103 protein-coding genes and 4 tRNA genes (1 of these 107 cut by a window edge) are annotated in these 114,043 nt (G+C 71.6%); 69 read left to right on the forward strand and 38 right to left on the reverse strand.

Translation table 11 applies throughout. The features are described from left to right. Positions 1-107: 107 nt before the first annotated feature. Genes OO57_RS03825 through OO57_RS03850 form a run of 6 tightly spaced genes read right to left on the reverse strand, consistent with a single transcriptional unit; the run spans position 108 to position 6,763 of the window. Positions 108-2,795, reverse strand: a complete 2,688-nt coding sequence (locus OO57_RS03825) for a fumarate reductase/succinate dehydrogenase flavoprotein subunit (RefSeq protein WP_033250838.1) — start codon at positions 2,793-2,795, stop codon at positions 108-110. A gap of 32 nt (positions 2,796-2,827) precedes the next feature. Continuing rightward, on the reverse strand, positions 2,828-3,544 hold the full coding sequence (locus OO57_RS03830) for an ABC transporter ATP-binding protein (protein WP_051776515.1): 717 nt from the start codon (positions 3,542-3,544) through the stop codon (positions 2,828-2,830). After that, entirely contained in the window at positions 3,541-4,326 is a 786-nt protein-coding gene (locus OO57_RS03835) for an ABC transporter permease (protein ID WP_051776517.1), read from the reverse strand. The genes OO57_RS03830 and OO57_RS03835 overlap by 4 nt, the downstream gene beginning before the upstream one ends. Further along, a complete protein-coding gene (locus OO57_RS03840) occupies positions 4,323-5,714 on the reverse strand; it encodes an ABC transporter substrate-binding protein (RefSeq protein WP_033250839.1) in 1,392 nt (463 codons plus the stop codon). Before OO57_RS03840 ends, OO57_RS03835 begins: the two co-directional genes overlap by 4 nt. A gap of 11 nt (positions 5,715-5,725) precedes the next feature. Continuing rightward, complete coding sequence (locus tag OO57_RS03845) at positions 5,726-5,953, reverse strand: 4Fe-4S dicluster domain-containing protein (RefSeq protein ID WP_033250840.1); 228 nt, start codon at positions 5,951-5,953, stop codon at positions 5,726-5,728. 45 nt (positions 5,954-5,998) lie between these two features. Next, a complete protein-coding gene (locus tag OO57_RS03850; RefSeq protein WP_033250841.1) occupies positions 5,999-6,763 on the reverse strand; it encodes a GntR family transcriptional regulator in 765 nt (254 codons plus the stop codon). A gap of 224 nt (positions 6,764-6,987) precedes the next feature. Here OO57_RS03850 and OO57_RS03855 point away from each other — a divergent pair, with 224 nt between their 5' ends. Beyond that, positions 6,988-7,365 (forward strand): VOC family protein, encoded by a 378-nt coding sequence (locus OO57_RS03855; protein WP_033250842.1) that lies wholly within the window; start codon positions 6,988-6,990, stop codon positions 7,363-7,365. Here the strand turns inward: OO57_RS03855 and OO57_RS03860 are convergent, their stop codons facing one another. Then, the gene (locus OO57_RS03860; RefSeq protein WP_033250843.1) at positions 7,366-8,076 is read right to left on the reverse strand and encodes an MOSC domain-containing protein; all 711 of its coding nucleotides are present in this window, start codon (positions 8,074-8,076) and stop codon (positions 7,366-7,368) included. A gap of 118 nt (positions 8,077-8,194) precedes the next feature. Then, positions 8,195-8,935, reverse strand: a complete 741-nt coding sequence (locus tag OO57_RS03865) for a cyclase family protein (protein WP_033250844.1) — start codon at positions 8,933-8,935, stop codon at positions 8,195-8,197. 140 nt (positions 8,936-9,075) lie between these two features. Here OO57_RS03865 and OO57_RS03870 point away from each other — a divergent pair, with 140 nt between their 5' ends. From OO57_RS03870 to OO57_RS03895, 6 genes are all read left to right on the forward strand, one after another. After that, on the forward strand, positions 9,076-9,753 hold the full coding sequence (locus tag OO57_RS03870; protein WP_033250845.1) for a UbiX family flavin prenyltransferase: 678 nt from the start codon (positions 9,076-9,078) through the stop codon (positions 9,751-9,753). Positions 9,754-9,871: 118 nt separating this feature from the next. Further along, complete coding sequence (locus tag OO57_RS03875) at positions 9,872-10,333, forward strand: Lrp/AsnC family transcriptional regulator (protein ID WP_033250846.1); 462 nt, start codon at positions 9,872-9,874, stop codon at positions 10,331-10,333. 29 nt (positions 10,334-10,362) lie between these two features. After that, entirely contained in the window at positions 10,363-11,325 is a 963-nt protein-coding gene (locus OO57_RS03880) for a threonine ammonia-lyase (protein ID WP_033250847.1), read from the forward strand. A gap of 53 nt (positions 11,326-11,378) precedes the next feature. Then, positions 11,379-12,542 carry an aminofutalosine synthase MqnE gene (mqnE, locus tag OO57_RS03885; protein WP_033250848.1) on the forward strand — a complete coding sequence of 388 codons (1,164 nt, stop codon included), beginning with the start codon at positions 11,379-11,381 and terminating at the stop codon, positions 12,540-12,542. A 202-nt stretch (positions 12,543-12,744) separates the two neighbouring features. Then, entirely contained in the window at positions 12,745-13,662 is a 918-nt protein-coding gene (locus OO57_RS03890; RefSeq protein WP_033250849.1) for a L,D-transpeptidase family protein, read from the forward strand. Positions 13,663-13,759: 97 nt separating this feature from the next. Then, positions 13,760-14,704, forward strand: coding sequence for a beta-ketoacyl-ACP synthase III (locus OO57_RS03895; protein WP_033250850.1), 945 nt, complete (start codon positions 13,760-13,762; stop codon positions 14,702-14,704). 197 nt (positions 14,705-14,901) lie between these two features. Here the strand turns inward: OO57_RS03895 and OO57_RS03900 are convergent, their stop codons facing one another. Continuing rightward, complete coding sequence (locus OO57_RS03900) at positions 14,902-15,543, reverse strand: TetR family transcriptional regulator (RefSeq protein WP_033250851.1); 642 nt, start codon at positions 15,541-15,543, stop codon at positions 14,902-14,904. 316 nt (positions 15,544-15,859) lie between these two features. On the opposite strand from OO57_RS03900, the gene OO57_RS03905 reads away from it, so the two are divergent. After that, the gene (locus OO57_RS03905; protein WP_033250852.1) at positions 15,860-18,193 is read left to right on the forward strand and encodes a serine/threonine-protein kinase; all 2,334 of its coding nucleotides are present in this window, start codon (positions 15,860-15,862) and stop codon (positions 18,191-18,193) included. Positions 18,194-18,259: 66 nt separating this feature from the next. Here OO57_RS03905 and galE read toward each other — a convergent pair whose 3' ends face one another. Next, positions 18,260-19,234 (reverse strand): UDP-glucose 4-epimerase GalE, encoded by a 975-nt coding sequence (galE, locus tag OO57_RS03910; RefSeq protein WP_033250853.1) that lies wholly within the window; start codon positions 19,232-19,234, stop codon positions 18,260-18,262. A 182-nt stretch (positions 19,235-19,416) separates the two neighbouring features. Here galE and OO57_RS03915 point away from each other — a divergent pair, with 182 nt between their 5' ends. After that, positions 19,417-20,463 (forward strand): S1C family serine protease, encoded by a 1,047-nt coding sequence (locus OO57_RS03915; protein ID WP_033250940.1) that lies wholly within the window; start codon positions 19,417-19,419, stop codon positions 20,461-20,463. Positions 20,464-20,559: 96 nt separating this feature from the next. Here OO57_RS03915 and OO57_RS03920 read toward each other — a convergent pair whose 3' ends face one another. Then, positions 20,560-21,714: a sensor histidine kinase gene (locus tag OO57_RS03920; RefSeq protein ID WP_033250854.1), complete on the reverse strand. Its 1,155-nt coding sequence runs from the start codon at positions 21,712-21,714 to the stop codon at positions 20,560-20,562. A 288-nt stretch (positions 21,715-22,002) separates the two neighbouring features. Between OO57_RS03920 and OO57_RS03925 the strand changes: the two genes are divergently transcribed. From OO57_RS03925 to OO57_RS03995, 15 genes are all read left to right on the forward strand, one after another. Then, entirely contained in the window at positions 22,003-22,410 is a 408-nt protein-coding gene (locus OO57_RS03925; protein ID WP_033250855.1) for an NADH-quinone oxidoreductase subunit A, read from the forward strand. Further along, complete coding sequence (locus OO57_RS03930) at positions 22,401-23,039, forward strand: NADH-quinone oxidoreductase subunit B (protein ID WP_033250856.1); 639 nt, start codon at positions 22,401-22,403, stop codon at positions 23,037-23,039. The genes OO57_RS03925 and OO57_RS03930 overlap by 10 nt, the downstream gene beginning before the upstream one ends. After that, the gene (locus tag OO57_RS03935; RefSeq protein ID WP_081973440.1) at positions 23,036-24,064 is read left to right on the forward strand and encodes an NADH-quinone oxidoreductase subunit C; all 1,029 of its coding nucleotides are present in this window, start codon (positions 23,036-23,038) and stop codon (positions 24,062-24,064) included. Before OO57_RS03930 ends, OO57_RS03935 begins: the two co-directional genes overlap by 4 nt. Then, positions 24,061-25,020 (forward strand): complex I subunit 1/NuoH family protein, encoded by a 960-nt coding sequence (locus tag OO57_RS03940; RefSeq protein WP_033250857.1) that lies wholly within the window; start codon positions 24,061-24,063, stop codon positions 25,018-25,020. The genes OO57_RS03935 and OO57_RS03940 overlap by 4 nt, the downstream gene beginning before the upstream one ends. Beyond that, positions 25,020-25,601 (forward strand): NuoI/complex I 23 kDa subunit family protein, encoded by a 582-nt coding sequence (locus OO57_RS03945; RefSeq protein WP_033250858.1) that lies wholly within the window; start codon positions 25,020-25,022, stop codon positions 25,599-25,601. The genes OO57_RS03940 and OO57_RS03945 overlap by 1 nt, the downstream gene beginning before the upstream one ends. Beyond that, on the forward strand, positions 25,598-26,236 hold the full coding sequence (locus OO57_RS03950) for an NADH-quinone oxidoreductase subunit J (protein WP_051776519.1): 639 nt from the start codon (positions 25,598-25,600) through the stop codon (positions 26,234-26,236). Before OO57_RS03945 ends, OO57_RS03950 begins: the two co-directional genes overlap by 4 nt. A 1-nt stretch (position 26,237) precedes the next feature. After that, positions 26,238-26,588: an NADH-quinone oxidoreductase subunit NuoK gene (gene nuoK / locus OO57_RS03955; RefSeq protein ID WP_033250859.1), complete on the forward strand. Its 351-nt coding sequence runs from the start codon at positions 26,238-26,240 to the stop codon at positions 26,586-26,588. After that, positions 26,585-28,537 carry an NADH-quinone oxidoreductase subunit L gene (locus OO57_RS03960; protein ID WP_033250860.1) on the forward strand — a complete coding sequence of 651 codons (1,953 nt, stop codon included), beginning with the start codon at positions 26,585-26,587 and terminating at the stop codon, positions 28,535-28,537. The genes nuoK and OO57_RS03960 overlap by 4 nt, the downstream gene beginning before the upstream one ends. Before the next feature lie 43 nt (positions 28,538-28,580). Further along, positions 28,581-30,107: a complex I subunit 4 family protein gene (locus OO57_RS03965; RefSeq protein ID WP_033250861.1), complete on the forward strand. Its 1,527-nt coding sequence runs from the start codon at positions 28,581-28,583 to the stop codon at positions 30,105-30,107. A 34-nt stretch (positions 30,108-30,141) separates the two neighbouring features. Beyond that, positions 30,142-31,695 carry an NADH-quinone oxidoreductase subunit N gene (locus tag OO57_RS03970; RefSeq protein ID WP_051776557.1) on the forward strand — a complete coding sequence of 518 codons (1,554 nt, stop codon included), beginning with the start codon at positions 30,142-30,144 and terminating at the stop codon, positions 31,693-31,695. A 106-nt stretch (positions 31,696-31,801) separates the two neighbouring features. Then, positions 31,802-32,659, forward strand: coding sequence for a zinc metalloprotease HtpX (gene htpX, locus OO57_RS03975; protein WP_033250862.1), 858 nt, complete (start codon positions 31,802-31,804; stop codon positions 32,657-32,659). 139 nt (positions 32,660-32,798) lie between these two features. Continuing rightward, a complete protein-coding gene (gene ctaD / locus OO57_RS03980; protein WP_051776559.1) occupies positions 32,799-34,523 on the forward strand; it encodes a cytochrome c oxidase subunit I in 1,725 nt (574 codons plus the stop codon). 151 nt (positions 34,524-34,674) lie between these two features. Further along, positions 34,675-35,091, forward strand: coding sequence for an SHOCT domain-containing protein (locus tag OO57_RS03985; protein ID WP_033250863.1), 417 nt, complete (start codon positions 34,675-34,677; stop codon positions 35,089-35,091). Between the two features lie 197 nt (positions 35,092-35,288). Beyond that, positions 35,289-35,690: a YccF domain-containing protein gene (locus tag OO57_RS03990; protein ID WP_033250864.1), complete on the forward strand. Its 402-nt coding sequence runs from the start codon at positions 35,289-35,291 to the stop codon at positions 35,688-35,690. A gap of 99 nt (positions 35,691-35,789) precedes the next feature. After that, positions 35,790-36,560, forward strand: coding sequence for an aminoglycoside phosphotransferase family protein (locus tag OO57_RS03995; RefSeq protein WP_199811191.1), 771 nt, complete (start codon positions 35,790-35,792; stop codon positions 36,558-36,560). On the opposite strand, the gene OO57_RS04000 is transcribed toward OO57_RS03995, so the two are convergent. After that, positions 36,542-37,918, reverse strand: a complete 1,377-nt coding sequence (locus OO57_RS04000; protein WP_033250865.1) for a GH1 family beta-glucosidase — start codon at positions 37,916-37,918, stop codon at positions 36,542-36,544. The genes OO57_RS03995 and OO57_RS04000 overlap by 19 nt on opposite strands. A 79-nt stretch (positions 37,919-37,997) precedes the next feature. After that, entirely contained in the window at positions 37,998-38,585 is a 588-nt protein-coding gene (mug, locus tag OO57_RS04005; protein WP_033250946.1) for a G/U mismatch-specific DNA glycosylase, read from the reverse strand. A 190-nt stretch (positions 38,586-38,775) separates the two neighbouring features. Here mug and OO57_RS39090 point away from each other — a divergent pair, with 190 nt between their 5' ends. From OO57_RS39090 to OO57_RS43530, 3 genes are all read left to right on the forward strand, one after another. Continuing rightward, positions 38,776-39,231, forward strand: a complete 456-nt coding sequence (locus tag OO57_RS39090; RefSeq protein WP_051776521.1) for a hypothetical protein — start codon at positions 38,776-38,778, stop codon at positions 39,229-39,231. A gap of 463 nt (positions 39,232-39,694) precedes the next feature. After that, the gene (locus OO57_RS39100) at positions 39,695-44,980 is read left to right on the forward strand and encodes an ATP-binding protein (protein ID WP_158715013.1); all 5,286 of its coding nucleotides are present in this window, start codon (positions 39,695-39,697) and stop codon (positions 44,978-44,980) included. Continuing rightward, entirely contained in the window at positions 44,977-46,146 is a 1,170-nt protein-coding gene (locus OO57_RS43530; RefSeq protein WP_158715014.1) for a hypothetical protein, read from the forward strand. Before OO57_RS39100 ends, OO57_RS43530 begins: the two co-directional genes overlap by 4 nt. Positions 46,147-46,224: 78 nt before the next feature. On the opposite strand, the gene OO57_RS43535 is transcribed toward OO57_RS43530, so the two are convergent. The 10 genes from OO57_RS43535 to OO57_RS04090 form a co-directional block, all read right to left on the reverse strand. Beyond that, positions 46,225-46,377, reverse strand: a complete 153-nt coding sequence (locus OO57_RS43535; protein ID WP_158715015.1) for a hypothetical protein — start codon at positions 46,375-46,377, stop codon at positions 46,225-46,227. Between the two features lie 115 nt (positions 46,378-46,492). After that, positions 46,493-46,969 (reverse strand): NUDIX domain-containing protein, encoded by a 477-nt coding sequence (locus OO57_RS04050; protein ID WP_033250873.1) that lies wholly within the window; start codon positions 46,967-46,969, stop codon positions 46,493-46,495. Next, positions 46,966-47,721: a phosphotransferase gene (locus OO57_RS04055; RefSeq protein WP_051776527.1), complete on the reverse strand. Its 756-nt coding sequence runs from the start codon at positions 47,719-47,721 to the stop codon at positions 46,966-46,968. The genes OO57_RS04050 and OO57_RS04055 overlap by 4 nt, the downstream gene beginning before the upstream one ends. Before the next feature lie 20 nt (positions 47,722-47,741). Beyond that, the gene (locus OO57_RS04060) at positions 47,742-48,542 is read right to left on the reverse strand and encodes a class I SAM-dependent methyltransferase (protein WP_033250874.1); all 801 of its coding nucleotides are present in this window, start codon (positions 48,540-48,542) and stop codon (positions 47,742-47,744) included. A 37-nt stretch (positions 48,543-48,579) separates the two neighbouring features. After that, positions 48,580-49,089 carry a topology modulation protein gene (locus OO57_RS04065; protein ID WP_033250875.1) on the reverse strand — a complete coding sequence of 170 codons (510 nt, stop codon included), beginning with the start codon at positions 49,087-49,089 and terminating at the stop codon, positions 48,580-48,582. A gap of 78 nt (positions 49,090-49,167) precedes the next feature. Continuing rightward, a complete protein-coding gene (locus OO57_RS04070) occupies positions 49,168-50,223 on the reverse strand; it encodes a glycosyltransferase family protein (RefSeq protein WP_033250876.1) in 1,056 nt (351 codons plus the stop codon). Next, positions 50,220-51,938 carry a carbamoyltransferase gene (locus OO57_RS04075; protein ID WP_324606764.1) on the reverse strand — a complete coding sequence of 573 codons (1,719 nt, stop codon included), beginning with the start codon at positions 51,936-51,938 and terminating at the stop codon, positions 50,220-50,222. The genes OO57_RS04070 and OO57_RS04075 overlap by 4 nt, the downstream gene beginning before the upstream one ends. Before the next feature lie 5 nt (positions 51,939-51,943). Continuing rightward, the gene (locus OO57_RS04080) at positions 51,944-52,912 is read right to left on the reverse strand and encodes a thymidylate synthase (protein ID WP_063737487.1); all 969 of its coding nucleotides are present in this window, start codon (positions 52,910-52,912) and stop codon (positions 51,944-51,946) included. Between the two features lie 34 nt (positions 52,913-52,946). Beyond that, complete coding sequence (locus OO57_RS04085; protein WP_051776529.1) at positions 52,947-53,939, reverse strand: NAD-dependent epimerase/dehydratase family protein; 993 nt, start codon at positions 53,937-53,939, stop codon at positions 52,947-52,949. 54 nt (positions 53,940-53,993) lie between these two features. Beyond that, on the reverse strand, positions 53,994-54,206 hold the full coding sequence (locus tag OO57_RS04090) for a hypothetical protein (RefSeq protein ID WP_033250878.1): 213 nt from the start codon (positions 54,204-54,206) through the stop codon (positions 53,994-53,996). A 306-nt stretch (positions 54,207-54,512) separates the two neighbouring features. Here OO57_RS04090 and OO57_RS04095 point away from each other — a divergent pair, with 306 nt between their 5' ends. Both OO57_RS04095 and OO57_RS04100 read left to right on the forward strand, forming a co-directional pair. After that, complete coding sequence (locus tag OO57_RS04095; protein WP_051776531.1) at positions 54,513-55,844, forward strand: hypothetical protein; 1,332 nt, start codon at positions 54,513-54,515, stop codon at positions 55,842-55,844. A gap of 31 nt (positions 55,845-55,875) precedes the next feature. Beyond that, positions 55,876-56,961 carry a UDP-N-acetylmuramate dehydrogenase gene (locus OO57_RS04100; protein WP_033250879.1) on the forward strand — a complete coding sequence of 362 codons (1,086 nt, stop codon included), beginning with the start codon at positions 55,876-55,878 and terminating at the stop codon, positions 56,959-56,961. 69 nt (positions 56,962-57,030) lie between these two features. Here the strand turns inward: OO57_RS04100 and OO57_RS39105 are convergent, their stop codons facing one another. From OO57_RS39105 to OO57_RS04130, 6 genes are all read right to left on the reverse strand, one after another. After that, complete coding sequence (locus OO57_RS39105; protein WP_234337215.1) at positions 57,031-57,954, reverse strand: hypothetical protein; 924 nt, start codon at positions 57,952-57,954, stop codon at positions 57,031-57,033. Positions 57,955-58,303: 349 nt separating this feature from the next. Then, positions 58,304-58,600 carry a hypothetical protein gene (locus OO57_RS04110; RefSeq protein WP_081973442.1) on the reverse strand — a complete coding sequence of 99 codons (297 nt, stop codon included), beginning with the start codon at positions 58,598-58,600 and terminating at the stop codon, positions 58,304-58,306. 162 nt (positions 58,601-58,762) lie between these two features. Beyond that, positions 58,763-59,524, reverse strand: a complete 762-nt coding sequence (locus OO57_RS47305; protein ID WP_081973443.1) for a plasmid mobilization protein — start codon at positions 59,522-59,524, stop codon at positions 58,763-58,765. Between the two features lie 70 nt (positions 59,525-59,594). After that, complete coding sequence (locus tag OO57_RS04120; protein WP_051776537.1) at positions 59,595-60,626, reverse strand: DUF2637 domain-containing protein; 1,032 nt, start codon at positions 60,624-60,626, stop codon at positions 59,595-59,597. A 270-nt stretch (positions 60,627-60,896) separates the two neighbouring features. Next, complete coding sequence (locus OO57_RS04125; RefSeq protein ID WP_234337216.1) at positions 60,897-62,111, reverse strand: DUF3631 domain-containing protein; 1,215 nt, start codon at positions 62,109-62,111, stop codon at positions 60,897-60,899. 292 nt (positions 62,112-62,403) lie between these two features. Further along, positions 62,404-62,616: a helix-turn-helix transcriptional regulator gene (locus tag OO57_RS04130; RefSeq protein WP_014136342.1), complete on the reverse strand. Its 213-nt coding sequence runs from the start codon at positions 62,614-62,616 to the stop codon at positions 62,404-62,406. Between the two features lie 599 nt (positions 62,617-63,215). On the opposite strand from OO57_RS04130, the gene OO57_RS04135 reads away from it, so the two are divergent. Beyond that, positions 63,216-64,535 carry a tyrosine-type recombinase/integrase gene (locus OO57_RS04135; protein WP_033250881.1) on the forward strand — a complete coding sequence of 440 codons (1,320 nt, stop codon included), beginning with the start codon at positions 63,216-63,218 and terminating at the stop codon, positions 64,533-64,535. A gap of 7 nt (positions 64,536-64,542) precedes the next feature. Here the strand turns inward: OO57_RS04135 and OO57_RS39110 are convergent, their stop codons facing one another. Together OO57_RS39110 and OO57_RS04145 are read right to left on the reverse strand one after the other, a co-directional pair. After that, a complete protein-coding gene (locus OO57_RS39110) occupies positions 64,543-66,696 on the reverse strand; it encodes a CHAT domain-containing protein (RefSeq protein WP_158715016.1) in 2,154 nt (717 codons plus the stop codon). Positions 66,697-66,946: 250 nt separating this feature from the next. Next, complete coding sequence (locus tag OO57_RS04145; protein ID WP_033250882.1) at positions 66,947-67,435, reverse strand: YajQ family cyclic di-GMP-binding protein; 489 nt, start codon at positions 67,433-67,435, stop codon at positions 66,947-66,949. A gap of 214 nt (positions 67,436-67,649) precedes the next feature. Between OO57_RS04145 and OO57_RS04150 the strand changes: the two genes are divergently transcribed. Next, positions 67,650-67,730: transfer RNA gene (locus tag OO57_RS04150), tRNA-Tyr, on the forward strand. A gap of 185 nt (positions 67,731-67,915) precedes the next feature. On the opposite strand, the gene OO57_RS04155 is transcribed toward OO57_RS04150, so the two are convergent. After that, positions 67,916-69,172 (reverse strand): hydrolase, encoded by a 1,257-nt coding sequence (locus OO57_RS04155; protein WP_033250883.1) that lies wholly within the window; start codon positions 69,170-69,172, stop codon positions 67,916-67,918. 312 nt (positions 69,173-69,484) lie between these two features. On the opposite strand from OO57_RS04155, the gene OO57_RS04160 reads away from it, so the two are divergent. The 9 genes from OO57_RS04160 to OO57_RS04195 all read left to right on the forward strand — a co-directional run bounded on the left by OO57_RS04160 (position 69,485) and on the right by OO57_RS04195 (position 74,696). Next, positions 69,485-69,557, forward strand: a tRNA-Thr gene (locus tag OO57_RS04160). A gap of 41 nt (positions 69,558-69,598) precedes the next feature. Then, a tRNA-Met gene (locus OO57_RS04165) sits at positions 69,599-69,671 on the forward strand. An 83-nt stretch (positions 69,672-69,754) separates the two neighbouring features. Continuing rightward, the gene (gene rpmG / locus OO57_RS40635) at positions 69,755-69,919 is read left to right on the forward strand and encodes a 50S ribosomal protein L33 (protein WP_006604855.1); all 165 of its coding nucleotides are present in this window, start codon (positions 69,755-69,757) and stop codon (positions 69,917-69,919) included. Positions 69,920-70,013: 94 nt separating this feature from the next. Then, positions 70,014-70,475, forward strand: a complete 462-nt coding sequence (locus OO57_RS04170; RefSeq protein WP_033250884.1) for a MaoC family dehydratase N-terminal domain-containing protein — start codon at positions 70,014-70,016, stop codon at positions 70,473-70,475. Then, entirely contained in the window at positions 70,472-70,900 is a 429-nt protein-coding gene (locus OO57_RS04175; RefSeq protein ID WP_033250885.1) for a MaoC family dehydratase, read from the forward strand. Before OO57_RS04170 ends, OO57_RS04175 begins: the two co-directional genes overlap by 4 nt. 101 nt (positions 70,901-71,001) lie before the next feature. Then, on the forward strand, positions 71,002-71,565 hold the full coding sequence (locus OO57_RS04180; protein WP_234337220.1) for a TetR/AcrR family transcriptional regulator: 564 nt from the start codon (positions 71,002-71,004) through the stop codon (positions 71,563-71,565). Positions 71,566-71,646: 81 nt separating this feature from the next. After that, positions 71,647-73,056 carry a DHA2 family efflux MFS transporter permease subunit gene (locus tag OO57_RS04185; protein WP_033250887.1) on the forward strand — a complete coding sequence of 470 codons (1,410 nt, stop codon included), beginning with the start codon at positions 71,647-71,649 and terminating at the stop codon, positions 73,054-73,056. Positions 73,057-73,101: 45 nt separating this feature from the next. Further along, complete coding sequence (locus OO57_RS38315) at positions 73,102-73,497, forward strand: antibiotic biosynthesis monooxygenase (RefSeq protein WP_063737488.1); 396 nt, start codon at positions 73,102-73,104, stop codon at positions 73,495-73,497. 161 nt (positions 73,498-73,658) lie between these two features. Then, positions 73,659-74,696 carry a UDP-N-acetylmuramate dehydrogenase gene (locus OO57_RS04195; RefSeq protein ID WP_033250957.1) on the forward strand — a complete coding sequence of 346 codons (1,038 nt, stop codon included), beginning with the start codon at positions 73,659-73,661 and terminating at the stop codon, positions 74,694-74,696. A 31-nt stretch (positions 74,697-74,727) separates the two neighbouring features. Here OO57_RS04195 and OO57_RS04200 read toward each other — a convergent pair whose 3' ends face one another. Both OO57_RS04200 and OO57_RS04205 read right to left on the reverse strand, forming a co-directional pair. Further along, positions 74,728-75,756, reverse strand: coding sequence for an adenosine deaminase (locus OO57_RS04200; RefSeq protein WP_033250888.1), 1,029 nt, complete (start codon positions 75,754-75,756; stop codon positions 74,728-74,730). A gap of 105 nt (positions 75,757-75,861) precedes the next feature. Continuing rightward, positions 75,862-77,100 (reverse strand): pyridoxal phosphate-dependent aminotransferase, encoded by a 1,239-nt coding sequence (locus OO57_RS04205; RefSeq protein ID WP_033250889.1) that lies wholly within the window; start codon positions 77,098-77,100, stop codon positions 75,862-75,864. A gap of 310 nt (positions 77,101-77,410) precedes the next feature. Between OO57_RS04205 and OO57_RS04210 the strand changes: the two genes are divergently transcribed. The 11 genes from OO57_RS04210 (at position 77,411) to OO57_RS04260 (ending at position 91,715) form a co-directional block, all read left to right on the forward strand. Continuing rightward, positions 77,411-77,483 (forward strand) — tRNA-Trp (locus OO57_RS04210). 141 nt (positions 77,484-77,624) lie between these two features. Beyond that, positions 77,625-77,996 (forward strand): preprotein translocase subunit SecE, encoded by a 372-nt coding sequence (gene secE, locus OO57_RS04215; protein ID WP_033250890.1) that lies wholly within the window; start codon positions 77,625-77,627, stop codon positions 77,994-77,996. Between the two features lie 179 nt (positions 77,997-78,175). Further along, a complete protein-coding gene (gene nusG / locus OO57_RS04220) occupies positions 78,176-79,069 on the forward strand; it encodes a transcription termination/antitermination protein NusG (RefSeq protein WP_033250891.1) in 894 nt (297 codons plus the stop codon). Positions 79,070-79,235: 166 nt separating this feature from the next. After that, on the forward strand, positions 79,236-79,670 hold the full coding sequence (rplK, locus tag OO57_RS04225) for a 50S ribosomal protein L11 (protein ID WP_030457453.1): 435 nt from the start codon (positions 79,236-79,238) through the stop codon (positions 79,668-79,670). A gap of 74 nt (positions 79,671-79,744) precedes the next feature. Continuing rightward, positions 79,745-80,467, forward strand: coding sequence for a 50S ribosomal protein L1 (gene rplA, locus OO57_RS04230; RefSeq protein WP_033250892.1), 723 nt, complete (start codon positions 79,745-79,747; stop codon positions 80,465-80,467). Between the two features lie 184 nt (positions 80,468-80,651). Next, positions 80,652-81,470: a hypothetical protein gene (locus OO57_RS04235; RefSeq protein WP_158715017.1), complete on the forward strand. Its 819-nt coding sequence runs from the start codon at positions 80,652-80,654 to the stop codon at positions 81,468-81,470. Between the two features lie 101 nt (positions 81,471-81,571). Next, positions 81,572-82,372 (forward strand): hypothetical protein, encoded by an 801-nt coding sequence (locus OO57_RS04240; protein WP_033250894.1) that lies wholly within the window; start codon positions 81,572-81,574, stop codon positions 82,370-82,372. Positions 82,373-82,667: 295 nt separating this feature from the next. Next, positions 82,668-83,222: a 50S ribosomal protein L10 gene (gene rplJ / locus OO57_RS04245; protein ID WP_014136320.1), complete on the forward strand. Its 555-nt coding sequence runs from the start codon at positions 82,668-82,670 to the stop codon at positions 83,220-83,222. An 81-nt stretch (positions 83,223-83,303) separates the two neighbouring features. Continuing rightward, a complete protein-coding gene (rplL, locus tag OO57_RS04250) occupies positions 83,304-83,690 on the forward strand; it encodes a 50S ribosomal protein L7/L12 (protein WP_199811194.1) in 387 nt (128 codons plus the stop codon). A gap of 558 nt (positions 83,691-84,248) precedes the next feature. Continuing rightward, on the forward strand, positions 84,249-87,722 hold the full coding sequence (gene rpoB / locus OO57_RS04255) for a DNA-directed RNA polymerase subunit beta (protein WP_033250896.1): 3,474 nt from the start codon (positions 84,249-84,251) through the stop codon (positions 87,720-87,722). A gap of 99 nt (positions 87,723-87,821) precedes the next feature. Continuing rightward, positions 87,822-91,715, forward strand: a complete 3,894-nt coding sequence (locus tag OO57_RS04260; protein WP_033250897.1) for a DNA-directed RNA polymerase subunit beta' — start codon at positions 87,822-87,824, stop codon at positions 91,713-91,715. On the opposite strand, the gene OO57_RS04265 is transcribed toward OO57_RS04260, so the two are convergent. Both OO57_RS04265 and OO57_RS04270 read right to left on the reverse strand, forming a co-directional pair. Beyond that, positions 91,694-93,883 (reverse strand): hypothetical protein, encoded by a 2,190-nt coding sequence (locus OO57_RS04265; RefSeq protein WP_033250898.1) that lies wholly within the window; start codon positions 93,881-93,883, stop codon positions 91,694-91,696. The two genes, OO57_RS04260 and OO57_RS04265, sit on opposite strands and share 22 nt — an antisense overlap. Then, entirely contained in the window at positions 93,880-94,719 is an 840-nt protein-coding gene (locus OO57_RS04270; protein WP_033250899.1) for a hypothetical protein, read from the reverse strand. Before OO57_RS04270 ends, OO57_RS04265 begins: the two co-directional genes overlap by 4 nt. Before the next feature lie 181 nt (positions 94,720-94,900). Between OO57_RS04270 and OO57_RS04275 the strand changes: the two genes are divergently transcribed. The 8 genes from OO57_RS04275 to OO57_RS04310 all read left to right on the forward strand — a co-directional run bounded on the left by OO57_RS04275 (position 94,901) and on the right by OO57_RS04310 (position 102,692). Next, entirely contained in the window at positions 94,901-95,545 is a 645-nt protein-coding gene (locus tag OO57_RS04275; protein ID WP_051776540.1) for a Crp/Fnr family transcriptional regulator, read from the forward strand. 131 nt (positions 95,546-95,676) lie between these two features. Continuing rightward, on the forward strand, positions 95,677-96,345 hold the full coding sequence (locus OO57_RS04280; protein WP_051776542.1) for a hypothetical protein: 669 nt from the start codon (positions 95,677-95,679) through the stop codon (positions 96,343-96,345). Between the two features lie 102 nt (positions 96,346-96,447). Then, positions 96,448-97,902 carry a WGR domain-containing protein gene (locus OO57_RS04285; RefSeq protein ID WP_033250901.1) on the forward strand — a complete coding sequence of 485 codons (1,455 nt, stop codon included), beginning with the start codon at positions 96,448-96,450 and terminating at the stop codon, positions 97,900-97,902. Positions 97,903-98,013: 111 nt separating this feature from the next. Further along, the gene (locus tag OO57_RS04290) at positions 98,014-99,264 is read left to right on the forward strand and encodes a sensor histidine kinase (RefSeq protein ID WP_106973896.1); all 1,251 of its coding nucleotides are present in this window, start codon (positions 98,014-98,016) and stop codon (positions 99,262-99,264) included. 25 nt (positions 99,265-99,289) lie between these two features. After that, complete coding sequence (locus OO57_RS04295; protein ID WP_033250902.1) at positions 99,290-99,964, forward strand: response regulator; 675 nt, start codon at positions 99,290-99,292, stop codon at positions 99,962-99,964. A gap of 118 nt (positions 99,965-100,082) precedes the next feature. Then, a complete protein-coding gene (locus OO57_RS04300; protein ID WP_063737489.1) occupies positions 100,083-100,664 on the forward strand; it encodes a hypothetical protein in 582 nt (193 codons plus the stop codon). Beyond that, entirely contained in the window at positions 100,661-101,410 is a 750-nt protein-coding gene (locus tag OO57_RS04305) for an SIR2 family NAD-dependent protein deacylase (protein ID WP_033250903.1), read from the forward strand. The genes OO57_RS04300 and OO57_RS04305 overlap by 4 nt, the downstream gene beginning before the upstream one ends. A gap of 70 nt (positions 101,411-101,480) precedes the next feature. Beyond that, entirely contained in the window at positions 101,481-102,692 is a 1,212-nt protein-coding gene (locus OO57_RS04310) for a cytochrome P450 (protein WP_033250904.1), read from the forward strand. 136 nt (positions 102,693-102,828) lie between these two features. On the opposite strand, the gene OO57_RS04315 is transcribed toward OO57_RS04310, so the two are convergent. Then, entirely contained in the window at positions 102,829-103,860 is a 1,032-nt protein-coding gene (locus OO57_RS04315; protein WP_033250905.1) for an ADP-ribosylglycohydrolase family protein, read from the reverse strand. Between the two features lie 34 nt (positions 103,861-103,894). Beyond that, on the reverse strand, positions 103,895-105,187 hold the full coding sequence (locus OO57_RS04320) for a DUF2786 domain-containing protein (RefSeq protein ID WP_199811192.1): 1,293 nt from the start codon (positions 105,185-105,187) through the stop codon (positions 103,895-103,897). Positions 105,188-105,448: 261 nt separating this feature from the next. Here OO57_RS04320 and OO57_RS04325 point away from each other — a divergent pair, with 261 nt between their 5' ends. From OO57_RS04325 to rplB, 10 genes are all read left to right on the forward strand, one after another. Then, on the forward strand, positions 105,449-106,042 hold the full coding sequence (locus tag OO57_RS04325; protein WP_234337217.1) for a DUF1707 and DUF4190 domain-containing protein: 594 nt from the start codon (positions 105,449-105,451) through the stop codon (positions 106,040-106,042). Positions 106,043-106,372: 330 nt separating this feature from the next. Next, complete coding sequence (rpsL, locus tag OO57_RS04330) at positions 106,373-106,744, forward strand: 30S ribosomal protein S12 (protein WP_014144289.1); 372 nt, start codon at positions 106,373-106,375, stop codon at positions 106,742-106,744. Positions 106,745-106,746: 2 nt separating this feature from the next. Continuing rightward, positions 106,747-107,217: a 30S ribosomal protein S7 gene (gene rpsG / locus OO57_RS04335; RefSeq protein ID WP_030457432.1), complete on the forward strand. Its 471-nt coding sequence runs from the start codon at positions 106,747-106,749 to the stop codon at positions 107,215-107,217. Positions 107,218-107,256: 39 nt separating this feature from the next. Continuing rightward, entirely contained in the window at positions 107,257-109,362 is a 2,106-nt protein-coding gene (gene fusA, locus OO57_RS04340; RefSeq protein ID WP_033250907.1) for an elongation factor G, read from the forward strand. 206 nt (positions 109,363-109,568) lie between these two features. Next, positions 109,569-110,762: an elongation factor Tu gene (gene tuf, locus OO57_RS04345; protein ID WP_030457430.1), complete on the forward strand. Its 1,194-nt coding sequence runs from the start codon at positions 109,569-109,571 to the stop codon at positions 110,760-110,762. A gap of 526 nt (positions 110,763-111,288) precedes the next feature. Further along, on the forward strand, positions 111,289-111,597 hold the full coding sequence (rpsJ, locus tag OO57_RS04350) for a 30S ribosomal protein S10 (RefSeq protein ID WP_012785157.1): 309 nt from the start codon (positions 111,289-111,291) through the stop codon (positions 111,595-111,597). A 14-nt stretch (positions 111,598-111,611) separates the two neighbouring features. Further along, positions 111,612-112,259 carry a 50S ribosomal protein L3 gene (rplC, locus tag OO57_RS04355; protein ID WP_014136287.1) on the forward strand — a complete coding sequence of 216 codons (648 nt, stop codon included), beginning with the start codon at positions 111,612-111,614 and terminating at the stop codon, positions 112,257-112,259. Positions 112,260-112,264: 5 nt separating this feature from the next. Then, complete coding sequence (rplD, locus tag OO57_RS04360; protein WP_033250908.1) at positions 112,265-112,942, forward strand: 50S ribosomal protein L4; 678 nt, start codon at positions 112,265-112,267, stop codon at positions 112,940-112,942. Beyond that, complete coding sequence (gene rplW, locus OO57_RS04365; protein ID WP_033214018.1) at positions 112,942-113,259, forward strand: 50S ribosomal protein L23; 318 nt, start codon at positions 112,942-112,944, stop codon at positions 113,257-113,259. Before rplD ends, rplW begins: the two co-directional genes overlap by 1 nt. 45 nt (positions 113,260-113,304) lie before the next feature. Next, positions 113,305-114,043, forward strand: the 5' portion of a protein-coding gene (gene rplB / locus OO57_RS04370) for a 50S ribosomal protein L2 (RefSeq protein ID WP_033214016.1). 98 nt of this gene lie beyond the right edge of the window; 739 of the gene's 837 nt are visible here — the first part of the coding sequence; the start codon lies at positions 113,305-113,307; its stop codon lies beyond the right edge, outside the window.

The following is a 114,043-nucleotide window of genomic DNA, read 5'->3' on the forward strand; positions in this document are numbered from 1 at the left end:
AGTTCCCGGGCCCCTGACGTGCATGCCCGTGTGCCCGACAGTTCCCGGGCCCCTGACGTGCATGCCCGTGTGCCCGACAGTTCCCGGGCCCCTGATGTGCGCACCCCTTACGCGCCCTGCAGCGCCAGCCGCGCGTACGCCCGCACGTCCGCGTCCCCGTCCGCCAGCCGCTCCCGCAGCGCCGCGGTGACGCCCGCCTCCGCGATCCCCGCCGCCATCGCCCGGACCGCGGCCTTGCGGACGTCCGCGTTCCCGTCCGCCGCCAGCGGGACGAGCGCGTCCCAGCGTCCGGCCGCGCCCAGCACGCCCGCGGCGGCCTTCCGGACCTGCCAGGCCGCGTCCGGGCGCTCCGCGAGTTCCGCGAGCGCTCCGCCCAGCCCCGCCGCCGCGGTGAACGCCCCCGCCCGCACCAGCGGGTCCGGGTCCCCGGCCAGGGCCGCCAGCACCTGCGCCGAGGCGGCGTCGCCGATCACCCCCAGCCCTTCGCCGACGGCGACCCGCACCTCCCGGGCGGTGTCCGCCGCCCCGGCGGCCAGCGCGTCCGCCGCGTCCAGCGAGACCAGCCCGCGGACGGCCTGCAGCCGCACCGGGACCTCCCGGTCCCGCAGGGCGGCCGCGAACAGCGGTACCGACCCGCCGCGCAGCACCCGGGCGAGTTCCAGGGCGCCCGCCCGCACCACCGGGTCGGCGGAGTCGGCCGCGCCGGCCAGGGCGGGCCCCAGCGCGGGGTCGAGCACCTCCACGAGTTCGCGCAGGCCCGCGACGGCCGCGCCGCGGACCCGCCCGTCCGGGTCGCCGAGCGCGGCGACCAGCGCGCGGCCGGTGCCGTCGGGGGTGTGTTCGGTGAGCGCGGCGACGGCGGCCAGGCGGACGTCCGGGTCGCGGTCGGTCAGGTAGTCGATGACCTCCGCTCCCTCCGCCCGCAGCACCTCCAGTACCCGTCCCTGCTCGCCTTCCTGCTCGCTCTCCTGCTCGCCTTCCTGCGGCTTCGCGACGCCCGCCGTCCCCGTCCCGCCCGCTGCGCCCGGGGCCGTCCCGGTGCGTCCGACGGCCATCGCCTCGACGGTGCCGAGCAGTTCGACCTCCCCGGCGGGGGGCTCCAGGCCGTCGACCGGGACGAGGTAGGGCGCGACCGGCCGGGTCAGGAACTCCATCGCGCCGTCGGCCCGCTTGCGCAGGTTGAGGTGCCGGAACCAGCGGGTGTCGTCCTGCGCGGGCCGGTCCAGGCGCTGGTGGTAGAGGCCCCAGCGGGACTCCTCCCGGGCGAGCGAGGCGCGCGCCGCCATCTCGGCGCAGTCCCGGATGAAGTCGACCTCGACCGCGCGCATGAGCTCGTGCGGGGTGCGGGCGCCGATCGCGGCGACCTCGCCGCGCATCCGCTCGAAGTGGTCGAGCGCGACGGAGAGCCGGGCGCCGGTCTTCGGCGGGGCGACGTAGTCGTTGACGAAGCGCCGCAGCTTGTACTCGACCTGCTGCTGCGGCGGCCCGTCGGGGCGCTCCAGCGCCCGGTAGACCAGCCGGTGCGCCTCGGCGACCTGCTCCTTCGGCAACTGCGCCCGCTCGGACGGGAGTTGCGAGGCCGCGTGGGTCCCGGCCAGCTCGCCGAAGACGAACGCCCCGATCATGTAGTTGTGCGGGACGCAGGCCAGGTCACCGGCCGCGTACAGCCCGGGCACCGTGGTCGCGGCGTTCTCGTCCACCCAGACGCCGCTGGCGCTGTGGCCGCCGCACAGGCCGATCTCGGAGATGTGCATCTCGACGTCGTGGGTGCGGTAGTCGTGGCCGCGCCCGGCGTGGAAGGTGCCCCGGCTGGGGCGTTCGGTGGTGTGCAGGATCGACTCCAGGGCCTGCACGGTCTCCTCCGGCAGGTGGGTGGTCCGCAGGTACACCGGGCCGCGCTCGGAGGCGAGTTCGACCGCGAACTCGGCCATCATCTGCCCCGACCAGTAGTCGGAGTCGACGAAGCGCTCGCCGTGCCGGTTGACCTGGTAGCCGCCGAACGGGTTGGCGACGTACGCGCAGGCGGGGCCGTTGTAGTCCTTGATCAGCGGGTTGACCTGGAAGCACTCGATGCCGGAGAGCTCCGCGCCCGCGTGGTACGCCATCGCGTAGCCGTCCCCGGCGTTGGTCGGGTTCTCGTAGGTGCCGTACAGGTAGCCGCTGGCGGGCAGCCCGAGCCGTCCGCACGGCCCGGTGGCCAGCACCACGGCCCCGGCCGAGACCAGCACGAACTCGCCGCTGCGGGTGTCGAACCCGGCCGCGCCGACCGCCCGCCCGCCCTCGGTGAGCACCCGCACCGGCATCACCCGGTTCTCGATGGTGACCCTCTCGCGCATCCGGCGCTCGCGCAGGACGCGGTACAGCACCTTCTTGACGTCCTTGCCCTCGGGCATCGGCAGCACGTACGAGCCGGAGCGGTGCACCTGCCGGACCGCGTACTCGCCGTGCTCGTCCTTCTCGAACTTGACGCCGTAGCGCTCCAGCCGCTGCACCATGGCGAAGCCGCGCCGGGCGGTCTGCCGGACGGTGGCCTGGTTGACGATGCCGTCGTTGGCGCGGGTGATCTCGGCGACGTACGCGTCCGGGTCGGCCCGGCCGGGGACGATCGCGTTGTTGACGCCGTCCATGCCCATCGCGAGCGCCCCGGAGTGCCGCACGTGCGCCTTCTCCAGCAGCAGGACGCGCGCTCCGGCCTCGGCGGCGGCGATCGCGGCCATCGACCCGGCGGTGCCGCCGCCGACCACCAGGACGTCGCACTCCAGTCGGCGCGCCTCGCTGATCTCGGGTGTGCGCATCTGCGGTGCCTCTCAAGTGTGTTCAGGTGCGTTCAGGTGTACTGGGCGAGCAGCAGCGCGCGCAGCGCGCTCCGGTCGGCCGAGGGGTCGCGCGGCGCGGGCACCTCGTGCAGGGCGGCCAGCGTGCCGCCGGACAGCACGGCGACCCGGTCGCCGAGCAGCAGCGCCTCGTCCACGTCGTGGGTGACGAAGACGACCGTGCAGCGCTCCTTCTGCCAGACGGCGAGCAGGAGTTGCTGCATCGCGGCGCGGGTCTGCGGGTCGAGCGCGCCGAACGGCTCGTCCATCAGCACGGCCCGCGGCGCACCGGCCAACGCCCTCGCCAGCTGGACGCGTTGGCGCTGCCCGCCGGACAACTCCCTCGGCAGCCGCTCGCCGTGGTCGTCCAGGCCGACCCGGCCCAGCCAGTCGGCGACCGGGGCGCGCCGCTCGGCGCGCTTCAACCCGGCGATGGCCAGCGGAAGTTCGACGTTGCGGCGGACGGTGCGCCAGGGCAGCAGCCCGTCCTCCTGGAAGACCAGCGCCCGGTCGGCGCCGGGTCCGGTCAACGGCCGTCCGTCGGCCAGCAGTTCGCCGCCGGTGGGCCGCAGCAGCCCGGCCAGCGCCCGCAGCAGGGTCGACTTGCCGCAGCCGGACGGGCCGAGCACCGTCAGCACCTCGCCCGGCGCGACGTCCAACTCGACGCCCCGCAGGACCGGTTGCCCCGGGTGGCCGACGCTCAGGCCGCGCGCGGTCAGTCGCAGGCTCATGCCCGCACCCCCGCAGGAGCCGGCGCGGGCAGCCAGCGGGTGAGCCGCCGCCCGAGCAGTTCGACCGCGCCGGAGGTGGCCCAGCCGAGCAGCCCGATGGTGGCCATCCCGACGAACACCCCCGGGTAGTCGAGCACGGTGTACGCGGACCAGGTGCGGTAGCCGACGCCGTACTGGCCGGAGACCATCTCGGCGGAGATCACGCAGATCCAGGAGACGCCCAGGCCGACCGACAGCCCGCCGACCACCCCGGGCAGCGCGCCCGGCAGCACCACGCCGAACAGCACCCGGCCCGTTCCGCCGCCCATCGTGCGCACCGCCTCCTCCCAGCGCGGCGGCACCGCCCGCACCGCGTGCCGGGTGGCCACCGTGACCGGGAAGAACGCGGCGGCGCAGGTGATGAACACGATGCCCTGCTCGTTCTCCGGGAACAGCATGATCGCGACCGGGACGAGCGCGATCGCCGGGATCGGCCGGACCAGCTCCAGCACCGGGCCGATCAGGTCGGCGGCGGTGCGCGAGCGGGCGGTCAGCACCCCGGCGGTGACGCCGAGCAGCGCGGCCAGCGCGAAGCCGGTGGAGATCCGCCGCAGGCTGTCGGCCAGGTCCTGCCAGTACACGGCGGTGCCGAGCTGCACCTTCAGCGCGTCGGCGACCTCCAGCACGGTCGGCAGGTGGTCGAAGCGCACCCAGGCCTGCACCTTCCAGGCGGTGAGCGCCTGCCACAGCCCCAGGAAGCCGAGCAGCGCCGCCGCCCGCAGCAGCCTGCGCCGCGCGGTCACGAGGCGTCCAGCGCTTGCTGGTAGGTCAGCCGGACGGCGGACGGGTGGGCGGCCAGGTAGGCCCCGGCGCCGTCCTCGGTGGTGAAGGGCTTGAACGCGTCGCCGTCCCGGACCCACCAGTCCTGGTCGGCGAACCAGCGGGTGCCGGTGGCCGCGTCGGGCACGTAGGCGGCCCGCAGCTTGCCGGTGCCCGAAGCCGCACCGGCCTTCACGGCCCTGAGCAGGCAGGTCGGGTCGGCGGCCGGACGGGTGGACTGCTCGCCCTCGTACCAGAGCTCCCCGGCCAGCGCGGGGTCGGTGACGGGCCGGTCGCAGACCGCGTCGGTGCCGGTGATCCGGGCGGGTTCGCCGTCGGTGACGCCGGAGTCCCTCAGGTAGGACGGGTCGGTGAAGCGGTCCAGGTCGAGCGCCTTGAGCACGCCGACCGAGGCCAGGAACGGGACGTCCGCGCGCATCGCGTCCAGCAGCCGCGGGTCGAGGGCGGTGGCGAAGGTGGCGACGCCGTTGGGCCCGTTGTACAGGTACACCACCTCGGGCGGCAGGCCGGTGGCCTCGGCGACGGCCTGCGCGGCGGCCAGCGGGTGCTGGTTGAGGTCGCGGGTGGCGGCGTCCTGGGCGCGCAGGAAGGCCCGGACGACGTCGGGGTGCGCGGTGCCGAACTTCTGCCGCACCACCACGCCGTGCAGGGTAGGCCGGCCGAGCGCCGCGCCGTCGTACAGCAGCCGCCCGTCCCCGGCGAACACCACCGCGGCCGGCCAGGCCACGAACTGGGCCAGCGCGTCCACGCCGTGCGCCTTCAGGGCGGAGGCGCCGACGGCCGGCTGCTGGTTCTGCTTCTGGATGTCGGACTCGGCGACCCCGGCCTTCGCCAGGGCCTGCACCAGGGTGCCGTCGGAGGCCGAACCGACCGAGCTGGAGACCTTCTTGCCCTTCAGGTCGGCCAGCGTGTGCGCGGGCGAGTCCTTCGGCACCACCACGGAGTTGAGCGCGCCGAGCAGGTTGTAGCCGGTCACCGAGACCAGCCGGGTGCCGGGCCCGCCGGCCGCCTGGGCCCGGGAGCCGTTGATCAGCAGCGGGTAGTCGCCCATCGAACCGATGTCGATCTTGTCGGCGAGCATCTGCGCGGTGATCGGCGCGCCCGCGTCGTAGTCCTGCCAGACCACCTCGTAGTGCCGGCCGTCCTGCCTCCCCAGCTCGGCGAGCTGCTGCTCGAAGTAGCCGCGGGCCCGCAGCAGCGTCCCGGCGGTGACGGTGTTGATGGTCTTCGACTGGTAGCCGACCACCACCTCGACGGTCTTCGGGTCGCCCCCCGAGGAGTACCCGGCGGCCCCCGCGAGCAGCGCCGAGACCGCCGCCAGCACACCCAACTTCCTTACTGCACGAGACATGTGACGCATCCTCAACGAATCAGGTAGGGCATGTTGACGGTGACCGCCCCGGTGGGGCAGCGGGCGGCACAGGGGCCGCAGTACCAGCACTCGTCCACGTGCATGTACGCGGTGCCGTCCTGCTCGTCGATCGCCAGCGAGTCCAGCGGGCACATGTCGACGCACAGGGTGCAGCCGGCGATGCACAGCGAGGCGTCGATGGTCACGGGCACGTCGGTGCGGTGGTCGGCGAGCGCCATCGGTCCAACTCCAGGGTGAGGAAGGCGATTTCGGGGTGAGAAAGGTCAGGACAGGTCGCGCAGCAGGCGGCCGCGCATGGCCAGCCGGTCGCCGCGGAAGCGCACGTACTCCAGGTCCACCGGCCGTCCGTCGGCCAGCGTGGTGAGCCGCTCCAGCATCAACAGGGCCGCACCGCGCGGAACTTCGAGCACGGCGGCGGAGTGCGCGTCGGCGTTGACGGCCTCCAGGGTGATGTCCGCGGAGCCCAGCGGCTGCCCGGCGGCCTCCTCGATCAGCCGGAACACGTCCCGGTGGGCGAGGTCGGCGGGCGCCAGCAGCGCGCCGATGTCCGGCGCCAGGTAGGTCAGGTCCAGCGACAGCGGCAGCCCGTTCAGACGGCGCAGCCGCTCCACGTACACCACGTCCGCCCCGTCCGGCAGGCCGAACCGGCGGGCCACCGCCCCCGGCGCCCGGACCGGGCCGAACGAGCGGACCTCGTTGACCACCTCGCCGTGCTCGTGCAGGGTCTCGGCCAGGCCCTCCAGCCGGTTCAGCCCGTGCGGCACCTTCTCGGCCGCCACCAGCGTCCCCGACCCCGGCACCCGGCGCACCAGGCCCTCCCCGCGCAGCAGGTCCAGCGCCTGCCGCACGGTGTTCCGGGAGGCCCCGAACTCCTGCGCCAGTGCGTCCTCGTGCGGCAGCGGCCCCGTCCCGAACGCCTCGCTCAGCACCTGCTGCCGCAGCACGTCCGCGACCTGCCGGGCCCGGTCGGCCCGCGGCCGCCTGGCCGCGCCACTGCTCCGGCTGCGAACGGTGTTCTCGCTGGTCATCGGGTCTGCTCCGGCCCTCGGCTGCGCTGTCGGCGGCAACCCTAGGGCCGGGGCGCCCCGGTTTTCGTTGCCGCACCATTACGCCACCTGACGGCCCGTCGGAACCGCCCCCCACCTGCGCGGACGCCCTCCCCGCCGGATGAACCGCCACCCGCCGCGCCGATGCGCGATCCTGGAGGGGAGGAGCCACGAGAAGAGCCACCACGAGCGGAACGGGGAACACGATGATCGGCACACTGCAGTGCGTGGTGCTGGACTGCCACTACCCGGCGGGCCTGGCCCAGTTCTACGCGGCCCTGCTCGGCGGCGAGGTGGACCGCCCCGACCCGCGCTGGACGCTGGACGAGGACTGGTCCACCGTCCACCTGCCCGACGGCCGGGTGCTCGGCTTCCAGCGGGCCGAGGACTACCGCCCGCCGATCTGGCCCGACCCGGCCCACCCGCAGCAGTTCCACCTGGACGTCGAGGTCGAGGACTACGCCGCCGCCGAGGCCGCGGTGGTCGCCCTCGGCGCCGAGCCCAGGGCCCGCCACGACAGGTGGGGGGTCTTCACCGACCCGGCCGGCCACCCGTTCTGCCTGGTCCCGCGGCACTCCGCCTGATCACGCCAGCGACAGCGCGTCCCCGACCCGCAGCAGGCCCGGCCGGGCCACCGTGGCCAGCGCGGCCAGCTCGGTGCTCCGCTCGTGCGCGATCGTCTTCAGGATCTCCGGCGCGTGCGGCAGCCCGGGCTGCGCCGCCCCCACCATCGCGCACCGCACGCTGGCCCGGACGAACGCCAGCCGCACCCCGCCCTTCACCCGGCCCTCCCGGCCGGACCAGCCGTCCTCGGCGAACGGCGGCGTCCCCGGCGGGGTGCGCAGCAGCACGTTCGGCCGGAACCGGCGCTCGTCCACCACCGTCGTGGGCACCGCCCGCGCCATCCAGTCCAGGGTGGCGGTGGTCAGCACGCTGACCGGCAGCTCGTCGAAGTGCGAGACGGCGTCCTCGCGGGCCAGGCCGACGTCCTCCTGCTCCAGGTAGGCGCGCAGGAAGGCGTCCGGGTCCGGCACCGGCATGCCCAGCGGGTCGAACAGCTCGGGGCCGTCGATCCGGGTGCCCAGCCGGGCGCTCAGCCGCAGCAGGCCGTCCATCCGGCGGAAGCGCCGGGTGTTCTTCCCCGACCCCAGCTTCCCGGCCCCGTCGCGCACCGCGTACAGGCGGTCGCCGACCAGGCCGCGCTCCTCGACCGCGACGGAGTCGAGCAACTCGCCGCCCGTGGACTTCACGGGGTAGCGCCACAAGCGCTCGACCACACCGACGATCTCAGGCATGGCGGGAGCCTAGCGGTGCGCTCCCGGGATGGTCTAGACCAAGTCGTGGAGCCGACCCGCCCGTTGGCGCCCCGCCGGCCCTCGCCGCGCTCGGCCGCCCGCGCTCGGCGTCCCGCGCTCAGCCGATCCGCGCCACCGCCCGCACCGGCGCCCCGTCCGCCGCCGTCAGCCGCAGCGGGAACAGCGACACCTCCACCGGCACCCCCGCCGCCTGCGCCGCCAGCAGCGCCGACAGGTCCGTCAGGTTCTCCGCGATCACCCCGCCGCCCTCCGGCCCCAGCAGCACCCGGTGCGCGGCCAGCGTCGCCTGCTCCGGCTCGGGGTCGTGCTCGTCCGCCAACTCGGCCAGCAGACTGGCCACTTCGGGATCGGACGGCCCCGGGTCCGGGGTCGGGTCCACCGAGAGCGCGTCGATGCCCACCGTCCGGACCCCGGCCGCGACGACGGCCGCCGCCGCCTCCGCGGTCAGGTAGGGGTGCGCGAAGTAGCGGTCCGTCCCCCAGTACCGCGGCCACCCCGTCGCCAGCAGCAGCACCGTCCCGGGCCCGGAGAGCGCCAGCGCGTCCGCCAGGTGCGCCGCCGTGATCTCCCCGCGGGCCGGCAGCCCCCGCAGGTCCACCACCACCGCGGGCCCGGTGAACAGCTCCAGCGGCAGCCCGTCCAGGGTCGGCCACCGCACGTCCAGGTGGTAGGGGGCGTCCACGTGCGTCCCGGTCTGCGACCCCAGGTGCACCGCCAGCACGTTCACCCCCTCGCCCTCCACCGTCAGCGCCGCCCGCAACTCCACGCCCGGGTCCCCCGGGTACACCGGCATCCCGGACACCACCGGATGCGTCAGGTCCACCAACTCCGCTGCCATGCCCCCATTCTGTCCCCGAGGGGAAGAGGAGGGCGCGTATTCAGGGGCCCGGGGAACTGTCGGCAGACGAGCATGCACCACCAGGGGCCCGCCGTTCCCCGAGCCCCTGGACGCGCCCCCTCCTCCCCGACAATGGACCCATGAGCCCCACCCGCACCCCCTGGGTCGTCGGCGTCTCCGGCGCCAGCGGCACCCCCTACGCCGCCTCCGTGATCCGCGCGCTGCTGGACGCCGGGGAGGCCGTCGACCTGATCGTCAGCCGGGCGGCGCGGCTGACCGTCCTGGACGAGACCGGCATCTCCTTCCGCGACGCGCACTGGCGCACCGACCTGGCCGCCTGGCTCGGCACCGGCGAGGACGCGCTGCACGACGTCCGGTACTGGCCCGCGGGCGACTTCGCCGCGGGCCCGTCCTCCGGCTCGTACCCGGCCAAGGGCATGCTGGTCGTCCCGGCGACCACCGGCGCCGCGGCCGGCATCGCGCTCGGCCTGTCCAAGGACCTGCTGCAGCGCACCGCCTCGGTCACCCTCAAGGAGCGCCGCCCGCTGGTCCTGTGCCTGCGCGAGACCCCGCTGACCGGCACCACGCTGCGCCACCTGGTGGCCCTCGACGAGCAGGGCGCGGTCGTCCTCCCGGCGTCCCCGGGCTTCTACGCGGGCGGCTCGACCGCCCGCGAACTGGTCGACTTCGTGGCGGGCCGGGTGCTGGACGCCGTCGCCGTCCCGCACGCGCTGTACCGCCGCTGGTCGGGCACCCTCGGCGAGGCCGCGAGCACCCCGGAACGAAGTCCGGAAACCGCCCCGCGCCGGGGTGAGTGAGCGGGCACGCTACGGGAGAGTATGTTCTCTGGGATACCCGGGTTGATCGGCGCGCAGCGCCTTGGATTCCGGATAACGATCTGTGGTTCTGGTGAGGTTCGGAAGGACGCGGCAGGCAATGGACTCTGTGGACAGACAGCTCATCCAGGCACTCCGGGAGAACGGCCGCGCCTCGTACGCCGAGCTGGGCCGCCTGGTGGGCCTGTCCGGGCCGAGCGTGACGGACCGGATCAACCGCCTGGAGCAGGCGGGCGTGATCACCGGCTACCGGGCGACGGTCAACCCGGCGACGCTCGGCTACGGCGTGACGGCGCTGATCGGCCTCCAGCTCACCGACGCGGCCGACCACGACGACGTCTCGCACCGGCTGAAGGACCTCCCGGAGGTGGAGGACTGCTGGTTCATCGCGGGCGACGACTCGTACATGCTGAAGGTCCGGGTGCCGGACGTGGAGGGCCTGGAGTCGGTGGTCAAGCGGCTCTCCGGTACCAAGGGGGTGGCCCGCACCCGCACCACGGTGGTGCTGTCCACCAAGTGGGAGAACCGGGTCAGCGAACTCCCGCTCCACCCCGCCGAGTAGGCCCCGCCACCCCACGGAGGAACCCCGTCATGTCCCTGGTCGACCTGGAGGACCTGCGCGCCGCCCAGCGCCGGATCGCCGGCACCGCGGTGCGCACCCCGCTGCTGCCCTGCCCGTGGGCGGCGGACGGCGGGCGGCGGCTCTGGCTGAAGCCGGAGAGCCTCCAGCCGACCGGGGCGTTCAAGATCCGCGGGGCGATGAACCGGCTGGCCGCGCTCACCGACGAGGAGCGGGCCAGGGGAGTGGTGGCCCAGTCCAGCGGCAACCACGCCCAGGCGGTGGCGTACGCGGCGCAGCGGCTCGGCATCAAGGCGGTGATCGTGATGCCCGACACCTCGCCCGCCGTGAAGGTCGAGAACACCCGCGCGTTCGGCGCCGAGGTGGTGATCGTGACCGCCGAGGAGCGCGACACCGTCCCGGCCGAGCTGGCCGCCGCGCACGGCTACGTCTGGGTGCCGCCGTACGACGACCCGTACGTCGTGGCGGGCCAGGGCACCGTCGGCCTGGAGATCGCCGAGGACGCCCCGGACGAGCTGGACACCGTGCTGGTACCGGTCTCCGGCGGCGGCCTGATCTCCGGGACGGCCGCGGCGCTCAAGCTGGCCTGCCCGGGCGTCCGGGTGGTCGGCGTGGAGCCGGAACTCGCGGCGGACGCCCAGCAGAGCCTGCGCTCGGGCGTGCGCACCGCCTGGCCGGTCGCCGACACCTACCGGACGATCGCGGACGGCCTGCGCACCCCGTCGGTGGGCGTGCTGCCGTTCGAGCACATCACCGCCTACGTGGACGACATCGTCACCGTCTCCGAGGACGAGATCCGGGCCACCGTCGCCCTGCTGGCCCGCCGCGGCCGCCTGGTCGCCGAGCCCTCCGGCGCGGTCGCCCCGGCCGCGTACTTCCACCGGGCCGGGGAGCTGGGCGGAAGGGTGTTCGCGGCGGTCGTCAGCGGCGGCAACCTCGACCCCGCCCTGCTGGCCGGTCTGCTGGCTACCTAGGCGTAGTCTCGGTCCCGGCAACGAATCGAAGTCGCAAGGAGGCGGAGCGCCGCATGGACGCAGGGCTCAAGCGCGAGCTGGAGGCGAAGGTCTACGCCGGTGAGCGGCTGACCCGCGAGGACGGGATCGCGCTCTACGCGAGCGACGACCTGGCCTGGCTGGGCGGGCTGGCGCACCACGTGCGGACGCAGAAGAACGGCGACGTCGTCCACTTCAACGTCAACCGCCACCTGAACATGACCAACGTCTGCAGCGCCTCCTGCGCGTACTGCTCGTTCCAGCGCAAGCCGGGCGAGAAGGACGCGTACACGATGCGGATCGAGGAGGCCGTCCGGCTCGCCAAGGCGATGGAGTCGGAGTCGCTGACCGAGCTGCACATCGTCAACGGCCTGCACCCGACCCTGCCGTGGCGCTACTACCCGCGCTCCCTCAGGGAGCTGAAGGCCGCGCTGCCGAACGTCTCGCTGAAGGCGTTCACCGCCACCGAGATCCACTGGTTCGAGCGGATCAGCGGCCTGAGCGCGAGCGAGATCCTGGACGAGCTGATCGACGCCGGCCTGGAGTCGCTGACCGGCGGCGGCGCGGAGATCTTCGACTGGGAGGTCCGCCAGCACATCGTCGACCACGACACCCACTGGGAGGACTGGTCGCGGATCCACCGCCTGGCGCACGAGAAGGGCCTCAGGACCCCGGCCACCATGCTGTACGGCCACATCGAGGAGCCCCGCCACCGGGTCGACCACGTGCTGCGGCTGCGCGAGCTGCAGGACGAGACCGGCGGCTTCCAGGTCTTCATCCCGCTGCGCTACCAGCACGACTTCCACGACTCCAAGGACGGCAAGGTCCGCAACCGCCTGATGGCGCGCACCGAGATGGCCACCGGCGCCGAGGCGCTGAAGACCTTCGCGGTGTCCCGCCTGCTGTTCGACAACGTCCCGCACGTCAAGGTGTTCTGGGTGATGCACGGCGTCACCACCGCCCAGCTGGCCCTCAGCCACGGCGCGGACGACATGGACGGCTCGGTGGTCGAGTACAAGATCACCCACGACGCGGACAACTTCGGCACCCCCAACAAGCTGGGCCGCGACGACCTGCTCGGCCTGATCCGGGACGCGGGCTTCCGCCCGGTCGAGCGCAACACCCGCTACGAGGTCATCCGCGAGTACGACGGCCCGGACCTCGCGCGCCGGGAGACCCCGCAGGCGATGCGCCTCTGACGTCCCGCCACGTCGCGCAGCGCGCCCGGTGACCGGTTTCCGGCCACCGGGCGCGCTGCGTTTCCCCGGGGGCGCACGGGGTGAAGACGCACTACCGGGGCAGTCGACAGCGGGAAGAAACGTTTCCTGAGCGCGTATGCTCACAGGCTCATCACACGGCCCGGGTTCCGTCGCGTCCCCGAGGTCTGGGAGGATCGTTCGCATGTCCGGTTCCCATCGCGCCGCCTCGCCCCGCCGCCCGGCCTCCGCGCCGACCGACCGGAGCGAGGCCGAGCAGTCCCAGGGCCGAGCCGCCACCCGCCGCAGCCGCCGCAAGGCGAGGCCGCGCCGCGTCCGCAAGCTCACCGTCGGCACCGCCACCCTGCTGGCCCTCGCGGCCGGCTGGTTCGCCGTCGGGCCGGGCCGGGACTTCCAGGCGAGCACCGCCAGCGCGGCCCCCGACCACGAGCCCGAGGTCGTGCCGATGCAGGCCGCCGACGCCGGACAGCACACCGAGGCCCCCGCCGCGGACCGCTCCGACCGGGAGCGGATCACCAGCATCCCGGGCATCGGCGCCTCCTGGATGGCCCGGGTGCCCGCCGACACCCGCCAGCTGCTGGTCGCCAGCGGCCAGGGCAAGGACTCCTCGGACAACACCGTCACGCTGTGGACCCGCGACGCCGACGGCAGCTGGCAGGCCGGCCAGGCCTGGCCCGCCCACAACGCCTACAAGGGCTGGACCGCCGACCACCGCTCCGGCGACCTGCGCAGCCCGATCGGCCTGTTCTCGCTCACCGACGCGGGCGGCCGCAAGGCCGACCCCGGCTCCAAGCTGCCGTACGACGAGAGCAAGAGCTTCGTGATGTCCGGGCGCGGCTTCAACAACGAACCGCTGGCCGGCTCCTTCGACTACGTGATCGCGATCAACTACAACCGGGTCGAGGGCAGGTCCCCGCTCGACACCGCCTACCCGCAGGGCGCGGCCAAGGGCGGCGGCATCTGGCTGCACCTGGACCACGGCGGCCCCACCCACGGCTGCATCTCGCTGACCGAGGACCACATGGTCGAACTGGTCAAGACCCTGGACCCGGCGCTGCACCCGATGATCATGATGGGTGACGCCCAGTCGCTGGCCGCCTGACCAGGCCCCGGTTGTGAGGGACCTACAGCATCCGGCACCCGATCCTGTGTCGGGCCGTCACCTCCTGACTCGTCGGTAACCCGGTTGAGTGGGTGGTATGACCGCCTCCCGCATCGTGGCGCTGGGCCACCACCAGCCGCCGAAGATCCTGAGCAACGACGATCTCTCGGCGATGGTCGACACCGACGACGAGTGGATCCGCTCCCGGGTCGGCATCCGCACCCGCCACATCGCGGAGGACGAGACCCTGGTCGACCTCGCGGTGGGCGCCGCCCAGAAGGCCCTCGCCCACGCGGGCACCACGCCCGACCAGATCGACCTGGTCGCCGTCGCGACCTGCACCGCCGTCGAGCGCAGCCCCAACACCGCCGCCGCCGTCGCCGCCCGCCTGGGCATCCCGACCCCCGCCGCGTACGAGCTGAACACCGCCTGCTCGGGCTTCTCGTACGCGCTGGCCACCGCCGACCACGCGATCCGGGCCGGGGCCGCGACCCGGGCGCTGGTGGTCGGCGTGGAGCGGATGTCCGACATCATCGACTGGACCGACCGCACCACCTGCGTGATCTTCGGCGACGGCGCGGGCGCCGCCGTCCTGGAGGCGGTCCCCGACGAGCAGGCCGGGATCGGCCCGGTGGTGTGGGGCTCCGAGCCGGAGAAGGGCGAGGCGGTCGCGATCAGCGGCTGGAAGCCGGTCATCAGCCAGCAGGGCCAGACCGTCTTCCGCTGGGCCACCACCCAGGTCGCCCCGCTGGCCCGCAAGGCCTGCGAGAAGGCCGGGATCGACCCGTCCGAGCTGCGCGGCTTCGTCGCCCACCAGGCCAACCTGCGGATCATCGACGCCATCGCGGGCAAGCTCGGCCTGGCCGAGGACGCGGTGGTCGCCCGCGACGTGGTCGACTCCGGCAACACCTCCGCCGCCTCCATCCCGCTCGCCCTGTCCAAGCTGGTCGAGCGCGGCGAGCTGCACAGCGGCGACCCGGTGCTGCTGTTCGGCTTCGGCGGCGGCCTGGCCTACGCCGGGCAGGTCGTGCGCTGCCCCTGAGCGGGGCCCCGGGCGGTGCTCCGGGCTGTGTTCCGGCAGCACGAAGGGGCGGCCGGGAGGAGAAGGACCCTCCCGGCCGCCCCTTGCGTCCGTTGAAGGACGGCGCTCCGCGGTACGTCGGCGAACCTCCCCCGAGGCACGGCCGCATCCGACTCACCCGGACAGGAACCGGGGCCGAGCGCCAGTGGGCTGCTGTCTTACTTCGGCGGCTTCTTTCCGGTGACTCCCAGGTACACCTGGAGCGCCAGGTTGGGCTTGAGGTCCTTGACCTTCACGCCCCACGAGGTGAACGCCTTGCCGTGCTCGGCCGCCGCGGCGAGCAACGAGACCAGGGCGCCGGCGACCGCCGACGCTTCGACCGTCTTGTCGGTCTTGCCCTGGTTGTTGCGGACCGCTTCGGCGAGCGGGGCCGCCACCGAGTTGAGGACCTTCATGCGGATCTTGAAGAACCGCTTGTCCCCTTCGGCGGCACCGAGCGTGACCACTCGGAGAATGGCGTCATTCTTGCGCCAGAAGGCGAGGAATCCGTCCACCAGTTCTTCGGAAGTGGTGAAGCCGGTCTTTCCCGCCCAGGACTTTCCATCGACGAGCTCTTTGAGCCCGCCGCTGTCCTCGGCCATTTCCTCGGCGATCTCAAGGACTGCGCCCTCGACATCCGGGAAGTACTGGTAGAAGGTCGCGGGGGAGGTTCCCGCCATACGGGCGACGTCGATGACCTTGACGTCCCGGTACGGCGACGTGCTGAGCATCTCGCGGAGGCAGTCGAGCAGCTTCTGCCGCGTCTCCTGTCCGCGCCGCCCGGCGACGCGACCGTCGACGGTGCGAACTTGTCCTGTCATGCCGTCAGCTTACAGCGGCAAGATCTTGGCGCTAATCGGTAGTGCGACTATTAGTCCGGGTGAGGGGGGAAACCGTGCCATTTCCGCTTGAGTTGTTGCCCCCCCGTGTGCTGATGACCCCACAGCGTGACGACAAGTCAGCTGAGGGGGGTCGGGACCCCACCGCGGACCGGTCCGGACGGGGCGCCGGAGGGGGCGGCTCCGGTACCCGGGGGCGTGTCCCGGGCGGGGGAGATTGGCTCCCGGGCGGCGGGCATTGGAGAATCGGGGGGCGCCGCCGCCAGGGGGCGCTGGTGGAAGGGGAGGTGGCTGCGGAGTGGACCAGCTGACGGCGCACGATCCGAGGCGGATCGGGCCCTTCGAAGTGCTGGCCCGGCTCGGCGCGGGCGGCATGGGCCTGGTGTACCTGGCCCGGTCGGCCTCGGGGCGCCGGGTGGCCATCAAGACCGTCCGCAGCGAGCTGGCCGAGGACAACCTGTTCCGGGTCCGCTTCGCCCGCGAGATCGCCGCGGCCAAGACGGTCGGCGGCTTCTACACCGCCGCCGTGGTCGACGCCGACGCCGACGCGGCCGTCCCGTGGCTGGCCACCGCCTACGTCCCCGCGCCCTCGCTGGAGGACCTGGTCAACGACTGCGGCCCGCTGCCCGCCGACGCGGTGCGCTGGCTCACCGCGGGGATCGCCGAGGCGCTGCAGTCCATCCACGCCGCCGGGCTGGTGCACCGCGACCTCAAGCCGTCCAACGTGCTGGTGGTCGAGGACGGCCCGCGGGTGATCGACTTCGGCATCGCGGCCGGCGTCTCCAGCACCCGGCTCACCATGACCAACGTCGCGGTCGGCACGCCCGCCTACATGTCGCCCGAGCAGGCCCGCGACAGCCGCAGCGTCACCGGCGCCAGCGACGTGTTCTCGCTCGGCTCGCTGGTGGTGTTCTGCGCCACCGGCCACCCGCCGTACCGCGGCTCCAACCCGGTCGAGACGGTGTTCCAGCTGCTGCGCGACCAGCCCGACCTGTCCGGGCTGCCGGTCGAGCTGTTCGACCTGGTCCGGGCCTGCATGCGGCCCACCCCCGAGCACCGGCCCACGCCCGCCCAGATCCAGGCCGAGCTGGCCCCGCACCTGTTCTCCCGGGCCGACGCCTCCGGCGAGGCCGGGGACTGGCTGCCGCCCGCCGCGCTCGACCTGATCGAGGCCAAGCGCAGCAGCAGACGTCCCCCCAGCGCCCAGCAGCAGCCCCCGGCCCGGCCGCAGCAGCAGGTGGCGCTGCCCGCCCAGCCGGCCGGCCCGCCGCCGCTGCCGCCCGCCCCGGCCCCGGTCGGGGCGCTCGGGCCGGTGGGGCAGGCCGGGCCGGTCTCCGAGGCCGAGGTGGTCACCGAGCGGGTGCGCCCGGCGCTGCGTCCGGTGGTCGGCGGCCCGGGCGAGGCCGAGGTCCGGCTGCCCGGCGCGCACGTGCCGATAGGGCCCGGGCCGCGGGCCGAACCGGCCGCGCCCACGCCCGCCCCGGTCGGTACCGACTGGGTGCGCCGCAGCTCCGCGCCGTCCGCCGCCCCGCCGCTGCCCGCGGCGCGCTGGCGGCCCTGGCGGTTCCGGATGTCGAACGACGTGTGGGGCACCCCGGTGGTCGCCGACGGCACGCTGTTCGCCTCCAGCTTCGAGGTGCACGCCCTGGACATCGGCTCCGGCGAGCGCCGCTGGAAGACCCGGGACGTCGCCTGGGCGCTGGCCGTGGACGGCGGCCGGGTGCACGCCGCCGACGGCCCGCACCTGTACACGGTGGACGCCGCCGACGGCACCGAGCGCTGGCGGCACTCGCTGGACGGCTGGGTGTACTCGCTGGACGCCGCCGACGGCGTGCTGTGCTGCGGCGTCCGCGGCGGCGGCGTGCAGCTGCGCGCCGCGGCCACCGGCGCCGAGCTGTGGCGGGCCGACGACGCCCAGCAGGAGTACGAGAACCCGCAGGCCGGCCCGGCGCTGATCGCCGGTGCGGCCTACTACCAGGGCGGCGGCCGCCTGCACTGCGTGGACCCGCTGGGCTCCGGGGTGCGCTGGTCGGTCCCGGTGGGCGGCGAGGTGCCGTCCCGCCCGGTCGAGCGCGGCGGGGTGCTGTACGTGACCTCCGGCCAGCGGGTGCACGCGCTGGACGCCGCCACCGGCGCCGAGCGCTGGCGCTTCGACGCGCCCGTGGTGCTGTTCACCCCGCCCGCGGTGGACGGCCGGGCGGTGTACGTCGCCGACTACCTCGGCACCCTGTACGCGCTGGACGCCGCCACCGGCCACGGCCTGTGGCGGGCCGCCAGCGCCTCCCGGCAGAGCGCCGAACCGGCCGTGGTCGCCGACGGGACGGTGCTGCTGGGCTCCGGCGACACCCTGTTCGCCTTCGAGGCGGCCGACGGCCGGGAGCGCTGGCGCTACACCACCCGGGGCGACCTGGTGGGCTCCCCGGCGGTCTCCGAGGGCCTGGTCCACCTCGGCAGCCGCGACCACTCGCTGCACACCCTGGAACTGGCCAGCGGCCGGCTGCGCTGGGAGCTGGGCACCAAGGGCGAGCTGACCGGCTCCCCGGTGGCGGTCGGCGGCCGGGTCTTCGTCGGCTCCAAGGACCGCTGCGTGTACGCGCTGGACTCCTTCTACGGCACCGCCGTCCCGCAGTAGGCCCGCAGGAACGGTACGGCCCCGGACACCGCCTCCCGGCGGGCCCGGGGCCGCACCGCGGGCGCCCTACGGGTGGCGGTGCCGCCAGCCCGCCCAGGCCGAGACGACCATCGAGCGGACGTCGTGCTCCGCGCTCCAGCCGAGCTCGCGGCGGATCAGCTCGGCGGAGGCCACCACCCGGGCCGGGTCGCCGGGGCGGCGGGCGGTCACCTCCGGGGCGATCCGGAGGCCGGTGACCTCGGCGACCTCGGCGATCATCTCGCGCACCGAGACGCCGCGGCCGGTGCCGATGTTCAGGGTCAGCCCGACCCGCTCGCCGGGCCCGGCCGCCTCCAGCCGGCGGACGGCGGCGACGTGCGCGGCCGCGACGTCCGAGACGTGGATGTAGTCGCGGACGCAGGTGCCGTCCGGGGTCGGGTAGTCGTCGCCGAACACCAGCGGCGGCAGCCCGGCGGTCAGCCGCTGGAGCACCAGCGGCACCAGGTTGGCCGCGCCCGGGTCGGACAGCTCGGGGGTGGCGGCGCCCGCCACGTTGAAGTACCGCAGCGAGACCGCGGAGAGGCCGTGCGCGGCGGCGCAGGCGTTCAGCAGCCACTCGCCGGCCAGCTTGGTCTCGCCGTACGGGTTCATCGGCCGGCAGGGGGTGGACTCGTCGACCAGGTCGACGTCCGGCATGCCGTAGACGGCGGCGGAGGAGGAGAGCACCACCCGGCGCACGCCCGCGTCGACCGCGGCGGCCAGCACGGCGCGCAGGCCCTCCACGTTCTCGTGGTAGTAGAACAGCGGCCGCTCGACGGACTCGCCGACCTGCTTGCGGGCGGCCAGGTGCAGCACGCCGGTGACGCCGTGCTCGGCGAGGGCGCGGTCCAGCAGCGGGCGGTCCAGCGTGGAGCCGGTCACCAGCGGGACGCCGGGCGGCAGGTTGGCGGCCGTCCCGCTGCTCAGGTCGTCCAGGACGACGGTGGGGACGCCGGCCGCGGCCAGCTCCCGGACGACGTGGCCGCCGATGTAGCCGGCCCCTCCCGTGATCAACCAGGTCATGGCCCGATCCTAGAGGGCGCCTTTCGGCGGGCTCCCCGGGTGTGTTGCCCGAACATTCGGACAAATCGGTGAAATGCTGACAAAGCTCTGTCCAGCGACCGGAGGTGGCCGCCGTGCGCCCGAAGAAGGAACCGACCCGTCCGCTCCCGGCCGGCCCCCGGCCCACCGGGCCCAAGCTCTGGGTGGGGCCCGCGGCGCTGATCGCGGCGGCGGCGCTGCTGGCCAGCGGTTGTTCCAGCTCCGACACCGGGTCCAGCTCCACGGCGGCGGCCAGCAGCTCCTCGTCCGCGCCCGCCCCGGCCAGCAGCAACCAGTTGGAGCAGGACTACCAGCACGTGATCTCCCAGGTGCTGCCCTCGGTGGTGCAGATCACCGCGGGGGACGGCCTCGGCTCCGGGATCGTCTTCGACGACAAGGGCGACATCGTCACCAACGCGCACGTGGTCGGCAGCGCCTCCACCTTCACCGTGACGCTGGCCAACAGCACCAAGCCGCTGGACGCCACCCTGGTCGGCAGCTACCCGGAGTCCGACCTCGCGGTGATCAAGCTCAGCAGCACGCCCAGCGGCCTCAAGCCCGCCACCTTCGCGGACAGCTCCAAGGTCGCGGTCGGGCAGATCACGCTGGCGATGGGCAGCCCGCTCGGCCTCTCCAGCAGCGTCACCCAGGGCATCGTCTCGGCGGTCGGGCGGACCGTCAGCGAACCGCAGTCGGCCGGGTCGCCCGGCGCCACCATCGGCAACATGGTGCAGACCTCGGCCGCGATCAACCCCGGCAACAGCGGCGGCGCGCTGGTCAACCTCTCCAGCCAGGTGATCGGGATCAACACGCTGACCGCCGTCGACCCCGAGCTGAACGGCTCGGCCGCGCCCGGCATCGGCTTCGCCATCCCCGCGGTCACCGTGACCAGCATCGCCAACCAGCTGATCAAGGACGGCAAGGTCACCAACTCCGGCCGGGCCGGGCTCGGGGTGACCGTCCGCCCGTACTTCGACGCGAACTTCCAGCCGGCCGGCGCCGCGGTGGTCTCGGTGGTCGACGGCGGCCCGGCCGCCGCCGCCGGGCTGCAGGCCGGAGACGTGATCACCAAGGTCAACGACACCGCGATCACCAGCCCCGCCGCGCTGACCACCGCCCTGGCCGCCCTCAGCCCCGGCGACAAGGTCACCGTCGGCTACCAGCGGGACGGGCAGGGCAAGAGCGCGGAGGTCACCCTCGGGACGCTGTAGCGCCCCGCAGACCCGGGCCCGGAGTGCCGTACCGCGCAAGGGAGGCGGCACTCCGGGCCCGTCCACGTCCGTGGCCGGGCCCGGGGGAGGGGGCGGTCAGCTCTTGTGGCCGGCCCGGGTGTGCCAGGGCAGCTCGACCGTCACCGAGGTCGGGCCCTGCTCCGGACTGTCGACCACGAAGACGCCGTCCACCGACTCGGCCCGCTCGGCCAGGCCGGCCAGCCCGCCGCCCGGGTGCACCAGGGCGCCGCCGCGGCCGTCGTCCCGCACCGTCAGCATCAGCCGGTTCTCCTGGCGCCAGACCTCCACCGTGGCGGTGCGGGCGCCGGAGTGCTTGGAGGCGTTGGTCAGCAGTTCGCTGACGGTGAAGTAGGCGATGCCCTCGACCGCGGAGTCCGGCCGCTCGCCGCCCAGCTCGACGTGCACCCGGACGCCGCCGGGCAGCGTGCAGCGGGCCGCGACCGAGGAGAGCGCCGCGTCCAGCCCGCGGTCGGTGAGCACCGCGGGGTGGATGCCGCGGGCCAGGTCGCGCAGCTCCTGCAGGGCGAGCTTGACCTCGCCGTGCGCCGCGTCGACCATCTTCTGCGCGGCCACCGGGTCCTCCGTCAGCTTCTCCTTGGCCAGGCCCAGGTCCATCGCCAGGGCGACCAGCCGGGCCTGCGCGCCGTCGTGCAGGTCGCGCTCGATGCGGCGCAGGTCGGCCGCGGCGGTGTCGACCACCACGCCCCGGTCGTCCTCCAGCTCGCGGACCCGCTCGGCCAGCGCGCCCGGCCACAGCAGCGACTCCACCAGCAGCCGGGAGACCCAGCTGATCGACGCCATCGCCCAGGGCAGCACCGGCCAGCCGACCACCAGCAGCACCAGCGTCAGCACGAAGCTCAGGACGCCCCAGACCAGCAGCGCCACGCAGTACAGCGCGGAGCGCCAGTTCAGCCCGTCGCCCAGCGCGGCCACCACCCGGCCGGCCAGCCCGGCCCGGACCGGACGCAGCGGCTCCGGCTCGGTGACCCTGCTGCCCAGCTCGGCCCGCGCCCGGGCCCGGGCCACCCGGCCGAACCAGCGGCAGCAGCCCAGCCCGAAGGCCAGCAGCGGCAGCCCGACCAGCGTCACCGCCAGGCCGAGCCCCGTCGTCAGCAGCACGGCCGCCACGACGAACCCGGCCACCCCGATCGGGAAGTTCAGCAGGGCGTTGCGCACCTGCCGCCACAGCTGCGGCCCGTACAACGACGGGCGCTTCGCCTCGTTCTCCATGGTCGGCGCCCTCTCCTGGTGGTCTCGCCGGTGCTTTGTCGATCACCAGCATCCCGGTCGGCGACCGCCCCCCGCCATGGTGCTGCACTCCCTCTTCTTCCGGGGGTTATCCCCACCCCCGGCGGTGTGCTCCGGGCCCGGACCGTCCGCAAGCGGAATTCCCGCGGTGTCCGGCGGAAGTCCGTCGGCCGTCTTGCAGGACGGGCAGGTGGAGGAGTAAACGAGCGGTGCACATAGACTCCCGCGATAGCGATGGTTATGGACGGGCAAAGAAGAAGGGCGTGACCCATGGAGTGGCAGCCGCTCGCTGCCGACCCCGCCGCCGGCAGCGGTTACTTCGACGCCTACGCGGCGGTCGGACTGCTGGCGGTCATCGGTGTCCTCTTCGTCGTGGTGTCGTTCACCGCGAACCGCCTGCTGCGACCGGTGGTCGACACCCCCGAGAAGCTGCTCGCCTACGAGTGCGGGGTCGACCCGGTCGGCGAGGGCTGGGCGCACACCCAGATCCGGTACTACGTCTACGCCTTCCTGTACGTGATCTTCGCGGTCGACGCGATCTACCTGTTCCCGTGGGCCACGGTGTTCGCCGCCGCCGGCTTCGGGGCGGCCACGCTGGTGGAGATGTTCGTCTTCATCGGCTTCCTCGCGGTCGGACTGCTCTACGCCTGGAAGAAGGGCGTCCTGGAATGGACGTGACGCACTCGCACGGGACGCCCGGCAACGGCCCCGTCCCGCTCGGCATCCCCGACCCGGCCCGCCCCGGCGCCGCCGTCGAGCAGCGCCGCCTCGGCCCGCTGGCCCGGCTCGCGCCGGACCCGGTCAAGGTGGTGCTCAACTGGGGCCGCCGCTACAGCCTCTGGTGCTTCAACTTCGGACTCGCCTGCTGCGCGATCGAGTTCATCGCCGCGTCGATGGCCAAGCACGACTTCATCCGGATGGGTGTCATCCCGTTCGCGCCCGGCCCCCGCCAGGCCGACCTGATGATCGTCTCGGGCACCGTCACCGACAAGATGGCCCCCGCGGTCAAGCGCCTGTACGAGCAGATGCCCGAACCGAAGTACGTCATCTCCTTCGGGGCCTGCGCCAACTCCGGCGGCCCGTACTGGGACTCGTACTCCGTCACCAAGGGCGTCGACCAGATCATCCCGGTCGACGTCTACGTGCCCGGCTGCCCGCCCCGGCCCGAGGCGCTGCTCCAGGGCATCCTGAAGCTGCAGGAGAAGATCGCCGCCGAGGACGTCCCGCAGCGCTACGCCGCGCCCGCCGACGCGCTGCGCCGCCCGCTGCGGCCCGCGCCGGACGCCACCGGGGAGGGGACGAAGTGAGCGACGCCGCCGAGCCCGCCGAGTCGGCCGGAACCCCGGAGACCCCGGGGCCCGCGCCCGAGCCGACGCCCGCCGAGCGGACCGCCGCCGCGGTCGGCCCCTGGGCGACCGCCGTCGAGGCGTACGACCTGCTCACCGTCGACGTGCCCGCCGAGCACTGGACCGAGGCGCTCACCGCCGCCCGCGACACCCTCGGCCTGGCCTTCCTGGACTGGCTGAGCGCCGTCGACGACCTCGACCGGGGCTTCGCCGTCTGCGCGCACCTGGCCGCCGTCGGCGGGCCCGGCGGCGTGCGCAGGCTGCTGCTGCGCACCCGGGTGCCGCGCGAGAAGGCCGTGCTGCCGAGCGCCGTCGGGGTGTACGCCGGTGCCGCCTGGCACGAGCGGGAGACCCTGGAGATGTTCGGCATCGAGTTCCCGGGCCACCCGTACCCCGCCACGCTGCTGCTGCCGGACGGCTTCGAGGGCCACCCGCTGCGCAAGGACTTCGTGCTGGCCGCCCGGGTCGCCAAGGACTGGCCCGGCGCCAAGGAACCCGGCGAGGCCGCCGACCACGGCGGCCCGGCCCGGCGCAAGATGCAGCCCGCCGGCGTCCCCGACCCGAACGAGTGGGGGCCGCTCAAGGGCACCCTGCCGCCGGTCGCCGAACGCCCCGCCCGCGGCGCCGCCCGGGCCGGTGCGGCCGCCGGGGCCGAGCGCCCGCGCCGCACCCGCAGCGCGGAGGCGGGCCCCGCCGGCCAGGCCGACGCCCCGCCCGTCCGCGCCGACCGGCCGCGCCGCACCCGCAGCGTCGGCGAGGGGTCGGTCAGCCAGGCCGCGGAACCCGCCGAACCGGCGGAGGCACCGCGCCGCGCGGCCCGCACCCGGTCCGCCGACGCCCCGTGGCACGCGCCCGTCCCGGCGCACGACGAGCAACCGGCGCCCGGACGACCCGGACCGGAACAGCCCGGGCGACCCGAGCCGGAACAGCCCACCGAACAGCCCGCCGAACAGCCCGCCGAGCAGCAGGACGGAGACAGCGCGTGAACCTCCTCGACACGCTGCTGCGCTGCGTCGGCACGCTGGTGGCGTTCCTGGTGCTGCCGCTGGTGGTCGGCCAGACCGAGCACAAGGTGATGGCGCACATGCAGGGCCGGCTCGGCCCGATGTACGCGGGCGGCTTCCACGGCTGGGCGCAACTGGTCGCCGACGGCGTGAAGTTCGTCCAGAAGGAGAACGTCGTCCCGGCCGGTGCGGACCGCAGGGTCTTCCAACTGGCCCCGGCCGTCGCACTGCTGCCGTACCTGCTGGTGCTGCTAGTGATCCCGGTCGGGCCGGACGGGATGGTCGGCCAGGTGGTCGACGCGGGCATCTTCTTCGTGCTGGCCGTGATGGGCATCGGCGTGCTGGGCTCGCTGATGGCGGGCTGGGCGTCGGCCAACAAGTTCTCGCTGCTGGGCGCGCTGCGCACGGCCGCGCAGCTGATGTCGTACGAGCTGCCGATGCTGCTGGCCGCGGCCTCGGTGGCGATGGCGGCGGGCACCGTCTCGCTGCCGGGCATCGTGGACGCCTTCCACTGGTGGTGGGTGCCGTGGCAGCTGATCGGCGCGTTCGTGTTCTTCACGGCCGGCCTGGCCGAGCTGCAGCGCCCGCCGTTCGACATGCCGGTGGCCGACTCGGAGATCATCTTCGGTGCGTTCACCGAGTACACCGGCCTGCGCTTCGCCCTGTTCCTGCTCTCCGAGTACGCGGGCATCGTGGTGCTCTGCGGGCTGACCACCGTGCTGTTCCTGGGCGGCTGGCACGGCCCGTTCGAAGACGACCTCGGCTGGCTCTGGACGCTGGTGAAGACCTTCGCGCTGGCCTTCGTGGTGCTCTGGCTGCGCGTCACCTACCCGCGCCTGCGCGAGGACCAGCTGATGCGCTTCGCGTGGACGGTGCTGATCCCGCTGGCGCTGGCCCAGCTCGCCCTGACCGGCATCATCAAGGTGGCGATCTCGTAATGGGAATTCCCGGCTCCGGCCTGGCCAAGGGCCTGGCCGTCACCATGCGCACGATGATGCGGAAGACCGTCACCGCGCAGTACCCCGACGTGCAGCCCGACCTGCCGCCGCGCACCCGCGGGGTGATCGCGCTGCTGGAGGAGAACTGCACGGTCTGCATGCTGTGCGCCCGCGAGTGCCCGGACTGGTGCATCTACATCGACTCCCACAAGGAGACGCTGCCCGCCGCCGACCCGAACGCCCGCGCCCGCACCCGCAACGTGCTGGACCGCTTCGCGATCGACTTCTCGCTCTGCATGTACTGCGGGATCTGCGTCGAGGTGTGCCCGTTCGACGCGCTGTTCTGGTCCCCGGAGTTCGAGTACGCCGAGACCGACATCCGCGAGCTCACCCACGAGCGCGAGCGGCTGCGCGAGTGGATGTGGACCGTCCCGCCGCCGCCCGCGCACGACCCCGCGGCGGAGGAGCCCAAGGAGATCGCCATGGCCCGCAAGGCCGCCGACAAGCTGGCCGCCGCCGCCGCCGCCGCTGCCGCGGCAGCGGCCGAGGCCGCCACCGCCGAGGAGGGTGGGGAGAGTTGAGCACCCTGCTGGCCGCGGCGGGCTCGCTGGAGCCCGCCGCGCGCTCGTACCTCTCGCCGACCGGGCAGGAGATCGTCTTCCTGCTGGTCGGTGTGCTCGTGCTCGGCGCGGCCGTCGTCTCGGTGACGACCCGGCAGCTGGTGCACGCCGCGCTGTGGCTGGTGGTCGCGCTGGGCGGGCTCGCGGTCGAGTTCCTGCTGCTGACGGCCGAGTTCGTGGCCTGGGTGCAGGTGCTGGTGTACCTGGGCTCGGTGGTCGTGCTGGTGCTGTTCGGCCTGATGCTGACCCGCGCCCCGATCGGCCGCTCCCCGGAGGCCGACTCCGGCAACCGCCCGGCCGCGCTCGCGGTCGGCGCCGCCTCCGCCGCGACCCTGGTCACCCTGGTCGTCGACGCGTTCCGCTCGTCCTGGATCGACCTGTCCGGCGCGGCCGGCACCACCCGGCTGACCGGCGAGTACCTGTTCTCGCACTGGGTGCTGCCGTTCGAGGCGCTGTCGGTGCTGCTGCTCGCCGCCCTGGTCGGCGCGATCGTGCTGTCCCGCAGCAAGGACGGGGGCACGGACGCCAGGCCGCGCGCGGGCAAGCTGCGCACCGGCAGGCCGTCCGCCGCCCCGACGAAGCCGAAGGAGCGCTGACGTGCACCTCGCCTACCCCGCCGTCCTCGCCGTGCTGCTGTTCAGCGTCGGCGTGTACGGCGTGCTCGCCCGGCGCAACGTCATCCTGGTGCTGATGTCGGTCGAGCTGATGCTCAACGCCGTCAACCTCAACCTGGTCGCCTTCGACGTCTGGCTGCGCGACGCCCTGCACGCCGGACAGGCGCTCACCCTGTTCACCATCACCATCGCCGCCGCCGAGATCGGCCTCGGCCTGGCCATCGTGCTGCTGGTCTACCGCACCCGCCGCACCGCCGCCGTCGACGAGGTCACCGCGCTCGGCGACCGTCACGAGGCGGCCGACGACCACGCGAAGGAGCAGGCCGCCGCATGAACCTCGCGCTGCCGATCCTCGTCCCCGTGCTGCCCGCGCTCGGTGCCGCCGCGGGCCTCGCCACCGGCCGCCGGTACCCCGGCCTGGCCCGCCCGCTGGCGGTGCTGCCGGTCGCGGTCTCCGCCGTGCTGGCCCTGGTCACCGCCCTCCAGCTGGGCACCGGCACCACCCTGGACGCCGCCACCCGGCTCGCCCCCACCGGCGGCCCCGAGATCTCGCTCGCCCTGCACCTGGACGGCTTCTCCTCGCTGATCTCGGTGCTGGTCGGCCTGGTCGCCACCTGCGTGCAGGTCTACTCGACCGCGTACCTGAAGGACGACCCGCGCTACCCCTCGTACGCGGCCCTGGTCTCGCTGTTCACCGCCGCGATGTTCCTGGTCGTCTACTCCGGCGACCTGATCGTGCTGCTGGTCGGCTGGGAGGTGATGGGCATCTGCTCGTACTTCCTGATCGGCCACCACTGGGAGGGCGCCGACGCCCGCGCCGCCTCGCTGAAGGCCTTCCTGGTCACCAAGCTCGGTGACGTGCCGTTCCTGTTCGGCCTGTTCCTGCTCGGCGCGGACGCGGGCAGCTTCCGGATCACCGAGGTGCTGCACACCGCCGCCACCGGCGGCCTCCAGCACCCCACCCTGATCGCCCTGCTGCTGCTCGCGGGCGTCGCGGGCAAGAGCGCCCAGTTCCCGCTGCACACCTGGCTCCCGGACGCGATGGCCGGCCCGACCCCGGTCTCCGCGCTGATCCACGCCGCCACCATGGTCGCCGCGGGCATCTACCTGGTCGCCCGGCTGCTGCCGGTCTTCCTGCTCTCCTCCGCCGCCCTGCTGGTGCTGGCCGTGATGGCCGCCGTCACCATGGTCGGCTCCGCGCTGTGCGCGCTCGCCCAGGACGACCTCAAGCGCGTCCTCGCCTACTCGACGGTCGGCCAGCTCGGCTACATGGCCGGGGCGCTGGCCTCCGGCGACCGGCAGGCCGCGGTGTTCCACCTGGTCGCGCACGGCGCGTTCAAGGCCCTGCTGTTCCTCACCGCGGGCGTGGTCATCCACGCCGCGCACACCAACTCGATCAGCGCCATGTCCCGGATCGACGGCCTGCGCCGCCGCGTCCCCGACGCCTACTGGACGATGGGCATCGGCCTGGTCGCCCTGGTCGGCCTGCCGCCGTTCGCGGGCTTCTTCTCCAAGGAGTCCGTGCTCACCGCCGCCGAGCACGCCGCCCACGGCGAGGCCCTCACCGGCCACCTCGGCCCCGCCTCGGCCGTCCCCGCCGCGGCGGGCTGGACCGTCCTGGTCGCCGGGCTGGTCACCGCGCTGCTCACCGCCGCGTACGCCACCCGGCTCTGGCTGGTCGCCTTCCACGCGAAGCCGGTCGCCCCCGCCGACGCCGACGCCCCGTACTCCCCGGAGGTCGACGAGGCCGACCCGGCCCACGACGAACCCGCCGCGATGCGCTGGACGCTGTGGGTGCTGGCCGTGCCCAGCATGGGCTTCGGCCTGCTCGGGCTGCGCTCCGAGTGGCTGCCCCGCCTGCTCGACGGCGCACCGCTGCGCCCCGGCCTCGAGACCGTGGTCCTGGGCACCGGCGCCGCCCTGGCCGGCATCGTGATCGCCTACGCCGCCTGGCGCGCGGCCAGCGCCCGGGCCGCCGACGGGCAGCCCGCCACCGACCCCGGCCGCCTGCTGCTCGGCCCGCTGCACGGGCCCGCCCAGCACGGCTTCGGCGTCGACCGGCTCTACAGCGCCCTGTTCGTCCGGCCCACCGCGGCCGCCGCGAAGCTGGTCCGCTTCCTGGACCGCGCCGTGGTCGAGACGTACGTCCGCGGCGCCGGCGCCGCGCCCGGCTGGATCGGCCGCGCCGTGCGCTTCGCCCAGACCGGCAACGCCCAGGGCTACCTGAGCGCGCTGCTGGCCGGGGCCGTCCTGCTCGCCGTCCTGGTGGCGGTCGGTTCATGAACCATCCTCACCTCCCCGTCCCGGCACGCCCTTGGAGCCCCCGATGAACGCGGTCCTCATCGCCCTCCTGGCCCTGCCGCTGCTCGGCGCCGCCCTGATGCTCGCCCCGATCGGCGACCGGCAGGCGCTGCGCCTCGGCACCACCGTCACCGGCGGCACCCTGCTGCTGTCGGTCGTCCTCGCCGCGGGCTTCGACCACGACGACCCCGGCCGGATGCAGGCCGTCACCGACGTCTCCTGGATCCCCGCGCTGGACGTCCGCCTGCACCTCGGCGTCGACGGCATCTCGCTGCCGCTGCTCGTCCTCACCGCGCTGCTCACCTTCCTGTGCGCGCTCTACTCGGTGCGGAAACTCCCCGCGGGCCCCGGCGGCCGCGCCTTCACCGGCCTGCTGCTCCTGCTGCAGACCGGCATGCTGGCCACCTTCGCGGTGCTCGACCTGGTGCTGTTCTTCCTGGCCTTCGAGATCGTGCTGATCCCGATGTACTTCCTGATCGCGCGCTGGGGCAGCGGGCAGAAGGTCGCGGCCGCGAACCGGTTCATCCTGTACACCCTGCTCGGCTCCGCCGTGATGCTGCTCGGCTTCCTGCTGATCGGCGTCCAGGCCGGGACGTTCGACATGGTGGCGCTCGCCGACGCGCACGGCTCCGGCCTGTCGCACACCACCCAGCTGGTCGCCGCGCTGGCGGTCCTGGTCGGCCTCGCCGTGAAGGCCCCCGCCTGGCCGCTGCACTCCTGGCTGCCCGACGCGCACACCGCCGCCCCCACCGCGGGCTCGGTGCTGCTGGCCGGCGTGATGCTCAAGATGGGCACCTACGGCCTGGTCCGCGTCCTGCTGCCGATCGTCCCCGACGGCACCGCGACCTTCGCCCCCTACCTGGGCGCGTTCGCCGCCGTCGGCATCGTCTACGGCTCGCTCGCCTGCCTCGCCCTCGCGCGCAAGGGCGCCAAGGGCGACCTGAAGCGGCTGATCGCGTACTCCTCGGTCGGCCACATGGGCTTCGTGCTGCTCGGCATCGCCTCGCTCACCCCGACCGGCCTGAACGGCGCGCTGTTCGCCAACGTCGCGCACGGCCTGATCACCGGCCTGCTGTTCTTCGTGGTCGGCGCCGTCAAGGACCGCTACGGCACCGCCGACCTCGACACCCTCGCCGGGGCCACCGGCGCCGCCCTCTACGGCCGCGCCCCGCGGATCGGCGCCCTGCTCGCCTTCGCCGCCGTCGCCAGCCTCGGCCTGCCCGGCCTGGCCGGGTTCTGGGGCGAACTGCTCGCCATGTACGGCGCGTTCGACCCGGCCGCCGGGCTCTCCCGGCCCGCGTTCGTCACCTACATGGTGCTGGCCGGCCTCGGCACCCTGCTCACCGCCGCCTACCTGCTGATCGTGGTCAAGCGGGTCTGCATGGGCGACCCGGCGCAGCCCGCCCCGGTCGCCGACCTGCCCGACCTCAAGGGCTACGAGGCCGCCAGCTGGACGCCGCTCGCCGCGCTCACCCTGCTCGCGGGCCTGTGGCCGGCCCTGCTCCTCGGCCTCTCCGACCCGGCCGTCAAGCACCTCCTCGGAGGCGGCTGACATGGCCACCGCTCACGACCTGGGGCAGCCCCTCATGACTCCGCTGACGCCGCTCGCCGTCGCCGACCCGGGCGGCCTGATCCAGTCCGTCGACTGGGTGGCCGTCGCCCCGCCGCTGATCGCCGCGCTCGCCGCCCTCGCCGTCCTGGTCACCGACCTGTTCCTGCCCGAGGCCCGCAAGCGCCTGCTGGGCTGGCTGAGCGCCGCCGGGCTGCTCGCCGCGCTGGCCGCGCTGCTGCCCCTGGCGCTGGGCGACACCCGCTCGACCTTCTGCTTCCAGAGCCCCGGCGGCGGCTGCTCCTACACCGCGGACCACTTCGCGCTCGCCTTCCAGCTGCTGGCCCTCGGCGGCGCGCTGCTGACCGTGCTGCTCTCCCTGCACACCGTCGAGACGGAGGAGCTCCCCGGCGGCGAGTACTGGTTCCTGCTGCTCTCCTCCGCCTGCGGCGCCGCCCTGCTGCCCGCCGCCCGCGACCTCGCCACCCTGGTGATCGCCCTGGAGGTCGCCACCCTGCCCGCGTTCGCCCTGGTCGGCCTGCGCCGGGACGGCCGCGGTGCGGAGAGCGCCCTCAAGTTCTTCCTCTCCTCGGTCACCGCGACCGCCGTGATGCTGCTCGGCGTCAGCTTCGTCTACGCCGCCGCCGGAACGATCCAGCTCCAGGGCATCGCCGACGGACTGGCCCACGCCCCCGGCCAGCTGAAGCCGCTCGCCGAGGCGGGCGCGGTGCTCACCCTGGTCGGCTTCGCGTTCAAGACCGCCGCCGTCCCGTTCCACTTCTGGGTCCCCGACACGTACGTCGGCGCCCCGCTGCCGGTGGCCGGCTACCTCTCGGTGGTCGGCAAGGCGGCCGGCCTGTCCGGCCTCGCGCTGGTCACCACGCTCGCCTTCCGCCCGTACGGCCACACCTGGGGCCTGGTGCTGGCGGTGCTCGCCGCGCTCACCATGACGTTCGGCAACGCGGCCGCGCTGCGCCAGCGCACCGACACCCCGCACGGGGCGGTCCGGCTGCTGGCGTGGTCCTCGGTCGGCCAGGCGGGCTACCTGCTGGTGCCGCTGGCCGCCGCCGGGTACGCGGGCACGGCCGAGCCGCTGGGCGCGACCGTGGCGTACGCGCTGATCTACGGCCTGGTGAACCTGGGCGCGTTCGGCGCGGTCGCGCTGGTCGGCGGCTCCGGGCGGCTGGACGGCTTCCGCGGCCTGGCCGGGCGCAACCGCTGGGCGGCGTTCGGGCTGGCGTTCTTCCTGCTCTGCCTGGCGGGCCTGCCGCCGGGCGTGGTCGGCCTGTTCGGCAAGGTCGTGGTGTTCCGCTCGGCCGTGGACGCGGGCCTGGGCTGGCTGGCCGTGGTGATGGCGGTGAACGTGGTGGTCGCGCTCGCCTACTACCTGAAGTGGACCGCCCTGCTGTTCGCCCCGGCCGCCGGAGAGGGTGCGGGGGAGGCCACCGGGGAGGCCCCCGGGGAGGCCGTCGCCCCGCGCCGGACCCCGGCTCCGCTGGGCGCCGCGCTGGGCCTGGCCGCGGTCGGCGCGGTGGTGCTCTCGGTGGCCCCGCAACTGGTGCTGCAGGTGGTGTCGGGCAGCCTGTTCTGAACCGTGGTCGAATGCCGGGGGGAACGAACCGCGCGGTTCGGCGCGTTGATCCCGGCAGAGGGAAGCGGCTCCACGGCTTCCACCGGCACCACAGGAGGGCCCCGCAGTGCACAGCCACCACAACGGATTGCGGACGGCCGTCCTGCTGGGCGGCCTGTCCGCGCTGATCCTGGTGATCGGCAGCTTCTTCGGCCGCACCGGCCTGCTGGTGGCCCTGCTGGTCGCGGTCGGCACCAACGCGTACGCCTACTGGAACAGCGACAAGCTGGCGCTGCGCGCGATGCGGGCCCGCCCGGTCAGCGAGATCGAGGCCCCGCAGCTGTACCGGATCGTCCGCGAGCTCTCCACCGCGGCCCGCCAGCCGATGCCCCGGCTCTACATCTCGCCCACCCCCGCGCCGAACGCCTTCGCCACCGGCCGCAACCCGCGCAACGCGGCGGTCTGCTGCACCGACGGCATCCTGCAGCTGCTGGACGAGCGCGAGCTGCGCGGCGTCCTCGGCCACGAGCTCAGCCACGTCTACAACCGGGACATCCTGATCTCCTCGGTCGCCGGGGCGCTCGCCTCGGTGGTGATGTTCCTGGTCAACTTCGCCTGGCTGATCCCGGTCGGGCGCTCGGACGACGACGACGGCCCGGGCCTGGTCGGCATGCTGGCGATCATGATCCTGGGGCCGGTCGCCGCCGGGCTGATCCAGCTGGCCGTCAGCCGCTCCCGCGAGTACCAGGCGGACGCCGACGGGGCCCGGATCACCGGCGACCCGCTCGCCCTGGCCAGCGCCCTGCGCAAGCTCGACGCGGGCACCCAGCGGCTGCCGCTGCCGCCCGAGCCGAAGTTGCAGACCGCCAGCCACATGATGATCGCCAACCCGTTCCGCCCCGGCGAGCGCGGCGCGAAGCTGTTCTCCACCCACCCGCCGATGCGCGAGCGGATCGCCCGCCTGGAGCGGATGGCCGGGCGCTGACCGGCCCGACCGCCTGTCGGCCCTTCGGGCGCTGACCCCTTCGGGCGACCGCCCGGCGAGCGTCCGCCGACCGCACCCGCCCCGCTGGTAGGGCTGAACGCACTGACCAGTCCGAGGCCGGAGGTGCGGTGCGGTGACCATGCTGCCCAGCGATGCCGAACTGGGCCCGTCCGGCCCGCCCGTCCCGCAGCCGCCCCCGCGCCGCCGCTTCGGCCGGGCCTCCCGCCCGCGCCGGGGCCGGGCGCTGGTGGTGTGGCTGACCACCACCGACCACAAGCAGATCGGCACCCTCTACCTGGTCACCTCGTTCGCGTTCTTCCTGGTCGGCGGCGTGCTCGCCCTGGCCATGCGGGCCGAGCTGGCCCGCCCGGGGACGCAGATCCTGTCGAACGAGCAGTTCAACCAGGCGTTCACCATGCACGGCACGATCATGCTGCTGATGTTCGCCACCCCGCTGTTCGCGGGCTTCGCGAACTGGTTCATGCCGCTGCACATCGGTGCCCCCGACGTCGCCTTCCCCCGGCTGAACGCCTTCGCGTACTGGCTGTACCTGTTCGGCTCGCTGATCGCGGTGGGCGGCTTCCTCACCCCGCAGGGCGCGGCCGACTTCGGCTGGTTCGCCTACGCGCCGCTGAACGACGCGGTGCACTCGCCGGGCGTCGGCGCCGACATGTGGATCATGGGCCTGGCGTTCTCCGGCTTCGGCACCATCCTCGGCTCGGTCAACTTCGTCACCACGATCGTCTGCCTGCGGGCACCCGGCATGACGATGTTCCGGATGTCGATCTTCACCTGGAACGTGCTGCTGACCTCGATCCTGGTGCTGATGGCCTTCCCGGTGCTGGCCGGGGCGCTGCTCTGCCTGGAGGCGGACCGCAAGTTCGGCGCGCACGTCTTCGACCCGGCCAACGGCGGGCCGATCCTGTGGCAGCACCTGTTCTGGTTCTTCGGCCATCCGGAGGTGTACATCATCGCGCTGCCGTTCTTCGGCATCGTCACCGAGATCCTCCCGGTGTTCTCCCGCAAGCCGGTGTTCGGCTACTCCGGCCTGATCGCCGCGACCATCGCCATCGCCGGCCTGTCCGTCACCGTCTGGGCGCACCACATGTTCGTGACCGGGCAGGTGCTGCTGCCCTTCTTCTCGTTCATGACCTTCCTGATCGCGGTGCCGACGGGCGTGAAGTTCTTCAACTGGGTCGGCACCATGTGGCGCGGCTCGCTGAGCTTCGAGACGCCGATGCTCTGGTCGATCGGCTTCCTGGTGACCTTCCTGTTCGGCGGCCTGACCGGCGTGCTGCTGGCCTCGCCGCCGATCGACTTCCACGTCTCCGACTCGTACTTCGTCGTCGCGCACTTCCACTACGTGGTGTTCGGGACGGTGGTCTTCGCGATGTTCGCCGGCTTCTACTTCTGGTGGCCGAAGATGACCGGGCGGATGCTGGACGAGCGCCTCGGCCGGATCCACTTCTGGACGCTGTTCGTCGGCTTCCACACCACCTTCCTGGTCCAGCACTGGCTGGGCGCCGAGGGCATGCCGCGCCGCTACGCCGACTACCTGGCCTCGGACGGGTTCACCGCCCTCAACACCGTCTCCACCATCGGCTCGTTCCTGCTCGGCCTGTCCACCCTGCCGTTCCTCTACAACGTCTGGAAGACCGCCAAGTACGCACCGAAGGTCGACGTCGACGACCCCTGGGGCTACGGCCGCTCGCTGGAGTGGGCGACCTCCTGCCCGCCGCCGCGGCACAACTTCACCACCCTGCCGCGGATCCGCTCCGAGTCGCCCGCCTTCGACCTGCACCACCCCGACATCGCCGAGTTCGACCGGCTGCAGAACGACCGGCCGCTGTCCGACCCGCACTGACCCAGCAGCGCCGCAGTAGCGCCGCAGCGAGGTCGCACCGGCGCCGCGCTCGACGTGCGGTGTCCGTTTTGCAGTGATAGGAATCGTTTCGTCCCTACGCCGTTAGAGGCGCGGGGACGTTCCGTCTGACTGCGTGCGGGATCGGAGCGTCATGGACAACTATCCGCTGCTCGACATCTTCTGGACGATGCTGGAGCTGTTCCTCTGGATCCTCTGGTTCTTCCTGCTGTTCAAGATCATCACCGACATCTTCCGCAGCGACGACATGGGCGGCTGGGGCAAGGCCGGGTGGACGATCTTCGTGATCCTGCTGCCGTTCCTGGGCGTGCTGGTCTACCTGATCGCCCGCGGCGGCTCGATGCAGCAGCGGGACGCCGACCAGGCCAGGAGGGCCGACGCGGCGTTCCAGGACTACGTCCGCAAGGCGGCGGGCAGCGGCGGCGGCTCCTCGGGCGGCGGCGCCTCCGGCAGCCACGTGGAGGACCTGGCGAGGCTGGCCGAGCTCAAGAACAGCGGCGCGCTCTCCGCGGAGGAGTACCAGCGGGCCAAGGACAAGCTGCTCGCCTGACACCCGCCCGCCACGACGACGGGAGGCCCGCCACCGCGGTGGGCCTCCCGTCGTCGTGGCGGGCGGGCCCGGACCTGACCGCCCCTCAGTCACTCCCGCCCCGTCCGCCCCGCCCCGGCCCCGCCCGCGTCACACCCCTGCCACAAGGGGGCGCCGCCACCTGACCCTTCCGCCGCCGGTGTGCGAGCCTGGAAGGCATGAAGCTGGTCAACTTCCTGCTCAACGTCATCTGGCTGCTGTTCTGCGGCCTGTGGATGGCGATCGGCTACGCGGTCGCCGGGATCGTCTGCTTCGTCCTGATCGTCACGATCCCGTTCGGCATCGCGTCCTTCCGCCTCGCGGGCTTCATGCTCTGGCCCTTCGGCCGCACCACCGTCGTCCGGGACGACGCGGGCGCGCCGTCCTGCGTCGGCAACGTGCTCTGGCTGGTGCTCGCGGGCTGGTGGCTGGCGCTCGGGCACATCGTCACCAGCATCCCGCTGTTCCTGTCGATCATCGGCATCCCGTTCGGCTGGGCCAACCTCAAGATGGTCCCGATCTCGCTGACCCCGCTCGGCCGCGACGTGGTCTCCACCGACCAGGGCTTCGGCAGCCGCTGACCGGGGGAGGGCCGACCGGGGGCGGGGAAAACGGCTCGCCCCCCGGCGCCGTCCGGGGTAGAACCGTCCGGGTCGGGTCCGGACGTCGAGGAGCGGTGCGTGGTGGACGGCGAGATCATGGCCGGCGGGGTCAACCGGGTGGAGCGCCGCGGCGACCGGGTGCTGCGGCCGACCGGGCCGTGGTCTCCGGCCGTGCACGGGCTGCTGGCGCACGTGCGGGCGGCCGGGTTCACGGCGGGGCCGCGGTTCCACGGCCTGGCCGCGGACGGGCGGGAGGTGCTGGACTTCCTGCCCGGCGAGGTCTCCGACTACCCGCCCGGCCCGGCGGCCGCCTCCCGCACGGCCCTGCTCGGCGCGGCCCGCCTGCTGCGGGCCTACCACGACGCCACGGCGGGCTACACCGCCGAGGGCTGGATGCTGCCCGCCCGCGAGCCCGCCGAGGTGGTCTGCCACGGCGACTACGCCCCGCACAACTGCGTGCTGGACGGCGAACGCGTGGTCGGCGTCCTCGACTTCGACACCGCCCACCCCGGCCCCCGGCTGTGGGACGTCGCCTACGCCGCCTACCGCTGGGCGCCCACCACCGCCCCCGGCAACGCCGACGGCTTCGGCACCCCCGACGAACAGGCCGTCCGCGTACGGGAGTTCTGCGACGCGTACGGCCTCGGCCGGGCCGACCGGGCGGGCCTGGTCGACGCGATCGGGGTCCGGCTGCACGCCCTGGTCGCGCGCATGCGGGCCGAGGCCGCCGCCGGGAGCGCCGCGTTCGCCTCGCACCTGGCCGACGGGCACCACCTGATGTACCTCTCCGACGCCGCGTACGTGCTGCGCGAGCGCGCCCGGTTCGAGGCTCAACTCCTGGCGGAGTGACGGGAGATCAGCTCGCGGTACCAGTGGTACGAGTCCTTCGGGGTGCGCCGCTGGGTGGCGTAGTCCACGTGCACCACCCCGAAGCGCTTGCCGTAGCCGTACGTCCACTCGAAGTTGTCCAGCAGCGACCAGACGTAGTAGCCGCGCACGTCCACCCCCGCCGCCAGCGCCCCGGCCACCGCCCGCAGGTGGCCGTCCAGGTAGGCGGTCCGGTCGGCGTCGTGCACCACGCCGTCCGGGCCCGGGGCGTCGTCCTCGGCGGAGCCGTTCTCGGTGACGAACAGCGGCGGCAGCGCCGGGCCGTACTCCTCGTGCAGGTCGACCAGCAGGGCGCGCAGGGTGTCCGGGGCGACCGCCCAGTCCATCGCGGTGTGCCGGGCGTGCGGGTCGCGGACGTGCGCGAAGCGGTTGTCGGTGGCGTCCCGCCGGGCCGAGTCGGGCTCCCGGTGCGGGGCGGTGCGGACGGTCGCCGGGGTGTAGTAGTTCACGCCCAGGAAGTCCAGCGGGGCCGCGATCAGCGGCAGGTCGCCGTCGCGCCGGAAGTCCTGGCGCTCGATCAGCTCGCCCCAGGTGTCCGCCTCCGAGGCCGGGTAGCGGCCGCGCAGCAGCGGCTCCGTCCACACCAGGTTGCGCTGGGTGCGGGCGCGCAGCGCGGCGGGGGCGTCGGCCGGGGTGGCGGGGGTGACGTGGTCCAGGTTGAGGGTGATCCCGGCCTCCCGGACCCCGGCCGCGCGCAGCGCGCCCATCGCCAGGCCGTGCCCGAGCAGCAGGTGGTGGGCGGCGGCCAGGGCGGGCGTCCCCGAGCGCACCCCCGGGGCGTGCACGCCGTTGCCGTAGCCGAGGAAGGCGCTGCACCAGGGCTCGTTGAGGGTGGTCCAGCGCGGCACCCGGTCCGCCAGCGCCCCCGCCACCACCGCCGCGTACTCCGCGAAGCGGTGCGCCGTCTCCCGGGCCCGCCAGCCGCCGCCGTCCTCCAGCGGCTGCGGCAGGTCCCAGTGGTAGAGCGTCACCGCGGGCTCGATCCCGGCCGCCAGCAGCCCGTCCACCAGCCGCGAGTAGAAGTCCAGCCCCGCCCGGTTCACCGCCCCGCCGCCCGCGGGCAGCACCCGCGGCCAGGACACCGAGAAGCGGTACGAGCCGACGCCGAGCCGCCGCAGCAGCTCGACGTCCTGCGGCCAGCGCCGGTAGTGCTCGCAGGCGGGCTCCCCGGTGTCGCCGCCCGCGACCCGGCCCGGTTCGGCGCAGAAGGCGTCCCAGATCGACGGGCCGCGGCCGTCGGCGCGGGTGGCGCCCTCGACCTGGAAGGCGGCGGTGCCGGCGCCGAAGACGAAACCGGGCGGGAAGGAGAGTTCGGCCATGGAGTGATTCTCAACCGTAGAAAGCACTCACGAACAGCCCGTACTCACCTCCTGAACGACATTTGACTAAACGATTGCTTTATTCTTCCTCGCGCTCCAGGTGCTCGCGCAGGGCCCGGAACTCGGCCGCGAGCCCGTCCAGCGTGTAGTGCGCGTTCAGCCCGCTCGGGTTCGGCAGCAGCCACACCTCGGTGCCGCCGATCGGCTCCGGCTGCGGTCCGACCGCCGCCCGCGGCCGACCGAACGCCGCCCGGTACGCCCCGATCCCCAGCACCGCCAGTACCCGCGGCCGCAGCCGCCGCACTCGCGCCGCCAGCGCCAGCCCGCCCTCCCGGTACTCCTCGGCGGTCAGCTCGGCCGCCTTCGCGGTGGTCCGCGCCACCACGTTGGTGATGCCCAGTCCGAAGTCGAGCAGCTCCCGCTGCTCGGCCGGCCGCAGCTGCCGGGGGGTGAACCCCGAGCGGTGCAGGGCGGGCCAGAACCGGTTGCCCGGACGGGCGAAGTGCTGCCCGGTGGCGCCCGACCACAGGCCCGGATTGATCCCGCAGAACAGCACCCGGAGGCCGGGCGCGGCCACGTCCTCGATGGTGGCGTCCTGGGCGGCGGCGAGCTGTTCGGGCGTGGGCCTGGCGCCGGTGGCCGGGCGCTGCGGCGGGGTGCGGGTCACCCCGCCCACTCTGCCGTACCCGGCGGGCGCGCGAACGCCACCGGGCGCCTGCGAACCGATTTCGAGTTCACTGCTCCGAAAGGCCGTTCCGGCAGCTCGGAGGCGGTGCGGCCGATGTCCGGCATATCGGTTGGATAGTCAGTTCGATTGTTTTCCTGACCTGATGACTTCCCGGGCGGAGAATGGGGCGGTGCCATACGAACTGAACGCGCTGATCGCAGCCGAGGAACTGATCGCCGTGGTGACGGCCGAGGTCCCGCTCGCGCGCTCCGCACTCCTGCCGCACGGCCTGGCGCTCGTCCCGATGACCGACGAGCTCCACGACGCGCTCCAACACCCCTCCAACACGCCAGACTTCGGCTTCAAGCGGTTCCCCTCCGGATTCGCCCTGCGCATCGCGGGCTGGTCCAAGGCCACCCCCATCGCCTACACCGAGTCCGACGACGAGCACCCCGGCGGACGGCGCGCCGCCCTCTGGTACGACGGCCGGATCGTCCTCGGCCCGCTCACCCCCGCCGACGGCGCCCCGATCGACCGCGTCCTGCGCACCCTCGGCGCCACCGACGCCACCGCCCCGGCGATCGCCGCCGCCGTCGACGCGCACCGCCGCCGCTCCACCGGGCCCGCCGGGTCCGCCGAGGACTGACCGGGCGCCGGGCCGCGCACCGCCCGGGCCCGGACACGCCGGAGGGCGCACCGCTCCCGGTGCGCCCTCCCGCGCGGAACCCGCCGGCCCCTGGGCTCAGCGGTAGTTGACGTACTGCACGAGCGCTGCGCTGACCTGCGGTTTTGCGGCGATCATGGCGCTGACCTGGGAAAACTCTTGTCGCGAGTTTTCACTGATCAGCGCGGTTTTCCGCCCCCATGTGCCCTGGATGTGCCCTTGGTGGCCCGTACCGACACTTCTGAAGGTGGCGCCGCAGGCGCCTCGGTTGATGCTGTTCCCAAGGCGCACCGGGGGTGACTTATGCGAGGTTCTGGCTGGCCGCCTCCGGCCCGAACTAGGAAGGTGGCTAGCCCGGAAGATGTCGGTCTGCGCGGCTATTCTGAACGGGCAGCTGGTCGAGCGGGCGAGCTGCGGCGTAGGTCGGTGGCGAGGGGGAGTTCGATTGGGACTGCGTCCAACACATCTCGGCTATGCGTATCAAGACCTGCTGACAGCGATCCGCCTCGTCGATGTTGTGCTGGGCCGAGCCACCTCAGTGATCGTCGACACGAAGCTGTTCGATGACGACCGATTCGACGATGTGACGTGCGAGTGGCGGACGGGAACCCGCGAGCGGCTTCAGATCAAGCACACGGACCGCGATCGCGAGTTGGAAGCGAAGAGCTTCACAAATGATCGCCGGGGACTGCGCCTGGACCTGCTCGTCACGGCCGTCGACCAGGATGTCCGTCGGCACCCCGACACCTCCTACCGGGTCGTGCTGCGCGATACGGAGCCGCACGACCCGACCCTGGCCGCAGTCCTCAAGCCTATGGACGCGAGCATTGACCCGGGGCCCGCAGTGCCTGGCCTGGGCAGCACTCGCTTCCGCTTCGATGCCAGCGCGCTCCGGGCCGAGAACCCATGGCAATCGATGGTCGCAGACATTGACGATGACGTACTTGGCCGCGTCTGCGAAGTGCTTGTTGTTGACGTTGGCCTCCCCGGTTGCTCGCTCGACATCCGTGATCCGGGGCCGGCTGAGCGTGTTCTGCTACGCCGACTGGCAGATGAACTGGGTGCGGGGCGGCCGCCGAACCGTCACCGGACACCGGAGGACGTGGCGCTGGCGCTCATCGAGGCCGCGAAGGCGGCCCGGGGCCTTGATGGACGAGTGACCGCGCCCAGTCTGATTCCCCGGCTCGATCTGGCGGTTGACTTCGGGGCGGTCCGCGAAGGACACCCGGTCGATCCTGCTGTTGCAGTGGCGCGACTGCAGGTACTGACGACCCTGGCAAGCGCTGTGGAGGAGGCGGCGGAGCAGGGCGCAACCGTCGTCGTGACCGGTGGTCCGGGCAGCGGTAAGTCGTGGCTGTGCGAGCAACTTGCCGACCGGCTGCGCGAGGAGTGGATAGTCGCCCGGCACCACTGCTGGCTTGGTGCCGCCGACACTCATCGTGACCGTCGCGTTCTCAGCGATGTGGTAATCGGAAGTTTGCTTCGGCAACTTGAGGCAATGGCACCGGCGTCCCTCGCTGAGATCCGCCCTCGTTATGCCGCTACCCGGGAGACACTCGCGGCTGCCGTGTGCGGGATTCGACGAGACATTCCGGACCGTCCAATCGCGCTCATCGTTGATGGGCTGGACCACATCAGCCGCGTCCGTGGAAGAAATGTTGGGGCGGCATTCCACGGCTCGGTGGACCCTGCCCATCTGCTCATCGAGGAACTCTCCCACCTCGAACTTCCCCCCGGCGCAGTTCTGCTTCTGGCCAGCCAGCCTGGGGATCATCTTGCTGCGGCCGATAGTCATGGTGTTGTTGCCGTGACCGTTCCGCCGCTCAGTCGGCCTGAGACCTATGACCTGGCTCGGCGATTCGGTGTTCTGGCCGCAGTGGACTCGCCGGCCGCAAACTCGCGCGTTGACGACCGGGCTCGCGCTGCCGTCGACCTCATCCAGTCTCGATCCCGGGGCAACGCGCTGTACGCAACCTACCTTTGCCGCCAAGCTCTCGGGCCGGACCCAAGCCTCCACGAAGCGGCGGAACGGCGGGACACGGCGCTCGACCCACTGGACCGACTCCGTGACGTTCCGGAGTCCGCACATGACCTCGACGAGTACTACGCCTACCTGCTCGCTGGGCTCACTCCTGAGCAGCGCCAAGCGGTCAGTTTGCTTGCCGTTTGTGACTTCGCGGTCACCGCTGACGAGCTCCAGGAGATCTTTCCGCTCATCGCACCAACACTCACGGCCGCGCTCGCTGCCGTCGCCCCGATCGTCGCGCAGCAGCCGGGGATCGGTGGCTTGAAGATCCACCATGAGAGCTTCAGCCGATTCGCGCGCCGTGAAGCCGGCAGTGAGAGGTGGCTCACGCTGGTTCGGACGGCGGCTGCGGAGTGGCTCGCAAAGCGCGGATTCTTCACCGACACCCGCGCGTTCCGCCACCTCCCCGAACTGCTTGCCGACCTGGACCGCCATGACGACCTCGTCGCTCTGGTCGGGCCTGACTTCCTCTGCCGTGCGATCGCAGGACTCCAACCCCCCGCTGCGATCGCCCACACGCTGGCCTTCATTGCTCGGCGTAGTGCCGCCAGCGGGGACTGGCCGGTACTTGTTCGCTGTGTTGAGCTGCGCCGCGCCTTCGACACCTATGAGAACGAGAACCTCTCCGGAAGTCTCGTCGCCCACGCAGACGTGCTCATTGCCCTCCTCGGGGCAGATGTCGTCGCTGCCAGCCTCCTGTACGACGGTGGCCCCACTGTAAGCGCGCGGTGGGGACTGCAGCTCTGCGCTGCAGTTGACCAGGCAGGTGCCGCAGCACCATGGGAGGCATACCTGGCGGCGTGGGAGGACAGCCGCAGCTCCGACAACGTCCACTACGGCGCCGACAGCGACAACGACGTGTTCCTCGCCGAGCTTCGAGGGCAACTGCGGCTGCCTCGTCGACGTGACCGCGGGCGTGAGCAAGGCGCCGCTGACGAGGACATTTCCGCTACCGCTGAACGCGTCGCCGTATTCCTCGACCAGGACGACCTACCCGAGCTCCCGCGCGTTCTGGATGTCCTGCTCGACTGCCTGGGACCAAGCTCGGTCCTTGCCAGCGTGCCGCTTATCGAGCGCCCGGCTACGCGTGCAGCGGTTTTGCTCCGTCTCGCCGACGTGGCGGCTAGCGCCGGGCAGGGACTGCCATCGCCCCGCACCCTGGCTGTCGCGGCCTGGGCGAGTTTCGATGCCGAGGACCCGCGGCGCTTTCTGCGGCACGGCATATCCATCACAGAGATCGCTGACGACATTCTCGGCGCAGACATCGGCGGCTGCCTGCGCGCCGCGACCGAGGAAGCGCTGCGCTATTCCACTCCTGGCTGGTCCGGGGCGGTTCGCCGATGGCTGACTCTTCTCGCGGTTGCCCAGCAGTGTGACCCACATGCCCCGCACCGTTTGCTTCCGCTGTTGGACGGCCCTGGATTCTTCCGTGCGTGGCTGAGGTTTGCCGTTGCCGTCGTTGGGCTGGGCCGGGAAGTAGACGAAGCGACGCTCACGCCGCAGGACGCGTCCGCTGCAGTCCGTGTTGCGCTCGATCACCTCGCCCAGTCAGCTCAACCGTTTACGGGGAAGCCCCGTGCTTGCGACCTCTGGGGCATCCATGCCGACGTGCATGGAGTGGTTCACGACGCCGTCGCACTACTCATCGATGCTGACCTCGAACCCGCGCTCGCCTCGCTCACCAGGATCAGCGATGGCACCACTACCTCACTGGCGGGCATGGGAGGGTCCGGTCCGCTTGTCACCACTGATCTGCTTGCGATACTCAGCCGTGCTGTTGACCACACCCGTGCCACCGTCGTCCACCAGCTCATGGGTCAACTGCGCGACGAGCACGAGAGCCGGCGCACTCTCTACCCAGAGAGCGCGGATTTCGAGCTGGCGATGGCCCGGGTCAGCCTCATTGCCGGGGACGCTGCAGAAGCTCGTGAATGCTGGGAACGGGCTGCCCACTACATGGCCGCATATGGTAGCCACAAGGACATCACCATCCACGAACTGCTCGGCCCGCTGCCTAACCTCGTGGCACTCGATCCTACTGAGGCGCGGACCAGGCTCGCGGAAGCCCAGCCGCTGACCTATCTCGTAGCCCATCACACAGACGGGCGCAGCACTTCCAGCACCCCACATGACTGGTGGCGACTCCTCGCTGACATCGACCCCTATGCCGCCGCGACCCTGGCTGCAGAGGTGCTGCTCACCGAGCCTGGACTCCCGGATGCACTCGCCGAGGCCGCGCACCATCGGCTCCTCGACAGTCAAGCCACCACAGCTGATCCCGTCATCCTGGCGGCGTTGAGGGTCACAGCCGGGTCCGGAGAACGTGATCTTGATCGAGATACTGCGCTGCTCGGCCGACTCGCCGAGTTGCCATCGGACGATCAGGCACGCGTTGCTGGCCTTCTGTCTATCCTTGCGAACGCGATCACGGCCACGTACGACGATCAGTTCCTCACCTATGCCTCGGAGGAGGCTGGCTCTGATTCGGCTGGCGCGCTCCGCCAGGCCGCACACCTTCTCGCCGGTGACGGTGCACCCCCTCTTGCCGCCAGGCCTGGCAACGATGGACGGCCAAGGCGTGATAGGCGCACCTTGGACACTGCTGATCTCTTGGATTCCTTGCAACGCCCGATGCTGCCGCCAGGGGCTGCAGGCGCGATTGCCGCCGTCCGTGACTACGGTGATAAGTCGCACAAGGCCGATGAGGCTGCGCCCAGATGGTCAATCGATGCGCTGATTGATGCGGTTGGATGGCGGCTCATGGAGGTTGCTGCCGAGAGCGGCGCCGATTCGGCTGCCCAACTACTGCAGCGTGTCGCTGACGAACCGGACCTCTTCAGTAGTGGCGAGCTCCTGACGGGCCTCGCAGACGGGCTTGAGTTGCGTTGTGGCGGAGAACCTGGAGTTCCTGAGCGCTTGGCCGCAATTGCGCTCACTCTCGCCTTCGCCAAGATTCGAGGCGGCGGGGGCTACCTCAACTTCGCCGGACGCGACCGGCTGGACCTCTGGCAGCGCGCCCACGCTCTGGATGCGGTTGCCGCGGCTGATTGTCTTGCCGACCAGGTCGCCGAAACCGTCGCTGGCACACGGTACGGCACGATAGGCGTCACTCAGGCCGTCGTAGCTGCGTTCGCCGCCCAGCCCCCGAGGACATCACCGCCTTCTGCTGACAGTGTGCTCGTTCCGAACGATCACGCGTTCGTCTGCTGGGATGAGGCGTTCTCTGTCATCGCGCACCGGCTTCCGGGCAAAATCGATCTCGGAGCTGGCGTATACCAGCCGCCGCAGAAACCGACCGAGCAGCACGACATCGACGCAGCTCTGAGCCGTCTCAGCCTCGCTACGTTTGCCACACCTGAGCGCCCAGACCGACGCCGCGGACTACTGGCTGCTAGCGTGTTGCTGACCGCCCGTCCGACTGCGGCACAGGCCGCCATCGCTCGCGTCCTTGCTGCCGACATCGGTGCTGGCCCGCTCGGCTGGCTGCTTACTGTGTTGCACGATGGCCTGCCAGAGAGCGAGCTAGACACTGACCTCGTCGGTCAGGTTACGGCCCTCGCGCGCAGCACCATGCTTTCCGTCCGAGCGGAGGCCGCCCGTGTTCTAGCTGCTGCGGGCTGCCCAGTGCCCGATCCGCCCGCGACGCCCGCGCACCCGTTCCTGATTCACGCCCTCGCCGCCGACGGGGATGAGAAGAGGCCATGAGCTCAGACAATCGCGCGTTCGCTGTAGCGATCGTTGATGAGTACCTCGAGTCACGGCTAGACCAGATCGACGAGATACCCGGACTGCGCGAGGCGGTGATCGACCTCGTGGCCGCCGCGTTCTCAGGTGATTCGGAACAGCTCATGCGCGATCAACTCAGGCTCTTGAACAGGCCCGGGAGCAGAGACTTCCCCGATGCGTACCTGGCAGACGAGGCAGCGACAGAAGACGCACTCCAGCATGCTGCCGCCGGCCTGCGTGTGGCTCTTGCGCAGACCGGAAGACTAGTCGAAGCACGTCGCTTCGAACGCATGATCGACAATCGGCTGCGCGACGACCCTCGACTCGCCGTTCGCGCTGAACGTGCCCGGGTGCCTAGGCCACTGACTCGTCCGGTTCCGCTTGCGTGGTCGATCGAGCCCGCGCCGTGGTTCAAGGACAGCGGCGGGGAGGAAGGGTCCTGGCCCCCGCGCGGTGCTGAGGAGGTGGAGGTGCTGAGGTGTCTGCCGGGTGGGATATCGGCTCTGGCTCAAGTTGACGGTGGCCCTTACGCGGGGTGGACGCAGATCGGGATGATTGAGCGGCACCGAACGCCCGCACGACGCTATCCGCGGCAGCCCGCTCGCCAAGTCCTGGTTGCAGTAGGGCTGGAGGCAACTTCGGGCGACCCGCCGCCCCGGTCGTTTCCGTTCACGCGAGCTCCGTGGCAGGTGTGGACTGCGCCATGGCAGCAGTTGGACCCGATGGCAGACCCCGCCGAGGTTGTGGAGTACGTTTCAACCGGGAACTGGCCGGTGGCTGCGCTCACCGACGGCGGCCATACCGATCCAGATCACCCGCGTACCGGCCTTGGGGCTCCGCCGTATGTGCTCGCGCCAACCCTGGCGGCGGTCGCGGTACTTGGACTTGAGCCGACAAGCGGCATTTGCGGCTTCAGCCTCAGCGACAAGGACGGACCGGCGATCGTCGGCCGCCAGTGGCACGGACATCTCGTCCACGATGGCAACTATCAGCCGCTGAAGCCGGCTGTCGAAGGCGCCGATCTCTTGATCCGCCCCGACCTGTTCGGCCGACTGCGTGACGCTATCGGTGTTACGCGCATCCGCACTGGCATCTCGGTTAGCTATCGGAGCGGGGGCGATGCCGTCGCGGATGAAGACGATTGACGGGTCGGCTCTCCTGGATCGACACCCTGCTGGCGGTCGGCACGCCGGAGGAGCGATGCTGAGTGCTGCCCCGTGGACCTACGAGCGGGTCGCCCCGTGCTCCAGGTAGACGGTCTCGGACTGCGTCCTGGCGGTGTAGGCGGCGTGGACGCGGTCGTCCTCGTCGATGAAGAGCACCCCGGCGGCGGTGCGGGGCTGGGCTACGACCTCGTGGGGCTGGGAGTCGCTCATGGTGACGACTGTAGCCAGCGGACCGAGGTGGTCGCCGTGTGCCGACGGTTTCTCGGCGGGCATGGCTGGGTGGGCTCGTCGAGAAACCCCTCGACGAGCCCACCCAGCCGTGTCGTCACGCCGCTGTCGGCACCCAGCCGTAGCGCGAGAATGCGGGACCGCCGGCGCGGTAGGCGGTGAGCGCCTGGGCGGCCGTGGGGAAGGCCGGTTCGGGGAGGTGGCCGGCGGGAACCCAGCGGGCGGCGAGGTGTTTGTCGGGTTCGGTGTTGGTGAGTTCGCCGGTCCACTTGTCGGTGGCGAAGACGAAGAGGACGAACTGACCGGCCTGGTCCCAGCCCTGTTCGACGTGGATGACGTGGACGAGTTCGAGGTCCGCCGGGTCGACGAGCAGGCCGGTCTCCTCCTTGAGTTCGCGGGCGGCGGCCTCGTCGAGGGCTTCGCCCGGCTCGGCCTTGCCGCCGGGGACGGTCCAGGCGGGGTGTGGGGACCAGTTGCGGGCGGCGTAGTGCACGGCGGCGATCGTGTCGGTGCTCTTGTCGTGGACGATCACGCAGACCGAGTTCCGGCTGTTCATCACGCTGTTGTGCGTCACGGTGCGGACTCCTTGTCGAGGTGCCGGAGGACGTCGGTGGTCCAGGACGGCCTGGTGGTGTGCCAGCTGAACTGGTAACCGTTGGTGCCGAGGTAGGGCGTGGTGAGGATGTGGTGGAACTCGCACCATGCGGCGAACTCGCGCCAGGAGCATCCGGGCAGGCCGCGTCGGCGGGGGTGGTGGTTGTAGGTGTCCACGGCCTGGCGGATGGTGTCCTCGGGCAGCGGGCCGGTGGTCATGGCGGTGCTGACGACAAGCTTGGCGAGGTCGTAGCCGAATGGCGCGAGGGTGAGGGAGTCGAAGTCGATGACGGCCACATCGGCGTCGGCGATGAGGAAGTTGCGCGGGTTGGCGTCCTTGTAGAAGGCGGCCGGCATGGTTGCGGCCTGCTTCAGCCAGTCGTCGGCGGCCTCGGGCGTCAGGGCCGGCTTCGGCACGGTGCCGGAGGCCAGGAGTCGGTGGAGGCGTTCGCGGCGGCCGTCGGCGAAGCCAGTGATGGTGATGGTGTCGTGGGTGTGCGGCGTGTCGAGGCGGGCTGCGTGCAGCTCGCGGGTGTGAGCGGCGGTGTGCTGGTGTCCGAGGAGGTTGGCCAGGGCCACCAGGTCGTCGGGACCGCCGTGTCGTCCTTCGAGGTGTTCGAAGTCGATCTCAGTGGGGCGGACTTGGACGATCCGGGGGATGAGCACGTCGGGGTTGGCACGGGCGATCCACCGGTAGTGGGCCAGGGATTGCTGCTGGGCCTGGGCGCTCATGTACGTCTTGGTGAAGGTTTTCATCGGCGGGCGGCCACGACGTAGGTGACGGTAGAGGTGGTCTCCAGCGGGCCGTCGCCGACGGTCTCCCGAAGTCGCCGGGCGATCTCCTCGACGCCACCACCGAGTTGGTACTTCGGGTTGGTGGCTGCGTACTCCGCGATGTGGTCGGCGTTGGTGAAGCGGAAGCGGTGTTCGTGGTGGACGACCTGCTGCACGTCGAGGCAGGCGGCGACGATGTCGGCCTGGTTGTGGCTGTGGAAGGTCTCGTACAGGCTCGGCCGGCTGGTGGCCTCGGGGTCGAGGCCGCTGGCGGCGATCACCTCGTCCAGCGTGCGGTAGCTGTCGGGCGACTTGGTGACCGTGATCGACAGTCCGCCGGGCGCCAGGCAGCGGGCGATCTCGGCGATCACTGTCGCTGGCCGGGGTGAGTGGTAGAGACAGAACGCGGCCACCGCGACGGCCACGGAGGCGTTGGGCAGGTCGATGGCGTGGAAGTCGCCGCGCAGGAACTCCACGCCCAGGCGGCCGGTGAGCCGGCTCCGGGTCTCGGCGAGGAGGGCGGTGGACTGGTCGAAGGCGATGAGCCTCGGCGGGTCGAGCCGCTCGGCCAGGGCGAGCGTGGTCGTGCCGCGTCCGCAGCCGATGTCGAGGACGGTGCCGCGCAGCCCGGTGGCGGCGAGGTCGGCGATGACGGTGGCGGGGTGGGGACCGGCGGTCTTGGCGCGGGACAGCGCGCCGGTGCGCTGGGCGATGCGGCCCGCGTCGGCGTACAGGTCGTGGCGGACGCGGTCGGTGTCGAGGAACGGGTTGGCGGTCATGGACAGGTGGAGCCTTCCCGGTGCGAAGTGGGTCAGATCATGTCTGTGGAGGGACGGCGGCGACGAAGTGGCGGGCGGCCCGGCGGCTGGTGAGGGTGACGACGCGGGCGTGGCCGGCGTGCTCGGCGATCAGTGCGCGGACCTTGGGCCGCATCTGGCGCCGGTAGCCGAGGATGTAGCGGATGAAGCCCCAGGTGATGCGGTCGAAGACGCCCTGGGAGGTGTGTTGGCCGCCGCGGTAGCGCCGGCGCCGCTGCAGGATGCCGAGCAGGCAGATGACCGGGGGGATGTCGAGGAAGATCACGGTGTCGGCCCGCTTGAGGCGGATCGGGAGGGTGGAGGCGTAGTTCCCGTCGATCACCCAGCGGGGCCGGGCGACGAGCTCCTCCTGGAGAGCAGCGAACTTCTCCTGCGGCAGCGGGTTCCAGTCGGCGTCGTAGTAGACGCCGTCGAGGTGGGTCAGAGGGGCATCGATCAGTTCGGCGAGCTGGCGTCCGACGACGGTCTTGCCGCTGCCGCCGCAGCCCATGATGGCGATCCTGTCCATGCCGCTACAGGCTACCGAGCCGTGCGACGGGCCGGACCTCGACTTGGTCGGGCCACTCGGGCGAGATCTCCAGCGTGGTCATGCGCGGTCTCCTTCGAGCAGCAGGGGCGGGATGGCTGTGCCGGTCAGCGCGGCGGTGAGGGTGCGGAGCTGGCGGCTGAGGCGGAACGGGTCGAGCCGGTCGATGCAACGGGCGATCAGGTCGGCGTGGGCCTGGCTGCCCGCGATCCGGGCGAGCGCGGTGACGGTGGCCACGACGTCGGCCGCGCTCGTGACGACCAGCTCGCGCGGGACGACCGTCTCGGCGGCCCGCAGGGCGCGCGGGGCCAGCGGCAGGCAGCCGGTGAGGACGGCCTCGAAGAGTCGCTGGGTGAACTGGCCGGTCCTTGCGTACCGGTCCGGGGCGAGGAGCACGGTGGCCACCGCGGAGCGGTAGGCGGAGGTGACCTCGTCGAAGGGGATACGGCCGGTGAAGTTCACCTCCGGCCAGCGGGCGGTGTTGTTCCACTTCCCGGCCACCCGGTGCGGCAGCTGGGCGGCGGCCGGGGCGAAGAACTCCTCGAAGGCCATGTCACGGTCGTACTGGTTGCCGATGTAGATCAGGGGCAGTTCCCGCTTCTCGGCCGCGAGGGCGGCCGGGTAGGCCCGGTCGAGGGCGTCGTCGGCGACCGGGAAGAGCAGGCTGGCCGCTCCCGGCGACGGGTACAGGGCCGGCTCGCACACCTGCAGGTGCCGAACAGTCCGCAATGGGTCGTCGGTGGGCAACTGCTGGTCCTTGTCCCACAGCACCGTGCGGACGGCGAGCCGGTGGGTGTAGTGGTCGAGGAGTTCCTGCTGCCGGTGCAGGTCGCAGGTGTGCCCCTCGGCGTCGCAGGCGGTGGTGTTGCGGCCGGGGATCGGCCAGCGCCACTCCAGGAACAGGGCGTCGATCTCGGGCAGGCCGCCGTCCCATCGGTAGGTGGCGGTGAGATCGGTGCCGGCCTCGGCGAGATCGCGGTTGGCCTGGAGGAAGACGATCTCGTGGCCGGCGGCGATCAGGCCGTCCACCAGGGTGCGGCGGTGGCTTCGCCCGCCGTCGGGGGTGTCGGTGATCCCGGAGCCGAGGAAGCCCCAGTGGCTGTAGCCGATCCTCATGCCTTGGTCACCCACCAGTCCTCGATGAGGAGCGCGTCCAGCCCGGACTCGGCCAGGCAGTCCAGCGCCATCTCCGGGGTGCCGCAGATCGGCTTGCCCTTCACGTTCAGGGAGGTGTTGATCAGGACCGGCACGTCGGTGATCTCGGCGAAGGCGGTCAGGACGTCGGCCAGGAGCGGGTTGTCCCTGGGCGAGAGAGTCTGCACCCGGGCAGTGCCGTTGGCGTGGACGATGGCCGGGATCGCCTGGCGGGCCAGGTCGGTGACCGGGGAGGCCATGGACATGAACGGGGCCTCTTGGCCGAGGGTGAAGTAGTCCGCCGCCTTGTCGGCCAGGACCACGGGGGCGAACGGCCGGAACGGCTCGCGGAACTTCACCGTGGCGTTGAGCCGGTCGGCGACGCCGGGCCGCAGCGGCGAGGCGAGGATCGAACGGTGCCCGAGAGCACGCGGGCCTGCCTCCAGCTCACCCTGGAACAGGCCGATGATCGTGCCCTTGGCCAGCTCGCGGGCCGCGAAGCCGACCGGGTCGTCCAGGCGCCGGGCGGTCATCCCCGGCCGTGGTTCGGCCGGCAGCTCCAGGCCGGGGAAGGACGGGCCGAGGTAGCAGGCCCGCGCCAGCCCGGTCGGGAGGTCCCCGTGCCGGTCGAGGTGGACCGCAGCGGCGGCGCCGATCGCGGTGCCGGAGTCACCGGGCGCGGGCGGCACGGCGACCTCGTCGAACAGCCCGGAGGCGATGATCTTCCCGATGCTGACGCAGTTCATCGCCACCCCGCCGCCCACGCACAGCAGCCGGGCACTCGTGCGTTCGCGGGCGATCCGCGCCAGGTGCAGCATCACCTGCTCGGTGCGTTCCTGGAGAGCGGCGGCGAGGTCGGCGTGTACCGGGACGACTTCCTCCTTCGGTCGGCGGGGCGGGCAGGTGAGTGCGGTGAAGGCTGCGGTCAGCCGCGGGTAGCGGCGGTCCATGACCCGCAGGCCGATCAGGCGGTGATCGAGAGCGAAGCCGTCGGTGGTGAGCCGGACGGCCTTGGCGAACAGCGAGCGGAACCGCTTCGGGTCGCCGAGGGCGGCCAGCGCCATGACGGTGCCCTCCTCGTCCCCGCGCCGCCAGCCGAGATGCTCGGTGACGGCGCCATACAGGTAGCCGAGGGAAGTGGGGTCGTCGAGGGTGTGGACGATCCGGTACGAGCAGCCGGCCGCGCTCTGCCGCGCGTGGCCGATGGTGGTGGTCTGGGTCTCGCCGAGGCTGTCCACCACCAGGACGGCGGCCTCCTCGTAGCCGGAGGCGGCGAAGGCGTACAGCCCGTGGGCGCGGTGGTGCAGGACGGGCTGCACCTCGGCGTTCGGGAAGATGTCGGCCAGGCGGGCAAGGCGCCGGCGGGTGTTGCCGGCGACCTGGGCGAACGAGCGGACCCGGGGCAGAGCCCGGGCGGCCGTCGCCGGTCGCAGGGTGTGAACGAGGGCGGAGGGGATCGCCCGGAGGTAGTGCTGCGGGGTGAAGTTGTACGCGACGGTGCCGATGTCGGCGAAGGTCAGGCCCGCTTCGTCGAGGAGCCACTCCACGGCCATGGCCGGGTAGCTCTTGTCGTGCTTGATGGCGCTGAGCCTCTCCTCCTCGACGAAGCCGACGAGTCGGCCGTCGACGAGCAGGGCGGCGGCTGAGTCGTGGGTGTAGGAGCACAGGCCCAGCACGATGTTGCGGTTCGCGGCCACGTCGGTCACCTCTTCGCCGGGATCGCCGGGATGGGCATCTTGGCGAGCGGGATCTTCTGCTCGCGCTGGTCGTACCAGAGCGCCAGGGTCTCGGGCAGCGGCCCGGTCGCCTCGGCAGCCCTGGCACGGGCCTCGTCGCGGTGACCGGCCTTCCACAGCCGGTAGCTGGCCAGGACAGCGGCGAAGCCGTCCCAGACCGGGTGGCCGACGGCCTCGCCCACGATGACCTGCTTCAACACCAGGTCGAAGTCCTCCCAGGGGATGCCGAGCGGCTGCCACGCGGGCGAGGCGGGCGCGTCGGCGGCGAGGCTCCAGGCCGTGTCCTGGTGCTGGGCGTACAGGTGCAGGGAGTCGACGTGGTGGTGGTAGTCGCCGACCTCGGCGCCGAGCCATCCGGCCATCAGCTCGTGCAGGACGGTGGTGGTGATCAGGTCGTACGGCAGGCCGAGCCACACGTCCTGGCTCCGCATGCTGGTGTGCATCTCCAGGCGGCCCTCGCGCAGGTAGAAGCGGTACCCGAGGGTGCAGGGAACGTCCTTGTGGCCGGCGGTGTCGCGGCCAGGGTCGAAGATCTGGACGACGGCGCGGCGGCTCTCGCCGTCCCGGGTCAGCTGGCGGCGTACATAGTCGAGTTGGTCAAGCTGACCGTGCCAGCGTCGCAGGCGCGGACCGTAGGCGCCCTGGAGGGCGCCGTGGTCGGTGAGGCCGGCCAGACGGCTGTTGAAGTCGTGGATCCAGTCGGCGCTGGAGCCGGAGAGGATCCACACGGTCTCGGCGGCGGCGAACGCGGGGTTCAGCACCCGGTACGGGTCGAGGTGGACCATCCGGGCGGCCGGGTTGGTCAGCTTGAGGTAGGCACCCATGAGCTCGGCGGTGGCCATGCCGCGCGGTGCGACGCTGCGGCCCTGGCTCAGGATGGCCTTGCCGGCACGGGTGAACAGCGCGTTCGCGCTGTCCGCGGTGGTGACGAACACGATTCCTCCGGTGGGAACGACGGGGCAGGATCGTTCAGGCGCCCACGGGCTGCGGGGAGTTGGCGTTGAGGTGGGCGAGCTGGCGCGAGACGCCCTGGGCGAGGGCGGTGCGGGGCTTCCAGCCCAGGAGGTCCGCCGCCCGGGAGTTGTCGGCGAGGGTGGCCTCGACGTCACCGGCCTGGGCGGGCAGCCGGTTGACCGATACGGGGCGGCCGGTCAGCTCCTCGACGGCGGCCAGCACGTTCAGCACGGTGGTGGTGACGCCGGTACCGATGTTGAGGACCGTCGTGCCGATCGGGGCGGTCGCGGCGGCGATGGCGGCTCGGACCACGTCGCCGACATAGGTGAAGTCCCGGCGCTGGCTGCCCTCGCCATAGAGGTTCAGGGCGGGTCCGCCGAGCGCCGCCGTGAGTGCGCGGCCGATCAGCATGTCATCGCGCTGGCGAGGGCCGTAGACCGTGAACAGGCGAAGTGCCACCGCGGTGACGGTGGAGGTGGCCTTGCCCGCATGGGCCAGGCAGAGCTGTTCGCCGGCGAGCTTGCTGATCGCGTACGGCGACTCGGGGTTCGGCACGATCTCCTCGCCGGTCGCGCCGCCGCTCGTGGTCCCGTAGACGCTGGAGGAGGACGCGTAGACCAGCCGGGGAACGCGGACGTCCTCGCAGGCGGCCAGCACGCGCTCGGTGGCGAAGACGTTGCAAGCGGTGTACTCGGCAAACCGATCGCCCCAGGAGCTGCGGACGCCCGGCAGTGCCGCGAGGTGGAAAACCGCGTCGGCCTGCAGGAACAGTGCCGTGAGCGGGCAGGTCCTCAAGTCGGCGGCGACGAAGGTGAAGCCGGGGTGGTCGAGGGCTCCTGCCAAGTTCGCCGCCGCACCGGGGTCGGTGCGAGGGTCGCGGCGGTCCACGCCGATGACGGCGGCACCCTCGCCAAGGAGAGCGTCGACCAGGTGCGAGCCGATGAAGCCTGCGGCTCCGGTGACGACCGCCCGGGACGGGGCGCGTCCTGGTGTTGCCTTGTGCTGCATTGAAGTCCCCCCAGGGGTCTTGTCGTTGCTGTCTGGATCGACGGCGCCGGACGGTCAGGACGTGTGCGGCGTGCGCGGGTGGGTGCCGTCGAGCGCCGTGGTGTGGCTGAGGGCCGATGTGGCGAGATGGTGCTGGACGGCCGTCCCGAGCAGGGCGAGGCACAGGACATGGCCGAGGGCCCACAGGCCAGTGAGAACCGAGCCGATCGGGTCACGGGCCGCACTGCGGCGTCGTCGGCCCCGCGTTCCGCCCAAGATGTGGATCATCACCTTCTCCTCGAAGTTCCGTGCGCGGACCCGAAGAGCCACGGCGGTCGAGTGCGAACGACATGAGATGCGCGCAGATCAAGGCGCGCTGCCCAACGGTCGGCCGGTGGCGAGGCTCGTTGCCTTGGCGGCCGGGCGTGTCGAAACCATCACGCACCGCAACCCCGGCCGGGAAGGGCTGGTGATGGTCAGTCAGGTCAGGTGTTGGTCAGAATGGTCAGATTCACCCAATGACGGAGGGCGGCTCCGAGGGCTGCTGTACGTTGGCGTCGAACCTGTCAGCCGCATCGGACTTCGAGGTCACCTGTGGACGAAGGGTCTGTTCTCGGCGACTGCCTCAAGCGACTCGGCTGGTCGCCCGACAAACTGGCACGCGAGATCAACCGCGTGCGCCCGAACAGCATCAGCCCGAAAGCGCCCTACGGCTGGCTCAAGGGCTCCACGCCGCGCGGCTCGCTTCCGCAGATCGTCGCGTCGATCCTCTCGCACCATCTGAGGGAGACGATCACCGCCGAGGCCCTGTGGCCGGCGAAAGCCACCGCGCCCGGTGCCGACGGCTGGCTACAGCAGCCGTGGTCGCAGGGCGGTACCTGGGAGGGGCTCGGAGCGTTCACGGCGGGCCCCCTCCGTCCCGGCCTCGGTGTGTCGCCGCCCTTGTCCGGTCAGGGACTCATCGGCCCGGCCGTTGACTGGCTGACGACACCGGACGAGCCGGTAGCAGGGCGGCCCAGCGGGGAGGCGATCAGCCCCCAGGCCATCGACGTTCTCGCCGATCGCGTCGCCCAGCTCCGCCGACTCGATGACGCGCAGGGCGGCCCGCTCGTGCTGGACTGGATCACCCAAGACCTGAACTGGGCCGCACACTTGGCCCGCAACGGCACCTACGATCCCGCCATAGGGCAACGACTCCACAGCGTGCTCGCCGAACTCGCGCAGCTGGCCGGCTGGCTCGCCTGCGACCTCGGTCGCAACGCCCTCGGCCAGCGCTACCTACTCTTCGGACTCCGCGCCGCGCACACGGCCAACAACCGCGCGCTTGGGGCGAACATCGTCTCCTGCCTCAGCTACCAAGCCACTTGGCGCAGTGCGCACGACGAGGCGCTTCGCTTGATCAAGATCGCCCGTCAGGGCGTCGGAGGCGCACCCGGCGGCGCGGTCCACGCCCTCCTCGCCACCAGGCAGGCCCGTGCCCATGCCCAACTGGGCCACCTGGACGACTGCGCTCGGACCCTCGACGAGGCGGCTGCCCTGGTCGAGTCCGCAGCAGACAGCAGCACACCCTCGTGGGCCTACTGGGTGACACCGGCTGTCCTGGCCGCCGACGCCGGCCGCGCATGGCTCGAGCTCGGCCGTCCCGAGGTCGCCGAACGCCATCTGTTGCGTGGCCTGCAGCTGTTCGGTGACGAGCAGCCCCGGAACCGGCTGCTGCACACGATGTCCCTGGCAGAAGCCCGGCTGCGGCGGCACGACCTCGACGGCGCTGCCGAGGCCACCCGCCAGGCCCTCGATCTCCGCTCGTACCTCGACTCCGGCCGCGCCAGACAGCGGCTGGCCGGCCTACGCGACGAGTTCGAGCACTCCGACAGCCCACTGGCGCACGACGTCACAGACGAGATCGGCGCCGTCTTGGCCGCGTAGCCTGGACTTCCGCACGCACCCGAGGAACCGAATGTACGTCCGCACACAGGTCCCGCTGGCTCCGCTCACCACGCTCGGCATCGGCGGCAACGCCGTAGTCCTCGCCGAGCTGACCGATCCCGCCGACTTCCCCGACGTCGTTGGCCTGGCCCGTCGGGAGGGCGCCCGGCCCTTGGTCCTCGGAGGCGGCAGCAACATCCTCGTGGCCGACGCCGGGTGCGGCGTGCCCGTCGTACGCATGGCCACCCAGGGCGTGGCGTTCGAGCGCGATGACGACAGCGAGGCGGTCACCGTCACCGTCCAGGCCGGCCACATGCTCCAGGACCTCGTCGAGGAGACCATCTCCAACGGCCTGACCGGCATGGAGACGCTGATCGGCATCCCCGGCACGGTGGGAGCCACGCCGGTCCAGAACGTCGGCGCCTACGGGCAGGAAGTCGCGGACGTCCTCATGCGCGTCACGGCCTGGGACTGGGTCACCGGCCGCGAAGTCACTCTCTCGGCCGAGGACTGCCGGCTTGGCCACCGCACGAGCATCTTCAAGCACTCCACCCGCTGGACGCTCCTCACGGTGACGTTCCGGCTGCGGCCGTCCGAGCTGAGCAGCCCGATCACGTACGGGATGGTCGCCAGGGTCCTCGACGTCCCCAAGGGCACGCCGGTCCTCCTTGCCGACGCGGCTGCCGCCGTGCTGACCGTGCGCCGCAGCAAGGGCATGGTCCTCGACCCCGGAGACAGCGACAACCGCAACGTCGGCAGCGTCTTCCTCAGCCCTGTCGTCGACGAGAAGCAGGCCGAGAAGCTCCGGGCCGAACAGGCGCCCGTGAACGCCTTCCCCGACGGCCTGACCAGAGTCAGTGCCAGCTGGCTGATCAAGGCCGCCGGGTTCGCTCTCGGCCAGCCGATCGCCCCTGGCATCCGGATGTCGACCAAGCACTTCACGCTCGTCGCCGAGGGCCACGCCACCGCCGGCGCGTTCGCCGAGGCATCCAGGACGGTCGCCGAGAGCGTGCAGGAGGTCACGGGAATCCAGCTGACCCCCGAGCCCGACCTCTTCGGCGACGAACCCGCGTACCTCCGCCTCAAGCAGAACGCGCTCGCTTCAGCAACACACTGACGGGGCTGGCCAACCCGGACGGTCGCTTCGCAGACCTGGCCTGGCACTCCTCCCCGGTGAAGATGCTCCCTACCCGGCGGTGGCCAGGTTCAGGCCGACCGTCTTCGCTGTACGCAGTGCCGCTCGGGCGCGTGCGGCACCGTTGTGGGTCACCGCTTCGCCTCCGCCGACGGTGAGCATGCGGGTTGCGAGGCTCGCACAGGGGCGGCAAATGCCCGGCTGGGGCACGGGGTCGTGGCACTTGGCGCACTCGGCGTACCGGGCCGCTACCGGGCGCACAGGGGCCGGTACGGGTGGCATCTTGCGCTCCAAGCGGTTGCGCAGCACCGCCACCGGCGAGTGGACCGGGATGGGCAGGCCGAGCAGGAGGGCAGCGGCAAGGTCGGCGTGGGTCGCGCCGCGCTCCAGCCACTGGACGACCAGCGGCGCAAGCGTGCGCGCTTCGGGCTCGCCGAGGTGCAGGCGCGGCTCGGGCCGGATCACTCGGAACAGCGTGGCGACCGCCTCGCTGACCTGCTCGTCCGGCACTGCCGGAGCGTTGTTGGCGTCCTGGTGCTCCTCCTCCCTCCCTCCCGGCTCCTCGCCCGCCTGGTCGGCGGTCGCCTGGTCGTTCGCGGGGCTGGTGGGGAGGGAGGGTTCTTTGTGCCGGGTACTTTCAATTAGGGCGTCAGCATCACCGGTGGTCGCCTCACCGGAGACCGGACGGGTGGCACCCGGCAGTGCGAGCTGCGGGGTGTCATAGACGTGGGTCTCGGTGCGGATGGTGCCGTCGGGCATGCGGATCTTCTCGACGCGGTAGAAGCCGGCGTCGGTGAGCTCCTTCAGGGCCTTGCGGATCGCGCCGCGTCCCTGGGGGCTGGTGTCGGCCATGTGCCGGCCGTCCTCGCGCCAGCCGTCGGGGCGGGAGAGGAGGTCCGCGAGCAGGCCGCGGGCGGTGTAGGACAGATGCCGGTACTGCAGCATGGCGTTGGGCAGCACGGTGAAGTTGCGCACGTGGGCGCTACGATGGACACGCATCGGGAGTTACCGCTCCTGGTGCCGGACCCCGGGGTGTTGGAGCACCGCCGGGGTCGCCTATTTTCGGTTGGATTACGGAACGTAGCACACGCTCCGATCGAAGATCGATGCAATCGGCGAGCGATCAGCATCACGCCTCAAGCGGTCAGACTTGGCCGCCGAAGGCCCCCAAGTGGCAGTTATGGAAGGCCACTTGGATGCATCCCCGCCGCTCGACGGGTGGGCCGAGTGCAGCCAGCCTTCGATTCGAGGTTGGCGGTCGTGGTCAGGTCCCCGCAGAGCCCGGCTGACCTGCGCGTCAGCCGGGGGCGCGGCGAGCGTCCCGTTAATTCCACATCACTCCGGCGAGAAGGCCGTCGAATGCGAGCGCCCGCATGGCGGTGTTGAAGTCGTCCCACTCGTTTTCAGGGTCGGTGAAGTGCTGATCGAAGTAGTCGCGGGTGAGGTCGGGCTCGTGCCATTCGTGGGCACAGCGGCATCGAACGAACACGTGGGCGCGGATGTTCAGGAGGAGCCAGTCGCGGGCGGCGTCGCACAGTGGGCAGGCGATGGTGATGCCGAGCGGGTTGAGCGGGTCGGGGTGGGGGACGGCGCGGATCACGGGACGGGCGGGGTTGGGCACGGGCGCCTCCAGGGGGCTGGTCGGTGGGAACCGACACAAGACACCCCTGCGCGGGAATGTTCCCAATCACCGAGATCGACATCAAATCGACATCAACTGCTTTAGCTGCCAGAGGGGTTACGTTGCGCGGTGGCGGTGCTCTCGACGTTTGCCTCCCGGCTCCTATCGCCCCACGAGTTCGCCAGCGGTGGTGTCGACCTGGGAGACAGCTCGCCGGATGAGGCCCAGGGTCGCGTCGAGTTCGGCGGGGCGGAGGAAGCCGTTGGCGTTGAGGGCGAAGGCGATCTGGTTCAGGTTGTTGCCGACCCGGGCCAGTTGAGCGCGGCTGGCGGCCAGTTCGTCGACAGTGCGGTCGAGGCGGTCTTGCGGGTCGCCGGCACTCAGGCCTCGGGCGTCGTTGAGGGTGCTGGTGGCGCAGAAGCGGGCGATGGTCTGGCTGCGGTCAGCGGCGGCTCGGCGGATCTCTTCGAATTCGGCGGCGTTGTATCGGACGGTCACTCGGTGCGGGCGCTGCTGCGGGTCACGGTGGCGGCGACGCGGCTGGCGAGTGGGGTGGCTCGGGGCGATGTTCTCAAGGCGGTCGCTCTCTTCCCCTACCTCGCTCGGCACCCCCTGGTGCCGAGCTGCCGGTGACGAGTCGAGCGCCCCCGCTCGACTCGCCGCCGGCTGTCCCTCGCCGGCTGGCGAGGGACCTGCGTGGGACTGCCCCTGGGGCGGTCCCACGCAATAGCTTGCTGCGCCAGCGGCGGTCAGCTCGGACGCCAGTTGCGGATCACCGTTGGGAGTAGGCGAGTTGAGGAGCGTTTCCAGGTCGCCGTCGGGGCTGTCGGTGTGCCCGGGGTCGGGCTGGTGGAGCGTCAGAGGGGACTCCTGGGGGTGTGTGGGGACGGTGGGCGGGACCGGACCAGGCCTGGTCTGGATCACAGAGAGGGGATCCGGGTGCCTCGCGGGACGGTGCCGAGCGAGGCACCCGGGGTGAGCGGAAGTACCGGGATCAGATGCCGGCGGCGGGACCGTCGTCGTCCGGTTCGTCCGGACGGACCATCTTCATGACCGCGGTGAGGCGTTCGTCGGACAACGTGAGTCCCTGGGCGCGTACCGCGTTGCGGACGACGGACCGGCTCAGCCTCCCGGTGTCCGTCCACGCCCGGACGGCGATGCCGGCCAGATCCTCCAACGGCGCGCCCGCCGGCCGGCCGACGGGCCGAGGCTCCGGGGACTGTCCGGCAATTCCGCTCGCCCCCTGGCCTGCGGCTTCTTGGGCCACGGTGTCGTCGGTCCGGGCGTGCTCCGCGCGGTCTGGGTCTGTCCATGGGAGGTCCTCGCCTGCGGACGGACGGTCTGAGCGGAATTGCCCGTCCGGTTCCGGGTCCGGTCCCGGACAGCGGTCCCTGTCCGGTCCGTCCGCAGGCCGCAGCGGTCCGACGGTCCGGTTCGCGGTCCGGTTCGGTCCGGTCTTGTGGACCTCCACGGTCCGGTCCGGTCCGGCGGACCGTCCGTCGCCCGGGGACCGTCCGGTCCCGGAGGAGGGGACAGGGGTCGAGTCGCGGACCACTGGCTCGCCGTTCGACTGGACGACGGGCCGGATGTAGCGGGTGGTGTGGATGCCGAGGTGGACGGCTCCAGCGAGGGCGAGCGGGGAGATGGCGGACAGAACGCCGACCGTCGTGTCGCTCAGCTGCAGGTGTCCAGCGCTGGCCAGGGCCTGCTGGTTGAGTCGGACGGCGTGGAGGGTGTTGGCCCAGATGCTGGCGGCGGTGGAGGTGCCGAACAGCAGCCACACGTACGCGCGGGCGGTGAGCGGGGCGGTCCGCAGGAGCAGAAGGGCGCGGACGCTGTAGGCGACGAACCCGTCGACGATGAGCGGGAACAGGTAGGCGAGCTGGTCGCGGATGTGGATGGCGAGGGCCATCTGGCGCAGGGCGTCGTAGGAGAGGGCGAAGCCGGCGGCAGCGAGCAGGCCGATCGCGGCGAAGTCCCAGACGGTCACACGGCTGGTGCGGGCGGCGCGGTCCGTGGTGGGCATGTGGGTGGTGGTCCTCCTTGGGGGCGGTCGAGGTGTTGGTGGCGGTGGGCCGTTGCATCCGTATTGGGCGTCCATGGCCCTTGTCCCGCTTGGCCGGTCGAGCCGGCAGTGACGTCCCGCCCGCCGTCCTAGCGGTGTACGCCGAGCCCTGCGGCAAGCGGGGGCGATACGGACGGCGTGACGGCGGGAGGGGAATGCCGTCCCAGCTGTGGCCTTTGGGACATGGGATGCAACGGCGGGGACGGGGCCTACCGCTTCTGGCGGGTGGGGTCAGGCATCGGTCGCGGGCGCGCGGGGCGGGAGCGGGTGGACCTTGGGGCAGTAGCGGCGCCAGGAGTCGGCGAATTTGTTGAAGGTGTAGCCCTTTCGCTGGCTGCCGTCAGGCAGGCGGATGTTGGCGGAGGAGATCTGGTAGTCCTTCAGCAGTCCGGAGAGCGCTCGGGCGGTGAGGCCGCCGCGTCCGTGCTCGGCCCATGGAGCCTCTGGGTCGTCGTTCAGCGACGCGAGGAGGGCGGTGGTGGGCAGGGTCTCCGGGTCGCCGTGGGCGAAGAAGATGCGGCGGATGTCGGCGAGGATCCTCGCTCCGCCGCAGCTGTCCTCTTCGATCACCTCCTCCGCCGCGACCATGCGCACGCACGCCTGGCGGGCCCGGCGCGGCCAGGAGCCGCCGGCAAGGTCGGCGACCGCGATCAGGGGCTCCCAGGTGTCGGCGGCCCGGTCCTCGACCGGCATGTCCGGCTCCAGCACCTGAGCCTGCTCGGCCACCTGGCCTGCCCACAGGGAGAGTTTCGCGCGGGTCTCCCGAAGGAGGACACCGTCTCGGCGGTCGCGCAGCGGCGCGACGACCTCGCCGTCGGCACGGCGGCGCATGCGGATCACGATCGACCGATCCATGATCGTGTCCGGCAGATCGCCGATCCCGGCCAGGGCGGCCATGGCGAAGGTCTCGAACTCCCGGGCCTGGTGGTCGTTGCCAACCGCCCGGGTGACCGGGCGGTTGCGTTGGTGCCCGGCGTTCAACAGGCCACGGATGTCCTCGTACTTCTCGGCGGTCCTGGGGTTGCCGAAGATGGTGTCGACCTCGTCGACCAGCAAGGTGCGGGGCCGGTCGCTGATCGTGCGGTAGATGGCCGCCGCGCTGGTGTTGACCGTGATCAGCGGGTCGTGGACGGTCTCGACCAGGACGTCGAGCAGGCGGGACTTGCCGCACCGGCGGGCGGGAGCCACGATCGCCAGGCGCGGCGCGTGGTGCCACACCGCCTGCAGGTGCGTCGCGGCAGCCCACAGCGTGACCGCGTCCAGGGCCTCCGCTGACGGCAGGACCGCGTACCGGCGGATGTGGGTGTGCAACTCAGTCAGCAGCACGGCACCCGGCGACTCCGGCATGTCCGGAACCGCGGTGGAGCTCGGCAGGCTGCTGGTCTCGCTGCCGACGGTGACCGGCTCTTCACCAGCGATGGACTCCGACAGCGGCTGGTCGGACACGTGAACGCCGGGGTGGCCCGGCTGGGCAACCGGCGGCCACGAGGCCGCCGGAACAGGCAGGTTGGGCAGGTTGGACGTGGGGGTGATGGGGGACTCCAGACTGCGGTGCGGCGGCGAACCGCCGCACCGCTCAGGGGGCAAGGAAGGAGTGCCGCCTCGCCATTCGAGATGCGAACCGGGGCTGCGGCGAGGACGGTACGACTGCGCGGAGCCAAGATCCACCGCACGGCGGCAAGCCAGCCGGCGGCAGACAGCAGCGCTCCTCGGCTCAGATGCGGTGAGGCGGGTGCGATCAGGCGGCCTGGTCGGCGCTCTGGCTGTCGAGCCAGGCTTCCACCTCCGTCCAGCGGTAGCGCAGGTGCCGGCCGACCTTGATCGCCGTCGGGCCCTGGCCGCGGTGGCGCCAGGCGTAGACGGTCCCCAGCGGGACACCGAGGTACGCGGCGAGCTCCTCGGCACTGGCCAGCGGACGGCGATCGGCGGTGGCACGGGAAATCTTGGACAAGAGGTCTCCGGAGGGTAGGGGATAAGGGGAATTCGGGCAGGTCGGCGAAGGCCCGCGAGGGGCAGGTGCGTTTCCGTGCAGAGAGAAGTCTGCGCGCGGCCCGGCCGGAAACCTAAAAAGGACCCCAGCCCGCCTTCCTGCGACCCCGGGCGGAGTCGTGGCCTGCCCGGCGGGGCGACGTGCGAAGCATTCTCCATGCGACCCGGCTCGCAACCTAAAACGGCCCCGGATCGGCTCACCGACCGCCTCCGAGGGCAGAGGTCCGCCCAGCCTTCACGGCTCTACAGCAGGCCATGTGCAAGCTCGACCGCGTCTTGCTGCGGATCAGCGCCACGATCGCGCCCGCCACGCGAACGCGCTGCTGAATACCTGGGACGATCCGGCACGATCGGACACTATCGGGCACGGAAATCGCCGTACGGGAAACTCGCACTTGACAATCGGCTGCCACTCGATCAATATCCATCACCCCGCCAAGAGCAGGTGCTGAGAGCGCTTCTGCCTGCGCGGTCCATTCGGCGGCCAGGCCTTCCCGCCGCCACCTCATCCGACTGCCGGCCAAAGGCCGTAATTCCCCTTACCCCGACCCAAGGAGCCGAATGGCGACCGTTTACGACACCTGGCACAAGACCCACCCCCGCCCCACCGACAAGCCCTGCCGTGAGCACAAGGGCAAGTACCCCACCGCCGACCACGGCAAGGGCAAGCGCTGGCAGGTCCGCTACCGCGACCCCAGCGGCGAGCAGCGCAAGCTCAACTTCGCCCGGCGGGCCGACGCCGACGCGGAGGCTTCGCGCCTCGACAACGACCTCAACCGCGGGGCCTACATCGACCCCACCCTCGGCAAGGAGACGTTCCGCGAGGTCGGCGAGCGGTGGCGCGCGAGCGCCGTCCACGGGTCGAGCACCGTAGAGCGCGTCGATCGGGCGCTTCGCCTGCACATCTACCCGATCCTCGGCGACGGGGCCATCGCGGGCTTCAAGACCTCGGAGATCCAGGCGTGGGTCAAGGACCGCTCGAAGATCCTGGCGCCGTCGACCCTGCGGGTGCACTACAGCTACGTGACCGCGATCTTTCGCGTAGCGGAGCTCGACCGCCAGATCCCGTTCAACCCGACGAAGGGGGTGAAGCTGCCACCCCCGCCGCGCAAGGAGATCGTCCCGCTCGCCGTCGAGGTCGTGGCTGCCCTGGTCGACGCTGCTCCCGGCTGGTACCGGGTGCTGCTGCTACTGGCGGCGGCCTCGGGACTGCGTCAGGGCGAGCTGTTCGGACTCGAGCTGGAGCACATCGACTTCAAGCGCGGCACGGTCCAGGTGAAGCAACAAGTGGTCGGCCCTGATCGGGGCGAGCCGTACCTTGCGCCGCCCAAGACCCACGAGAGCTACCGGACGGTCCCGGTGGCCAAGCCCGCGATGGACGCGCTGGCGGCGCATCTGGAGAAGTACCCGGCTCGCCGGGTCGATATCGAGGACCGCACCGACCCGCGCCCCTCCAAGTGGAAGCGGCGCAAGGCGCTGCTCGTCTTCACCAACGAGCGCGGTGAGGCGATCCGCCGTGCGGCCTGGGCGTCGGTGTGGGAGACCCTCGTGCGGGTTGCCGACAAGGCCCTGCGGAAGCAGTACGAGGGCGCGCTCAAGAGTTGGGAGCGCCGTGGCCGGCTGGCCGACGCGGAGCCGACGCTCCGCCAGGTGCCGGACGACGCCACGATGCACGACCTCCGGCACTTCTACGCCTCGGTGCTGATCAAGCACCGCGAGAGCGTGAAGACGGTGCAGAAGCGGCTCGGCCACGCCAAGCCGTCGATCACGCTCAACACCTACACGCACCTGTGGCCGGACGAGGAGGACACGACGAGGGCTGCGATCGAGGCGGCCTTCAGTGCTGTGCCCTCGCTAACTCTTTCCGGCATGAGGACGTGAGCGGGCTCTACCCAGCCGCTTCCGAGTTGGGCCGGAAGCGCTCGATCCGGTCCCGCACGGAGGACAGGTGGATCTGCTCTGGACGGCCGGCGAAGAGATAGAACAACGACTCCGGAACGTAGCCTGGCCGACGGAACCAGTTGCGCACCTGGTCTCCTCGGCCCTGTTCATCAGCGATCTCTCCTAGGACCTTTTCGGTGTCCGCGTAGATGTGGGCGAGACGTATCTGCCCTGCCGACCGGTGGAGCATGAACTCCTGTAGCGGAGGCAGACCACTTGGCCCCGGTGTCCTGCCCCATTCCCTAAGCGCGGGCGTGGCCGTGAGGATGTCGTTGATGACATTGGAGGTTTGGACGTGGTGCCACACCTCCAACAGCGTCGCGCTTCGGCCTGGGTTGACCACGTGATCGGCAAGGTTGGCCAGTAGCCGACCCATGAGCATCAGATTGCGGCGGACATCGACTGGCACCTGCGTTCCGAGTACGGCCAGTGCGCCCTCGCGGAGCAAGAGGTCGGCAATGCTGACGACGCCGGCACCACGAGGGGCAACGTGGCAGGCACTGAGCAGGATGACCGGCGGTGACTTCTCCAAGCCAAGCTCGACGTACGGCTGACCCCCAATGACGAGGGCCGCTGCGGCGCCTGCAATCGTGCCATGGGCACTGATGATCAGGATGTCCGGGTTGTGCTCCCTCACAGCCCGGCGAAGCGCTTCCAACGACAGGGTGTCTGCCAGATGGAGTGTGAGGCCCTCAACGTTGGCGTTCCTCTGCTGCACAAACGTCCAGCCACGTCGGGATTCCGCTCCGACGGGGTCGCTCGCGGGAATGCACTCGGCTACCAGCACGCTGATGCGATTGTTCCAGTCGACGATGGGCGAAGTGGCAGCTCTCTGGACCGTACGGGTTAGCGGGAGTAGTGGCTCGTAAGTGATGGGCAGGCGAGCTGCCAGCGGGGCGGTGTCCCCAGGCATGGTTACGAGGCCCAGCGGGAAGTTGGAGAAGATCGTCAAGGAGGAGGCGCTACGGACCGTCTCGACGACGGCCTCGGTGAGCAATGGCCTGACGGCGGCGTCGAACCTGCTTAGCAGTTTCCGTACCGAGCGTGGACGATCTTGGGTTGCATCCCTGAAGTGCCTCTCCAACTGTGCGAGGAGGGTGAACGCAGTCGGGGGAACGGACGGCATCATCAGGCCTGGACCCCCGTTGGCGACTGCCCGGCGGGTGAGAACGAACTCCATCGCGGCCCGTTCGAGCAGGGCGTCAGGCCGCTCCCCGATCCTGGGCGACCAGGTGTCGTCTACATCAAGATCAGCCATCGGGCGCAATTGCGCCCTCAGCTGGGCAGGGTAGGCGCGGCGGACGTAGGCGGGAGGCACGCCGGGAAGGGCTAGAGATGCGGAAATTTGCCGGTGGCTGGCCGTCTCCCTGACAGCCTCGGCGAGGTTCAGATCCGGCGACTCGAATGATTCCCCTCGACGGTCCAGCTCTGCTGCGGCAGCGACGAACAGGCGATCATGGATGGATCGGCGAACCAACGCGACAGGTTGGGCGTCGGGTTCGGGCTGTTCGGATGGCCGACCGAGTCTGCGCATCAGCAGGCGGTGCGGTAGATCTACAGCAGCTAGATCGAGGCGGCGGGTGAGCGCTGGCACGCCTCCCAACATGGGTCTACCGAACGAGAACCGCTCGTGGATGGCTCCCCAGTGGGCGTTGATGCTGTCGTCTGACAGGGCAGAGACGGGCGAGGCCGGCAGCACGAAGTTGAGGTCGCCAGCACGCTTTGCGGTCCGGTCGAGCAGGTGGTCGGGGCACACTGCGAGAACTGGTTGCCACAGAGGGCCGAGGGCGCGCTTCTCGAAGAGGTCGATGGGCATGAGCAGGATGTTGTGGCCCATCGAGAGCTGATGCGTTCCTTGCAGCAGCCAAGGCTCCATCTCAACCAGGTCAAGACGAGACTGGGGCAGATGGAGGCAGTACCACAGGCCCGGAAGCGCTGTAGCGACATCGCGTGCCAGGCCGTGAGGTATGGCTGTGTCCGCAGCGCTGTTGAGTGGTGCCGATATGACGGGGGGCTCGTGGACGGACTCGCCGCCATCAGGTTCGAACACCGCGCAGTACAGGAACGGTTGATGGATCGTTGGCTCCTGCTCCGCTGTCACCCCGGGAGGGTACCGCGACCGCATTGCCTGGCTGCGGGCTTCGATTGATCACGTCAGCGCTGCTGCGATGATCCGCAAGGGAGGTGCAGCCCCGGGTGTTCACCCGGCGCACCATCGGAATCGCGCGGTGAGGTTCCGGCGCACAGGAGAGGCGCATCGAGGGCGCTGATCTTGGCTGGCTTCAGCGTTGTGCCCTCGATGTGCCCTCCCAGGCCGAAAAGCTAGCGTTTCCGCAGGTCAGCGGGGTTTGCTAGCGGTAGTTGACGTACTGGATCGCGAAGTCCAGGTCCTTGCCCTTGAGCAGGGCCTGCACGGCCTGCAGGTCGTCGCGCGACTTCGAGCTGACCCGCAGCTCGTCGCCCTGGACCTGCGCCTTGACGCCCTTCGGGCCCTCGTCGCGGATGATCTTCGCGACCTTCTTGGCATCCTCGGTGGTGATGCCTTCCTTGATGTCGGCGAAGATCTTGTACTCCTTGCCGGACAGCTGCGGCTCCGCCGCGTCCAGCGCCTTCAGCGACAGCCCGCGCTTCACGAACTTGGTCTGCAGCACGTCCAGGATCGCCCGGACCCGCTCCTCGCCGTTGGCCTTCATCTCGATCTTCTCGCCGGACCGCTTGATCTCGGCGCCCACGTTCTTGAAGTCGAACCGGGTGGCGATCTCGCGGGAGGTCTGGTTGATCGCGTTGTCGACCTCCTGCCACTCGACCTTCGAGACGATGTCGAAACTGGAGTCGGCCATGGGTGTTGGTCTCCTTGCACTACAGGCTGCACGGTCGCGCCGCCCGCCACCGGCGGGCGACGCCCAAGCCTATCCAGCACCCCGCGCCCCCGCCCGCAACGCCCGCGCGCCGACCTTGATCACGACGTGACGTAACCGAGTGGCGGACCACCCCCCCACATCAGGTATCGTTTACGACGTCGAACGGGGCAGTGCCCCGCGAGACACCATCCCTGGCTGGTTGCCCGAGCGGCCAAAGGGAGCAGACTGTAAATCTGTCGCGCAAGCTACGCAGGTTCGAACCCTGCACCAGCCACTGGATAGTGGAGAAGCCCCCGGGCTGCGGAGACGCAGCCGGGGGCTTCTTCGTCGTGCGCCGCGGCGGGCCCGCCGCCGGGCCCACCCGGAGGTGGCGGCCGGGAGCGGGACGTCGTCGCCGGGGGCGGCGGTGGCGAGCGGCCCCGGTCCGGGGCCGGGGTTTCGCGCGCGCGGGGGGGGGTGTCAGCCCGGGTGGTTCTGGCGGGGGAGGGCCAGGGTGACGGTGTCGGCGAACTCGCGGACGGCGCTGGTGCGGGAGACGATCCGGCCGCAGTGGACGACCAGGCGGGAGTGGCCGCCGGAGAGGGCGCCGGTCAGGCTGTCGCCGCGGACGGCGAGGAGTTCGGCGGGGAAGCCGGCGTCGACCCGGACGGGGGGGAGGCCGAGCGTGGTGCGGGCCTGGGTGGAGACGGCGTCGTAGGCGGCTTCGGGGGAGAGCGCGCCGCCCGCGGCGAGGAGTCGGGCGGTGTCCAGCGGGTCGGCCCGGCCGACCGGGTTGGAGGCGTCGCGGAGGGCCCCGGCACCGGCGGTGAGGGCGACCCGGGCCTGGGCGAACTCCCGTACCAGGGCGGGGCGCAGGCCGATCGGGCGGTCTTCGAGGCCGGTGCAGCTGCCGTTCTGCGGCAGGCAGACCACCCGGACGCCCGCGCCGGCCAGGACGTCCGCGCCGCCGGGCGGCAGGGCGCTGCACGGGCCGAGCGCGACCCGGGGCCGGTGCGGGGCGAGGGCGGCGACCAGGCGGGCGAGTTGGGCCCGGTCGGCGGCGTCGGTGTGCAGGTCGACCGGGCAGTCGGCCTCGGCCGCGGCCTCCAGCACGGCCCGGACGTAGCCGACCGGGTCCGGGTCGAGGTCGGGGCAGCCGCCGGCCGCGTCCGCGCCGAGCTTGAGCGCCTCCCGGAGCAGGGCCCGCCCGTCCGCCCCGGCCCGGCCGGTGAGCAGCCGGGGCATGGCGACCGCCTGCAGTTCGGCCAGCCCGCGCAGCGCCTGGCGGGCGGTGAGGACGGCCTCCAGCCGGTGCAGCCCGTGCACGTCGCCGATCCGGACGTGGGTGCGCTGGGCGGTGGCCCCGTAGCCGAGCGAGGTCAGTGCGGACTCGGTGACCCGGCGGACCAGTTCGGCCGGGCCGTCCTCCCCGGGTCCGGGCGGGGGTGCGGCGAACGCGCTGTCGTAGTGCCCGTGCGGTTCGGCGGGGGCGGGCAGCAGCAGGTAGCCGGACAGGTCGATCCGGGCGCCGGTGGTGACCGTCGGCTGCCCGGGCATCGCGGGCAGCGGCCCGAGGCTGCCGACCGTGCCGACGGCCTGGATCCGGTCCCCGCTGATCCGGACGTCCACCACCCGCCCGTCCAGCAGCCGGGCCCCGGTGAGCAGCAGCACCGGCCCGTGCCCGAGCGGGTTGGCGGACGGCGGCGGCTGGGCGCCGTCCTCGCTGCGTTCGCTCATCGGCCCGCTCCTCCAGTCCCGTCGACCGCTCGGCGGCCCCGGGGCCCTGGACGGGGCGGTCGGCCTGCGGCGCACCCGTGGGAGGTCGTCCGAGGGGTCACGTGAGAGATCACTGACGGTCGAGCCTAGGCGGCGGGGAGCCGGGACGGTCGGACGTGGGCCGTCAGGACGTGTCGGGCGGGTTCCGGTTGCGGTGGAGGTCGAACGGGTGTCGGGTGACGGCCCGTCAGTGCGGGCCCGCCGACCTGCGGAGATCCGCGGCGGATACGGATTTCACCTCTGGCCCGGAACCGTGTAATCTCTTCCTCGTTCGCCCCTATAGCTCAGTCGGTAGAGCGTCTCCATGGTAAGGAGAAGGTCTGCGGTTCGATTCCGCATGGGGGCTCTGGTGAAAGGATCCCGCTCCGGTGGGGTTCCGATCATCAAAGCGGTGTAGCTCAGTTGGTAGAGCAAGCGGCTCATAATCGCTGTGTCACCGGTTCAAGTCCGGTCACCGCTACCCCGCGTAGTCGATCGGGGGGATGACTCCCGATCGGCTACTCTTGTCTGTGTTCTTATTCATTGTCCAAGGAAGGCACTCCCGTGGCTGCCACCGATGTCCGCCCGAAGATCACGCTGGCCTGCGTGGAGTGCAAGGAGCGGAACTACATCACCAAGAAGAACCGGCGTAACGACCCGGACCGTCTTGAGATGAAGAAGCACTGCCCGCGTTGCAACTCTCACACGGCGCACCGCGAAACCCGCTGACTTTGCCTCGTACTCCAGGCCGCACCCCGTTCGGGGCGCGGCCTGGAGTCGTTTCTGCATGACGGACCGGACGCACCACCAGAGGAGTTGCACCATGCCACTCGACCCCTCGTTCATCGGGCGGACCTACCCGCCCACCGAGCCGTACGAGGTGGGCCGGGAGAAGATCCGCGAGTTCGCCGCCGCGATCGGTGACGCGAACCCGGCGTACACGGACGTGGAGGCCGCCAAGGCGCTGGGGCACCCGGACGTCGTCGCCCCGCCGACCTTCCCGTTCGTGCTGGGCTTCCGGGCCGCGGCGCAGGTGATCAACGACCCCGAGCTCGGGCTCGACTACAGCCGGGTCGTGCACGGCGACCAGAAGTTCGCCTACACCCGCCCGGTGCGGGCGGGGGACCTGCTCTCCGTCACGGTCTCGATCGACGCGATCAAGTCGCTGGCGGGCAACGACGTGCTGACCGTCCGCGGCGAGGTCGTGGACGCCGGCGGCGAGCACGTGGTGACGTCGATCATGACGCTGGTGGCGCGCGCCGCCGACGAAGCCGGGGAGGAGTGACCGTGGCGGTCCGCTTTGACGAGGTCCAGGTCGGCACCGAGCTGCCGGCGCAGTCCTTCCCGGTGACCCGGGCGACGCTGGTGCAGTACGCCGGTGCCTCCGGGGACTTCAACCCGATCCACTGGAACGAGAAGTTCGCCCTGGAGGTCGGCCTCCCGGACGTGATCGCGCACGGCATGTTCACCATGGCCGAGGCCGCCCGGGTGGTGACCGACTGGGTCGGCGACCCGGCCGCGGTGGTCGAGTACGGCGTCCGCTTCACCAAGCCGGTGGTCGTCCCCAACGACGGCGTCGGCGCGACGGTCGAGGTCACCGCGAAGGTGGCCGCGCTGCTGGAGGACAACCGCGTCCGGGTGGACCTGGTCGCGACCAGCGAGGGGCAGAAGGTCCTGGGCATGGCCCGGGCCGTCGTCCGGCTGGGCTGAGCCCGTCCGAGCCGGTGCGGGTCCCGGGAGCGGGGCCCGCACCGGGCGGCCTTGCAAAGTTATTGGCCAATCACTAATCTGTGGGTGTGGCCAGGAACAGCATGCGGATGTCCGCCGAGGAGCGGCGCGAGAGCGTCGTCCGGGCGGCGATGGTGGAGTTCGCCCGGGGCGGCTACCGGGGCACGTCCACCGAGGCGATCGCCCGCCGGGTGGGCGTCTCGCAGCCGTACCTGTTCCGGCTGTTCCCCAACAAGCAGGCGATCTTCGCGGCGGCGGCCGAGCACTGCATGGAGGAGACCTGGAACGTCTTCGACCGCGCCTCGGAGGGCCTGGCCGGGGAGGCGGCCTGCGACGCGATGGGCGGGGCGTACCTGGGCCTGGTCGAGGACCGGGAGCAGGTGATGATGCAGATGCAGATCTACGTCTCGGTGTTCGCGGCGGAGTCGGCCGGCGACGGCGACATCGGCGAGATGGCGCGGGCGGGCTGGTCACGGCTGTTCGAGCGGATCGAGGAGCGGATCGGCGACCGGGTCAAGGCCACCGAGTTCATGGCGCACGGGATGTTGATCAACACCCTGGTGGCGCTGGGGTACCCGATCGAGCACGGGCTCTGGTCGGCGTTCGTGGAGATGAGCGAGCAGCAGAAGCGGGCCGAGGAGGGCTGAGGCGCTCCGCCGACGGCGGCGGGCGCCCTTTTTTCGGCCCCTGAAAGTTATTGAGCAATCACAACCTATGGGGGAAGCGAGATGAACAGGCAAGCCGTCTGGACCCTGGTGGTCGTCAGCGTGGCCAGCTTCATGGCCGGACTCGACAACCTGGTGGTCACCACCGCACTGCCCGCGATCCGCGCCGACCTGGGCGGCGCCCTCGCCGACCTGGAGTGGACGGTCAGCGCGTACACCCTGACCTTCGCCGTCCTGCTGATGCTCGGCGCCGCCCTCGGCGACCGCTTCGGCCGCCGCCGGATGTTCCTCGGCGGGCTCGCGGTCTTCACCCTCGGCTCGGCGTCCGCGGCCCTCGCCCCGACCATGGGGACGCTGATCGCCGCCCGCGCCGTCCAGGGCGTCGGCGCGGCCGTGATGATGCCGCTCACCCTCACCCTGCTGACCGTCGCGGTGCCCGCCGCCAGGCGCGGCATGGCGTTCGGCATCTGGTCCGGGGTCAGCGGGCTGGCCGTCGCCACCGGGCCGCTGATCGGCGGCAGCCTCACCGAGCGCTTCTCCTGGCAGTGGATCTTCTGGGTGAACGTCCCGGTCGGCCTGCTCCTGCTGCCGCTGGCCCGCGCCGTGCTCGGCGAGAGCCGCGGCGAGCGCCCCCGCCTCGACCTCCCCGGCACCCTGCTGGTCAGCGGCGGCCTCTTCGGCCTCGTCCTCGGCCTGGTCCGCGGCAACCCCGACGGCTGGACCGACCCGCTGGTGCTCACCTCGCTGATCGGCGGCGTCCTGCTACTGGCCGCCTTCGCCGGGTACGAGGCCCGCTTCGCGGAGCGGCCGATGCTGCCGATGCGGCTGTTCCGCAACCGGGCGTTCAGCGCCGTCAACGCGGCCAGCCTGCTGATGTTCCTCGGCATGTTCGGCTCGATCTTCCTGATCAGCCAGTACTTCCAGGGCGTCAACGGCTACACCGCCGAACAGGCCGGCGTCCGGATGCTCCCGTGGACCGCCATGCCGCTGCTGGTCGCCCCGGTCGCCGGGATCCTCACCGACCGGATCGGCGGCCGCCCGATCGTCGTCACCGGACTCGTCCTCCAGGCCCTCGGCCTGCTCGGGGTGGCCCTGCTCGCCGAGCACTCCGCCGGGTACGGGCAGCAGGTCCCGGTCCTGATGGTCTGCGGCATCGGGATGTCCCTCTACTTCGCCCCCACCGCCAACCTGGTGATGGCCAGCGTCCGCCCCGCCGAACAGGGCATCGCCTCCGGGGCGAACAACGCCATGCGGGAGGTCGGCGGCGCCCTCGGCGTGGCCGTGCTCTCCGCGGTCTTCTCCGCCCGGGGCGGCTACGGCAGCACCGACGCCTTCACCGACGGACTCGTCCCCGCGATCGTCGTCGGCGCCCTCGCGATCGGGGGCGGGGCGGTCGCCGCGGCACTCGTCCCGCGACGGCACGGCATGCGGACCGCCGCGGCGGCCCGCCCGGAGACCACCGTTCCGGCCTGACGCGTGACAACGGAGAGAGAAAACGGAGAGAGAAGGAGAACCGCCATGTTCGCCCTGACCCTGCCCTGGACCCCCGGACCCGTCGCGCCGCGGCCGTCGGACCGGCCCGTGGTGATGGCCGCCGAACTGCGGGTGCGCGGGCTGCGGCACGTGCCCGGCTTCCTGCGGCAGTCCCTGGCGGTCCGCGCCCAGGCCCGCCGGGCCCCCGGCTCGCTCGGCGTCACCCTGCGGGCCGCGCCGCTGCGGCGCACCTTCTGGGTGCTCTCCGCCTGGAGCGACCGGGAGGCGCTCACCGCGTTCGTCCGCTCCGACACCCACCGGCGGGCGATGACCGGGCTGCGGCCCGCCATGGAGCACTCCGCGTTCGCCAGATGGGAGGCCGACACCCCGGACGCACCGGAGTGGGCGGAGGCGGACCGGCGGCTCGCGGAGGCCGCGTAGCGCCCCGGGGCCGGGGGCTGCTCCGGGTGCTGTTCGTACGGCCCGGAGCAGCACGGACTTCCCGCCGGGCTCCGGCCGCCGGCAGCTCGGACCCGCCGTTCCCCGAGCCCCTGGAAGCGCGTCCCGCCGTTCCCCCCGGGCTGCCTTAGGCTGGGGCGGTGATCGAGGAGATGGACGCGCCGCTGGCCCCGTTGACGACGCTGCGGTTGGGCGGCCCGGCCCGGCGGCTGGTGACGGCGCAGACGGACGCCGAGGTGGTGGCCGCGGTCCGGGCGGCGGACGCGGCGGGGGAGCCGCTGCTGGTGCTGGGCGGCGGCTCGAACCTGGTGATCGGGGACGCCGGCTTCCCCGGGACGGTGCTGCGGATCGCCACCGAGGGCTTCGCCCTGGACGGCACGCTGCTGGAGCTCGCGGCCGGCGAGGTCTGGTCGGACGCGGTGGCCCGCACCGTCGCCGCCGGGCTGGCCGGGATCGAGTTCCTGGCCGGCATCCCCGGCTCGGCCGGCGCGACGCCGGTGCAGAACGTGGGCGCGTACGGCCAGGAGGTCGCGGAGACCGTTACCGAGGTGGTCGCCTACGACCGCCTGCTCGGCGAGACCGTCACGCTGGCCGCCGGGGACTGCGCCTTCTCCTACCGGCACAGCCGCTTCAAGGCCGACCCGGACCGGTACGTGGTGCTGCGGGTGCGGTTCCGGCTCGCGGACGAGGGCGGGCTGTCCTCGCCGGTGAAGTACGCCGAGGTGGCCCGGTCGATGGGCGTCGAGGCGGGGCAGCGGGTGAAGCTGGGGGACGCCCACGCCGAGGTGCTGCGGCTGCGCGCGGGCAAGGGCATGGTGCTGGACGCGGCCGACCACGACACCTGGTCGGCGGGCTCGTTCTTCACCAACCCGGTCCTCACGGACGACCAGTTCGCCCTGTTCACCGCCCGGTTGGGCGACCTGCGGGCGCCCGCCTACCCGGCGGGCGAGGGCCGCACCAAGACCTCCGCGGCCTGGCTGATCGACAACGCGGGCTTCCGCAAGGGCCACGGCAGCGGCCCGGCGACGCTCTCCACCAAGCACACCCTCGCCCTCACCAACCGCGGCTCGGCCACCACCGAGGACCTGCTCGCCCTGGCCCGCGAGGTGCGGGACGGGGTGCGCGCGGCGTTCGGGGTGGAGCTGGTGAACGAGCCCGTGATGGTGGGCGTCAGCCTCTGAACCTTTCAGGCCGCCGCCCCGCCCGTCGGGCCTAGGCGGGCTCCTCCACCAGCCAGGCGTCGATCTCGCCGAGCAGTTCCTTCACCACGTGCTCGGGAGCCCGCGAGGAGCGGATCGACTGGCGGGCGAGTTCGGCCAGCTCGGCGTCGGTGAAGGCGTGCGCCTCGCGGGCCAGGGCGTACTGGTCGGCCAGCCGGGAGCCGAACAGCAGCGGGTCGTCGGCACCCAGGGCGAGCGGGACGCCCGCCTCGAAGAGGGTGCGCAGCGGTACCTGCTCGGGGCTGTCGTACACGCCGAGGGCGACGTTGGAGGCGGGGCAGACCTCGCAGGTGACCTGCCGGTCGGCGAGGCGCTGGAGCAGCCGCGGGTCCTCGGCGGCGCGCACGCCGTGGCCGATCCGGGCGGCGCCCAGGTCGTCCAGGCAGTCGCGGACGGAGTCGGGCCCGGCGAGCTCGCCGCCGTGCGGGGCGGCGATCAGGCCGCCGCCCCGGGCGATGGCGAAGGCGCGGTCGAAGTCCCGGGCCAGGCCGCGGCGCTCGTCGTTGGAGAGGCCGAAGCCGATCACGCCCTGGTCGGCGTACCGGACGGCGAGCCGGGCCAGCGTCCGGGCGTCCATCGGGGACTTCATCCGGTTCGCGGCGACCAGCACCCGGATGCCGACGCCGGTGGCCCCGGAGGCCTCCCGGACGGCGTCCAGGACCAGCTCCAGGGTCGGGGTCAGGCCGCCGAGCAGCGGCGCGTACGAGGTCGGGTCGACCTGGATCTCCAGCCAGCGGGAGCCGTCGGCGCGCTCGTCCTCGGCGGTCTCCCGGACGAGGCGGCGGATGTCGGACTCGTCGCGCAGGCAGGAGCGGGCGGTGTCGTACAGCCGCTGGAAGCGGAACCAGCCGCGTTCGTCGGTGGCCCGGAGCTTGGGCGGGTGTTCGGAACTGAGCGCCTCGGGCAGCCGGATGCCGTGCTTGTCGGCGAGTTCGAGCAGCGTCGCGGGGCGCATCGAACCGGTGAAGTGCAGGTGCAGGTGGGCCTTCGGAAGGCTCCGGACATCACGCTGGCGATCCATCCGCCGATCCTGCCGCAAAACGCCCGGAAACAGGAACCGCCCCCCGCAGCTCGCCCGATCGGGTGAGGCGCGGGGGGCGGTGCTGACGCGGGGTCAGGCGCGGGGTCAGTCGCGGGCCTCGCCGAGCAGCTTCTGCAGGCGGCTGACGCCCTCGACCAGGTCGGTGTCGCCGAGCGCGTAGGACAGCCGCAGGTAGCCGGGGGTGCCGAAGGCCTCGCCGGGGACGACCGCGACCTCGGCCTCGTCCAGGATCAGCGCGGCCAGCTCGGCGGAGGTCTGCGGGCGCTTGCCGCGGATCTCCTTGCCCAGCAGGCCCTTGACCGACGGGTAGGCGTAGAACGCGCCCTCGGGCTCGGGGCAGAGGACGCCCTCGATCTCGTTCAGCATCGCCACGACCGTGCGGCGGCGGCGGTCGAACGCGGTCTTCATCTCGTCCACCGCGGAGAGGTCCCCGGAGACGGCGGCGAGCGCCGCGCGCTGGGCCACGTTGGAGACGTTCGAGGTGGCGTGCGACTGCAGGTTGGCGGCCGCGTTGACGACGTCCTTCGGGCCGATCAGCCAGCCCACCCGCCAGCCGGTCATCGCGTAGGTCTTGGCCACGCCGTTCACCACGATGCACTTGTCGGCCAGCTCGGGCAGCAGCGCGGGCAGCGAGGTGAAGGTCGCGTCGCCGTAGACCAGGTGCTCGTAGATCTCGTCGGTGAGCACCCACAGGCCGTGCTCCAGCGCCCAGCGGCCGATCGCCTCGGCCTCGGCCTCGGTGTACACCGCGCCGGTCGGGTTGGACGGCGAGACGAACAGCACCACCTTGGTGTTCGCGGTGCGGGCGGCCTCCAGCTGCTCCACCGAGACCTTGTAGCCGGTGGTCTCGTCCGAGACGACCTCGACGGGGGTGCCGCCGGCCAGCTTCACGGCCTCCGGGTAGGTGGTCCAGTACGGCGCCGGGATGATCACCTCGTCACCCGGGTCGAGGATCGCGGCGAAGGCGTTGTAGATCGCCTGCTTGCCGCCGTTGGTCACCAGCACCTGCGAGGCGTCCACCTGGTAGCCGGAGTCGCGGAGCGTCTTGGCGGCGATCGCGGCCTTCAGCTCCGGCAGGCCGCCGGCCGGGGTGTAGCGGTGGTTCGCCGGGTCCTGGCAGGCGGCGACCGCGGCGTCCACGATGTAGCCGGGGGTCGGGAAGTCGGGCTCGCCGGCGCCGAAGCCGATCACCGGGCGCCCGGCGGCCTTGAGGGCCTTGGCCTTGGCGTCGACGGCGAGGGTGGCGGACTCGGCGATGGCGCCGACCCGGGCGGAGACCCGGCGGTCGGCGGGGGAGACGTTCTCGGGGGTGGGTGCGCTCATGCCCTGAATGGTCCCAGACCGCACGGGGGGCGGGCATCGCGGTTTCACCATGCGTCCCGCGGCGTTCCAGCATCCGTACCGCACCCCCGGACGATCTCGGGCGGACGGCGATCGGAGCCGGAGGATCTCGGGTGGAGGGGGGCGAAAGTCGGCGAATGTGGATCTCGGTGAATGAGGTTCGACCAATCGGCGAAGAACCCGTACACTCACTGCTCGATGGCTCCCGAAGTGCGGATCCTTCGGCCGGGTACACCACACGGCCGGGCGGATGCGGTAGGTTGGGGGCCACGCCGGAGCCGCGAGGCTCCGTAGGGCACTAGCTCAATTGGTAGAGCACCGGTCTCCAAAACCGGCGGTTGGGGGTTCGAGTCCCTCGTGCCCTGCTGCTTGATCCGTGCCAAGCCCGTTCGCTCCGCAGAGCGAGCGGGCTTGATGCGGAGAGGGCCCCACCCAGCACAGCTTTCGCCGGATCGCCCGTGCACCAGGCACGGACCTCCGCAGGACCGGGATTCAGGTGAGGACGAGTGACGGAGACCACGGGCTCCACCGCAACGCCTGAGAGCGGCAACCCCGAGGGGGCCGAAGGCGCCGCGGACGAGGCCACCAGCACCGAGGACGGCAAGAAGCCCTCCCGGCGCGAGCGTCGTCGTGCCAACAGGGCCGAGGGCGGCGAGGGCGGCAAGAAGTCCGGCAAGCGGGCCAAGAAGGGCGTCTTCGCCCGGACGGCGATCTTCTACCGCCAGATCATCGCGGAGCTCCGCAAGGTGGTCTGGCCCACCCGCAGCCAGCTGATCCAGTACACCACCGTCGTGGTCACCTTCGTGATCGTGATGATGCTGGTGGTCGCCGGTCTCGACTGGGTCTTCGCGAAGGGCGCCTTCTGGATCTTCGGCTGACGCCCGATCCGGCACCACCCCGCAGGGATCCCCGCCGGTCCCGCACCGAATACTCCACCCCGACCCGGGCCGAATCCTTCGGCCCGGGTCGAGCTGTCGGCGCGAAGGGCCACGGGCGACTACCGTTGAGTCGGTACTGTTGAGGTATCCGTTCCACAACCAGGAAAGAAGCAGCGACCGTGTCTGAGTCCCCCCTGTACGACGCCGACGAGACCGTCCGCGAGGCGGATGTCGCCGCCGAGCTGGACGCGGCCGAGGCTGCCGACGTCGAGGCTGCCGAGGAGATCGTCACCGAGGCGGACGCCGAGGAGGACGAGGTCGAGGCCGCCGACGAGCTGGAGGCGGGCGAGCCCGCCGAGGCCGCCGCCGTGCACGAGGTGGACGGGGCCGAGGCGGAGGCGGAGGAGGCGTTCACCGAGGCGGACGCCGAGGAGGCTGCCGAGGAGCCCGCCGGGGAAGAGGTCGAGAGCGACCCGGTCGCCGAGTTCCGCGAGCAGCTGCGCCGCGCGCCGGGCGAGTGGTACGTCATCCACACCTACGCCGGCTACGAGAACCGGGTGAAGCAGAACCTGGAGCAGCGCTCCGTCTCGCTGAACGTCGAGGACTACATCTTCGAGTCCCAGGTTCCGCAGGAGGAGGTCGTCCAGATCAAGAACGGCGACCGCAAGACCATCCGGCAGAACAAGCTCCCCGGCTACGTGCTGGTCCGGATGGACCTCACCCCGGAGTCCTGGGGCGTCGTGCGCAACACCCCCGGCGTCACCGGCTTCGTCGGCAACGCCTACGACCCGTACCCGCTGACCCTGGACGAGGTCGTCAAGATGCTCGCCCCCGACGTGGAGCGCGCCGCCGCCAAGGAGGCCGGCAAGGCCTCGCCGGTGCGCCCGGTCGAGGTGCAGGTGCTGGACTTCGAGGTCGGCGACTCGGTCACCGTCACCGACGGCCCGTTCGCCACCCTGCAGGCGACCATCAACGAGATCAACCCCGACTCGAAGAAGGTCAAGGGCCTGGTGGAGATCTTCGGCCGGGAGACCCCGGTCGAGCTCTCCTTCGACCAGATCCAGAAGAACTGACCCACGGGTCTCCGGTGCCGGGGCGGGGCGAGAGCCTCCGCCCCGGCACCGTTTTGGTTCCGCGACGCCTGACCAGTTAGCCTGGTCCGATGTGTGTCCTGGCGGCCGGGTTTCGCCCCGGGGCCGGGCACATCAGCAATCACCTCTCGGAAGGACCCGGAGAGACATGCCTCCCAAGAAGAAGAAGGTCACGGGGCTTATCAAGCTCCAGATCAACGCCGGTGCGGCGAACCCGGCCCCGCCGGTCGGCCCCGCGCTCGGCCAGCACGGCGTCAACATCATGGAGTTCTGCAAGGCGTACAACGCGGCCACCGAGTCGCAGCGCGGCATGATCGTGCCGGTGGAGATCACGGTCTACGACGACCGCTCCTTCACCTTCGTCACGAAGACCCCGCCGGCGGCGCGCCTCATCCTGAAGGCCGCGGGCATCGACAAGGGCTCCAAGGAGCCGCACAAGACCAAGGTCGCCAAGCTGACCTCGGCCCAGGTGCGCGAGATCGCCACCACCAAGATGCCCGACCTGAACGCCAACGACCTGGACGCGGCGGAGAAGATCATCGCCGGCACCGCCCGGTCGATGGGCATCACCGTCGAGGGCTGACCAGCCCGTACGTCCCCCGTGGTAGGGCCCAGCGCGGCCCGTTCCCACGAACTCCATTAATCACAGGAGCAGCAGTGAAGCGCAGCAAGGCCCTCAAGGCCGCGGACGCCCAGGTCGACCGCGCCCGGATCTACGCCCCCCTCGAGGCCGTCCGCCTCGCCAAGGCGACCTCCGTCACCAAGTTCGACGGCACCGTCGAGGTCGCCATGCGTCTGGGCGTCGACCCGCGCAAGGCCGACCAGATGGTCCGCAGCACCGTCATCCTCCCGCACGGCACCGGTAAGACCGCTCGGGTCCTGGTCTTCGCGAACGGTGAGCGTGCCGAGGCCGCGCGTGCCGCGGGCGCCGACATCGTCGGCTCCGACGAGCTGATCGACGAGGTCGCCAAGGGTCGTCTGGACTTCGACGCCGTCGTCGCCACCCCGGACCTCATGGGCAAGGTCGGCCGCCTGGGCCGCGTGCTCGGTCCCCGTGGCCTGATGCCGAACCCGAAGACCGGCACCGTGACCCCGGACGTCGTCAAGGCCGTCAACGACATCAAGGGCGGCAAGATCGAGTTCCGCGTCGACAAGCACTCGAACCTGCACCTGATCATCGGCAAGACCTCGTTCACCGACGAGCAGCTGGTCGAGAACTACGCCGCCGCGCTGGAGGAGGTCCTCCGGGCCAAGCCGTCCGCCGCCAAGGGCCGCTACCTGAAGAAGATCGCCTTCTCCACCACCATCGGCCCCGGCATCCAGGTGGACCCGAACCGCACCCGCAACCTCCTCGTCGAGGAGGACCCGGCGGCGGTCTGACCCTGAGTCAGCCCCCTGCGAGGTCATCGCTCACCGGGCCCGCACCCCTCCGGGGGTGCGGGCCCGGTGGCGTTCGGAAAGGGTTTGCGCGCTGGTCGGAGCGGTTCGGTAGAGTCCGCTCTCGTACTTCAGATGAGAATCCGATTAGAGGGGGACCCCCGTGCGCGCACTGCGTACCGTTGCCGTGGCTTGTTTGGCCCTCGGCGCCCTGACCGCCTGCAGCAGCTCCGGTTCGGACAGCTCGACCGACGCCAAGACCGGCACCGGCACCGGGGCCTCGCAGAGCGCCCCGGCCGCGGGCAAGGGCGGCGCCAAGCTGGCGCCCAAGGAGGCCCTGCTGGCCTCCGCCGCGGTCATGGACAAGGCGGGCAGCGCCAAGCTGGTCGTCAAGGGCGGCGACAGCGACGGCACCGCCGACTACGTGTGGAAGGCCCCGGCCTCCTTCCTGCTGGAGATGCAGGAGGACGGCAAGCCGGTCAAGGTCCTCTTCGTCGGCGACCAGATGTACATCGGCGCCACCGAGGACATGGCCGCCCTCGCCCCGGGCAAGAAGTGGATGTCGCTCAGCACCAAGGACTCCTCGGGCGAGGCCGGTGTCGAGGCGGGCACCTTCGCCGCGATGATGCAGCTGATGAACCCGTCGGTGCAGCTGGCCGCCGCCGCGCCCACCGCCACCCTGGTCGGCACCGAGACCGTGGGCGGCCAGAGCGCCACCCACTACCGCAGCGAGATCAAGGTCGACGACCAGATCGCCAAGATGAACCTGGACCCGGCCCTCAAGGCCCAGGTGCAGGCCGAGCTGCAGAAGAAGGGCTCGACCTCCACCGTCGACCTCTGGATCAACGACAAGAACGAGCTGGTCCAGCAGTCCAGCCCGGACCCGGAGGCCGCCGCCGGCTCCGCGCCCGAGGTGATCAGCTACACCGAGCTCGGTTCGGTCAAGGCCACCCCGGCCCCGGCCGCGGCCGAGGTCTTCTCGCTCTCGGACCTGATGCAGCAGTAGCCGTGAGGCCGCGGCCCGCCCGGCCCGGGGGTGACTCCGGGGCCGGGCGGGCCGCATGGCATGGTGAGGGGACCGGACGGCGGCGGCAGGAGGAGGGACCGATGGGCGCACGGGCGCGCGGGGCCGGAGCCCTCCTGGCGGTCGCCCTGCTCGTCGGAACGGCCGCCGGCTGCACCGGCTCGGACCGGACGCCCGACCGCGCCGAGCCCTCCACCGCCGCCCCGAGCACCGCGCAGCCCAGCCCCACCGACCGCTCCCCGCACGGGGTGCTGCTCTCCGCCCAGCTGGTGCTGCACGACGCCCGGCGCGCCGGGTACACCGCGGTGCTGGGCGGCCAGGGGGCCAAGGGCGAGCTGTTCTGGGCGCCCAAGACCGTGCTGAAGTACCAGGCCGACGCGGAGAACCGGGTGCTGATGGTGCTGGACACCTCCGCCTACCTGGGCGGCGACCCGGAGAGCGCGGCCAGGCTCGGCGGCCCGCACTGGCAGAAGTTCTCCAACGGCCGGATCCCGTACGGCGACCTGATCGACCGGCTCAGCCCGGTGGTCGCGGTCGCCGCCGCCGCGGCCGCCGAGGACCCGCAGCTGGTCGGCGAGGAGGAGCTGCTCGACGGCACCGCCGAGCACTACCGGGTCACCGTGACGGCCGCCCGGTACGCCGCCGCGCAGACCCAGCTCGACCCGGCCCGGCGGCAGGCCCTGGAGGCCGCGCTGGGTGCCGGCGACGTGGTGCTCGACCTGTGGCTCGACGACAGCGACCGGCTGGTGCGGCTGCGCCGGGCCGCCGCCGAGGTCGACACCGTGGACTACGACGAGTTCGGCAGCTCCGCGCTCTCCGTCCAGGCCCCCGCCGAGGCCGACGTCGCGCCCGGCACCGACGCCAGCCCGCCGGCGTTCCCCTAGGACGATTTGGTCAAACCCGTCCCGTCCCGTTAGGCTGGCCGAGCCAAAGACCGCTGGTTGTCGCCGTGCGCCCGAGAGGGTGGGCGGGGCCGAAGGGTCCGCACCCGTTGCGGATCGCCCGCGCAGGTTGTGGAGCCAAGTGAAGATCTCCGGGCCGTTCCGGTCCGTCGAGGTCGTTGCGAGCCCCGTGTGCCTGCGCACCGGGGCTTCTTCGTTTCCTGGGGTCCGAGGCGTTGGATGGTCGACTTCTCGAAGGTCGGCCCGACTTCGACATCACGGAAGGAGGCGTAAGCCTATGGCCAGGCCCGACAAGGCTGCCGACGTCGCCGAGATCACGGACAAGTTCCGTGCCTCCAGCGCCGCCGTTCTGACCGAGTACCGCGGTCTCACGGTGAAGCAGCTGAAGACGCTGCGTCGCTCGCTCGGCGGCAACGCCGATTACGCCGTGGTGAAGAACACGCTGACCAAGATCGCGGCCAACGAGGCCGGGATCTCCGAGCTGGACGACCTGTTCGCCGGCCCGACGGCTGTCGCCTTCGTCACCGGTGACCCGGTGGAGTCGGCGAAGGCTCTGCGTGACTTCGCCAAGGAGAACCCTGCTCTCATCATCAAGGGCGGTGTCCTTGACGGTAAGGCGCTGTCCGCCGATGAGATCAAGAAGCTCGCGGACCTCGAGTCCCGCGAGGTGCTGCTCGCCAAGCTGGCGGGTGCCCTGAAGGCCAAGCCCTCCCAGGCTGCCGCCGTGTTCCAGGCGCTCCCGTCCAAGCTCGTTCGCACCGTGGAAGCGCTGCGCGAGAAGGTCGAGCAGGGCGGTGCCGGTACTCCGGCTCCCGCCGAGGACGCGGAGTAACCACTCCTCGTCCCAGCGGGCCCGTATGCACGCCCGCCAATCCGTACATCCGGCACCTGCCGATTTAGTGGAAGGACGCCAATCATGGCGAAGCTCAGCACCGAGGACCTGCTCGAGCAGTTCGAGGGCATGACCCTGATCGAGCTCTCCGAGTTCGTGAAGGCCTTCGAGGAGAAGTTCGACGTCACCGCCGCCGCCCCGGTCGCCGTTGCCGCTGCCGGCGCCGGCCCGGCCGCCGCTGAGGCCGTCGAGGAGCAGGACGAGTTCGACGTCATCCTCGACGGTGCCGGCGACAAGAAGATCCAGGTCATCAAGGAGGTGCGCGCCCTCACCTCCCTCGGCCTGAAGGAGGCCAAGGACCTCGTCGACACCGCTGGTGCCAAGGTTCTGGAGAAGGTCGCCAAGGACGTCGCCGAGAAGGCGAAGGCCCAGCTCGAGGGCGCGGGCGCCAGGGTCACCGTCAAGTGACCCGTTCCTCTCGCTGAGAGGTTCTCTTCCGGGCCCTCCGGTCTGTTGCTCCTGATGGCCCAAGCGGGACTCGGCTCCTGTCGGGGTCCGGGGGTAGGGTGATCGCTGTCCGTCGGCCCCCGGGCGCAGGCAGCGTGTAACGCGGGGAGCGGTCCGGACGATGGGCAGTACGAGGTCCACACCCTGGTGCGGGCCTTGACGAACAGCACGCGGCGCGCGATTCTCAAGGCGCGTGCCCAAGCGGAACCGCTGCCGATGCATATTCGGGGGCGGCACTGGGAAGGTTCCCGGTGACGCAGAAGTGGGTGCGACGGCCCGGCCGGTGAGGGATCACTGCCCGGGTTGTCGGTTGTACGGGAGGAGCGTCCGATTCGGTCTCCGAATCAGGGCTTGCTAGCAGTGTCGCCTTTGGCTACACTGTCCCTTTGCGCTGCCTGTTAGCTGCTCCGTGACTCGTCGCCCGGAGTGGTCCCTGTCCTGACCTGGGGTTTTCCGCCTCGGCCAAGGCCCGGCCGGTATGCGCGTAGTGAGCTCCGAGCCCTCGGAAGGACCCCCCTCTTGGCCGCGCCGCGCAACGCCTCGAACAATTCCGCATCCACCGCCCCGCTCCGCGTCTCGTTCGCGAAGATCAAGGAGCCCCTCGAGGTCCCGAACCTCCTGGCCCTGCAGACCGAGAGCTTTGACTGGCTGCTCGGGAACGCGGCCTGGAAGTCCCGGGTCGAGGCTGCCCTGGAGAGTGGTCAGGACGTCCCCACCAAGTCCGGTCTGGAGGAGATCTTCGAAGAGATCTCCCCGATCGAGGACTTCAGCGGGTCGATGTCCCTGACCTTCCGGGACCACCGTTTCGAGCCGCCCAAGAACTCCATCGACGAGTGCAAGGACCGCGACTTCACCTTCGCGGCCCCGCTCTTCGTCACCGCGGAGTTCACCAACAACGAGACCGGTGAGATCAAGTCCCAGACCGTGTTCATGGGCGACTTCCCGCTCATGACCAACAAGGGCACGTTCATCATCAACGGCACCGAGCGTGTCGTCGTGTCCCAGCTGGTGCGTTCTCCCGGCGTCTACTTCGACTCCACCCTGGACAAGGTCTCCGACAAGGACATCTTCTCCGCCAAGATCATCCCCTCCCGCGGTGCCTGGCTGGAGATGGAGATCGACAAGCGCGACATGGTCGGTGTCCGCATCGACCGCAAGCGCAAGCAGTCGGTCACCGTGCTGCTCAAGGCCCTCGGCTGGACGACCGAGATGATCCTCGAGGAGTTCGGCGAGTACGAGTCGATGCGCGCCACCCTGGAGAAGGACCACACCCAGGGCCAGGACGACGCGCTGCTCGACATCTACCGCAAGCTGCGCCCGGGCGAGCCGCCGACCCGCGAGGCCGCGCAGACGCTGTTGGAGAACCTGTACTTCAACCCGAAGCGCTACGACCTCGCCAAGGTCGGCCGCTACAAGGTGAACCGGAAGCTGGGCAACGCCGAGTCGCTCGACTCCGGCGTGCTCACCGAGCCGGACATCATCAACACCATCAAGTACCTGGTGAAGCTGCACGCCGGCGAGACCGAGTGGCGCGATGACGAGGGCCGCGACATCGTCATCGAGGTCGACGACATCGACCACTTCGGCAACCGCCGCCTGCGCAACGTCGGCGAGCTGATCCAGAACCAGGTCCGCACCGGCCTGGCCCGCATGGAGCGCGTGGTCCGCGAGCGGATGACCACCCAGGACGTCGAGGCGATCACGCCGCAGACCCTGATCAACATCCGGCCGGTCGTCGCCTCCATCAAGGAGTTCTTCGGCACCAGCCAGCTGTCGCAGTTCATGGACCAGACGAACCCGCTGTCGGGCCTGACCCACAAGCGCCGTCTGTCCGCGCTCGGCCCCGGTGGTCTGTCCCGCGAGCGGGCCGGCTTCGAGGTCCGTGACGTGCACCCCTCGCACTACGGCCGCATGTGTCCGATCGAGACCCCCGAAGGCCCGAACATCGGTCTGATCGGCTCGCTGGCCTCGTACGGCCGGGTCAACGCGTTCGGCTTCATCGAGACCCCGTACCGCAAGGTCGTCGACGGCGTCGTCACCGAGGCCGTGGACTACCTGACCGCGGACGAGGAGGACCGGTACGTCATCGCGCAGGCCAACGCCCCGCTCACCGCGGAGCTGACCTTCGCCGAGCCCCGCGTCCTGGTCCGCCGCCGCGGCGGCGAGATCGACTACATCCCCGGCACCGAGATCGACTACATGGACGTCTCGCCGCGCCAGATGGTGTCGGTCGCGACCGCCATGATCCCCTTCCTCGAGCACGACGACGCCAACCGCGCGCTGATGGGCTCGAACATGATGCGCCAGGCCGTCCCGCTGCTGCGCAGCGAGGCGCCGCTGGTCGGCACCGGCATGGAGTACCGCTGCGCCGTCGACGCCGCGGACGTCATCACCGCCGACAAGGCCGGCGTGGTGCAGGAGGTCTCGGCCGACTACGTCACCGTCGCCAACGACGACGGCACGTACAACACGTACCGGGCCGCCAAGTTCACCCGCTCCAACCAGGGCACCGCCTTCAACCAGAAGGTGCTCGTGGACGAGGGCGCCCGGGTCGAGGCCGGCCAGGTGCTGGCCGACGGCCCGTGCACCGACGAGGGCGAGATGGCCCTCGGCAAGAACCTCCTCGTGGCGTTCATGTCGTGGGAGGGCCACAACTACGAGGACGCGATCATCCTGTCGCAGCGCCTCGTCCAGGACGACGTCCTCTCCTCGATCCACATCGAGGAGCACGAGGTCGACGCCCGCGACACCAAGCTGGGCCCCGAGGAGATCACCCGGGACATCCCGAACGTCTCCGAGGAGGTCCTCGCCGACCTCGACGAGCGCGGCATCATCCGGATCGGCGCCGACGTCGTCACCGGTGACATCCTGGTCGGCAAGGTCACCCCCAAGGGCGAGACCGAGCTGACCCCGGAGGAGCGCCTGCTGCGCGCGATCTTCGGCGAGAAGGCCCGCGAGGTCCGCGACACCTCGCTGAAGGTGCCGCACGGCGAGTCCGGCAAGGTCATCGGTGTCCGCGTCTTCGACCGCGAGGAGGGCGACGAGCTGCCGCCCGGCGTGAACCAGCTGGTCCGCGTCTACGTCGCCCAGAAGCGCAAGATCACCAACGGTGACAAGCTGGCCGGCCGCCACGGCAACAAGGGCGTCATCTCCAAGATCCTGCCGGTCGAGGACATGCCGTTCCTGGAGGACGGCACCCCGGTCGACATCATCCTGAACCCGCTGGGCGTCCCGTCCCGGATGAACCCGGGACAGGTCCTGGAGATCCACCTCGGCTGGCTCGCCAAGCAGGGCTGGGACGTCTCCGGCCTCGCCGACGAGTGGGCCAAGCGCCTCCAGGCGATCGGCGCCGACACGGTCGAGGGCGGCACCAACCTCGCCACCCCCGTCTTCGACGGCGCCCGCGAGGACGAGATCACCGGCCTGCTGGACAACACCACCCTCACCCGTGACGGTGAGCGCCTGGTGAACTCCACCGGCAAGGCCCGGCTGTTCGACGGCCGCTCCGGCGAGCCGTTCCCGATGCCGATCTCGGTCGGCTACATGTACATCCTCAAGCTGCACCACCTGGTCGACGACAAGCTGCACGCCCGTTCGACCGGTCCGTACTCGATGATCACCCAGCAGCCGCTCGGTGGTAAGGCGCAGTTCGGTGGTCAGCGCTTCGGTGAGATGGAGGTGTGGGCCCTTGAGGCGTACGGCGCGGCCTACGCGCTGCAGGAGCTGCTCACCATCAAGTCCGACGACGTCCTGGGCCGAGTGAAGGTCTACGAGGCGATCGTCAAGGGCGAGAACATCCCCGAGCCCGGCATTCCCGAGTCCTTCAAGGTCCTCATCAAGGAAATGCAGTCGCTCTGCCTCAACGTGGAGGTGCTGTCCTCGGACGGCCAGTCCATCGAGATGCGCGACAGCGACGAGGACGTGTTCCGCGCCGCCGAGGAGCTCGGCATTGACCTGTCCCGGCGCGAGCCGAGCAGCGTCGAAGAGGTCTGACGGAGGTCGGGCCGACCCCTAGTCCGGGTCGGCCCGCCCCCAGGCCCCCCTCAGACCAACAGACAGACTCTCGAATCACGAAAGAGGGCTTGACGACCAGTGCTTGACGTCAACTTCTTCGACGAGCTCCGCATCGGACTGGCCACCGCCGACGACATCCGCCAGTGGTCGCACGGCGAGGTGAAGAAGCCGGAGACCATCAACTACCGCACGCTGAAGCCGGAAAAGGACGGCCTCTTCTGCGAGAAGATCTTCGGTCCCACCCGGGACTGGGAGTGCTACTGCGGCAAGTACAAGCGCGTCCGCTTCAAGGGCATCATCTGTGAGCGCTGCGGCGTCGAGGTGACCCGCGCCAAGGTGCGCCGCGAGCGGATGGGCCACATCGAGCTGGCCGCCCCGGTCACCCACATCTGGTACTTCAAGGGCGTCCCGTCGCGCCTGGGCTACCTGCTCGACCTGGCGCCGAAGGACCTCGAGAAGGTCATCTACTTCGCCGCCTACATGATCACCTGGGTGGACGACGAGCGTCGCCAGCGCGACCTCCCGTCCCTGGAGGCGCACGTCTCGGTCGAGCGCCAGCAGATCGAGAACCGGCGCGACAGCGACCTGGAGGCCCGGGCCAAGAAGGCCGAGGCCGACCTGGCCGAGCTGGAGGCCGAGGGCGCCAAGGCCGACGTGCGCCGCAAGGTGCGCGAGGGCGCCGAGCGCGAGATGAAGCAGCTGCGCGACCGCACGCAGCGCGAGATCGACCGCCTCGACGAGGTCTGGACCCGGTTCAAGAACCTCAAGGTCCAGGACCTGGAGGGCGACGAGCTGCTCTACCGCGAGCTGCGCGACCGCTTCGGCACCTACTTCTCCGGCTCGATGGGCGCCGCGGCCCTCAAGGACCGCCTGGAGTCCTTCGACCTGGGCGAGGAGGCCGAGCGCCTCCGCGAGATCATCCGCACCGGCAAGGGCCAGAAGAAGACCCGCGCGCTCAAGCGCCTCAAGGTCGTCTCCGCCTTCCTGCAGACCAGCAACAAGCCCAAGGGCATGGTGCTCGACTGCGTCCCGGTGATCCCGCCGGACCTGCGCCCGATGGTCCAGCTCGACGGTGGCCGCTTCGCCACCTCCGACCTGAACGACCTGTACCGCCGCGTCATCAACCGCAACAACCGCCTGAAGCGGCTTCTCGACCTCGGCGCGCCCGAGATCATCGTGAACAACGAGAAGCGCATGCTCCAGGAGGCCGTCGACGCGCTCTTCGACAACGGCCGCCGCGGCCGCCCGGTCACGGGCCCCGGCAACCGTCCGCTGAAGTCGCTGTCCGACATGCTCAAGGGCAAGCAGGGTCGTTTCCGCCAGAACCTGCTCGGCAAGCGCGTCGACTACTCGGCCCGTTCGGTCATCGTCGTCGGCCCGCAGCTCAAGCTGCACCAGTGCGGCCTGCCCAAGGCCATGGCGCTGGAGCTCTTCAAGCCGTTCGTGATGAAGCGCCTGGTCGACCTGAACCACGCGCAGAACATCAAGTCGGCCAAGCGCATGGTCGAGCGCGCCCGCCCCGTGGTGTGGGACGTCCTCGAAGAGGTCATCGCCGAGCACCCGGTGCTGCTGAACCGCGCGCCCACCCTGCACCGCCTCGGCATCCAGGCCTTCGAGCCGCAGCTGGTCGAGGGCAAGGCCATCCAGATCCACCCGCTCGTCTGCACCGCGTTCAACGCGGACTTCGACGGCGACCAGATGGCCGTGCACCTGCCGCTGTCCGCGGAGGCGCAGGCCGAGGCCCGCATCCTGATGCTGTCCTCGAACAACATCCTGAAGCCGGCCGACGGCCGCCCCGTCACCATGCCGACCCAGGACATGGTGCTGGGCCTGTTCTTCCTCACCTCGGACCGCGAGGAGGTCAAGGGCAAGGGCCGCTCCTTCTCCTCGACCGCCGAGGCGATCATGGCCTTCGACGCCCGCGAGCTGGACGTCCAGGCCACCATCGACCTGCGCATGGGCGCCGGCACCGTCCCGCCCCGCGGCTGGACCCCGCCGGTGGACGAGGACGGGCAGCCGACCTGGCACGAGGGTGAGCCGTTCCGGATCACCACCACGCTGGGCCGCGCGCTCTTCAACGAGCTGCTGCCCGAGGACTACCCGTTCGTCGACTACGAGATCGGCAAGAAGCAGCTCTCGGCGATCGTCAACGACCTCGCCGAGCGCTACCCGAAGGTCGTCGTCGCCGCGGCGCTCGACAACCTGAAGGCGGCCGGCTTCCACTGGTCGACCCGTTCCGGCGTCACCGTCTCGATCTCGGACGTCATCGTCCCGCCGAGCAAGCCCGCCATCCTGGAGGGCTACGAGGCGCAGGCGGAGAAGGTCCAGCGCCAGTACGAGCGCGGTCTGATCACCGACAACGAGCGCAAGTCCGAGCTCATCGGCATCTGGACCCGCGCGACCAACGAGGTCGCCGACGCGATGGCCGCGAACTTCCCGAAGACGAACCCCATCTTCATGATGGTCGACTCGGGCGCGCGCGGAAACATGATGCAGATGCGTCAGATCGCCGGTATGCGCGGTCTCGTGTCGAACGCGAAGAACGAGACCATCGCCCGTCCGATCAAGGCCTCGTTCCGTGAGGGCCTGTCCGTGCTGGAGTACTTCATCTCCACCCACGGTGCCCGCAAGGGTCTGGCCGACACCGCGCTGCGCACCGCCGACTCGGGTTACCTGACCCGTCGTCTGGTGGACGTCTCGCAGGACGTGATCATCCGCGAGGAGGACTGCGGCACCGAGCGCGGCCTCAAGCTGGAGATCGGCCAGGTCGGTGCGGACGGCGTGCTGCGCAAGGCCGACGACGTCGAGACCAGCGTGTACGCCCGCATGCTCGCCGAGGACATCACCGTCGACGGCAAGCTGATCGCCACCGCCAACACCGACCTCGGCGACGTCCTGATGGACGAGCTGATCCGGCACGGCGTGAGCTCGGTCAAGGTCCGCTCGATCCTGACCTGCGAGTCCGCGGTCGGCACCTGTGCCTTCTGCTACGGCCGCTCGCTGGCCACCGGCAAGCTGGTCGACATCGGTGAGGCGGTCGGCATCATCGCCGCCCAGTCCATCGGTGAGCCCGGCACCCAGCTGACCATGCGCACCTTCCACACCGGTGGTGTGGCCGGTGACGACATCACCCAGGGTCTGCCCCGTGTCGTCGAGCTCTTCGAGGCCCGCACCCCCAAGGGTGTCGCCCCGATCTCGGAGGCCCAGGGCCGCGTCCGCATCGAGGACACCGAGAAGACCCGCAAGGTCGTCGTCACCCCCGACGACGGCAGCGACGAGATCGCCTACCCGGTCTCCAAGCGCGTCAAGCTGCTGGTCAGCGAGGGCGAGGCGGTCGAGGTCGGCCAGAAGCTGACCGTCGGTGCGACCAACCCGCACGACGTGCTGCGCATCATGGGCCAGCGGGCCGTCCAGATCCACCTGGTCGCCGAGGTCCAGAAGGTCTACAACTCGCAGGGCGTGTCGATCCACGACAAGCACATCGAGATCATCATCCGGCAGATGCTCCGCCGCGTGACGATCATCGAGTCGGGCGACGCCGAGCTGCTCCCGGGCGAGCTCGTCGAGCGCGGCCGCTTCGAGCAGGAGAACCGTCGCGTGGTCTCCGAGGGCGGCCACCCCGCCTCCGGCCGTCCGCAGCTGATGGGCATCACCAAGGCCTCGCTGGCCACCGAGTCCTGGCTGTCGGCCGCCTCCTTCCAGGAGACGACCCGGGTGCTCACCGACGCGGCGATCCACGCCAAGTCGGACCCGCTGCTGGGCCTCAAGGAGAACGTCATCCTCGGCAAGCTCATCCCGGCCGGTACGGGTCTGCCCCGCTACCGCAACATCCGGGTCGAGCCGACCGAGGAGGCCAAGGCCGCGATGTACTCGGCCGTCGGCTACGACGACTACGACCTGTCGCCGTTCGGCGCGGGCTCCGGTCAGGCCGTCCCGCTGGACGACTACGACTACGGCCCGTACACCGGCTGATCCGGCACGGCTGCACGTTCCGCAGGGCGGTCACCCCACTCGGGGTGGCCGCCCTGCGGCGTTCCCCCGACCATCCGCCGGAATAGCAGGTTCTGGAGCCGACCAGTGTCCTCGCCCAACTCGGTGAGGGTGGACATCAGCCGGAGGGAGGGGCTCGCCTCGGCCGAGGCGGACAGACCCGTCGCCAGGCAGCCGAGGATTCTGTCGAGGACCTCGCCCGCCGGGGCGGGGTGCAGCCAGGCCGCGGCCCGCGGGACAGCCTCCGGGTGCCGGTCGAAGGCCGCCAGGAGTTCGGACAGGCCCCGGGTCAGCAGGGGGACCGGCAACGGCTCGGGCGAGGAGAGCAGCCACGGCCCGGCCCCGTCCCCTCCGGGCACCCCCAGCAGGGCCAGCAGGGCGAGTCGGCCGAGGTGGCCGGGCCGGTCCCGGGTGAGCCAAGTGTCGACCTCGCCGACCAGCAGGGCCCGGGGCAGCTCCTCCCCGGCCAGGTCGTCGAGCAGAGCGAGCAGCCGTTCCCGCAGGGAGCCTTCGGCGTGCTGGGCCAGGTACCGGAGCCTGGTCATGGCCAGTTTCCGGTCCTGGGGGCGGCCGTCCCGGTCCTGGAGCACCGAGCGGCAGACGTCGACCACAGCCAAGCCGGGGCCGGACGGGGTCCGGGCCCACCCCGTCATCAACTGCCAGACACCGCGGCGCATGTGCTCATCGGCGAGCACTCGGACGGTGACCTCGGCGAGCAGGGCGGTCCGCCCGGCTTCCACCGCGACCCTGCGGGTCTCGTCCAGCCGGTCGATGTCCTTGTGCCGTCGGATCAGTTCGGCCAGGGCGCGCGCCGCCGGGTCGGAGGCCGACCGGTCGCGGACGGGGAGGCGGACCAGCCACTGCAGGAGGACCGAGCGGAGTTGGGTGAAGTTGTCCCACACGTACACCAGGACGGACTCCGTGTAACCGGGTCGGTCGAAGACCACTTGGTCGTGCAGGTCGACCTGGGCGGAGAGGGTCATCAGGCGGGAGCGCAGCCCCTGCCCGGAGAAGAGCGCCGCGATCGTCGGTTCGCGGTAGGAGTCGCCCGGCGAGGCCCGGGCGAGTGCGGCCTCCAGCGCCAGCGCGTCCTGGTCGATGACCTGTGCGGGTGCGGCGCGGTGGACGGCCAGGCTGACCAGGAGGCAGCGCAGGCGCAGTGACAGGCTACTCCCGCTCTGGTCGGTGCCGATGTCGTTGAACAGCCGATCGAGCTCGACCCGCCAGTCGCCGAGTGCGGACTCGATCCGGGCGGAGAGTTCGGGGTCGAGTTCCGGCTCGGGCTGTGGTGCGGGGTGCCGCCGGAGATTAGCCATGTTCGGCCGTCGGGCCGGGGAGACCGGGTACTCCGGCCCGACCGGCCGGGCGTCCCACTGGCGGACGACGGTTCCCACTGCGCGGACGGCTTCCACCGCGTTCATTCCGCGCAGCAGGGCCCGGGCGGTGGGGGTCCTGACGTAGGGGACCGCCGCCGCGCGCCCCCGGAACCCGAGGTGGGCCTCGACCAGCCGCTGCGGGTCCGGAGCGGTGTGCAGCCGGAGGACCGGGACCCGGGGATGCTGCCAGCCGTCCACGGGCTCCCAGAGCTGCTCGGTGAATGTGACGATCAACCGCGATTCCTGCTGGGCGAGTTGTTCGCCGAAGAGGGCGAGCCGGTCCAGGAAACCCGAGGTCGGGAGGTCCGTGGTGGGGCTCTTCAGTTCGAGGATGTGAACCCGGTTCGGTTCCAGCGGCAGGCGACTCACGGAGGGGGAGTCCCATTCGGGTTCCAGGTCGAGGATCGTCGTGTTCTCCGGACTCTTCTCCGCGCACAGTTGGCGGACGAAGGCGGACGAGCCGCAGCCCTGCCGGGCTATGACCAGCATGACGCCAACGGCTCCGTGTGGGGAGAGGAACGCGCTCCCGGTGCTCCAGGCCTCGGACCAGCTGTCGACCTCGACATGGGGAGGGGCGAGGAGGGCGTCCCGCGGGAGCTCGGCGCTGTCCAGGACGTCCCGGCGTCTGGTCTCCTGGTGCACGGTCAAGGTGCCGATGTGCTCGGCCACGGCGCCGATGTTAGTGATGGAGCCGGGGCCTGGGTGCGGGCCGGGGAGCCCGTGGAGCAGGTCGTTGAGGTCGTCGCTGCTGCGGGTCGGGTGGTCGGAGGTCATGCCTGGGTCTCTTTCGGGTGGAGGCCGGTCACCAGCCCGGCCTGGTTGATTTGGACGGCGTGTACCGAGGTGATGCGGTCGGCGACGGTGTGGACGTTGAGGTGGCCGGAGGCGGCAGCGTTTCGGAGGAGGCCGGCTGCCAGGCTGTCTGTTCGGCGTTTGTTCCGGAGCGCGGGCGGCGAGGGCGGCCCGGGGGCCTCGAAATAGGCGGCGAGCTGCTGCGGGGCGACCCGTGGGGCGTACACCCAGCAGGGGCGGGAGAAGTCCTTGTTCGGGACGTTCGTCGCCGGAATCCGGAGGAAGTCATCCTGCTCCGTCAGCGGGCTGCGTCCGGCGCCGACCACCCGTCGGAACATCTCGTCGGAAAGCAGCAGCACGGTGTGCCCGCGGTGTGCGATGGCCCCGTCCAAGGCGGTTTTCGCGGTATCGGAATTGACGAACCGGAAGACGTCGTTGATGGAGTCGGCGAGGCGGCTAACCGGAAAGGGACCGATGTGCAGTGCCATGCGAATGGAGAGGTCGGGGTCAGCCGGGCCCTTCTCGACCCGGTAGTTCTCCAGTTCCTGGTCGAGGTACCTGGGCATTGGATCGACCAGGCGCCAACTGCGGAGCGGCTCGAAGGCTATGACGAAGCCGTCGCCGTCGTCGCGCCGGAACGGTGGTTCCTCCCACTCGTCGGCGAGCCCGCTCCTGGTGAAAGCAGCCCGGAGCGCGGCAGTCATGGCCTCCTTGAGAGGGGGCTGGAGTGACTCCGGGACCTTGCTGAAATCGCGAGCGTCGATGGTCAGGATCGCGTGTTCGGGGGCGATGTCCCACCCGCGTTCGGTCGATTCCATGTTCGCCTCCTTCTGGTAGATCGAACGTGATTTCGGATCTTCGCTGTCCGGTGTGTGCGGTGGTGGAGTCCGCTCCGGGGCGGTCGATCATTGTGGTATCAGGGATCGCGCTTCGCAGTCTGCGTCAAATGGCGCACAGCGGAGGGAGATTGCCGTATTCGGGTGAGAGGAAACGGTCGGGATGGGCGAGTTGGACGACTATGCCGGATTGGTCGAGGGAGCGGGCGTTCCCGAGTCCTGGCGGCCCGGTCGGGTGCTCATGCGGGAGCGGGAGACGTCGGACGGTGTGTTCTTCATCGGGGTCGGCATGGTGAAGGTCCTCGCCGGTGCGGCGAACGGGCGGACCGGAGTGCTCGCCTGGCGGGGGCTGGGTGAGCTGATCGGTGAGCAGGCGTGCGTGGACGGTCGGCCGCGTTCGGCCACGGCTGTGGTGACCCGCGCCGGAACCGGGACGTTCCTCGCCGCGCCGGCATTCAAGGAGCTGATGCACGACCACCCCGGATTCGCCGAGTCGGTGCTACGGAACATGAGCATCCGGCTGCGGGAGTCGGGTCAGGACCGGACGGACCTGGGGACGTTGTCGGTTGGTGGACGAACCGCAGCCTTCCTGGCCCGGTACGCACGCCGCGATCCGCGGTTCGACGAGGTCACCGGCGGGGTCGTCAGCCTCACTCAGCAGGAGCTGGCGGAGACGGTGGGCGCGTCGCGGGAGTCGGTGATCCGGGTGCTGCAGGACTTCCAGGAAGCGGGCTGGCTGAAGCGGGGGCGCGGCCGGATCTTCGTGCTCGACGCTGTCGGTCTGGAGGTCAGGGCTCGGAAGGGCTGAGCCCGGCGTTCCCTAGGGGGGATCCCCCGGGGGGAGGAGGCGGGGGAACCACTCCCGGGAGGGAGGCGGGCGGGGGCGGGGCGCCGGGAGACTGGGGGCGTCGAGCGTTCGGGAGCCGGGAGGAGGCCGTGGTGAAGCGGTGGGTGGGGGTGGTGGCCGTCGTGGGGCTGCTGGCGGGCGGGGCGGTCGGGTGCGGGCCGTGGGACGACCGGCGCCGGACGGTGTCGTACGAGGTGCCCGGGCAGGTCGCCGAGCTGCAGGTGGACGGCGAGGTCGGCGGGATCGAGGTGCGGGCCGGGGACGGGCCGGTGCAGGTGGTGGAGAAGCGCAGATGGCAGGACGAGGAGCCGCGGGCCTCCCACGTGCTCGCCGACGGGGTGCTGAAGCTGACGTACTCCTGCTCGCGGTGCGGGATCGGGTACGTGGTGCGGGTGCCCGCCGGGACGGTGGTGCGGCTGGAGGGGACCACCGGCGGCATCCGGGTGCACGGTCTGAGCGGGGACGTCACCGCCCGGGCGGTCACCGGCGGCGTGGAGGCGACCGGGCTGCGCAGCGCGAACGTCCTGCTGGAGGCCGAGACCGGCGGCGTGACGGCCCGGTTCGCGGCGGCGCCGACCCGGGCCGAACTGCGCACCGGGACCGGCGGGGTGGAGCTGACCGTGCCCGCGGGGGAGGCGTACGAGGTGGACGCGCAGGCCGGGACGGGCGGCACCGACGTGAGCGTGCCCTCGCAGGCCGGGGCCGCGCACGCGCTGGTCGCCCGGGCGAGCACCGGCGGCGTGAAGGTCGGCACCGGCTGATCGCCAACTGTCGGTGCCGGGCCGTAGATTGGGCGGTGTCGGCAGGTGGCGAGGGCCCCGCCGGCACCCCTGTGAACTCTGTGCCCGAAAGGGGCGTCGGCCATGTCCGCCACCGTTTCCGCCGACCCGCAGGTGACCTACCTGGAGCTCTCCGAGGACGAGGGCAGTGCCCACAAGTTCTACGAAGTCACGGTCAAGGAAGCCGAGTTGACGATCCGCTACGGGCGGATCGGCGAGAGCGGCACCACCAAGACCACGGTGTGCGCGAGCGCCGAGAAGGCCGCGGCGCAGGCCGCCAAGAAGATCGGCGAGAAGGTCCGCAAGGGCTACGCCCCGGCCGTCCCGGGCGTGCGCCAGCGCCGGGCCGTGACCCGGCGGCAGATCACCTCCAGCCGCTCCACCGCCCGCCAGGCGCCGCTGCTGTGGCGCTTCCGCTCCGGCTCGCCCGCGTTCGGGGTGTACGTCGGCGAGGAGCACGCCTGGGTCGGCAACGAGCAGGGCGACGTCTACACGCTGACCACCGACGGGCAGGTCACCGGCCGGTTCGGGCTGCCCGACGGCGTCAAGTGCATCGTCGCCGACGACTGGTGGATCTACGCGGGCTGCGACGACGGCAAGGTGTACGACCTCGGCGGGAAGGTGCCGCGGGTGGCGTACGAGATCGCCCAGGACGTGGACATCTACTGGCTGGACATCCACGACGGCGTGCTCGGCGTCGCCGACGAGCGCGGCGGGCTGACCACCGTCGACCACGAGGACGAGTTCCAGTGGCGGCGCAACGCCCAGGGCTCCTCCGGCTGGATGGTGCGCTGCGACGCCGAGTCGGTCTACCACGGCTGGTCGGCGGGCGTGGCCCGGTACGCCAAGCGCGGCGGCGACCAGCTGTGGCACACCCGGACCAAGGGCTCGGTGCTGTTCGGCTGGCAGGAGCGGGACGAGGTCTTCGCGGGCACCTCGCAGGGCTGGGTGCACCGGCTGCGCAAGGCCGACGGCTCGGAGGCCGCCGCGTACAAGTGCGACGCCGCGGTGTTCTCCTGCGCGGCCTCCCCCGACGGGGAGTTCGTGTTCGCGGGCGACAACCACTCGTCCGTCTACTGCTTCGCCGCCGACGGCACCCGGCTGTGGAAGCTCGGCACCGGCTGCGGCTCGGCGTACAGCATGCAGTACCGGGACGGGCGGCTGTACCTGGTCACCACCGACGGCTCGCTGGCCTGCCTGGACGCCTCCCAGGGCGCCGTGCGGGACGCCGAGCAGGGCACCCTGCCGGCCACCGCCGAGGTGAGCGGGGCGGGGGTCGAGCGCGTCGCGGCGGGCGCCGCGCTGGAGACCGTCAGCGCCGGTGCGGCGGCCGCCGGGTCGGGCGTCGAGGTGGAGTGCGTGGCCGAGGGCGGGCGGCTGCGGGTGCGGGTGGTGACGCCCGGCTACGACGCCGCGCTGCGGGTGCAGTTCCCGAAGGACGTCCGGGTCGCCGGGGCCAGGTACCTGGTCGCCGAGGTGCGCCGGTCCGAGTCCGGCGGGTTCTACCGGGCGCGGGGGGAGATCAAGCGGTTGCTGTGACGCCCCGACGCCTCGTTCGGGGGCGCGTCCGGCCGGGAGGCCGGGGGCGCCCCCTCGCGCGTGCGGGAGGGGCGTGCGGGGGCCGACCGACGGTGCGAGAGGATGCGCGGCATGGGGACGTGGGGGAAGCGGGGGACGTGGGGGAAGCGGACGGCGGGGGTGCCGGCCCGGCTGCGGGCCCGGCTGCCGACCGGGCCGGCGGCCGCGGTGCGAGCCGCGGTGCGGGCCGGGGGGCGGGCCCGGCCGTGGGCGGTGGACGCGCCGCTGGCGGCGCTCGCCGTCGGCGTCTCGCTGTGGGGGGTGTACACCGACCGGATCCCCTCCGAACGGCAGTGGTGGGCCTACGCGTTGGCGCTGGCCGGGTCGCTGCCGCTGCTGTGGCGCCGACGCGCGCCCTGGGCGGTGATGCTGGCCTGCGCGGTGCCCACCGCGACGCTGTCGGCGCTCGCGCACTTCGCGATGCCGCAGATCCAACTGGCCATGGCCGTCGGCATCTACACCGTCGCCGACCGCGGCCGGGACTGGCAGCGGGCCGTGCTGCTGGCCCTCGTGGTGGTCGGCAACGTGCTGGGCACCCGGTCCTTCGGCGGCATGCTGTTCAGCCTGGTGGTGTCGGTCGGCAGCTTCGTGCTCGGCTCGCTGGTGCGGGAGCTGCGCAGGCTGGCGGGCGTCGAGGCCGAACGGGCCCGGCAGGTCGGGCTGCGGGCCGCCAGCGACGCGGCCCGCGCCGTCGCCGAGGAGCGGGCCCGGATCGCCCGCGAGATGCACGACATCCTGGCGCACGCGGTCTCGCTGATGGTGGTCCAGGCCGAGGCCGGGCCGCTGGTGGTGCGCAGCAACCCCGACCGGGCGGTCCGCGCGTTCGACGCCATCGCCGACTCCGGGCGCGACGCGATGGTCCAGCTCCGCCGCGTGCTGGGCGTGCTGAAGGAGGACGGGGCGGCCCCCGCGCTCGCCCCGCAGCCCCGGCTGGCGGAACTCGCCGACGTGCTGCAGCGGGTCCGCGACTCCGGGATCGCGGTCGACGCCGAGATCGCGGAGGCCGGGCCCGCCGAGGTGCAGGCCGCGGCCTTCCGGATCGTCCAGGAGGCCCTGACCAACGTGGTCAAGCACGCCGGGGCCCGGCACGTCAGCGTCCGGGTCGCGGTCCGCGACGGCGACCGGCTGCACGTCGAGGTCGCCGACGACGGCGGCGGCCCGGCCCCCGTCCCGGTCGGCGCGGGCGTCGACGGGCGCTCCGGCGGGCGCGGCCTGCTCTCCATCCGGGAGCGCGCCGCGGCCTGCGGCGGCAGCGCCGAGACCGGACCCCGACCGGGCCGCACCGGCTACCTGGTGACCGCCGTACTGCCGCTCAATGCCTGAGCAACTCGCCAGAGAGGAACGAGAGTTGACCATTCGCGTGGTGATCGCCGACGACCAGGAGCTGGTCCGGGCCGGATTCGGCATGATCCTCGAAGCCCAGCCCGACATCGAGGTCGTCGCCGAGGCCGGGGACGGGCAGCAGGCCGTCGAGGCCGTCCGCGCGCACGCCCCCGACGTCCTGCTGCTGGACGTCCGGATGCCCGTGATGGACGGCCTGGAGGCCGCCCGCCGGGTCTGCGCCGCGCACCCCGACTGCAAGGTGGTCATGCTGACCACCTTCGACGTCGACGACTACGTCTTCGACGCGCTGTACGCCGGGGCCAGCGGCTTCCTGCTCAAGGACGTCCGCCGCGACGACCTCGTCCACGCCGTCCGGGTCGTCCACTCCGGCGAGGCGCTGCTCGCCCCGTCCGTCACCCGCCGCGTCATCGGCGAGGTCACCGCCCGCAAGGCCGGTGGCGCCCTGGCCCTCTCCCGGCCGCTCGGACGGCTCCTGGAGTCGCTCACCGCACGGGAGCTGGAGACCCTGCGGCTGGTCGCCCGGGGCATGTCCAACGCCGAGATCGCCGCCGCCCTGGTGGTCAGCGAGCACACCGTCAAGACGCACGTCAGCAACCTCCTGCAGAAGCTCGGCCTGCGCGACCGCGTCCACGCCGTGGTGTTCGCCTACGAGGCGGGCGCGGTCACCGCGGGGGAGTAGCCGACTCCTCCCCGCGGGGGATCTCCGACTCTCACCGGCGCGGGGGAGGTGCGCCGCGGGCCGCCGCGGCAGGGTGGGGGGTGTCGGAGAAGGCACTCTCACAAGGGGGTTGGGGCAGATGGTGACGGGGCGTCGGGCACTGGGATGGTCGGCCGGGCTGATGGCGGTCTACGGGGTGGTGCGCCTGCTGCCGGGCTCGCGCGACGTGGGCGCCGGCTGGACGGTGGGGCACCTGGCGCTGTTCGCCGCCCTGGCCCTGCTGGGCGTCGGCCTGGTCGAACTGTGGCGGCTGGGCGGCCGGGACTCGGCGTGGGGCCGCGGCTGGCTGGCGACGGGCTGCGCGGGCACCGCCGCCGGACTCGCCCAGGCCGGGATCGACCTGTACGCGAACGCGGTCTCCGCGGACCGGGCGGCCCGCTCGGAGGTCTTCGACCGGGTCCAGTCGGTGCCCGGCGTGCTGCCGCTGGTGTACGACGTGGTGCCGGTGCTGCTGTACGTCGGCCTGATCGCCCTGCTGGTGCGCCTCTCCCTGCGCGGCGCCGCCCCCTGGTGGAGCCCCGCCCTCGTCCTGCTGGGCACCCTGGCGACGGCCGCCTCCCTGGACTACCTGGCGGTCGGCGCCGCGCTGTACCTGCTGGCCTTCCTGCCGGTGATAACCGGTGGCCGCGGGCGGGGACGGGCCGTACCCTCCGGGGCATGACTGGGAAGCGGCCGCTGGTGGCGGTGTTGACGGGGGCGGGCATCTCCACGGACTCGGGGATCCCCGACTACCGCGGCCCGCAAGGGCTCTGGCAGCGGGACCCGAGCGCGCAGGAGACGGTCACGATCGGCCCGTACCTGGCGAGCGGCGAGGTGCGGCGCCGGGCCTGGCTGATGCGGCGGGACGCCGGGGCGGTCGGGGCCGTGCCCAACGCGGGCCACCGGGCGCTGGTCGAGCTGGAGCGGGCGGGCGTCCCGGTGCGGGTGCTCACCCAGAACGTCGACGGGCTGCACCAGGCCGCCGGGCTCCCGGCGCGCAAGGTGGTCGAACTGCACGGGACGGCCACCGAGGTGCAGTGCGTGCGCTGCCGCACCACCGGCCCGATGGCGGACGCCCTGGAACGCGTCGCCGCGGGCGAGGACGACCCGGCCTGCGAGCAGTGCGGCGGCGTGCTGCGGCCGCGCACCGTGATGTTCGGCGAGGCGCTGGACGAGCGGGTGCTGCAGCAGGCCGACGCGGTCGCCAAGAACTGCCAGGTCTTCCTGGCCGTCGACAGCTCGCTCCAGGTCCACCCGGCCGCGCTGCTGCCGCGGATCGCGCTGGAGCGCGGTGCCCGGCTGATCGTGGTCAACGGCGAGCCCACGGCGTACGACGAGGCCGCGCACGAGGTGGTCCGGACACCGATCTCGCAGGCCCTCCCGGAGCTGGTGGCCCGCCTGGTGGACGGCGACCTGTCCGAGGTCTGAGCGCCACGGGGCCGGTCCGGGGCGGGGGCGTCCGACGTAGCATGGCGGCCCGACGGCCAGGGAGGCCCCCGTGACGACCGACGCCTTCGACCCCCGGTCGGCCGAGTTCGTGGCCCGCCCCTACCCCGCGTACGCCGCCCTGCGCGAACGGGCGCCCGTCCACCACCACGCGCCGACCGGCCAGTGGCTGGTCTCCCGGTACGCCGACGTCAACGCGCTGCTGCGGGACCGCCGACTCGGCCGCACCCACACCCACCGCTTCACCCACGAGGAGTTCGGCCGCCCCGCGCCCGACCCCGCCCACGAGCCCTTCCACACCCTCAACGACCACGGGCTGCTCGACCTGGAGGGCCCCGACCACGCCCGGATCCGCCGCCTGGTCTCCAAGGCCTTCACCCCGCGCACGGTCGAAGCGCTGCGCCCCACCGTCCGGCGCCTGGCCGCCGAACTCGTCGACGGCCTGCTCGCCGACGGCGGCGGCGACCTGATCGCCCGGGTCGCCGAACCGCTGCCGGTCGCCGTGATCGCCGAGATGCTGGGCATCCCCGAGTCCGACCGGCACCTGCTGCGCCCCTGGTCCGCCGACATCACCGGCATGTTCGAACTCGACCCGAGCCCGGAGACGGCCCGCCGCGCCGTCACCGCCAGCCTCGAATTCTCCGCCTACCTGCGGGAGTTGATCCGCCACCGGCGCGCCGCCCCCGGCCCCGACCTGATCAGCGCCCTGGCCCTCGCCGCCGAGGACGGGCAGGTGCTCAGCGAGCAGGAGACCGTCTCCACCTGCGTCCTGCTGCTCAACGCGGGCCACGAGGCGACCGTCAACACCACCGGCAACGGCTGGCTCGCCCTGTTCCGCAACCCCGGCCAACTCGCCCGCCTGCGCGGCGCGGTCGACGAACTGCTGCCCACCGCCGTCGAGGAACTCATGCGGTACGACACCCCGCTCCAGATGTTCGAACGCTGGGTGCTGGACGACGTCGACGTGGCCGGCACCCGCATCCCGCGCGGCGCCGAGGTCGCCCTGCTGTTCGGCTCCGCCAACCACGACCCCGCCCGCTTCACCGACCCCGACCGGCTCGACCTCGGCCGCACCGACAACCCGCACCTCAGCTTCGGCGCCGGAATCCACTTCTGCCTGGGCGCCCCGCTCGCCAGAATGGAACTCACCGAGTCCTACGGCGCACTGCTCCGCAAGGCCCCCGGGCTGACGCTCCTGCGCGAACCCGACTGGCGCCCCGGCTACGTGATCCGCGGACTGCGGGAACTACTGGTCGAGGTCTGAACAACGCGGGGGAGCGCACGGTGCGTCCGGTGGCTTCGGGTTCCGTTGCGGCGGCCCGAAGCAGCACGGACGCATCGACGGGCTCCGGCCGCCAGCAGCTCGGACCCGCCGTTCCCCGAGCCCCTGGCGGGGCTCGTCAGCAGCCCCGGCCCGGCGGGTAGCGCGCGTCCAGTGCCGTGCGGTCGCCGAGGGTGAATGCGGTGACCAGGTCGTCGGCGACCTGGAGGATGACCTCGCGGCCCTCGACCAGCTCGCACCAGGCCGCGGGGAGGCCGGACAGGCCGTGCAGGGTGCCGACCAGGTTGCCGCAGACCGCGCCGGTGGAGTCGCTGTCGCCGGAGTGGTTGACCGCCAGGACGAGGGCCGCGCGGGCGTCCTCGGCGACCAGGGCGGCGTACACGGCGACGGCCAGGCACTCCTCGGCGATCCAGCCGAGGCCGACGCGTTCCACGGCCTCCGCGCTGCCGGGGCCCTCCGCGGCCACCCGCAGGGCCCGGCGCAGGGCGTCGGCGGTCTCCCGGCCCCGGGGCAGGGCGTCGAGCCGGGCGAGGACGGCGTCGACGGCCGGGCGCAGCGGGGTTCCGGCGGCGACCAGGGTGATCAGGGCGGCGAAGGCGCCCGCGGCGAGGTAGCCGGTGGGGTGGCCGTGGGTGAGCTGGGCGGCCACGGCGGCGCGGTGGAGGGCCTGGTCCGGGTCGAGGCCGATCAGGCCGAACGGGGCCGAGCGCATGACGGTGCCGCAGCCCTTGGAGCGGGGGTTGACCGGCCCGTCCTGGCCGAACGGGGCGGCGGGCCGGTAGTCGGTGGTGACGCCGGTGGTGCAGGCGTTGCCGGGGGCCCGGGAGGCGTACAGGAACTCCTGGGCGGCCAGCCAGCCGTCCGGGTCGCGGACGGGCCCGGGCAGCCGCTGGGTGAGGAACCAGCGGCGGTAGGCGGCGTGCAGGTCCTCGGGGCGGCCGCCGCGCAGCAGGCCCTCCGCGGTGAACAGGGTCATCTGGGTGTCGTCGGTGACCTGGCCGCCGCGGCCGGCGTCGGCCAGGTCGGTCAGGCCGTCCGGCCCGTACCCGGCCCGGATCTGGTCCAGCCGCCGGAACTCGACCGGCCAGCCCAGGGCGTCGCCCAGGGCCCCGCCGAGCAGCGCGCCCCGTACCCGTTCCGTGAAGTCCATCGGTGGCTCCCCCCCGTGTGCGCCGACCGTCCCGTCAGCGTTCGATGCGTCCGGAGCCGCGGTGCAGGGAGGCCCGGTCGGCGGCGGCCCGGCCCTCGGCCCAGCCCTCGCCGTCGCTCACCCGCACCCGCTGCGACACCAGTGTGGGGAACATCTTGCCCACCGCGTCGTCGACGGCCTCCGCCCGGGCCGCCAGCACCGGCAGCAGGCCGCCGTCGGGGACGGCCGGGAGCGGCGCGCCGTCCGGGTCGGCGGCGGGCGCGCGGCCGGTGGCGGCCTCCTCGGAGGCCCGTTCGGTGGCGCGCTCGGTGGCGTCCGCCAGCCGCTCCCGGATCCGGGCCGCGTACGCGACCAGGAAGGACTGCCGGAACGCCTTGGTGCGGGCCGCGCCGTCCTTGTGCTTGCGGCTGCCCGCCCGGTGCATCGCGGCCGTGGCCTGCACCAGCAGCGAGGTGTACAGCAGTTCCACCGCGTCCAGGTCGGCGTCGAAGCCGACCACCGTGCAGAACCCGAACTCCTTCGCCCACACCACCCGGCACCGGTTCGCCGCCGCGACGGCGTCCAGCAGCATCGTCTTGGGGCCCTCGTACGGGTTGTCCACGCCGATCCGCACCGCCGCCGGGTCGTCCGCCGACCGGCCGCCGCCCGCCGCGAGCAGCGCCTCGTCGATCGAGTGGCGGGCCATCAGCTCCTGCGCCTTCGCGGTCAGCGCCTCCGCCTCGTCCGGGAACCCGGTCGACTCGGCCTTCGCCAGCAGCGCCCGGATCCGGCCCAGCATCCGCGGCTCGCCCGGGCGCGGTCCGCCCGCCCGCGGGGCCGCCTGCCCGGGCGCCGGGCCCACCGGCTGGACGGGCGGCAGCAGCGCCCAGGCGCGCAGCAGCTCCAGCGCGGCAGTGGCCAGCGCGAACCGGTCCAGCCGGTGCCGGGACGCGAACTCCGGCAGGTACGCCTCGTCGGAGGGCCACCACGGGTGCGCGTCCAACTCCCGCAGCTGCTCCCGCCAGCGCCGGTCCAGGGCCGCCGCCGGGTGCCGCCGCCCCTCCGCCGCGATCAGGTCCGCCGCCAGCGCGACCTGCACCGGGCCCAGCTCCCGCCGGGCCACCCGCACCAGGTCGGCGGGCTGCCACCCGGCCGCCCAGCAGCGCCCCACCGAGCGCTCCGCGGCCCCGAGCAGCGCCCGGCTCACCGCGGGCCACTGCTCCGCCGAGGCCGCCAGCAGCGACGCGGCCCCGTCCACCACGTACTCCAGTCCGTCGGCGGACGCACCCGCGACCCGGGCCACCGCCTCCGCCACCAGCTCGTCCACGGGCTGATCGGTGCTGGCCACGGCGGTTCCTGCTTCCTGCGGGGACGGGGGAGGGGACGCCCTCCATGATGCCGGAGCGCGCCGGATGCCCCGCGGGGCCGCCGGTCGGCCGTGCCGCCGGTCGGCCGTGCCCCTGCCGTGCCCCTGCCGTGCCCCTGCCGTGCCCGCCCCCGACGGGGGTGCGGAACCGGTTCCCGGCCCGTCCGGGCAACTACCCGGAGCCGCCGTTCGTCCTGCATGCTGGGAACGCATTCGCAGCACGGCGATTCGGAGGTGGCCGCGGTGGCAGGTCAATGGGGGCCGCCGGCGCCGTACGGGCAGCAGCCCTGGCAGCCGGCGTCGACGCCGCAGTCCGCCATGCGGGCCGCCAACTCGGACCGGGAACGCACCGTCGACGTGCTGAAGGCGGCCTTCGCCGAGGGCCGGCTGACCGCCGCCGAGTACGAGCACCGGATGTCCGCGACCTACCAGGCCAGCACCTACGGGCAGTTGGCCGCCCTGGTGGCCGACCTGCCGTCCGGGCCGATGGTGCAGCCGTTCGGTGCGCCCGTCCCGGTGGTGCCGCCGACCTTCATGCCGGCCTTCGGGCCGCCGCCCTCGCCGCCCGCCCGCCACAACAGCCTGGCGGTGGCCTCCGCGACGCTCGGCTGCCTGACGCTGCCGGGCGCCGGGGTCTTCGCCGTCATCGCCGGGCCGGTCGGCCTGGTCGCCCTCGGCGTGGCCGGCACCTCCGCGGTCGTCGCGGGCCACCGGGCCCGCGCCCAGCTGCGCACCACCGCGGAGGACGGGGACGGCCTGGCCGTGCTGGGGCTGATCACGGGCTGGCTGTCGCTGACCGTCCTGCTGTTCATCGTCCTGGCCCTGGCCGCGGGCTGAGCCGGACCGCCGGGCGGCGTCCGTTCCCGTGCGGGGCCCGAGGGCGCGCCCGGCCGGGTGCGCCCCATTTGTTTTGACCGCCGCCTGTGCGCTAGGTACGCTCTGACCTTGTGCCTGGGGTGTGCCCGGGTCCTTGTGCGTGCCAGCAGATCGGCCGCCGCAGCGGAGACTCCACCCGCTCGGTGCGCGCCGTAGCCGCAGCGCAGCTCATGGGATTCCGCGATTCTTCCCCCGAAGAAGGCCAACACACCCGACCGCGTGGGTCGGAGGGTGCGGGCCATACCGCAGGTTAGTTCCACCAAGCCTTGGCACACAGAAAACGGAGAAACGGTGCCTACGATCCAGCAGCTGGTCCGAAAGGGCCGGCAGGACAAGGTCGAGAAGAACAAGACGCCCGCACTGAAGGGTTCGCCCCAGCGCCGCGGCGTCTGCACGCGTGTGTACACGACCACCCCGAAGAAGCCGAACTCGGCTCTCCGCAAGGTCGCCCGTGTGCGCCTCACCAGCGGGATCGAGGTCACCGCTTACATTCCGGGCGAGGGCCACAACCTGCAGGAGCACTCCATCGTGCTGGTCCGCGGTGGCCGTGTGAAGGACCTTCCTGGTGTCCGCTACAAGATCATCCGCGGCTCGCTCGACACCCAGGGTGTCAAGAACCGCAAGCAGGCCCGCAGCCGCTACGGCGCCAAGAAGGAGAAGTAAGAATGCCTCGTAAGGGCCCCGCCCCGAAGCGCCCGGTCATCATCGACCCGGTCTACGGCTCCCCGCTGGTGACCTCGCTGGTCAACAAGATCCTGCTGCACGGCAAGCGCTCCACCGCCGAGCGGATCGTCTACGGCGCCCTCGAGGGCGTCCGCGAGAAGACCGGCGCCGACCCGGTGGTCGCGCTCAAGCGCGCCCTGGAGAACGTCAAGCCGACCCTCGAGGTCAAGTCCCGCCGCGTCGGTGGCGCCACCTACCAGGTGCCGGTCGAGGTCCGTCCGGGCCGCGCCAACACCCTGGCGCTGCGCTGGCTGGTCGGCTACTCCCGCGCCCGTCGCGAGAAGACCATGACCGAGCGTCTGCTCAACGAGATCCTCGACGCCAGCAACGGCCTGGGCGCTTCCGTGAAGCGTCGTGAGGACACCCACAAGATGGCCGAGTCCAACAAGGCCTTCGCGCACTACCGCTGGTAGTCCGAACCCCGTCACTAGACAGAGAGAGAACGAGCCACCATGGCTGCAACCTCCCTTGACCTCGCCAAGGTCCGCAACATCGGGATCATGGCGCACATCGACGCGGGCAAGACCACCACCACCGAGCGGATCCTGTTCTACACCGGTGTCTCGTACAAGATCGGTGAGGTCCACGACGGCGCTGCCACGATGGACTGGATGGAGCAGGAGCAGGAGCGCGGCATCACCATCACGTCGGCCGCGACGACCTGTCACTGGACCCTCGACGGCGTCGACAACACCATCAACATCATCGACACCCCGGGCCACGTCGACTTCACCGTCGAGGTGGAGCGCTCGCTGCGCGTGCTCGACGGTGGCGTGACGGTGTTCGACGGCGTCGCCGGTGTCGAGCCCCAGTCCGAGACCGTGTGGCGGCAGGCTGACCGCTACGGCGTCCCGCGCATCTGCTTCATCAACAAGCTGGACCGCACGGGCGCCAACTTCTTCTTCTGCGTGCAGACCATCGTGGACCGCCTCGGCGCCACCCCGCTGGTCATGCAGCTGCCGATCGGTGCCGAGGCCGACTTCACCGGCGTCGTCGACCTGGTGAAGATGAAGGCCCTGGTCTACTCGGCCGACGCGCCCAAGGGCGAGATGTACGACACCGTCGACATCCCGGCCGACCTCGCCGAGCAGGCCGCGGAGTACCGCGAGGCCCTGATCGACACCGTGTCGAACGTCAGCGACGAGGTGATGGAGCTCGCCCTGGAGGGCGAGGACATCCCCGAGGAGCTGCTGGTCGCCGCGATCCGCAAGGGCACGCTGAACTCGGACTTCACCCCGATCTTCTGCGGCTCGGCGTTCAAGAACAAGGGCGTCCAGCCCCTGCTCGACGCGGTGGTGAAGTACCTTCCGTCGCCCCTCGACATCGAGGGCATCGAGGGCACCAAGCCGAACAACCCCGACGAGAAGATCGTCCGCCAGGCCTCGGACGACGAGCCGCTCGCCGCGCTCGCGTTCAAGATCATGTCGGACCCGCACCTGGGCAAGCTCACCTTCGTCCGCGTGTACTCCGGCCGCCTGGAGTCCGGCACCTCGGTGCTGAACTCCGTCAAGGGCAAGAAGGAGCGCATCGGCAAGATCTACCGCATGCACGCGAACAAGCGTGAGGAGATCGACTCGGTGGGCGCCGGCGACATCATCGCCGTCATGGGCCTCAAGCAGACCACCACCGGTGAGACGCTGTCCGACGAGAAGCAGCCGGTCATCCTGGAGTCCATGGACTTCCCGGCCCCGGTCATCCGCGTCGCGATCGAGCCCAAGTCCAAGGGCGACCAGGAGAAGCTGGGTGTCGCCATCCAGCGCCTGGCCGAGGAGGACCCGTCCTTCCAGGTCAACACCGACGAGGAGACCGGCCAGACGATCATCGCCGGCATGGGCGAGCTGCACCTCGAGGTGCTGGTCGACCGCATGCGCCGCGAGTTCAAGGTCGAGGCCAACGTCGGCAAGCCGCAGGTGGCGTACCGCGAGACGATCCGCAAGGCCGTCGAGCGCATCGACTACACGCACAAGAAGCAGACCGGTGGTTCCGGCCAGTTCGCGAAGATCCAGATCGCGATCGAGCCGCTGGAGTCCGGCGAGGGCTACGAGTTCGTGAACAAGGTCACCGGTGGCCGCGTTCCGAAGGAGTACATCCCCTCGGTCGACGCCGGTTGCCAGGAGGCCATGGAGTTCGGCGTGCTCGCCGGCTACCCGCTCCAGGGCGTCCGCGTCAGCCTGCTCGACGGTGCGTCGCACGACGTCGACTCGTCCGAGCTGGCGTTCAAGATCGCCGGTTCCATGGCGTTCAAGGAAGGTGCCAGGAAGGCGTCGCCGGCTCTGCTCGAGCCGATGATGGCCGTCGAGGTCACCACCCCCGAGGACTACATGGGCGACGTGATCGGCGACATCAACTCCCGCCGTGGCCAGATCCGGGCCATGGAGGAGCGTCACGGTGCCCGCGTCGTCAAGGCGCTGGTGCCGCTCTCCGAGATGTTCGGCTACGTCGGTGACCTGCGCAGCAAGACCTCTGGTCGCGCGAGCTACTCGATGCAGTTCGACTCGTACGCCGAGGTTCCGCGGAACGTGGCGGACGACATCATCGCCAAGGCCAAGGGCGAGTGACGTCCCGGTAATCGGGATGAATCAGACCCTTTAGGCTAGAAGGAGGGCACCCGGGCGTCGACCCGTCCGGGTTCCGCCCGGGAGCCCTCCGGCACCCCCACCCGCGGGACGGCTACGGGGCGCGACACCAGCGCCCCGTTACCAAAAACCCGATCCAGACCAACTGACGTCGTACGGCGTACAGAACTGTCCTCAGGAGGACTGCAGTGGCGAAGGCGAAGTTCGAGCGGACGAAGCCCCACGTCAACATCGGCACCATCGGTCACATCGACCACGGTAAGACCACGCTGACCGCGGCCATCACCAAGGTGCTGCACGACGCGTACCCGGACATCAACCCCTTCACGCCGTTCGACCAGATCGACAAGGCGCCGGAGGAGCGTCAGCGCGGTATCACCATCTCCATCGCGCACGTCGAGTACCAGACCGAGGCGCGTCACTACGCCCACGTCGACTGCCCGGGTCACGCGGACTACATCAAGAACATGATCACCGGTGCGGCCCAGATGGACGGTGCGATCCTCGTCGTCGCCGCCACCGACGGCCCGATGCCGCAGACCAAGGAGCACGTCCTCCTGGCCCGCCAGGTCGGCGTCCCCTACATCGTCGTCGCCCTGAACAAGGCCGACATGGTGGACGACGAGGAGATCCTGGAGCTCGTCGAGCTCGAGGTCCGCGAGCTCCTCTCCGAGTACGAGTTCCCGGGCGACGACCTGCCGGTCGTCCGCGTCTCGGCGCTGAAGGCGCTCGAGGGCGACAAGGAGTGGGGCGAGAAGCTCCTCGGCCTGATGCACGCCGTCGACGAGGCCATCCCGACCCCGGCCCGCCTCACCGACCAGCCGTTCCTGATGCCGATCGAGGACGTCTTCACGATCACCGGTCGTGGCACCGTCGTCACCGGCCGCATCGAGCGCGGCATCCTCAAGGTCAACGAGACCGTCGACATCATCGGCATCAAGACCACCAAGACCACCACCACGGTCACCGGTATCGAGATGTTCCGCAAGCTGCTCGACGAGGGCCAGGCCGGTGAGAACGTCGGTCTGCTGCTCCGCGGCATCAAGCGCGAGGACGTCGAGCGCGGCCAGGTCATCATCAAGCCGGGTTCGGTCACCCCGCACACCGACTTCGAGGCCCAGGCCTACATCCTGTCGAAGGACGAGGGTGGCCGTCACACCCCCTTCTTCAACAACTACCGCCCGCAGTTCTACTTCCGCACCACCGACGTGACCGGCGTCGTGACCCTCCCCGAGGGCACCGAGATGGTCATGCCGGGCGACAACACCGCCATGACCGTCGCGCTGATCCAGCCCGTCGCCATGGAGGAGGGCCTGAAGTTCGCCATCCGTGAGGGTGGCCGCACCGTCGGCGCCGGCCAGGTCACCAAGATCGTCAAGTAATTGCCGATCTGACCTCCGGTCAACTCCAGGGCCCGGCCCATCCCCTCGCGGGGGTGGGCCGGGCCCTCGGTGTTTTCGGCGGTTTCCCCTCCCGAACAGGTTTGCCGACCGCGCAGTGGGTGTGACGTGCACCCCTGCGGGTGAACCCGATTGGCGTATCGCCCGCGTTCTGTGGCAGGATGTCTGAGTTGCTCGGTTGAGTACCGATGCTGCGCGCCTCCCGCCGGGAGGACCGGAAGCGAGTCCCACGTACTCGTCGTTCCCGTGAATGGCCGTTCATGCTCCCACGTGCTGTGTGTGGGTGCAGTGGTGTGTAAGCGACACCGCGGCAGCTGCGGGGCGAAAGTACGGGAATCTTCCGGGAAGCGTGTGCGGGGTACCGACCCGGCTCCACCTCACCCAGCAGTTCGAAACCGACGAGATCGTTTCGCCGGTTTTTTGCAAGCGCAGGCGCGACACGCCCGAGCGCGGGGGTCGGAGGGGGAGTCGTGCAGCGACGTACGACACAAAGGACTACGAAGTAGCCATGGCGGGACAGAAGATCCGCATCCGGCTCAAGGCCTACGACCACGAGGTCATCGACTCTTCGGCGAAGAAGATCGTCGAGACGGTGATCCGTACTGGTGCGCAGGTCGCGGGCCCGGTGCCGCTGCCCACTGAGAAGAACGTGTACTGCGTCATCCGCTCGCCGCACAAGTACAAGGACTCGCGCGAGCACTTCGAGATGCGCACTCACAAGCGTCTGATCGACATCCTCGACCCCACGCCGAAGACGGTTGACTCGCTGATGCGTCTCGACCTGCCGGCGGGCGTCGACATCGAGATCAAGCTCTGAGAGGCGCACCGAAGATGGCTAAGCAGATTAAGGGCATCCTGGGCGAGAAGCTCGGCATGACCCAGGTCTGGGACGAGAACAACCGGGTCGTCCCGGTGACCGTCGTCAAGGCTGGGCCCAATGTCGTGACCCAGGTCCACACCGCCGACAGCCCGGCCGGCTACGACGCCGTCCAGATCGGCTTCGGCGAGATCGACCCCCGCAAGGTGAACAAGCCCCTCCAGGGCCACTTCGCCAAGGCCGGTGTCACCCCCCGCCGCCACCTGGTCGAGCTCCGTACCGCGGACGCGTCCGAGTACACCCTGGGCCAGGAGATCACCGCCGAGCTGTTCGAGGCGGGTGTCAAGGTCGACGTGACCGGCACCTCCAAGGGCAAGGGCTTCGCCGGTGTCATGAAGCGTCACAACTTCAAGGGCCTCGGCGCCGGTCACGGCACCCAGCGCAAGCACCGCTCGCCCGGCTCGATCGGTGGCTGCGCCACCCCGGGTCGCGTGTTCAAGGGCATGCGCATGGCGGGTCGGATGGGTCACGAGCGCGTGACCACCCAGAACCTGACCGTGCACGCGGTCGACGCGGAGAAGGGTCTGCTGCTCATCAAGGGCGCGATCCCGGGTCCGAACGGCGGCCTCGTCCTCGTCCGCACCGCGGCGAAGGGGCTGTGAAGGATATGAGCACCATTGACATCCTGTCGCCCTCCGGCGACAAGGCCGGCAGCCTCGAGCTGCCCGCCGAGATCTTCGACGCCAAGGTCAGCGTCCCGCTGATGCACCAGGTCGTCGTGGCGCAGCTCGCCGCGGCTCGCCAGGGCACCCACAAGGTCAAGCGTCGTGGCGAGGTCCGCGGTGGCGGCAAGAAGCCGTACCGCCAGAAGGGCACCGGCCGCGCCCGCCAGGGCTCGACCCGTGCGCCGCAGTTCGCCGGTGGTGGCGTCGTGCACGGTCCCGTGCCGCGCGACTACTCGCAGCGGACCCCGAAGAAGATGATCGCCGCCGCCCTGCGCAGCGCGCTCACCGACCGGGCTCGTCACGAGCGCATCCACGTCGTCACCGGCGTGACCGCGACCGAGGCTCCGTCGACCAAGGCCGCCAAGGTCCTGTTCGGCAAGATCTCCGAGCGCAAGAACCTCCTCCTGGTGGTCGAGCGCGAGGACGAGCTGGGCATCCTGTCCGCTCGCAACCTGCCGAACGTGCACATCCTGGACGCCGGCCAGCTGAACACCTACGACGTGCTCGTCTCCGACGATGTGGTCTTCACCCAGGCCGCCTTCGAGCGTTTCGTGGCCGGTCCGGCCGCGTCCGCCAAGGCCGTTGCTGCTGAGGGCGAGCTCGAAGGGACTGCCGCCTGATGAGCGAGATCACCTCCAAGACGTTCACGGACCCCCGTGACGTCCTGATCAAGCCGGTCATCTCCGAGAAGAGCTACTCGCTCCTCGACGAGAACAAGTACACGTTCGTCGTGGCTCCCGGTGCCAACAAGACCCAGATCAAGCAGGCCGTCGAGGCGGTCTTCTCGGTCAAGGTCGAGGCCGTGAACACGCTGAACCGCCAGGGCAAGCGCAAGCGCTCCCGCACCGGTTTCGGCAAGCGCAAGGACACCAAGCGCGCGATCGTGACGCTGGCCGAGGGCAACCGCATCGACATCTTCGGTGGTCCGGTCGCCTGACCCTCGGGTCAGGGACTGCGATCGTCGTAAAGGACGAGGACAGAAATGGGTATCCGCAAGTACAAGCCGACTACGCCGGGCCGTCGTGGCTCCAGCGTGGCCGACTTCGTCGAAATCACGCGGTCCACGCCGGAGAAGTCGCTGGTTCGCCCGCTGCACAGCAAGGGCGGCCGTAACAACGCCGGTCGTGTCACTGCTCGCCACCAGGGTGGCGGCCACAAGCGCGCCTACCGCGTGATCGACTTCCGTCGTCACGACAAGGACGGCGTGCCGGCGAAGGTCGCTCACATCGAGTACGACCCGAACCGCACCGCGCGCATCGCGCTCCTGCACTACGCGGACGGCGAGAAGCGCTACATCATCGCCCCCCGTGGCGTCGCGCAGGGTGACCGGATCGAGAACGGCGCCGGCGCCGACATCAAGCCGGGCAACAACCTGCCGCTCCGCAACATCCCGGTCGGTACCACCATCCACGCGGTGGAGCTCCGTCCCGGCGGTGGCGCCAAGATGGCCCGCTCCGCGGGTGCCGGCATCCAGCTGCTCGCCCGTGAGGGCCGCATGGCGCACCTGCGCATGCCCTCCGGCGAGATCCGCCTGGTGGACGCGCGCTGCCGCGCGACCGTCGGCGAGGTCGGCAACGCCGAGCAGTCGAACATCAACTGGGGCAAGGCCGGCCGTATGCGCTGGAAGGGCGTCCGCCCGACCGTCCGCGGTGTGGCCATGAACCCGATCGACCACCCGCACGGTGGTGGTGAGGGTAAGACCTCCGGTGGTCGCCACCCGG

Source organism: Kitasatospora phosalacinea, assembly GCF_000717185.1.
Classification (GTDB): Bacteria; Actinomycetota; Actinomycetes; order Streptomycetales; family Streptomycetaceae; genus Kitasatospora; species Kitasatospora phosalacinea_A.

Coding starts and splice junctions, on each gene's coding strand:
- ctaD (WP_051776559.1), top strand. CDS start 32,799: ATGCTGCCCAGCGATGCCGAACTGGGCCCGTCCGGCCCGCCCGTCCCG.
- OO57_RS03895 (WP_033250850.1), top strand. CDS start 13,760: ATGACCGCCTCCCGCATCGTGGCGCTGGGCCACCACCAGCCGCCGAAG.
- OO57_RS38315 (WP_063737488.1), top strand. CDS start 73,102: ATGTTCGCCCTGACCCTGCCCTGGACCCCCGGACCCGTCGCGCCGCGG.
- OO57_RS03870 (WP_033250845.1), top strand. CDS start 9,076: ATGAGCCCCACCCGCACCCCCTGGGTCGTCGGCGTCTCCGGCGCCAGC.
- OO57_RS03930 (WP_033250856.1), top strand. CDS start 22,401: ATGGACGTGACGCACTCGCACGGGACGCCCGGCAACGGCCCCGTCCCG.
- OO57_RS04135 (WP_033250881.1), top strand. CDS start 63,216: ATGGCGACCGTTTACGACACCTGGCACAAGACCCACCCCCGCCCCACC.
- OO57_RS03875 (WP_033250846.1), top strand. CDS start 9,872: ATGGACTCTGTGGACAGACAGCTCATCCAGGCACTCCGGGAGAACGGC.
- rplC (WP_014136287.1), top strand. CDS start 111,612: ATGGCTAAGCAGATTAAGGGCATCCTGGGCGAGAAGCTCGGCATGACC.
- OO57_RS04300 (WP_063737489.1), top strand. CDS start 100,083: ATGGTGACGGGGCGTCGGGCACTGGGATGGTCGGCCGGGCTGATGGCG.
- OO57_RS03970 (WP_051776557.1), top strand. CDS start 30,142: ATGACTCCGCTGACGCCGCTCGCCGTCGCCGACCCGGGCGGCCTGATC.
- mqnE (WP_033250848.1), top strand. CDS start 11,379: ATGGACGCAGGGCTCAAGCGCGAGCTGGAGGCGAAGGTCTACGCCGGT.
- galE (WP_033250853.1), bottom strand. CDS start 19,234: ATGACCTGGTTGATCACGGGAGGGGCCGGCTACATCGGCGGCCACGTC.
- OO57_RS03830 (WP_051776515.1), bottom strand. CDS start 3,544: ATGAGCCTGCGACTGACCGCGCGCGGCCTGAGCGTCGGCCACCCGGGG.
- OO57_RS04085 (WP_051776529.1), bottom strand. CDS start 53,939: ATGCAGCACAAGGCAACACCAGGACGCGCCCCGTCCCGGGCGGTCGTC.
- rpsG (WP_030457432.1), top strand. CDS start 106,747: ATGCCTCGTAAGGGCCCCGCCCCGAAGCGCCCGGTCATCATCGACCCG.
- OO57_RS04290 (WP_106973896.1), top strand. CDS start 98,014: ATGGGGACGTGGGGGAAGCGGGGGACGTGGGGGAAGCGGACGGCGGGG.
- OO57_RS04100 (WP_033250879.1), top strand. CDS start 55,876: ATGTACGTCCGCACACAGGTCCCGCTGGCTCCGCTCACCACGCTCGGC.
- OO57_RS03825 (WP_033250838.1), bottom strand. CDS start 2,795: ATGCGCACACCCGAGATCAGCGAGGCGCGCCGACTGGAGTGCGACGTC.
- OO57_RS03945 (WP_033250858.1), top strand. CDS start 25,020: ATGGGAATTCCCGGCTCCGGCCTGGCCAAGGGCCTGGCCGTCACCATG.
- OO57_RS04060 (WP_033250874.1), bottom strand. CDS start 48,542: ATGACCGCCAACCCGTTCCTCGACACCGACCGCGTCCGCCACGACCTG.
- OO57_RS04315 (WP_033250905.1), bottom strand. CDS start 103,860: ATGGACTTCACGGAACGGGTACGGGGCGCGCTGCTCGGCGGGGCCCTG.
- OO57_RS43530 (WP_158715014.1), top strand. CDS start 44,977: ATGAGCTCAGACAATCGCGCGTTCGCTGTAGCGATCGTTGATGAGTAC.
- OO57_RS04120 (WP_051776537.1), bottom strand. CDS start 60,626: ATGCCCACCACGGACCGCGCCGCCCGCACCAGCCGTGTGACCGTCTGG.
- OO57_RS04265 (WP_033250898.1), bottom strand. CDS start 93,883: ATGACCTCCGACCACCCGACCCGCAGCAGCGACGACCTCAACGACCTG.
- OO57_RS04090 (WP_033250878.1), bottom strand. CDS start 54,206: ATGATCCACATCTTGGGCGGAACGCGGGGCCGACGACGCCGCAGTGCG.
- OO57_RS03900 (WP_033250851.1), bottom strand. CDS start 15,543: ATGACAGGACAAGTTCGCACCGTCGACGGTCGCGTCGCCGGGCGGCGC.
- OO57_RS03855 (WP_033250842.1), top strand. CDS start 6,988: ATGATCGGCACACTGCAGTGCGTGGTGCTGGACTGCCACTACCCGGCG.
- rplD (WP_033250908.1), top strand. CDS start 112,265: ATGAGCACCATTGACATCCTGTCGCCCTCCGGCGACAAGGCCGGCAGC.
- OO57_RS03965 (WP_033250861.1), top strand. CDS start 28,581: ATGAACGCGGTCCTCATCGCCCTCCTGGCCCTGCCGCTGCTCGGCGCC.
- rplW (WP_033214018.1), top strand. CDS start 112,942: ATGAGCGAGATCACCTCCAAGACGTTCACGGACCCCCGTGACGTCCTG.
- OO57_RS04180 (WP_234337220.1), top strand. CDS start 71,002: ATGCGGATGTCCGCCGAGGAGCGGCGCGAGAGCGTCGTCCGGGCGGCG.
- OO57_RS03890 (WP_033250849.1), top strand. CDS start 12,745: ATGTCCGGTTCCCATCGCGCCGCCTCGCCCCGCCGCCCGGCCTCCGCG.
- OO57_RS04200 (WP_033250888.1), bottom strand. CDS start 75,756: ATGGATCGCCAGCGTGATGTCCGGAGCCTTCCGAAGGCCCACCTGCAC.
- rpsJ (WP_012785157.1), top strand. CDS start 111,289: ATGGCGGGACAGAAGATCCGCATCCGGCTCAAGGCCTACGACCACGAG.
- OO57_RS04285 (WP_033250901.1), top strand. CDS start 96,448: ATGTCCGCCACCGTTTCCGCCGACCCGCAGGTGACCTACCTGGAGCTC.
- OO57_RS04055 (WP_051776527.1), bottom strand. CDS start 47,721: ATGAGCGCCCAGGCCCAGCAGCAATCCCTGGCCCACTACCGGTGGATC.
- OO57_RS03850 (WP_033250841.1), bottom strand. CDS start 6,763: ATGACCAGCGAGAACACCGTTCGCAGCCGGAGCAGTGGCGCGGCCAGG.
- OO57_RS04170 (WP_033250884.1), top strand. CDS start 70,014: ATGCCACTCGACCCCTCGTTCATCGGGCGGACCTACCCGCCCACCGAG.
- OO57_RS03860 (WP_033250843.1), bottom strand. CDS start 8,076: ATGCCTGAGATCGTCGGTGTGGTCGAGCGCTTGTGGCGCTACCCCGTG.
- OO57_RS04145 (WP_033250882.1), bottom strand. CDS start 67,435: ATGGCCGACTCCAGTTTCGACATCGTCTCGAAGGTCGAGTGGCAGGAG.
- OO57_RS03880 (WP_033250847.1), top strand. CDS start 10,363: ATGTCCCTGGTCGACCTGGAGGACCTGCGCGCCGCCCAGCGCCGGATC.
- fusA (WP_033250907.1), top strand. CDS start 107,257: ATGGCTGCAACCTCCCTTGACCTCGCCAAGGTCCGCAACATCGGGATC.
- OO57_RS43535 (WP_158715015.1), bottom strand. CDS start 46,377: ATGAGCGACTCCCAGCCCCACGAGGTCGTAGCCCAGCCCCGCACCGCC.
- OO57_RS04070 (WP_033250876.1), bottom strand. CDS start 50,223: ATGAGGATCGGCTACAGCCACTGGGGCTTCCTCGGCTCCGGGATCACC.
- OO57_RS04065 (WP_033250875.1), bottom strand. CDS start 49,089: ATGGACAGGATCGCCATCATGGGCTGCGGCGGCAGCGGCAAGACCGTC.
- OO57_RS04185 (WP_033250887.1), top strand. CDS start 71,647: ATGAACAGGCAAGCCGTCTGGACCCTGGTGGTCGTCAGCGTGGCCAGC.
- OO57_RS03960 (WP_033250860.1), top strand. CDS start 26,585: ATGAACCTCGCGCTGCCGATCCTCGTCCCCGTGCTGCCCGCGCTCGGT.
- OO57_RS03840 (WP_033250839.1), bottom strand. CDS start 5,714: ATGTCTCGTGCAGTAAGGAAGTTGGGTGTGCTGGCGGCGGTCTCGGCG.
- rplK (WP_030457453.1), top strand. CDS start 79,236: ATGCCTCCCAAGAAGAAGAAGGTCACGGGGCTTATCAAGCTCCAGATC.
- OO57_RS04270 (WP_033250899.1), bottom strand. CDS start 94,719: ATGGAATCGACCGAACGCGGGTGGGACATCGCCCCCGAACACGCGATC.
- OO57_RS04205 (WP_033250889.1), bottom strand. CDS start 77,100: ATGAGCGCACCCACCCCCGAGAACGTCTCCCCCGCCGACCGCCGGGTC.
- OO57_RS04155 (WP_033250883.1), bottom strand. CDS start 69,172: ATGAGCGAACGCAGCGAGGACGGCGCCCAGCCGCCGCCGTCCGCCAAC.
- OO57_RS04240 (WP_033250894.1), top strand. CDS start 81,572: ATGGGCGCACGGGCGCGCGGGGCCGGAGCCCTCCTGGCGGTCGCCCTG.
- OO57_RS03985 (WP_033250863.1), top strand. CDS start 34,675: ATGGACAACTATCCGCTGCTCGACATCTTCTGGACGATGCTGGAGCTG.
- OO57_RS03920 (WP_033250854.1), bottom strand. CDS start 21,714: ATGGAGAACGAGGCGAAGCGCCCGTCGTTGTACGGGCCGCAGCTGTGG.
- OO57_RS03990 (WP_033250864.1), top strand. CDS start 35,289: ATGAAGCTGGTCAACTTCCTGCTCAACGTCATCTGGCTGCTGTTCTGC.
- OO57_RS03865 (WP_033250844.1), bottom strand. CDS start 8,935: ATGGCAGCGGAGTTGGTGGACCTGACGCATCCGGTGGTGTCCGGGATG.
- OO57_RS04305 (WP_033250903.1), top strand. CDS start 100,661: ATGACTGGGAAGCGGCCGCTGGTGGCGGTGTTGACGGGGGCGGGCATC.
- OO57_RS04000 (WP_033250865.1), bottom strand. CDS start 37,918: ATGGCCGAACTCTCCTTCCCGCCCGGTTTCGTCTTCGGCGCCGGCACC.
- OO57_RS03925 (WP_033250855.1), top strand. CDS start 22,003: ATGGAGTGGCAGCCGCTCGCTGCCGACCCCGCCGCCGGCAGCGGTTAC.
- OO57_RS04275 (WP_051776540.1), top strand. CDS start 94,901: ATGGGCGAGTTGGACGACTATGCCGGATTGGTCGAGGGAGCGGGCGTT.
- OO57_RS03845 (WP_033250840.1), bottom strand. CDS start 5,953: ATGGCGCTCGCCGACCACCGCACCGACGTGCCCGTGACCATCGACGCC.
- rplJ (WP_014136320.1), top strand. CDS start 82,668: ATGGCCAGGCCCGACAAGGCTGCCGACGTCGCCGAGATCACGGACAAG.